Genomic DNA, 113,016 nt, shown 5'->3' on the forward strand with positions numbered 1-113,016 from the left:
ACGTCGCTGCCGCCGGATACGGCGCTCCCGCGGTGATCACCGCGCGATAGGCCGCGCTGGACTCGAGGATCGTCGGAGTCTGGTCGGCGTTGATCGCCGCGCGCTGTGCGGCGACCGAAGCGAGACGGTACTGGCCGCTGACCATGTGGAACACGTCGGTGCTGCCTGCGAAACGGATGAACACCTGGCTGCCGTTCACCTTCGTACCGGTCAGACTCAGTCGAGCGCACGTGGTGTCGTCGAGCTTGACGGTGCCGAAGCCTGCAGGCACTGCTCCGCTCAGCAGGCTCAGCTTTCCTCCGGCTGCGACGTAGGGCTTCCCTCCGCACTGGACGAACGGGGCGAGAGCGTCCGACGTCGAGTATCCGGCGAGGTCGGCAGCGGCGACCGTGGTGCCGACCTTCGCCGGGAGCCCGATCTCGGCGGACTGCGCCCACGATGGCAGGTGGTGGAGCCCACCGACCTCGTCCGCGAGCCAGACCTCCGGCTTCCCGTTGACCTTGACGAATGTGGCTGGAGCGAAGCGCACCCTGCTCTCCACGGTGCGGCTGCTGACGACCGCTGCCGGCATGACCGCCGCGTACGGTGCGGCGCCGCCGTTGCGCGCCGTCGCCGCCGCGGCATCGTAGAGCGGGACGAGACTCTTCCCGGAGATCTGGTGGATCCGACCGCCGGCCGTCAACCGCCCGAAGGCAGACATCTCGCCACCGGCCTTGAACTTGCTGAAGTGCGCGTTGGTCAGCGTGACGAGCGCGGCGCCGCACGATCCGCCCCAGGTCGCGACAAGCGAGCAGCTGGCGAACCGATGGGTCTGCGAGCCCTGCAGCATCGCGACGACGCCCGTGGAGGCGTTCTTGACGTAGAGCGATCCGCGCGCGCCTTCGGTGTAGGCCGAGATGGCCGCAGCGGTCGTGACCACCGGCGCCCCGAAGACGGCCTTGTACTCGGGATACGCCTCGGCGACGATGTGGAACCGGTTCTTGCCCGACAGCAGCCACACGGCTGAGCCGACCTTCACCAGGCCCTGCATGTTCGTGGGGTTCTGGGTGGAACCGAACCAGTCCGTGAAGTAGTTGTAGAAGTTGCGGTTGCCGTAGGCCGAGCATCCGTCTCCGGTGCCGTATCCGGCGCGGAGTGCGGCCGCGTTCGGCTGGTAAGGCGTGTAGTAGTACAGCGCCGAGGTCGCCTTGTTCGCGACGTAGACTGCGCCACGTCCGCAGGACGTGTTGGGGTTGTAGAGGATGTTCCAGGTCTTACCCGGCGCGTACCACTGGAACCACTTGCCCTCCATGTAGATCTGCATCTGGCGCGCTGCGCCGTAGATCTGGTGGAAGAATCCCACGTAGTTCGGATCGCACGGCGCGGTGTCGGGGCAGCCCTGACCGAGGGCGATGTTGTACCGCCAAGCGCTCGGCCACGTGTGGGTGATGAGCCCCTGCTCCTTCTGGAGCATGACGATCAGCACCTGAGGGTTGATGTTGCACGCCTGCGCCACCCGGTAGATGATGCGCGCCGCCGACTCGTTCGCGGCGCCGGAGTATCCGCTGCAGTAGGCGTCCGCGGGGCGGGTGACCGAGCTGATGCGGAAGTCCTTGAGGCAGACGTACCCGCTCTGGCACTTCGCGACCTTGCTGTTGAAGAAGGCCTGGATCTGCGCCTCCGTCATGGTGCTCTTGTTCGTGAACACGGCATCGCTGATGATGTTGCCCGCGTTGAAGCCGACGAGCGTCGACTTCGCCAGGCCGGTCGCTGCAGGATCCGCGGCTGCTCTGGCGACAGCAGGAGCGCTCGCGGTCACGGTCACGGCCGCCGTCGCGGCGCCGGCGGGGATCACGGTGCTCAGGACAACAGCGATGGCAGCAAGGAAACAGGTGAAGAGCTGGGGACCCTTCAGTGTGTTTCGAGAGCGTGGGGCACGTCGAGACATGTGACCAGTGTGACGGAAGTTGCGAGATGATGCCACTGTTGCGCCGAATGCGCGATAAAGACGCGGCGTGTCGCACGGATGCGCAGGCCGCTCTCAGCTGATCACAGGTCGGCGTGCAGGCCCCAGACCCGCTCCGCGGAACTCGCCCACGAGAACGACCTCGAGCGATCGGCGGCGAGCACCCGCAGCCGATCGCGCGCCGGCCCAGCGGCGTCGGCGACCGCGTCGGCGAGCTCACCGGATTGGACGATCCTGCCGCCGTCCGCGATCACGTCGTGGTGGGCACCGCTGTCGACCGCGACCACCGGGACTCCCACGCTCATGGCTTCCACGGCGCGCCACGGCCACGCCGCCACGGGGTTGGTGGCGACGAACACCTCTGCACCGGCGAGGACGGCTGCTCGGTCCTGCGGAGAAAGCACGCCGCGGATGTGGGCGCGTCGCTCAGGGAGTCCCGCCGCGGACGCGATCTCCGCCCACTGCGGCTCCGTCCCCTCCGGCGCATCGACCACCACGGCGTCGACGCCGGCTGCGACAGCGCCGCGGAACCCTTCCGTGAGCGTCGCCGCCGACCCTGCTACCACCACATACCGCTCCGGCAGAGAGAGCGCCGCTCTGCGCTCGCTCGCGTCCGCGGGCGCGACGAACCCTGTCGGCGCCGCTCCTGCGATCACCCGGATGCGATCCCCCAGCTTGGCGAGTTCGGAGAGACGACCCGCGATGGCGTGCGAAGGCACAACGACGGCATCCGCGTGCTTGACCGCGCGCCGGAGCATTCCGCGTTGCCAGGCCACCGACGTCTTGGACATCACGTCCGGTGTCTCCCACGCGTAGAGATCCCAGAGCGTCAGGGTCGTCTGGTCGTTGTCGTGCACCCGGTCGTGTCGGACCAGCGGAGCCATGATGCTCGGAGCATGGATGAGCCCACCGCCCACTCCGGGGGTGAAGCCCATCTGCCAGGAGGCGGCGAGCTCCCGCCGTGCGAGAGAAAGTGTCCTCACCTCGCCGATACCCGGAATGGTGAGCTCCGCTCCCGCCGGGACGATGGCGTCGACGGAGCATCCCGACGGCGCGGTCGCCACGAGGCCGAAGGTCAGATCGACCGCCGCCGCCGCATGATCAGGCTCCACGACATGCACCAGCTGATCCAGAACCACACGCAGTCGAGCACCCATGGCATCAGGTTAACCGCGGAGAGTCGTCCGACCGTGGAACGCCGCCCCGAGGCCGGGCGACTGTCAGTCATCCCTCAGCATCCGTCCACCGGTCGCCGATGCGTTCGTGCTTGAATGCTCACATGAGCGACGGTCGACTTCCCGTGCGGCGCCGGTGGGTCGGCTGGACCATCGGCGTGCTTCTCGCACTGCTCGTCATCGCGCTCGGGTGGGTCACGGTGCGCGGGATCGGTGCGGTGAACGACCTCCAGCAGGTGGCCGAGGAATCCTCTCACCTGAAGACGGCCATCGCCGCCGCCGACATCACGGGCGCCGAGCCGATCGCGGAGAGGATCGCGCATCACGCGCAGTCCGCGCACGACCTGACGTCGGATCCGATCTGGCACGCGTTCGGCGTCGTGCCCTGGATCGGTCCGAACTTCCGCGCGGTGAGCGAGGTCGCCGAGATCGCGGACGACGTCGCGCAGAAGGCCCTCACCCCGATGCTCGATGTCGCGGAGGAGTTCGATCTGTCCGGTCTCGGCTTCTCGGGAGGCACGATCGATCTCGAACCGTTCGCGGCTATCGAAGCGCCGCTCGGCGAGGCGAGCGCTGCCCTCACGGCCGCTCAGCTGCAGGCGCAGCACATCGACGAGGACGCGACCGTGGGGCCTCTCGCCGATGCGGTGCGCGAGATGCGCACCACGGTGACCCAGGCCGCGAACGCCGTCGGTGCGCTGCACGGCGCCGCCGTCCTGCTGCCCACGATGCTCGGCGGCGAGGGCCCGCGCAACTACGTGCTGGCCATGCAGAACAATGCGGAGCTCCGCTCCTCCGGCGGCATCATCGGGTCGAGCGCGCTCCTGCACGCGGAGAACGGGAAGATCACGCTGCAGCAGCAGGCGTCGACCCCCGACTTCCCCGCGCTGGACACCCCTCTTCCCGTGAGCGACTCCACCGTCGCACTGTTCGAGGATCGTCCGGGGCGCTTCATGCAGAACATCACGAGCATCCCGGACTTCTCCGAAGCGGGGCCGACGATCGCGGCGCGCTGGGAAGGGCGCTTCGGCGGGACGGTGGACGGCGTCATCGCCGTGGACACCGTCGTCGCGGCGAACCTCATGAAGGCGACGGGCGATCTCTCGTTCGGATCGTTCACGGCCACTCCCGACACGATCGTCAGCATCCTCCTCTCCGAGATCTATGCGACGATCCCCGACCCCCGTGTGCAGGATGAGGTGTTCGCGCAGGCAGCGAGCGCACTGTTCGGAGCCGCGCTCTCCGGTGGCGAACCGAAGGCACTGATCGGAGCGCTCTCGGAGTCCGCCGACGAGCATCGCATCCGCATCTGGAGCGCGCACGAGGACGAGCAGAAGGTGCTGGCCGCGTCCACCCTGGGCGGAACGATCCCCGATGACTCTGCGGACGCGACGTATGTCGGGGTGCTGGTGAACGACAGCACGGGCGGAAAGATGGACTACTACACCCGCGCATCGATCTCGACGGCGATCGGTACGTGCAACGGCGAGCCGACCACCCAGCTTCGCGTGACCTGGACGAACGACGCCCCCGCCGACGCGGCGACGACCCTGCCCGAGTACGTCACGGCCAACGGGTGGTACGGCGTACCGGCCGGCTCCGTCCGCACGCTCATCGCTCTGTACGGGCCGGAGGGAGCCACCCCGTCGCACGTCGACCGCGACGGCGAGGAGGACGGCGTCCAGACGACCGTGCTCGATGGTCGTGCCGTGGTTCAGCATGAGGTCCTCCTGGCTCCCGGCGAGTCCACCACCATCACGATCGAGTTCCAGGGGACCGGAGCAGGCGAGCGGCTGACGCAGGTGCTGCACACTCCGATGATCGACACGCCCAAGACGACACGCGAAAACCTCACCTGCGCTTCGTGACTTTCCCGCGTCGATGGGGTACTGTCGACTCACTGGGGAATATCTGGGTTCTGCCATCCTGCCGTGGGGGCAGGAAGAACCCACGCAGTCGGACGCAGGGGTGTGTCCGGAGGCGATTCCGCGTGAAATCTGGGGAGAATCATGCTGAAGAAACTGGCTGCCATCAGCCTTACCGCCGGCGCACTCGTGCTCATCGCACCGACTGTCGCCACCGCTGCGCCGTCTGTACCGGCCGCGACGTCCGGCTCCTATGCGGAGACGCCCGATGTGCGGGTCAATGACCCGATCATCGACATCTGCGAGGTCTCGACCATCGTCTTCGGCCCCGGGTACTTCCTGCCATCCGAGAACGTGGGCGTGTCCGTATCCGGCCTGAAGGCCGCCGACTCCGCGGTGTCGGGGAACACCGCGGGCGCTGACGGCAGCCTGACCCTGACGTTCCGCCCGCCGGCAGACGGAGAGGGTTCCTACGGGATCAGCTTCAACGGCTCGCGTTCGTACACGGCGACCATCACCGTGTCGCACGGGCATGACGCCGCGACGAGCTGCGACCACGACCCTGCCGTCGCTGCGGCCGGAACAGAACTGCCGCTGACAGGCGGCACGATCGAGCTCGCGCTCACCGGCGGCAGCGTTTCGCCGTGGGTCCTCGGAGGCGGCGCTGCGGCGCTCGTCGCCGGCGGTGCCCTGGTCGGTGTAGGAGCCGCCCGACGCAAGCGCGCCTAGGTCAGATCGCCGCTTCGAGCGGTGGTCGGCTGGACGACGGTGATCCCTCCCCCTCCGATCACCGTCGTCTGGCGTACCCGGTGAACGCACCGGAAGCCCACGACCGTCACTGAACTCAGGTGGCGGTCGTGGGCTGTTCTGCGTGCGGGCTGCTCACCGAGATGACCCCGGCCACCCCTCGCCTGTCCGTCGATCAGGGAGCGGGGCTGGGCGTCTCCGTCGGCGGGTGCAGAGCCCGCTGGATCATCTCGTGGATGTAGCCGTAGTCGGGCTGATGCTCGTCCACGCCGTTCTCCGGCGTGAGCTCGATCGTCTGCACCTGCTGCTCTTTCGCCTTCAGCATGAGGTCGAAGAACTCCGGCAGCTTGTCCTGTGGCAGATCGGTGTCGATCAGCGCTGTGCCGGCTGCGGCGACCTCATTGAAGCGGGTCAGCACCGTCTGCGGCGTGAACTGGTCGAGAATCGCCTCCTGCAGCTCCCGCTGGCGCTTCATGCGATCCCAATCGCTCGTGGTGTACCGCGACCGCGCGTACCACTGCGCGGTGTCGCCGTCCATGTGCTGCGGGCCGACCTCGATCCAGCCGATCGCCCATTCGTTCACGTCGGTACCGGTCCAGCCCTCCGGAGGACCACCCTTGGGCAGCCGCTCGGTGACGATGATGTCCACACCCCCGAGAGCGTCGACGAGCTCGGCGAAACCGTGCATGTCGACGAAGACGTAGTACGGGATCTCGATTCCGAGCACACCCTCCGCGGCGTCCTTGGTGGCTTCGATCCCCGGTGCCGAGCCCTGCGCCGCGGCGTCAGGGTACAGCCCCGTTCCCTGATCGTCACGGCAGATCTCGGCCGCGTTGCGCACGTGGTTCATCCAGCCGTTCCACCCGCAGGAGGAAGAGGCATGGCCCTCGAACCCGTTCGGATACAGTTCGAGCATCGGGCTACCGGCGCTGAAGGGCGCGTTCGGCAGCTCGCGGGGAATACCGGTGATCGTCACCGCGCCGCTGTCGGCGTTGATGGACACCACCGAGATGCTGTCGAACCGCATCGAGTCACGGCCGTCGCCGCTGTCCGCGCCCAGGAGCAGGATGTTGTAGTAGCCATCGCTCGGCGCGAGGCTCGGGCCGCTCTGCCCGAAGATCGAGCCGATGGTGTTGCGGGTCGAACCGACCACCGTGGCCGCGTATCCCGCTGCACCGCCGACCAGCCCCAGCAGCACGAGGGCCACGACCGGGATCGCGAACCGCTGAAGAGTGGGCACCTTCACCAGCCGCACCAGTCGGAGCGTATCGAAGGTGAGAACGACCCAGAGCACCGCGTAGGCCACGAGGAGAATTTGGAGGACGGTGAGGACGAGAGCTGAGAACCATCCCCCGCCGATCGTGATCCACAGCAGCGCCGGGCGCGCGAAGAGCGCGAGGCCCGCCGTGACGATGAGGAGGAACCACGCGAGGAGGGTCGCGCCCAGTCCGAAGCGTCCGAGACGACGGCTGCCCGCGACGATCTGGGCAGAACCGGGCAGGAGCAAGTTGAGTGCGATGAGCCACCAGCCGCGCTTGGCCATGGTTCCGGCGTCGGTCGAATCCGGGTGCCGCAGCGGGCGAGTCTCGATGAGGGGCCGAGAAGCGCCGCGCGGCGGCGCCAGGGTCACAGCGACTCCTTCAGCCGTTCGTTCTTCGCCTCTACCTGCGCCTCGAGGTCACGCGAGAAAGCCTCCATCTGATCTGCCAGCGCAGGATCTGCGACACCCAGGATGCGCGCCGCGAGCAGGCCGGCGTTACGCGCTCCACCGATCGAGACCGTCGCGACCGGGATCCCCGCGGGCATCTGGACGATCGACAGCAGAGAGTCCATGCCGTCGAGGTATGCGAGCGGCACCGGCACTCCGACGACGGGAAGCGCGGTCATCGACGCGAGCATACCGGGCAGATGCGCCGCTCCCCCGGCACCGGCGATGATGACGCGGATGCCTCGCGCACGCGCCTCTCGCGCATAGCTCATCAGCTTGTCGGGAGTGCGGTGGGCGGAGACCACCTCGACCTCGTGGGGGATGCCGAAGTCCGTCAGCGCTTGGGAGGCGTCGCTCATCACGCGCCAGTCGGAGTCGGATCCCATGACGACGCCGACCAGGGGCGCGGCGGAGGAGTGAAGTGGCTCAGTCACTAGCTCAGGGTACGGTCTGGCGCTGGAGATTCGCCCCACGGCACGCGGCACGCGGTCCAGAACTGCGAGCTCAGAGGAAATGAGCCGCCGCTGCGCGGGCCGTGTACACCGCATCGTCGAGATCGTCGCTCGCGACATTGACGTGACCGACCTTGCGTCCGGGACGCGGTGCCTTGCCGTAGGTATGGATCTTGGCGGCAGGGTAATCCGCCATCGCAGCGCCGAAACGCTCGCCGAGCGTCCCCTTCTCCGGGCCGCCCAGGATGTTGACCATGACCGACCACGGCTGGCGCAGCGCCGTGCTGCCCAGGGGCAGATCGGCGACGGCGCGGAGATGCTGCTCGAACTGCCCGGTGACAGCACCGTCCTGGCTCCAGTGCCCGCTGTTGTGCGGCCGCATCGCGAGCTCGTTGACCAGGATCCGATCGTCGTCGGTCTCGAACAGCTCGACCGCCAGCATGCCGGTGACACCGAGTCCGTCAGCGATGCGGCGGCCGATGTCCTCGGCTACCTGCGAGAGCCGTTCCGATGCGGCCGGAGCCGGTGCGATGACCTCGGCGCACACACCGTCGCGCTGCACGGTCTCGACGACCGGGTACGCCACGATCTCGCCGCCGGATCGCCGCGCGACTTGCTGGGCGAGCTCACGGACGAAGGGCACGAGCTCCTCGACGAGCAGCGCGTCCTCCGCGACCAGGCCGTCGAGCCAGTCCTGGGCCTCGGCGGCACTGCGGACGACACGGACGCCCTTGCCGTCGTATCCGCCACGCGGCGTCTTGACGACGCCGGCACCGTGATGGGCATCGATGAACACCTGCAGCTCATCCTCCGTGCGGACGGCTGCCCACTCGGGCTGCGGCACCCCGAGCTCCTCCAGTTTCGCGCGCATGACCAGCTTGTCCTGCGCGAACTGCAATGCATCGGGTCCAGGGTGCACGACGACGCCCTCAGCGACGAGCGCGCGCAGGACCTCCTGCGGCACGTGCTCGTGATCGAACGTGATGACGTCGACGTCAGCGGCGAACGCGCGAACCGCCTCGAGGTCGCGGTAGTCCCCCACCGCCGAGGCGGCGAGCTGTGCTGACATGCCTTCGGTCTCTGCCAGCACCTGCAGCTCGAGGCCCAGTTCGACCGCCGGAGCGATCATCATCCGGGCAAGCTGTCCTCCACCGATCACGCCCACACGCAGCGCCATGTGCCGCCTCCATTCGTCGTCACCATTCTCGCGCATCCGCGGGGCGACCGAGCACACGCCGCTCAGCGGCCTCACAGTGGGCGCGAGCGATCAGAACGTGGTGCCGACCTCGGATCCGGCCTGCGCGTCACGATGCGCCAGGATCTGGCTCACCTCGATCTGGTCCGCCAGGGTCTCGTGCACCAGTGTGACAGTGGGCACGTTCTGCAGCCTCAGCGGGGCATCCACCCCGTTCGACAACGTGATGGTGCCGGAACCCCAGATCCGCTGCAGCGGACCGCGCCGGACGGTGATGGTGTACCCGCGGGCATGAGACATCTCGCGACGCTGCCGTGCGCCGAGACCGCGATGGGCGATCACCCTCCGAGTGGTGACCGTGGTGCTCCGCGAATACCAGACGATGAACGGAAGGACGACGAGCACGAGCACGACGATCCCCGACGCGGCGAGCAGCATCCAATCCTCGAAGGGAGCGGGGAGATTGCCGTAGAAGTACGCCGTGGCCCCGAACGTGGCGATGAGCACCAGCGCCGACCAGAACAGCCGTCGTGCGTGACTGCGGAAGCGGGCGATCAGCAGTTCTTCCGAGGGCACGCCAGGAGGCGGCATCATCGGCCGACCGCCGAGCGTCACGGGCTGAGTCACCCCACCATTGTGCCTGCGATCTCCGACAACCCCGTGCGCGCTGCGGCGTGTCAGGGTCAGGCGGAGCGCACGTGCACGACGTCGCCGGCCGAGATCGCGTGCTCGGCCCCGTCCGATTCCACGAGCAGACGTCCGTCGGCGTCCAGCGCCGTCGCGAGAGCTTCCAGACTGCGACCTCCCGGCAACGAGATGCGGACCCGGCGCCCGAGCGTCGCGCACCGCTGCGTGGCGGCGGCGTGCAGCCCGCTCGCGACGGCATCATCTGTCTCGGTGAGCGCGGCGAGTCGGAGGTCCAGCTGTCGCAGGTAGTCGGCGAGCAGTCGGTCATCGTCGACCGTGACGCCGACGATGGCGAAGGAGGTCGCGGTCGGGACCGGCAGCTGTTCCACCGTCATGGCGGTGTTGACGCCCGCTCCGACCACGACGGCATCGCCGCCGGCCTCGGCGAGGATGCCGCAGATCTTATGATCGTCGACGAGCACGTCGTTGGGCCACTTGACCGCGACCCGCTGCTCCGGGAGCTGGGCCGCGATCGCGTCCGCCATCGCCACACCCGCGAGAAGCGGGATCCAGCCACGCGCCGTCGGAGTCGCCGGAAGCGCGCGCAGCAGCACCGAGATCGCCAGGGCGGAGCCGGCGGGCGCGAGCCAGGTGCGGTCGAGGCGTCCGCGTCCAGCTGTCTGATTGTCGGTCAGCAGCACAGACAGATGTGGCCATGCTTCGGCATCGTCGGTGTGCGAGCGGAGCTCGGCGTTGGTCGAGCCGGACTCGGCGACGACGTCCAGCCGCGCGGCCCGTTCGCGGGCCAGCGGAAGATCACGCATCAGATCTCTTCCTCGTCGCCCTCTTCGTCATCATCGTCCTCATCCGTGACGACCGTTCCCACCTCGTGGGCGTGCCAGCGTTCCCACTCCTCGAACAGCTGCTCGATCGCGTCATGGAACTTCGCCGTCGCGACACCGGGAGTGGTATCGCCGAAGTAGTGCTGCACCCACATCGTGAGGCGCGCCACAGCGGCCTCATCGGCACGAACACGCTCCACCTCCGCGACGATGTCGCGGGCGCCGTCCACGGTCAGCCATTCGCAATCCGCCAGATAGCCCTTGGTGTCGATCGAGGCACGCTCGTCGCTCGGGCGCGTGATCATCAAGGGCCGGCCGGCGGCGAGACGGTCGTAGACCATCGCCGAGATGTCGACGATGGCGACGTCGGCCGCCGAGAGCTGCCACCCGAGATCGGCACCGTGATCGTAGACGTGCTGCGCGGAGGAATCTGCCGCGTTCGCCGCGGCGATCGCGGCTACGATGCGCTTGTGAGCCGAACCATAGGCGCCGTCGACGACGCCGCTGCGCGGATGCGGACGGTAGATGACGCGGTGCCGCCCTGTCGCCAGCAGCTCGTTCACGAGCGTCTCACCGTGCGAGGCGATCGAGCCGTAATGTGCGCTGGGGCGGTCGCCCTCCCACGTGGGCGCGTAGAGCACGACGGTGCGGTCATCCGGAGTGTAGGGAAGCGTGCCGGAGTAGTGATCGGCCTGAGGGCGTCCGATCTCGATGGTCCGCTCGTCGACGTCGTAGTCCCAGAGGGTGCGCGAGAGCCGGTCCCTGGCGGCCTGACCCGCGACCAGCGCGTAGTCGTAGGCCTTGTACTGATTCGTGGTCATGTACATCTTGTCGGACTCGCCGTGGTTGATGAACACGTGCCAGCGGCGGCCGTAGCGGAACATCTGGAAGTTCCGGGTGTTCTGATTCACGTAGAGCACGACGCGGATGTCCTGCTTCGCGATGAACCGCTCGAGGTCGCGAACCGTCGGAACGAACGCCACCGGCGGAGCGTCCTCCTCGAGCAGCCGTTCCGCGCCCGTCGCCTGCCTCGCCAAGACCACGACAGGACGGTGCTTCGCCAACGCGGCCAACGGGCGATACCACTGTCGCATCTGGTACATGTTCACGGCGCCGTCAGCGAAGTAGACCGCGACCTGATAGTGCCCCTCGGGGTGCGGGGGCGCGTCGGCAAGCCGACGCCGCACCCTCTGGACCGCTGCACGGGACGCCAGAGCGCGCCTCAGCAGCCGGTACGCCTTCTTCGCGTCTGACATTGCACCCATCCCTCCAGGATACTTCGGCCCATGGAAGTGCCAGGCAGCTGCACCCCCTCCGTGACATGATCGAGAGGTGCAGGACAGTGAACCCAGGGGGACGGTGACGGGAGTGTCGTTCGTCATGCCCGTCCTCAACGAACGCGCGTACCTGCAGCATGCCGTGGATTCCGTCCTCGCCCAGGAACTCGACGGTCCGGCGGAGCTGGTGCTCGCGCTCGGCCCTTCGACGGACGGCACCACGGAACTCGCGCACTCCCTGGCCGCCGCCGACGACCGCATCCGGCTCGTGGACAATCCGGCCGCACACATCCCGGTCGGCCTGAACGCGGCTATCCGCGCCAGCCGCTATCCCACGATCATCCGGGTGGATGCCCACTCCGAGCTCTCCCCCGGCTACGCCGCCCGCGCACTGCGCGCCCTCGACCGCACCGGCGCCGCCAACGTCGGCGGCGTGATGCATGCGGAGGGACGTGCACCGTTCCAGAAAGCCGTCGCCCGTCTCTACAACTCCCCCGTCGGTCTCGGTGGCGGCGCGTACCACGGTGGCGCACGCGAGAGCGAGGCCGAGTCGGCATACCTCGGCGTGATGCGGCGCGCTGTGCTCGACGAGGTCGGGCTGTTCGACGAGACGATCCGCCGTGGCGAGGACTGGGAGCTGAACCTGCGCATCCGCCAGGCCGGCCATCTGGTCTGGTTCGACCCCGACCTCTCGGTCACCTATTGGCCGCGCGAGAGCTGGCTGCGACTGGCGCGCCAGTTCCGGGCGACCGGCGCATGGCGCGGTGAGCTGGTGCGCCGCTTCGGACGGCGCAACGGCCTGCGTTTCTTCGCGCCGCCCGCGCTCGTGCTGATCGCCGCGGTCGCGATCGTGATCGGGATGCTGCAGCTCACGGGCGTCCTCAGCGGGACGGCCTCGCTGATCGCCTCCGGGATCTACCTCCCGCTCCTGGCCTATGCGCTGCTGGTGCTCGTGGTCGCCCTCGCCCCCGGCGGAGGAGGCATTCGCCAACGCCTGTGGACGCTGCTGGTACTGCCGACGATGCACCTCTCGTGGGGGCTCGGCTTCCTCGGCGGTGTCCTTCGCGGCGCGCGGGACACCGTGGACGCCTCTCGGCTCGGCACACGCAACACGCCTCTCCCCTGAGCCGCCCGACCGGCGGCAGGATCGTCAGCGCGTGAGGAACCCCTGGTCGAAGATGCGGTCGACGACGCGCCGCGCAGCCTGACCGTCATCACGGGCGTTGAACTGGGCCTTCCACGCGTCGTACCGCGCCCGATAGGTGCTCTCGTGTGCAGGATCCGCGAGCGCGGCCGCGAGCTCATCCTGCGTGCTCACGAGCGGTCCTGGTGCGCGTTCGGCGAGGTCGAAGTAGAACCCCCGAAGCTCCCCGCGGTAGTGCGCGAGGTCCGGCACCAGGAAGTACATGGGCTTGCCCGTGACGCTGAAGTCGAACATCACCGAGGAGTAGTCGGTGATGAGGGCGTCCGCAACCAGGAGCAGCTGCGCGGTCTCGGGGTACCCGGTGACGTCGATCACCCGCGCACCATCGTGATCGCGTCCCTGCGCGAGCGTACGGGTGTGTCCACGCACGAGCACGACGGCATCGGCCTGTTCCGCCAGCACCTCGGGGTCGATGAAGTCGACCATCTCTCGACGGTCGTCGCGCCAGGTGGGGGCGTACAGGAGCACCCGCTCCCCCTCCCCGATGCCCAGAGCGGCACGGATCGCGGCGCCGTCGCCCGTCACGAGTGCGTCGTTGCGCGGATAGCCCTCGACCCAGATCGGGCGGCCGAAGAACGCGTAGGCCTTCTTCAGGATGCGCGCCGAGTAGGGGTTCTGGGCGAGCAGCACGTCCCAGCGTCGGGACTCCTTGACCACCGCGGCCATGCGACGCGGATCGAATCCCGGCCGATGCAGGGCGAGGCGCTTGAGCGGGGTGCCGTGCCAGGTCTGCAACACCTTCTGCCCCGGCTTGCGGGAGAATCGACGGCGCATCCAATCGTTGACGACGAGCAGTCGCGCGGCACCGCGTGCGCGCCACCATTCGGGGCTGCCCTCGACGATGGCGACAGCGCCGTCAGGAACGGCGACGGAGAGGTCGACGACGCTCCAGTAGCGGCGCACGCCGGGCGCGCGCGCCGCGATCTCCCGGTCGATCGCCTGCGGATTGCACCCGACGCTGCGTCCGTAGAAGCTCTCGAAGAACACGGCATTCTCTGTGCCGCCGGTCTGCGCGACGTAGCGCTCCTCCAGCGTGGACTGGCCCTCGGGCGTCTCGTAGACAGGGTCGATGGGAGCGGCGATGCTCACGTGCGGGCCGTCGACCGCGATCCGGACGCCGGGGAGCATGGTCGGGAGCACCGCGACCTCGTCCAACGGGAGGTCGTCGATGTGCAGTTCGTACTCTCCCGCGGGCAACGGGAGGACAGGTCCGCCCCAGCGGGCGACCTCGAGCGGGAACGACGCCTTCCAGGTCTTGCCGCCCCCTGTGATCCGCGCCTCGACGCGGGCGCGCGGACCCACCAGGATCGCACTCGCCGGACGCTGCCCGATGCCGGCGACGATCAGCGACTCCGCTGCCTCATCGATTCGGGCCGTTGTCATGCTGCTCCCTTCGGCGCGGGGATTCCCCGCGCGCGGATTGCCTGGTACACCCGACGGGTGTTGCGTCCGTCGCGGTACGCGTGCATCTCCGCGCTGAGCGTAGCGGACCGCGCGGACCTCGACGCGAACGCGTCCGGGTTCGCGAGGAGTTCCTCGAGCTGTGCGAGCAGCCCGCCCCAGGTCGTGGCCGCGTCATCGCCCGCGACGTCCTCGAACCGGCCGTAGAACCCCCTGGTGCGCGCATAGTCCGCGGCGTCGGGCGCCAGGAACAGCACGGGCATCGCCAGGAGCCCGACATCGAAGGCGAGCGACGAGTAGTCGGTGATCAGGACGTCGACGGCCGGAAGCGCCGGGGTGACGTCAGGGAGCACGGATGCTCCCAGCATCCGCACCCGGCGGCTCGGAAGCGCGGGGGCATAGCCCCCCTCTCCGAGCGGGTGCGACCTGACGAGGAGCAGAGCGTCGTGCCGCTCGAGAACGCGGATGATCTGGACCCACTCCTCGGCGGTGGGCACCGCAGGGTCAGCCGCGCCATCGCGCCAGGTCGGCGCGTACAGGATCGTGCGCGAGGCATCGAGGGCCCCGTCCGCGCGGTCGCGCAGGATCGCCGAGGCGCGCTCGCGGCGCTCGTCGATCGGTCCGGCCGAGAGCACATCGACACGGGGCTCGCCCGTCACGATCACGCGATCGTCGTGCAGGGCGAAGGCGGACTCCAGACGGCCGCGCGATCGGTGCGACGCCGCGGGGAGCACACGGATGCGCTGGGCGGCGTTGCGATACAGGAACGCGATCAGTCGCCGCAGCTGCGGCGCGCCGGGGACCGACGGCACCTGAGTCGTGGCGGGAGAGTCCAACCCGATCCGCTTGAGCGGGATGCCGTGCCACAGCTGCACCACGAACGCTCCCGCATCGCCATAGCGGTTGACGTCGCCGAGTCCGTGAGTGACCACGATCACGCCGGCGCGAGCCGTCGCCCACCAACCGCGCAGCCCGTTCTTGCGCACGGTGCGGATGCCGAGGGCGGCGGCATCGCGATCCTCACGATCCGACGAGGTGAGCCAGAGCGTGTCGTGTCCTTCCGCCGCAGCGAGTCGCTGCAGTGCCAGGGCTCCGTCGCCGATGCCCGCACCGCAGCCGAAGACCCAGCGTCGACCACGGGGAACCAGGAACGTGCCCATGCGCCCGACGGCATACAACGGGATCCGGAGCAGCTTGGCCGCATTGCCGGTGCCGAAAGAGAAGGACGCCACCCCGCGAGCCTATCGCGGGGTGGCGTCCTTCTCTGTGAGACGAGGGTTCAGCCGGCGAGTTCGCCGAGCGTGACCTCCGCCTCGAACTCTTTCCCGCCCCGGTTGTAGGTCACGGTGGCCGTGCTGCCGGCGGCAGCGGCCCGCACCTGCGCGGTGAGGTCGGTGGCACTCGTGATCGGCACTCCGTTGAAGGCGGTGACGACGTCATCCGCCTTCAGCCCACCCTGCTTCGCGGCGCCACCATCGGTGACATCGGCGATGTATGCGCCGGAGACGACGGCACCCTCGACCGAGGACGCATCACGCACCGAGGCACCGAGCAGTCCGTGCGTGGCCGCGCCGTCGGCGATGATCTCCTCCGAGACGCGCTTGGCGATGTTCGACGGGATCGAGAAGCCGACACCGATCGAGCCGGACTCCTCCGAGTTGCCCGAGCTGGCGATCGCGACGTTGATGCCGATCAGCTCGCCCTTGCTGTTGACGAGCGCTCCGCCCGAGTTGCCGTGGTTGATCGCGGCATCCGTCTGGATCACGGCGATGGAGATCGAGTCGCTGCTCTGCTGCTGGCCGGAGCCGGGGAGATCGAACTGGAACGGCCCCTGCTCGCCCTGCTCGGGGGTCTGCTCCTGCGGGGCATCCTCCGAGCTGGAGTCGGGCAGCGCCGACGAGGCGATCTGGATGCTGCGGTTCAGCGCACTCACGATTCCGGTGGTCACGGAGTTCGCGAGGCCCAGCGGCGCTCCGAGCGCGACGGCGGTGTCGCCGACGTTGAGCTTCGACGAATCGGCGAAGTCGATCGGCGTGAGGCCCTTGGCATCCGTGAGCTTGATGACGGCGAGGTCGTAGATCGGGTCGGTGCCGACGACCGTCGCCTCGTAGATGTGTCCGTCCGAGGTGGTGACGCGGATCGTGGGATCGGCCACCGCACCCCCGAGGGTCACGACGTGCGTGTTCGTGAGCACGTAGCCGTCGTCGCTGATGATGACACCGGAGCCGCTGCCCGCCTCGCTGGAGCCCGCCACCTCGATCGTGACGACCGAAGGAAGCGCCTTGCTGGCGACCGCCGTGGTCTCATTGACTGAGCCGGGGTTGTTGACGGTGACCGTCTCGGGGCCGGCCGCGACGCCGGTCGACGGCGAGTTCCCGACGGCGTTCCAGATCGCGCCGCCGCCGAACCCGGCGACACCGCCGACGAGCGCGGCTGCCACGACGAGTGCCGCGATCTTGACGCCACCGCGAGGCTTCGCGTCCTTGACCTTGGCGACACCGGGTGCCGCGTCGCCGGTCGCGAAGGGAGTCCCGTGCGGGAGCGTCCCTCCGAGCGGCTGCGTGGGCTGCGTCGCCGATGCATCGCTGTGGATGCCGAAGGCGGCGCCGGACGACGTCGCCGTGGAAGCCGGCGCCGTGAACGGCTGGGGCGTCGAGGGGACCGGGGGCAGCGGCACGGGTGCTGCTGCCGAGGACGTGAACGTCGACGGGACCTGATGCCCGGCGGCGGCCGGAGCGGATGTCGGCTCCTGGACCGATGCGCCCGGATCGACGGTGATGTCAGCGGACGCATCGGACGCCGGTGTGCCGGCGACCCCTGCGACCTCGGTGGGCGGCACGTCGGGTGCCGAGTGGTCGTGGGTGTTGTCTTCGTTCATGGTGTGTGCTCCTTCAACAACGCTCCCTCAGACTGCTCCCCATGTCTGTGCGTTTCTTATGGCGAAGGTGAGTTTCCCCTATGGCCTTAGCCTGTTGTTCATGAGTGTCGTCCCGGGCGCATGGCGCCGCACCGCAGCGGGCGCCGGCCTGCTCTCGAGCGACGGAGCAGTCGCACCCACCATCTTCGCAGAGATGTCCGCGGCAGCGGCCAGAACCGGGGCCATCAACCTCGGGCAGGGCTTCCCCGATGAGGACGGACCCGCGGAAGTGCTCGAGGCGGCACGGGCGGCGATCGCGAACGGTGCGAACCAGTACCCGCCGGGGCGCGGCATCCCCGATCTGCTCGCGGCGATCAGCGAGCACCAACAGCGCTTCTACGGGCTGCAGGTCGATCCGGAGCGCGAGATCATCGTCACCGCGGGAGCGACCGAGGCTCTGACCGCGACACTTCTCGCACTCATCGACGGCCCGGGTGACGAAGTGGTCGTCTTCGAGCCCTACTACGACTCCTACGCCGCGGCGGCGGCCCTCGCGGGTGCGACGCTGCGCACCGTGCCGCTGCGCGCACCGGATTTCCAGCCCGATCTGGATCAGCTCGCCGCCGCGGTGACGGATCGCACCCGGATCATCCTGATCAACGACCCGCACAACCCCACGGGCGCGGTGTTCCGACGAGAGGTGCTCGCGGAGATCGTGCGACTGGCCGATCGGCACGACGCGATCATCGTGACCGACGAGGTCTACGAGCATCTGGCGTTCCACACCCCGCACACGCCGATCGCCACGCTCCCCGGAGCGGCTGCCCGCACGCTGACGATCTCATCGGCCGGCAAGACCTTCTCGGCCACCGGCTGGAAGATCGGGTGGGTGCACGGCCCCGCCGACCTGATCACGGCAGTGCTCACGGTCAAGCAGTACCTGACGTACGTCAACGGCTCGGCCTTCCAGCCGGCGATCGCCGTGGGACTGCGCCTGGACGATTCCTTCTTCGAAGGCGCCTCCGCCGCGCTCGCCGGCAAGCACGAGCTCCTCGGCGCCGGGCTCCGGGATGCCGGATTCGGCGTGCTCGCCCCGGAAGGCGGCTACTTCACCGTCGCCGACGCGACGCCACTCGGTGGCGCGGATGCGGCGGCCTTCTGCAGGGCTCTGCCCGACCGCGCCGGCGTCGTCGCGATCCCGCTGACGGCCTTCGTCTCGGAAGCCCGCCGTGACGACTACTCCGGACTCATCCGGTTCGCCGCCTGCAAGCGTGTCGACGTGCTCGAAGAGGCCGTATCGCGCCTCGCCGTGCTGGGACGCTGAGGGCGCCTCTCAGCGCGGCACGACAGCGTATCTGCGTACTCGCAGCGACGGGTTCGTCGCGCGCACACGCGTGATCGCATCCCGCTCGACGACGCCGACCGCGATACCCTCCGCCACGCCGACCCCGGCGAGCACGACCCCCTGCGGATCGATGATCTGCGAGTGCCCCACGCCGACGGGAGTCGGATGGTCCGCCGCGACCACATACGCGGTGTTCTCGATCGCCCGCGCAGCCAGCAGCGTGGTCCAGTGGTGCTCCTTGAGCGGCCCTCTGACCCATTCCGCCGGCACCACCAGCACATCGGCACCGGCATCCATCAGCGTGCGGGCGACCTCGGGGAACCGCAGGTCGTAGCACGTCATCAGCCCGAACCGCAGGCCGCCCAGCTCGAACGTCACCGCGGAGCCGACATCTCCCGGTTCCACCCAGTCCGACTCGGTCTGGCCGAACGCGTCGTACAGGTGCTGCTTGCGGTACACCGCGAGCAGCCCGTCACCGCGCACGGCGACCACCGCGTTGCGCACGCGATGGCCATCAGATGCCTGCTCGGCGAGTCCCGCGACGATCACGACCCCGAACTCCCCCGCCAGCGCGGTGAGCGTCGCCACGAATTCGCCGTCGAGGGTCTCGGCATTCGCCGCGAGGCTCTCGTCCATCGGATCGACGAAGTAGCTCGCGTACTCGGGGAAGACGATCAGTCGCGCACCGCGCCCCGCTGCCTCCGCAGTGAGCGTGGCGATGCGCTCCAGATTGTCGGCTCGAGAGGCGGACGGCGCGAACTGGCAGACGGCGACGGGGATGGCGGAGCGCTCGGACATACTCCTCATCCTCCCGCATCCCCGAGCCGACCTCTCTCGATTCGCGCACTCCCGAAATCCGTGTTAGGTTATCTCTTGTGCCGCGGGGTGGAGCAGTTCGGTAGCTCGCCGGGCTCATAACCCGGAGGTCGCAGGTTCAAATCCTGTCCCCGCAACGAGAATGCGACACAAGAAGGCCCGGATCCGTATGGATCCGGGCCTTCTGCTTTGCCCGCTGAGTTCCCCCGCTGAGTTCCCGGCCGGCACGAGCAGCCCATCGGCGGGGGGTCACGACACGCCCTATGCCGGCCCGTCGGCACGACGCGTCCTGACTCCTCGCGATGTGGAGATGCGTGACCCGCGACATGGAGGTGCGCCTCATCCGGGCCGCTGAGCGCGGATCGACGAATGGGCGCCCCCGAGGGGACGCCCATTCGTCATCGACGCGGGAAGGTCACTCCCCCGCGGCGGCCTCCAGCTCCAGGAGCTTCTGGACGGCGGCCGTGAGGCGCTTGTCCGCCTCGCCGAACTTCTCCAGGTCGCCGGCCTTGAGAGCCGCGTCACGGTCGAGGAGGGCCTGCTGCGCGGCGGAGAGGGCCGCTGCCTGCTCATCCGTCGGCTGCGAGGGCGTCTGCCCGGCATCCGGATCGGCATCGGGATCCGTTCCAGGATCGGACGGTTCGATCTCCTCATCGCCACCCGTGGCTCCGGAGTCTCCGCCGAAGAGGGTGTCGAGGGCGTCTGTGAGCGTGTTCTCGAACGCGACCCGATCACCGAAGGCGACCAGCACCTTCTGCAGACGCGGAAGCTGCGTTCCCTCCGAGGACTGCACGTAGACCGGCTGCACATAGAGCAGACCGCCACCGACGGGGAGGGTCAGGAGGTTTCCGTAGATCACTTCCGACTCACCCTGCTGGAGCAGGTTCAGCTGCGGCACGACCGACGTGTCCGAGTTGTAGGTGTTCTGCACCTGACCGGGGCCCGGCACGGTCGTGTCGTCGTTGATCTCGAGGAGGCGCAGTTGACCATAGCCCTCCCCCTTCACGCCTTTCTCCGACCCGGCGTCCGAGTCGACCGCGAGGTAGCCCATGAGCACGTCACGCGTGCTGCCTGCTCCCTGCGAGGCGGGGATGAAGGTCGAGAACATCGAGAACCGCGCCGAGTCCTGCCCCGGCATCTTCATCGTCAGGTAGTACGGCGGCTGCAGCATCGCGTCGCTGCGCGGGTCGTTCGGCGTCTGCCACCGGTTGTCCTGCTGGGCGAACGAGTTCGCGTTGTCGATGTGGTAGATGCCGAGCACGTCGCGCTGCACCTTGAACAGATCGGTCGGGTAGCGCACGTGGCTCATCAGCTCGCCGGACATGTCGCTGATCGGCTTCACGGTCGACGGGTAGACGTTCTGCCACGTCTTGAGCACCGGGTCCTTGTCGTCCCACGCGTAGAGCGTCACCGAACCGTCATACGCGTCCACGGTCGCCTTGACCGAGTTGCGGATGTAGTTGATGTCGTCGATCGCGAGCGTCGGGGACGGCACGTTCGAGTCGGCGATCGCCTCGGAGAGGCTGACGCTGGTCGAGTACGGGTACGTGGAGCTGGTCGTGTATCCGTCGACGATCCAGACGATGCGCCCATCCACGACGCTCGGGTACGGGTCGCTGTCGAGCTCGAGGTACGGCGCGACCTTCTGCACACGGGTCTTCGGGTCACGGTCGTACAGGATCTGCGAGTCCTCGTTCACGAGGTTCGAGAACAGGATCTGCTCCGACTGGAACTTCAGCGCGTACAGCAGCTTCGTGAACGTGTCGCCGATCTTCGGCCCGCCGTCGCCGTTGAAGGTCGTCTTGGTCTCGTTGGAGCCGTCCTTGCCGCGCGGGTAGTCGATCTCGGCGGGGGCGGACGATTCCGGCGCCCCGACGATCGAGTACTCCGGGGAGTTCTCGCCGAAGTAGACGCGCGGCTCGAAGTTCTCACGGTCGGTCAGGAAGCCGGCGGAGGGGATGCCTCGCTCGAGGAAGACCGGCTCGCCGTCGGTCGTGCGCTGGTTGCCCGCCGCCGCCACGAGGCCGTAGCCGTGCGTGTAGACCGCGACGCGGTTGTTCCAGTTGTCGCCGTCGCCGAGCTTGGTGATGTCGAGGTCGCGGACGGCCACGACGGTGTCCTGCATCTCGCCGTTGATCTCGTACCGGTCGACGTCGAGCGTCTCCTCGAACTGGTAGTACGCGCGGTACTGCTCGAGCTGACGCACGGTCGGGCTGATGACCTTCGGGTCCATGATGCGGATCGAGGCCGTGGTGTCGGCATCTTCTCGCAGCTGGCCTGCTTCCGCATCGGTCTCGGCCTGGAACGACGTGGTCTCGAGGTTCGCGACGTCGTAGGCCTCTTTGGTGCCGTCGATGTTCCGCTGGTAGTACTCGGCCTGGTAGGCGTTCTGGTTCGGCTTGACCTGGAAGGTCGTGACGACCCACGGGTAGCCGACGCCGACGACGAGCGAAGCCACGATCAACAGCGCGGTCGCCGCGAGCGGGAAGCGCCAGCGTCCGATGATCGCGGTGACGAAGAAGAGCACGGCCACGAGCGCGGCGATGATCGCGATGATCGCGAGACCCGGGATGGTCGCGTTGACTCCCGTGTAGGCGGCACCGGTGATGCGATCATCCGGGGCGACGAGGGTCTTGTACCGATCGAGCCAGAGGCTGACCGCCTGCACGAGCAGGTAGAGACCGGCGATGACGGCCAGCTGGATGCGCGCGGACTTCGAGATGCGCAGCTCTCCCTGGCCGATCTGCACGGCGCCGTAGAGGTAGGACACCAGCGCGGTGACCAGCAGGCTTAGCAGCAGGACGGCGGAGACGAACGCGAGGAGCATCGAGTAGAACGGCATCGCGAACATGTAGAAGCCGGTGTCGATGCCGAACTGGGGGTCGACCGTCGAGGTCGCGACGCCGTTGGCCCACAGCCACACGGTCTTCCAGTTGCCCGCCGCGGCGAAACCCGCGAAGAGGCCGAAGAAGATCGGCATCCCCCACATGGCCAGGCGCCGCAGCGGCTCGATGACCTCCTGATAGCGGTCGAGCTGCGAGCTCAGCCGCACATAGACCGGACGCAGGCGGTACGCGAGCTGGATCACCACGAACAGCGGAACCGCCATGGCGAGGAACCCGACGACGAACATCACCGCCGTCGCGATCCACTGCGTCGTCAGCACGCCGGTGAAACCGACCTGGTCATACCAGAGGAATTCCGTGTACAGCGATGCGAAGACGAAGAACACCGCGATCAACGCGGCGATGATCACCAGTGAGATGCCGAGAATACGTCGGGACGTTCGAGGCGTGGCCGGGTTCTGAGCTGAGGTCGAGGTCACTCCTCCATCCTAGGCATGCCTTACTGGACGGGGGCTGTCATCCCGGTCACGGGGAGGTCACGACGCGGTGCAGCTGGGCAGTGCGTCGACGTCGCCGTCATCCGCGATCACCTCGAGCGCGTCGAGCGACTCCTCGAGCGTGGAAGTACGGATCACCTGCAGCCCGTCCGGAACGTGTCCGACGACCTCGTCGCAGTTCGATGCCGGCGCCAGGAAGTACTGCGCTCCGGCATCCCGCGCGCCGTAGAGCTTCTGTCGGATCCCACCGATCGGCCCGACGGTGCCGTCCGCCTCGATCGTGCCCGTCCCCGCGACGTTCTCGCCGCCGTTGAGCTCCCCCTCGGTCAGGGTGTCGATGATCCCGAGAGCGAACATCATTCCCGCGCTCGGTCCGCCGACGTTGTCGAGCTGGATGGTGACATCGATCGGGAAGTCGTAGTCGGTGCGCAGCGTGATGCCGATCAGCCACGTGGTCGCATCTCCCTGGGTGCGCTTCTCCGGGGTGATGGAGACGCTCTTCTCCTCGCCGTCGCGGAGCACCGTGAGCGCGATCGTGTCTCCCCCGGCGTCCTGGATCGTCTGCCGGAGCTGCTTCGCGGAGGTGACCTCGGCGCCGTCGATGCCCGTGATGACGTCGTCGGGCTCGAGCAGGCCTGCGGCCGGGGTGTCGTCGACCGCCTCGACGACCACGACCTTCGCCCCCGTGTCGTAGCCGAGCTCGTTCAGCGCCGCAGCCGTCGCTTCGTGCTGCGAGTCGACCATAAGCGTGGCGTTGCGCTCATCGCGCTGCTCGCTGGTGACGCCCTCCGGGAACACCGAATCGAGCGGCACGACCGCCCGGGAGGAGTCCGTCCATGCCAGCGCGAGTTCGAACCAGCTGGGCGTGCGCTCGCGGTTGCCGACCACCTGGACCGTGGTGAGATCGAGCGTGCCGGCGGTCTCGAACGTCTCGGCGCCGTCGATGCGGATCAGCGGCACCTGCTCGCCGTCCGCTCCCGCCGCGGTGCCGAGCGTGTCGTACACCGGGCCCGGCCGCTGGATCACGTACGGCGTCGGCAGGAACGTGAGCACCACCAGCGCGATGAGCGCGACGACCAGCGCCCAGACTCCCAGCCCGAGCTTCACAGACCGCGTTCGATCCACAGCATTCCTCCGTCGTTCGCGAGCGGCGTACAGCGATTCGCCCATGTCGGGGTCACCTGCAGAAACCTGTGACTAGCGTAGATCCCGCAGGCTTATGGCGTACTGAGAGGGCGATCGACATGGCGGACAACGACCCCACACCCGAGGACTTCCAGGAGTTCCTGCGGAAGATGCTCTCCGGCCAAGGCGGTGGCGACATCGACCCGGAGGCGCTGCGCGGCGCCTTCGAAGGCATGGAGGGCATGCAGTTCGACCCCGCGATGATGCAGACGATCATGTCGCAGCTGCAGGGGGCGTTCGGCGGCGACCCCTGGGAGAACGCGCTGCGTCAGGCTCTCCACATCGCCAACCGCGAGGGTCAGGGCATCACCGACGGCGCCCGCACGTCGCTGGTGGACTCCTTCGCGCTCGCGAACCTCTGGCTCGGCGAGGCGACGACGATCTCGGAGCTCGCCGAGAGCCCCACGGCGATGACCCGCGGTGAATGGGTCGAGAAGACGCTCCCGGTATGGAAGGAGATCGCCGGTCCGGTCTCGACGAGCATCGCCGACGCGCTCACGAGCGCACTGGACACGCAGGTCCCCGAGGAGATGCGCGGCGTGGTGCAGGGCGCCGGGAAGCTCATGCGCGGCGTGGGTGGCTCGGTCTTCGCCGCGCAGTTCGGCCAGGTGCTCGGCAACCTGGCGCTCGAGGTGGTCTCGGGCGGTGACGTCGGCATCCCGGTGCTGCCCGCCGGTGTCGCCGCGGTCATCCCGCAGAACCTCACCGCATTCGGCGAGGGACTCGAGATCCCGGAAGATCAGATCGCCCTGTATCTGGCGACCCGTGAACTCGCCTACGCGCGTCTCTACCGCCATGCGAAGTGGCTCCACCTGCACGTGATGGCGCAGATCACCGACTTCGCCCGTGGCGTCACGGTCGATGTGGATGCGTTGGAGGACGTCGCGAGCCGGCTCGACCCCTCCGACCCGGAGGAGTTGCGCGCGGCGATCGAAGGCGGCGCCCTGCTGCCGGCACAGACCGAGGCGCAGCGCGAATCGCTCACGCGACTCGAGAACCTGATCGCAACGATCGACGGCTGGGTGGACGTGGTCACTGCGGAGGCGACGTCGCGTCTCCCCGAGAGCACGCGCATCGCCGAGGCTGCACGACGTCGGCGTGCGGTGGGCGGTCCCGCGGAGGACGCCCTCGGCGCGCTCGTCGGGCTCAAGCTGCGCCCGCGCCGCATCCGTGAGGCATCGGCGATGTGGAGGGCCGTCACCGACGCGGTCGGCATCGCCGGTCGCGATTCGCTGTGGGACTACCCCGACCTGATGCCCACCGCCGAGGACATCGACGACCCGACCGCGCTCGTCGCCCGGTTGCAGGCCGCGGCACGCGGCGAGCAGCCCGCAGCCGACGAGTTCGACGAAGCACTCGCTCGTCTCCTGGACGGCGACGATTTCTCCGGCGCGGAATCCTCGGACGGCGCGTCCGAGGATGACGACGAGCCGGGTACCGATGGGGAGCGCCCCGAGGGCGACCGCCCGGTCTGAGTCCTCGCACCACACGACGACTGAGCCCTCCTCCCCTGACCGGGAGGAGGGCTCAGTTGTCCACGGATGCATCATCGATACCCCGCGATCCACCGCGCGTCTTCAGAATCGGAGGATGTCACCGCTCTCCCCCACCACTCTGACGCGCCTCGACCCCGACGTCCCCCTGCTGTGGAGGGACGACACCACCCTCCAGCTCGGCGTCGCGGGCGATGTCCGCGTCACGGTTTCCGCGGCGTGGATCGAGCTGCTGCTCGGTCGGATGCGCGCCGGCTTCCGTCGCTCCGCATTCGATGTCATCGCTCACGGCGTCGGCGCGCCACGACAGGAAGCGCGGATGCTGCTCGCGCAGCTCGGCGCGTTCCTCATCGACGATTCCCCGCCGCCGCGAGCGGCGTGGGTCGAGACCCTGAACATCACCGACGGGCGTGCGGCGCATCGGATGAGGGAGGCTCTCGCCGATGAGAACGTCGCCATGGGCCACCGTTCCGCCCGTGAGGATGTCGCCGTGGTCCTGCTGCAGGGTGCGGCGGCGGCCATCCAGTTCGCGCGTTACCTTCGAGACGACACCGCACACCTCCCGGTGGCGTTCGAACGGGGCTCGGTGATGGTCGGCCCGCTCGTCCGGCCCGGTGCGTCCCCCTGCCTCGCCTGCCGCGACGGACATGAGCGCGACCGCGACGCCGCCTGGCCGCGGCTGCACGCGCAACTGATCGATCGCGACGCCGGAGCACTGCGCGCCGCGATGGTCGCTGAGGCTGCCGCTCTGGCCGCGAGGTTGCTGCGCGCCGACGCGCAACCGGGCGAACTGGTGCGGCTCAGCGCTGACGGGTCCCGTGAGTGGCGTGTGGTGACGTTTCACGCAGAATGCCGGTGCCGCGCGCTGTCGTTCCCATCTCCGCCAGGAATCGAGACGGAGCCCGTTCCCCTCGTCCCGCGGATCGCGACCAGCTCAGAGCCAGGGTTCGCGCTGCGCGCGTGACGCCGACGTAGGCGAGGCGCCGCTCCTCATCGATCGCCTCGAACGTCGTGGCGTACGAGATCGGCAGAGCGCCTTCGGCCCACCCCGCCAGGTGCACGTGCGGCCACTCCAGACCCTTCGCGGCGTGCAGCGTCGACAGGGTGACGGTGCGCATGGTCGGTTCGTGCTGGTCCTTGGCCCGCGCCATCAGCGCGTCGCTGAACGAGCGGAGGTTCTCGTCGGGCCCTGCCTCCTCGGCTAGCCGCAGGATCGCCCTGCGCGCTTCCCAGCCGTCTCGCTGCGCGCCTCCGGCCTGCGGGGGCTCGTCGGTGAGGCCGAGCTCGCGCAGCACGCGCTGCACACCGGGAAGGAACCCCTGCTCGGTGGGGGCGATCGCCGCTGCGCGCAACGCCAGGATGGCCTGACGGACCTCCGGCATCGCGAAGAAGCGGGTGCCGCCGAGCACCGTCGTGGCGATCCCCTCCGCGGCGAGCGCCTGCTGCAGCACTGCGGACTGGGCGTGGGCCCGGTAGAGCACCGCGATCTCGGCCGGAGACGCGCCCGCCGCGATCTGCGCCGAGATGGCTGCGGCGATGCCCTGGGCCTCCTCCGTCTCGGTGTCGTAGGCGGTGACGGTGGGGGCGTCCGCGGCGAACTGCTCCCGTGCGGGCACGAGCTCGAGCGCACCGGGTCGTCCACGCATCAGCGCGTTCGCCGCCGTGAGGATGGGCGCCTGCGAGCGATAGTTGGTCTCGAGCCGCACGACCGTCGCATCCGGGTGGGCGCGTTCGAACTCCAGCAGATAGCGCTGCTCTGCTCCCGCGAACGAGTAGATGGTCTGGCTGGCGTCGCCGACGACGCAGATGTCGTGCCGATCGCCGAGCCAGAGCTCCAGGAGCCGGTTCTGCAACGGGGACACGTCCTGGAACTCGTCGACGGTGAAGTGCCGGTACTGCTCGTGGACGGAGGCGGCGACACGGGGCTCCGCTTCCAGCATTCCGGCGCACGCCAGGAGCACGTCCTCGAAGTCGAGCTGGCGGCGCTCGTCCTTGAGCGCCTCGTATCCGCGCTGCAACTCGACCAACTGCGTGGCGTCGACGCCCGTCACGGTGCGCCCGAGCTCGGCATGCTTCTCGATCGAGAGCATCGAGACCTTGCGCCACTCGATCTCCGAGGCGATGTCGCGGAGCGTCGCGGTGGAGCGCCGCAGACGGAGGCCGTCGGCGACCTGACCGAGCATGCGCACCTTGTTGTCGATGATCGACGGCGCGGGAGACCCGGCCAGAGTCGGCCAGAAGAAGTTGAGCTGTGCGAGCGCTGTCGCGTGGAAGGTGCGTGCAGCGACTCCTTCGACCCCGAGTGCGCGGAGGCGCCCGCGCAGCTCGCCCGCGGCCTTGGCCGTGAAGGTGACGGCCATGACGCGACCCGGCGAATACGCGCCGGTGTCGACGCCGTGCGCGATGCGGTGCGTGATCACCCGCGTCTTTCCGGTGCCGGCGCCGGCCAGCACGGCGACGGGACCGCGGAGCACGGATGCCGCCTGCCGTTGCCGTTCGTCGAGGGCGTCGAGGGCGCTCACGCCCGATCCTCGAGCCAGTCCACGATCAGCGCCCTGGCGATCGAGGCAGGACCGGGAAGTCCGACCGGACCGTCGCCGACCAGTGCCGTGCGAATCTCATCCCTGGTGAACCAGCGGACGTCGATGATCTCCTCGCCGTCGGCGCGAGCCGCGGACTCGTCGTCGACGACGGCACGGAATCCGATCATGAGAGAACGAGGGAACGGCCACGCTTGGGAGGAGATGTAGCGGAGCTCGGCCAGGCGGACGCCGGACTCCTCCTCGATCTCCCTGTGCACGGTCGACTCGAGGGACTCCCCCGCCTCCGCGAAGCCGGCGAAGCAGGAGTACATGCGTCCACCCCAGTTCGCGTTCGCGCCGAGCAGCAGCCGGTCGCCGTCGGCGCTCTCGACCGCGACGATCACCGCGGGGTCGGTGCGAGGGAAGTGCTCGCGTCCGCAGGAGAGGCAGCGGCGCGACCACCCGGCCTGACGCAGCTCTGTGCCCCCGCCGCACGTCGGGCAGAAGCGCGCATCACGGAGCCAGCCGGCCACCGCGACGGCTTCGACGAGAAGCTCCGTCTCTCCGGCGTCGATACGGCCTCCGAGGTCGCGCAACCCGAGCCAGATCTCGTCCGGCGCCGTGTCGACGCTCTCCGTCTCGGGAGGGAGCGCCGCCAGCAACAGCGGCGCACCGTCGTGGTCGCGTCCGAGCAGCGCCCAGGTCGCATCGACGACGTCGTTCGGCGGGACCCGCAGCAGAGCGGAATCGACGACGCGCACGCGCCCGTCGCGCACGACGATCGTGCGGGTCTCGGTGTCGCTGCGCAGTCGATCCAGCACCCCTGACTCCTCGCGGAGCTCGGCGGCGCGGTCGAGAGATGAACGGCGAATGGTCATCGACTCCCTCTCTCACGGGCGTGGCGGAGGCGGGACCGCCCCTGAGCCGACCTACCCTAAGGGCATGGGACGCTCTCCTTTCACTCTAGCCGCGGCAGTGACAGCTGCACTGCCCGGGGCGGAGGTCACGGGCGCTCGCGCACTGACGGCCGATGCCGACGGACGTTTCGACTCCGCTGTGGCCACACTGGCCGACGGCCGCGAGCTCGCGATCCGCATCGCCGACGACGACGAGACCGCGCGGGAACTGGCTGCAGAGGCACTGGCGCTTCGCGCGCTGACCGCAGGCGCGCGCGCCATGCTGCCGTTCAGCGCGCCGGAGTACATCGGAGAGACGCGCGTCGGTGAAGGCCGCGCACTCGTCACCGGACTTCTCCCCGGATTCCAGATCGAACCGGCGATGGTGCCCGCCGGCCGTGGCGCAGCCGAATCGATGGGCGCGGCGATCGCGGCGGTCCACGGGCTGCCCACCTCGGTCGTGCGTGGCGCCGGTCTCGTCTCGAAGTCGGCCGAAGACACCAGAGAAGAGCTGGCTCGACTGATCGACCAGGCCGCGGCGACGGGGCGTGTGCCCGCGCGGCTCACGGTGCGCTGGCGGCAGGCGGTCAGCGACGACGATCTCTGGCGCTTCGAGTCGACCGTGGTGCTCGGCGGCGTCCAGGCGACGTCTTTCCTCTTCGACGACGATCCCGAACGCGGGCCCGAGGTCACCGGACTGGTGGGCTGGCACGGGCTCGCCGTGGGAGACCCCGCTCTCGACCTCGCCTGGCTGTCGGCGGCCCCGGACGCCGCGGCCGACGTGCACGCCTCCTATTCGAGCAGCCTCGACCGGGTTCCCGACGCGGCACTCGAGGTACGCGCGCGCCTGCTCGCAGAACTCGAGTTCGCACGCTGGCTGGTCCACGGCGACTCGATGCGCCGCGGCGACATCGTCGACGATGCCGCCGCACTCCTGGAATCCCTGGCCGACGGACTACGAGACGACGACCTCAGTGTCATCGCCACGCGCGGGACGGGAGTGGACTCGGCGCTGGACGCGCTGGATCGCGTGCCCGCCGAGACCGGCCCGGCGATCGACACCTCGATGCAGACGGACGCGTACAACCCCGACGAGCTGTGGCTCGACACGAACGCCGACGCCGACTCCGACAAGACCGGCCCCGTGGAACCGCTGAGTTCGACCGGGCCCGAGGCCGGCGGCGACAACGCCGACGCGGCGCGGCGGGCAGCCATGCTCACCATCGAGACCGAGGACCTCTCCGGAGTGAGCGGTCTGTTCGCCGGCACGACGGGTGCCGCGGGGGTGCGCGAAGAATCGCATCCGCTCCGCTCCCCCTCCGCCGATGCCTCCGGTGTGGCCTCCGACGCAGCCGACTCGCCGACGGACGACGAGGAGGCTCAGCGCGCAGCGCGGGCCGCGCTCCAGCGCTGGAAGAGCTCCTCTTCGGAGTAGATCCGATCATCACGGATGACGAGGTCGTCGCCGACGTAGTAGAGCGCGACGTCGATCTCATCGAGTGGGACGCCGAAGCGACGGTGATACGCGAGTCGGTACAACGCGAGCTGCAGCATGCGCTCCTCGCGCTCCTGCGCGGTCTTCGGCGCCTTTCCGGTCTTCCAGTCCACGATCTCGATGCGGCCGCCGCGGTCCTCACGGCGATACACGGCATCGAGCTTGCAGATCACGATGTGGGCGCGGCGCTCAGGGTCGGCGGCGACGTCGCGGCTCCCCGTACCCAGGGCGAAGTCGATCTCGATCTCGACGGCGATCGGCTGCAGCGGACCCCATTCGCTGCGCTCGAACGTCGCTTGCAGCGCCGCGAGATCTGCCTCGTCCGATGCCGTGACCGAGGGCGCGTGCGAGAACGCGTCGGGTGCGGATGCAGACGACTCGTCCTCGTCGAGCTCCCACAGCGCCTCATCGACACGATTGCCGACGCCGACGAGTTCGGAGCGACGCTCCACCCAGGCGTGGAACAGGGTGCCCAGACGCGTCTGCCGATACGGACGCTCGGGCATCGGCCGCACGATCGACGACAGCGTGCCGGAGAAGTCCGTCACGTAGTCCTTGAACCGGGAGGCCGGGACACGGGTAGGGGCGACGGCGTCCGCCCCCCGCAGACGCGCGGCCCGCTCGGCGAGCAGCCGTGCAAGCTCGGGTGAGGGCTGCAGCTCCTCCCCTCTCTCCGCGGCACCCCGGACGGCCTCCGCCGCAGCGGTGACCACGGCGCGACGTGCGCCCAGGGGGTCGAGGGGCCAGTTGAGCGTCGATCCCGGCCCGTCGTAGGGGTTCTCCTCCGGGTCGACCGGCTCGATGGCCTCAAGACCGAGGACCTCCATCGCCTCCACCAGGTACGGGCTGGGCATGCGCGGGGATTTCTGGCCGGCCCAGTGCGAACCGCTGAGCAAGAGGTCCGTGCGCGCTCGGGTCACGGCCACATATGCCAGCCGGCGCTCCTCCTGCTGCTGGTACCGCCGGTACGCATCCTTGAAGCGCTTGAGAGCGCCGCCGTGCGGGTTCGCCTTGGTCACGCCGCCGGACAGCGATGACTGCCCCAGCGCCTGCCGCTTCTTCGGGTCGCTCTCGCCCTCCATCGCCGCCTCGGGGTCCCAGGTGAAGGTGGGAAGCGCGTCACGGTCACCACGTAGCGCGAACGGCACGACGCCGAAACCGAACCAGCCCGAGGTGTCGGAGACGCGGCCGGGCAGCTCGTCGACGACGAGACGGACGACCGCCACGGCATCCCACTCGAGCCCCTTGGAGCCGTGGATCGTGAGCAGCTGCACCACGCCCGGTTCCGGCGGCTCGGGGCGGGGCATGAGCTCATCGGTGCTCTCGGCCTTCGCGAGCCAGGCGAGCAGACTGCCGATCGTCCCTCGATCGTCGGCGGCGAGGAAGGCAAGCACCTCGTCTGAGAACGCCCGCAGCTGCGTCGCCGCGATGCGCGCCGGACCGCGGGTCTCATTCGCCGCCAGTTCGATGTCGAGACGCAGCTCGAGCTCGATCAGCCGGATCAGCTCAGGGATCGGCTGCGACGACGCACGGCGCAGCCGTTCGAGCATCTCTCCCGCCGCACGGATGCGCTGGCGCCCGTCCGGCGTGATCCCCTCGAGCATGCGGTAGTCGTCGCGCACCGCGCGGACGACGTCGACAGCATCGACGATCGACACGGCTTCATCGGCGCCGCGGGAGGAACGCAGACGCGCGCGCACCTCGTCCGGGAGCGGCATCATCGCGGTGTCGCGCTCGGCCAGCGTGCGCCCCAGGTCGTACAGCGCCGCCATGTCGGCCACGCCCACGCCGAAGCGGGGCCCGGTGAGGAGGCGGATCAGCGCAGAGCCCGCGGTCGGATCATGCACCACCCGAAGCACCGAGACCACGTCGACCACTTCGGGCGTGGCCAGCAGCCCGCCCAGCCCGAGGATGCGGTGCGGGATGCCGCGCGCGGCGAGGGCGGCGGCGAAGGTCTGCATATGCCGCTTGGATCGGAACAGGATCGCCCCGGTGTGCGGGCGCGTGCGTGCCGGGTCCGCCTCATGCGCCACGCGGCGCTCGGCGAACCACTCGGCCACGTCGGAGGCCTCATCGTCGACAGTGAAGGGATACCGCACCGTCACGGCGCCCGCGTCGGCCCCCGGCCGTGGATCGAGCGGAGGAACGTCGAGCTCCGGCCGCTGCAGCGGGGCCAGCACGCCGTTCGCGATGTCGAGGATGCTGCGGTCGTTGCGCCAGCTCGTCATGAGGCTGTATGTCCGGGCCTCACCCCGGCTCGAGAACGAGCGGGAGAAGGCGTAGAGGTTGTCGGCGCTGGCGCCGCGCCAGCCGTAGATGGACTGGTGCGGGTCGCCGACGGCCATCACCGCAGCGTCACGGAACAGCTCGGCGAGGAACTTGGTCTGGATCACCGAGGTGTCCTGATACTCGTCGAGGAGGACGACGCGGTGCAGCTCTCGCAACTCCGTGCGCACATCGGGCGCCGACTCGACGATGTCGTAGGCCCCGCCGACCTGGTCGGCGAAGTCGAGCACGCCGCGGCGCTGCTTCTCGGCGATGTAGTCGCGCACGAGATGGGTGATCACCGGGAGGCTGAGCAGGTTGGTCGCCGCCTTGTCGACGTCGTTGTTCCCCCGGTACGGTTCGAACGCCTGCGCCTGTTCGCGCGCGATCCGCTCGGCCTGATCCAGGTCCACCCGGTGATCGAGCGCGTCACCGGCTAGGCGCTGCACCGCGTCGATCACGGTGCCAAGCGCATAGTCGATGCCTTCGAGTTCTGGCAGGTCGGAGCGCAGCACGACATCACGCGCCAGGATCCAGGAGGCGGCCTGGCTGAGCATCGCCACGTCGGGATCGCGCCCGATCCGTGCCGCGTGCTCGCGCACGATGCCGTCGGCGAAGGCGTTGTACGTCGAGACGCGGGGTCGGATCATCAGGTCCTCCGCGGAACGCGCAGCCGCCGGATTCCAGCCGGTGTCGTGTGCCGCCGCGAGCTCGTCGAGCACCTGCGCCCGCACCACGTCGCGCTGCCGCCCCGGCGCGGCGTCGTCGACACGCCGCAGAGCTCCGGAGCGCACGATCTCCGACAGATGCGGGAGCAGACCGCGACGGCCGTACTCGTCGATCAGTGCGAGCCGCGCGCCGATCCGCTCCGCGAGCTCCCCCGCCGCTTTGCGGGTGAAGGTGAGCCCGAGGATCTCGTCACGGCGCACATGGCCGTTCGCCACGAGCCAGACCACCCGACCCGACATGGTCTCGGTCTTGCCGCTGCCCGCTCCCGCCACGACGAGTGCGGGCTCCGGCGGCGCTTCGATCACGCGCTGCTGCGCTTCGGTCGGCGAGGGCTGCCCGAGCGCTGCGGCGACATCCGTCGCGGAGATGCCGTGGGTCCCCTCCCAGCCCGTCACGCGCTCACCGCCGGGACCGTGTGGATGCGACACGGATGCACCCGCCGCTGCGTATCCGCGCAGTGAGACTCGACCTGCGCCGTGAAGCTCGACGCCGACATCCCCCGGGCGGCATCTGCCACGCGGCGGAGGAACGCGGTCCGCGCCTCGTCGTCGAGGGGGTGCTGGTGCGCGATGCGGTAGTCGCTCTTCGCCAAGGTCTTGGAGACGATGACGAGCCGCGCACCCGCCAGGGCGGCAGGCGCCGCACCGTCGATCAGCCCCTGCTGCACCGCGACCTGGTAGGCGGCGAGCTGTGCGTGCTCGAGCACACCGGAGTCGGACTCGGGATCGGTCTTGCCGGTCTTGAGGTCGACGACGACCGCCCGCTCACCGTCGGCACCGGCAGACATCTCGACCCATCCTCGTCCGCGCGCGTGCGCATGCTCACCCCGTCCGTCTGGGTAGGCCTCGACACGATCGATGTATCCGCTCACGATGGCGCGGGGTCCGATGTCCTCCGCGTCCACCGGACGCACCTGCGGGGCGGTCGTGTCATCACCGAGGGTGACGGCGAAGTCGAAGCGGGATTCGCTGCCGATCACGCGTCCGCCGTCCGCACGGACCTCGCCGAGGTAGCTGTGCAGGCGGTCCACGAACAGGTCGGCACGTCGGCGCTCCTTGCGTCCGATCCACTCGGTCTCGAAGTCCAGCTCGGGCCAGTGCTCGGCCACGATCGCGCGCATGAGTTCGAGGTCGCCGTCCGGCACCTTCTCCATGGCCTCGTGGACGATCGTGCCGATGCCCGCCGTCGGCGGCATCACGGTGTCGCCCCCCAGAGCCGATACCACCCAGTTCAGGCCGCACTCCTCGTAGGACTCCATCTTCGACGGGGACACCCGCGCGCCGTCGACCTCGAGGTCTCGCAGTGGGGCCCGCGTCGAGAGGGGCATGACCCCGTACCAGTCCGCAGGGTCGGCACCGGCGACTCCCTCGCGCGCAAGGACCGCGAGCTGCTCTGCTGCCTCCTGGCGCACCTGCGGGGCGCGGGACGTCGTGAGCACTCTCCGATTGCGGGCCACGAAGCCGCGCAGGGTGAGCGGATGCTCCGCCGACGCATGCTGCGCGGCGGGATCCGGCGCGGGGAGGAAGCCGAAGAAGGCGCTCGGAGTCATGTCGTCGTCGTCGACCGCCGTGACGAGCAGACGATCGCGCGCTCGGGAGACGGCGCGGACGAACAGCCTCAGCTCATCGTGGAGTGCGCTGCGGCGCCGGTCGAGCGGTGTCGGCGCCTCGACGCGCACCCCGGTACGGCTCGCGGCGAGCGCATCGGCGAGCCTCCAGGTCTGGAGCATGCCGCCGCGCAGGCGCACATTCGGCCAGACACCGTCCTGCACACCTGCCACCACGACCGCGTCGAACTCGGTGCTCAGCGCGGTCGCGGGCGTGAGCAACGTGACCCTGCCCGGTCGGTCGGGCGTCGAGAGGGAGTCCTCTGGCACCTCGCTGTCGAGGATGTCGCGCACGAACACCTCCGGGTGCTCGTTCGGCGTGCGCTCGACGGACCGTTTCGCCGCATCGAACAGGGACACGAGTGCGTCCAGGGCTCTGGCCGTCTCTGCTCCGGTCGGCTGCAGCGAGATCTCGCGCCAGGCGACGTGGAGCCGACGACCGTCCACGGCGCGCGCCTGGTCCCACACCCTCCAGAGCAGGTCGTGCACGGTCTCTCCGGAGGCGGCGGCCTCCGCAAGGGCGGCGATCGTGTCGGCGAATCGTGCGGCGGTGCGCGACTCCGGCGCGTCGATGAGGGTGAAGTGCGCGGGATTCGCCATGGCCTGCCGCAGGAGTTCGCGTGCAGGGGTCGAACCGCCCTGCTCCAGCTCGATGTGCCGCAGACGCGCGCGCAGCCGACGCAGGCCGATCGCGTCCATCCCGCCGAACGGCGTCCGCAGCGCTTCCTCCAGCTCCAAGGGCGTGCGCTCCTCGACGGGGGTCAGCGCGAGTCGCACGATCCCGACGATGTCGCGCACGATGCCCTCGCTGCCGAGCGGGCGCTGCACGCCCGCGGCCTTGGTCGGGATCTCCCGCGCCGCGAGCTCGGTCTCCAGCTGCGTCACCTGCCGTGTGTCGTGCGCGATGACCGCCATCCGGTCCCAGCGGATCCCCGCAGTGAGATGCCACTCGCGCATCACGCCGGCGATCCTGTCGAGCTCCTCATGAGGCGACGGGGCAACGAACGTCGACACCGCTGACGCCGCCTCCGAGTCGTCCCCACCGACGGGGCCGGGAGCACGGCGGTGATCGACACGACCGGAGACGCCGATCGCCTGGGTGATCGTGCGGGTGAGGGCGGTGAGCGCGGGCTTCTGCCGGTGGGGCTCATCGAGCACGTGCACCTCGCCGAGCGCTCCCGCGAGCTGCGCGAACAGCTCAGGACTCGCGCCGCGGAACGCGCCGGACGAGATGTCGGGGTCCCCGAAGGCGTGCACGGCCACGCCGCGCGCGCGGAGGGCGCGGACCACCGCGATCCCGCCGCGCGTGAGTTCCTGGGCATCGTCGATCAGCACGACGCGCAGCGGCGCGAGGGGTCCGAGGGTGGCGGGATCGGCCACCTCCAGGATCGCGCTGGCCTCGCTGAGCAGGTCGGCGGCGTCACGGTGCGCCGACCGGAGAGCGTCGAGCACCGAGCGGTACTCCTCGAGGAACTCCGCGGCGGCAGCCCAGACCGGGTCGCCGGCGTCGCGGAGTTCGCCGGGCCGGGCGCCGAGCTCCGTGCACTCGGCGAGGAACGCCCGCAGCTCCGATCGGAAGCCCTTCGACGCCCGCACCGAGGGGCTGAGGGCCTCCGGCCAGTCGATCAGCCCGTCCTCTGCGTCACCCGCGAGCAGCTCCGCGATGATGCGGTCCTGATCGGCGCCGGTGAGCAGCGCCGGGGGTTCCGCACCGGCACGGACCATCGCACCGCGCACCACCTGGAACGCGAAAGATCCCAGCGACCGCGCGAGCGGACCGGGCGTGGCCTGCCCGATGCGCACGCCGATCCGGTCGCGCAGAGCCGTCGCCGCCTGGCGGCTGGGCGTGAGCACGAGCACTTCTTCCGGGCGGAGCTGCTCGACGTCGAGCAGCTGCACCACACGATCGACGAGCGCACGGGTCTTGCCTGTGCCCGGCGCTCCGATGATGACCCCTGATGCGTGTGTCTCGGCCGTCACGACGGCTCGTTGCGCAGCATCCCCTGTCATGCCCTCCACGCTAGCCGGACGCGCCGACATCGCCGCCCGGCCGCCCCGGCCCGGATGTGCGCTCACGGCGAAACCGAGCGCCGGCGCCGATCCCACCCCGAGCGCCCGGGGTAGAGTTGGGCGAGTCCTCGAACGGCGGCGTCTGACGACGCCCGGCCGTTCCGTAACGCAAGGAGCACGCGTGGAAATCCGCATCGGAATCATCAACACCGGCCGCGAACTGAGCTTCGACACCGGCGCGAGCGCCGACGAGATCCGCAGCCAGGTCGCTGCAGCCCTCGAGCAGAGCACGTCGCACCTGAGCTTCTCCGACGTCAAGGGCAACTCCTACATCGTCCCGACCGCCAACCTCGGCTACATCGAGCTGGGCACCGAGGAACTGCGTCGCGTCGGCTTCGTCGCCTGATCCGTCGTGTACATCCTCCTCGCGCTCATCGGCGCGTGTGTCCTCGGAATCGCCGCGCACTTCCTGATCGGTGGTCGTGAGCTGCGCGGCGTCGCGCTCACGCCGGCGATCGCCACCGCGACCTCCGCGCTCGTGTACACCGGCCTGCAGTGGACCGGCGTCGGCGAGGACAGCGTCTGGCTGTGGCTGGCGAGCGTGGTCGGAGCGGTCGCCGTGGCAGCACTCGCGACGCTGGCGCTCGTCGCTGCTCGCCGCCGCTCGGATGCCACGGCGAAAGCCGCGCTCGGGATCTGACGCCCGGTGACCGCCCGACGCACGCTGCTGTGGATCCGCATCTGCATCGGGATCCTCATCCTCGGACTGTTCGTCAGCGGCGTGACCGCGTTCCCGCTCCGTGAGGAGCTCGCTCTCGGGTCGGACCTCCTGCATGCCACCCCGGCATCCACCTGGTTGCCCGACGCGGTCGCCTGGGTGGACAGGGTGTCGCACGCCCTGACCGACGTCGGCGCGCGCTATCCCTTCATCGCCTACGGCACGGACTGGCTCGCCTATGCGCACCTCGTGTTGGCGGTGCTCTTCGTCGGGCCGCTCGTCAACCCGGTGCGCAACATCTGGGTGATCCAGTTCGGCGTCATCGCCTGCGCCGGCATCATCCCGCTCGCCCTGATCGCCGGGAGCATCCGGGGCATCCCGCTCGGCTGGCAGCTGATCGACATGTCGTTCGGCGTGATCGGCGTGATCCCGCTCGCCATCGCCTGGCGCCTGACCCGCCGGCTCGAACGCCACCCCGATCGCTAGGAGGCGAGCCCCATCGCGTCCATCCGGCGCGCGTGCGCGCCCATCAGCTCGGTGTAGACCGGTTCGATGCGCTCGTCATCCGCCGCGAGGAACTCCGGGCGCAGCGCGGAACGGCACACCAGGATCGTGTCGCCGACCAGACGACGAGCCCACATGGACAGCAGCGAACGCCACTCCTCGTCGCTCTCGATCGTCTCCTGGATGATCGCGACGATCTCGTGCCGCGCATCGTCCTCGCGCAGGATGTCGGCGACGCGCCGTCCGGCATCGCCATAGCTGGACGCGAGTGCCAGATAGAAGTCGTCGAGCATGCCCGCGGTGATGTAGACGGCGAGCAGCGTCTCGCGGGGGCGCGCACCGATCGTCTTGCGTCGGAAGGCGTCGAGGTTCTCCCGGAAGGGGAGCATCAGCTGCGTCGGGTCGTCGCCGCGTTCGGCGATCAGTTCCACGATCGCGCGGTGCTTGGTGAGCGTGGCGCCGGCCGCCCGCGACAGCGACTCCTTCTCGGAGAGCTCCGGAGTCGCGCGGATGAGGCGCGTGAGCGTCTCGAAGTAGCCGAGCTGCAGATAGGCGGCCTGACCGAGGAAGCGCGGGAGCTCTGGTGCGAGCTCCGCGAAGTCCACGCGGGTCGCGTCGCCCTGATCACCCCTGCTGCGCAGAGTCAGCGCGCGCCGCGGGGCGGCATCGCGCTGCCAGAACCACTTAACCACGGAGACTCCCTACCCAGTTCGCCACGACGTTCACAATACCCGCGTGGCCGACCTCTACCAGCTGTTCGCACCCGCTCGGGTAGGCTGGGCGTGTCCCGCCGTTGGAGCGGGCCCCCGCGCCTGTGGCACAAGAGACGGCGTGGATCCGTTTACGTGGTGATCTGCGAACGATCGCCGGACAGGCAATTGAACAAGTGACAACTTTCTCTGATCTCGGTATCGATCAGGACATCGTCGACGCACTCGCCGCCAAGGGCATCGTCGACGCGTTCCCCATCCAGGAGCAGACCATTCCGCTCGGTCTGCCCGGCCAGGACATCATCGGACAGGCCAAGACCGGAACCGGGAAGACCTTCGGCTTCGGCATCCCCGTCGTCCAGCGCCTCGGACTGAACCCCGAGCACGGCGTGAAGGCGCTCATCGTGGTGCCGACCCGCGAGCTCGCGGTGCAGGTGTACGAGGACATCGACCTGCTCACCAGCAACCGCTCCACCAGTGTGGTCGCGATCTACGGTGGCAAGGCGTACGAAGGCCAGATCGACCAGCTCAAGGCAGGCGCACAGATCGTCGTCGGCACGCCGGGGCGTCTGATCGACCTCGCAGGACAGCGACTGCTCGATCTCTCGAACGCGACGGAGGTCGTGCTCGACGAGGCCGACAAGATGCTCGACCTCGGCTTCCTCGCCGACATCGAGAAGATCTTCCAGAAGGTCCCGCCGGTGCGGCACACGCAGCTCTTCTCGGCGACCATGCCCGGACCGATCGTGGCCCTCGCCCGTCGCTTCATGACGAACCCGATCCACATCCGCGCGAGCGACCCCGACGAGGGCCTCACGCAGGCGAACATCAAGCACCTGGTCTACCGGGCGCACTCGCTCGACAAGGATGAGGTCATCGCGCGCATCCTGCAGGCCGAGGGCCGCGGCAAGACCGTGATCTTCACCCGCACCAAGCGCGCCGCTCAGCGCCTGGTCGACGAGCTGGGCGACCGCGGCTTCAACGTCGGCGGCGTGCACGGCGACATGGGCCAGGATCAGCGCGAGCGCTCGATGGCCGCCTTCAAGGCCGGCAAGCGCGATGTGCTCGTCGCGACCGACGTCGCGGCCCGTGGCATCGATGTCGACGACGTGACCCACGTCATCAACCACACGATCCCCGATGAGGACAAGACCTACCTGCACCGCGCCGGACGCACCGGCCGCGCGGGCAAGACCGGCATCGCGGTCACCTTCGTCGACTGGGAGGACCTGCACAAGTGGGCCCTCATCAACCGGGCGCTCGAGTTCGGCCAGCCGGAACCCGTCGAGACGTACTCTTCGAGCCCGCACCTGTACTCCGACCTCGACATCCCCCAGGGCACGAAGGGCCGTCTCACGTCCGCCCCGAAGACCCAGGCCGTGAAGACGGAGCGCACGCGTCGTCCCGAGCGCGCAGCTGACGCCGCTGCCGAGGGGACGGAGGAGGGCGGCACGCGCCGCCGGCGTCGCCGTCGGGGCTCAGCCCCTGTCGGCTCGACCTTCGCCGAGGGCGCGGAGCAGACCGCGGGAGCCGACGCGCAGAGCGCGCCCGCCGACCGCAGCGCCGAGGGCGCAGGCACCCACGACGGTGCGGGCAAGGAACATCACGACGGCAAGCCGGCTCCGGCCCGTCGTCGCCGCCGCCGTCGCGGCGGCTCGGGCGGAGGAACGGCCCCGGCCGGCGCCTGATCGATCTCAGAGGGGGCGGATGCTGCGACAGCGGCATCCGCCCCCTCTGTCATCCGCGGTGGCCGCGGTGGGTACACCCAGGTGACGAGCACGACCGAGATGATCATCAGCAGGAACCACGACACCAGCTTGCTGGCCGACACCGGCTGCCAACCGTCCGCCTGATCCGGATACATCCACGCCCCGGCCCAGGTGCCGATGTTCTCCGCCAGGTAGATGAACACGGCCACTCCCGCGAAGACCGCCAGCAGCGGCAGCCGGAGGGTGCGACGCCAGACCCGCGCGTGCATCACGGTGGGGATCCACAGCAGCACCACGGCCGCGAGCAGCACCCAGCGGGCATCCCACCAGTAGTGGTGCGTGAAGAAGTTCGCGTAGATCGCCAGCGCGACCACCGAGGTCAGCAGCCGGTGGGGGTAGCGGGTGAAGCCCAGATCGAACAGTCGATACACGCGCACCATATAGGAGCCGACCGCGGCGTACATGAACCCGCTGAACAGCGGAACACCTCCGATGCGGAGGATGCCGTCCGCCGCATACATCCACGACCCGACGTCGGTCTTGAACAGCTCCATCAGCGTGCCGGTGAGGTGGAACAGCACGATCACCCAGAGTTCGCGTCCGCTCTCGAGACGGAACACGAGCATCGCGATCTGAATGATCACGGCTGCGATCGTCAGGGCATCGTTGCGGGCGATCACCGCGTCATCGGGATACCAGAGCCGGGCCGCCACGATCACGGCGAGGAGGGCGGCCCCGAAGATGCAGGCCCATGCCTGCTTGAGGAGGAACACCACGACCTCGACGAGGGCGGCGCGGATGCCGTCGGCGGGAGCCTGCTGCAGCAGACGATGAGCGAAGGCATCGACGCGGCGCTCCACAGAAGTCGCTTGGCGCATGCGCAGGAACGTATCAACACCGCTCGCGAATGTGCCGGGAGTGTCCCGACAGAACGCCGGGCGCGTGTCAGGGGTATCGCGGTTCCGACCCGCTCGCGCGTGCGATGAGCCGGGAGACCATCTGCTCGGAGGTGGTGTTCTCACCGGGCAGGTTGGGCTTGCCGCTGCCGTGATAGTCGCTCGAGCCCGTGACGATGAGGTCGTGCGACGCGGCGATCTCGTGCAGCAGCCTCTTGCCCGCGGCGGTGTTCTCGCGATGGTCGATCTCGAATCCGCCGAGGCCCGCCGCGATCAGCTGCTCGATGAACGGCGCCGGCATCATGCGATCGCGGCCAGACGTCGCCGGGTGGGCGATCACGGCCACTCCCCCTGCCTCGGTGATCAGTCGCACGGCCGTGAGCGGGTCGGGCGCATAGTGCGGCTCGTAGTAGCCGGCGCGCGGGTGCAGGATGCCGTCGAACGCCTCGGTGCGATCGCGCACGATGCCGCGTGCGACCAGCGCGTCGGCGATGTGCGGACGGCCCACCGTGGCGTCGGCGACGGTCTGGGCGACCACATCGTCCCAGTGCAGGTCGTAGTCGCGTCCGATGTGGCGCACGATCCGCTCAGCGCGCCCGATCCGGTCGTCGCGGATCCGCGCGGTCTCCGCGTTGAGGGCCGCATCCTCGGGGTCGAACAGGTAGCCCAGCACGTGCACGCTGCGCCACTCGTGCTTCGCCGAGAGCTCCATGCCAGGGAGGAACGTCATCCCGAGCGCGACGGCTGCGTCGCCCGCCTCGCCCCATCCCGTCGTGCGGTCGTGATCGGTGAGGGCGGCGGTGCGCACCCCGTGCGCGTGCGCCTGGCGCATCACCTCGGCCGGCGCCTCCGTGCCGTCGGAATGGTGGGAGTGCAGGTGCAGGTCGGCGGGCCCTGCGAACCTGTGGGGGTGATGATCGGCCATCCTCCGAGCGTACCGAGCAGAGCGGGTCGCGGCCGCGAACGCACCACCGGGGCAGGGACTTCCCAGCCTGCTCTTCTAGGCTTGTCGGGATGCTTCGACTACTGGGGATTCTGTTCACCGTGCTGCTCGCGATCGCCACGGCGATCGTCGTGTGGCCGCAGTTCTTCCGTCTGGAGCAGACCTATCCCTTCACGCAGCTCGTGTCGGCCAGAGGGCTGGTGCTCGGCGCCTTCCTCGTCGTCGCGGTGCTCGCGTTGCTGCTGCTCTTCATCCGTCCGTTGCGAGGGTTCGCGGCATCCGTGCTGATCGTCGCACTCCTCGGGGCCGCAGCCACCGGGATCATCGGCGCGATGCGCGGCTTCGGCACCACTGCCCTTCCCGAGAAGACGGACAGCAGCGTCCGTGTGCTCACCTGGAACACCGCGGGCGAGGCTGTCTCCGCTGAGACGATCGCGCAGCAGATCCTCGATCAGGGCGCCGATATCGTCGCCCTCCCCGAGACGACCGAGGCCGTCGGCGAGCGCATCGCGATCATGCTGCGCGAGCAGGGGCATCCCATGTGGGTGCATCACGTGCAGTTCCGACCGGATGTACCGGACGGCCCCCAGTCCTGGCAGACCACGGTGCTGGTCTCCCCCGAGCTCGGTGAGTACTCGGTCATCCAGTCCTCCGAGGACGGCTCCAGCAACACCGGCTCCGTGCCGAGCGTCGTGCTGATGCCGATCGACGGCAGCGGGCCCACGATCGTCGCCGTCCACGCCGTCGCGCCGCGCATGGAGGAGATGCAGCAGTGGCGCTCCGACCTGCAGTGGGTCGCCGACCAGTGCCCCGCCGGAGACGTCATCCTCGCGGGCGACTTCAATGCCACCATCGATCACATGGCGTCTCTCGGCGTCGACGGCGGAGACATGGGCTACTGCCGCGATGTGGCGTCGCGCACCGGCAACGGGCTGTCCGGCACATGGCCGAGCTCGCTCCCCGCTCTCGCCGGCGCTCCCATCGACCACGTCATGGCATCCGACAACTGGACCCCCTCCGGATCGGTCGTCCTCGACGACGCCGGCGGCAGCGACCACCGCGCGCTCGTGGTCCAGCTCGAGCCCGCCGGCTGAGCTCCCGCGCTCGAGCCTCAGGTGACAGACTGGAGGGATGAGCACCGCAGAGCGCGACACGATCGCAGAGCCCGCCGTCGAGAACAGCAACACGAACCGCAAGCAGCCCTTCCCCCGCGGGTTCCTGGACACGATCTCCACCGGGTGGGCGGAACGCCCCGAAACCCTTCCCGCGCCGCGCGCTCAGGCCTCGTTCGCCGCCGCCCGCCGCGCCGCGCTCTCCGACGCCTTCCCCGGCAAGCGCCTGGTGGTCCCCGCAGGCGCCCTCAAGCAGCGCAGCAACGACACCGACTACGTCTTCCGCGCCCATTCCGCGTTCGCCCACCTCACCGGCTGGGGATCGGATGCGGAGCCCGACTCGATCCTGGTCTTCGAGCCGGTCGACGGCGCGCACGAGGTGACGCTGTACTTCCGCGAACGCGCCGACCGCACCACGACCGAGTTCTACGCCGACGCGACCGTCGGCGAGTTCTGGATCGGCCCGCGCCCGTCCCTGGCGGGGGTCGCCGCCGACCTCGACATCGCCACCGACCACCTCTCCGCGTTCCAGCCCGTCGACGGCGAGCTGATCATCGACGATGACGAAGAGCTGACCCGCGCCGTCTCCGAGCTCCGCCTGATCAAGGACGAGTTCGAGATCGCCGAGATGCGCAGGGCCGTCGAGATCACGGCCGCCGGATTCGACGACATCATCCGCGAACTCCCGGCCGCCGTCGCACATGCGCGCGGCGAGCGCGTCGTGGAGGGCGTGTTCCACCGTCGTGCGCGCGAAGACGGCAACGGCGAGGGCTACGACACGATTGCCGCCTCCGGTCCGCACGCCTGCTACCTGCATTGGACCCGCAACGACGGCACCGTGGTGCCGGGCGACCTGATCCTGGTGGACGCGGGCGCCGAAGCCGACAGCCTGTACACGGCGGACATCACCCGGACGCTGCCGGTCTCCGGCACCTTCACCGAGGTGCAGCGTCGCGTGTACGAGACCGTCCGCGAGGCCGCCGATGCCGCCTTCGCCGCGGCTCAGGTCGGTGTGCGGTTCCGCGATGTGCACGGGGCCGCGATGAAGGTCATCGCCGAGCGCGTCGCCGAGTGGGGTCTGCTCCCCGTGACGGCGGAAGAGGCTCTCGACGCGGACGCCGGCGGCCAGCACCGTCGCTACATGGTGCACGGCACCTCGCACCACCTCGGCATCGACGTGCACGACTGCGCTCAGGCCCGCCGCGAGATGTACTACGACGGCATCCTCGCCCCGGGCATGGTGTTCACGATCGAGCCCGGGTTGTACTTCCAGATCGACGATCTCACGGTGCCGGTCGACCTGCGCGGCATCGGCGTGCGCATCGAGGACGACATCCTGATGACCGCAGACGGCCCCGTGAATCTGTCGGCGGGCATCCCCCGCACGGCCGACGAGGTCGAGGCCTGGATCGCGCGCGTCCAGGGCTGACGCCCGCCCGACCGCTGCGCCCGTTGAGCCTCAGCCGCCGATGAACTCGGCGATCACCGGGGCGAACGATGCGCCGACGTCGGCAGCGGGTCGCTTCCGCCCCTTCACTTCGAAGGAGTGACCGCCGCCGTCGATCCAGGCGACTCTCGCATGCTGGCAGGTGGCCACGACGGCCTCGAACTGCTCCAGCGGCTGGATGAACGGATCGTTCGTTCCCTCGATGAACAGCTGAGGGATCGCGATCGCCGGCAGATGCTCGGCGCGCGGCTTCTCGGGCTTGCCCGGTGCGTGCAGAGGATAGCCGAGGTACGCGAGCCCGTCGACGACGAGTCCTTCGGCGACCGCCATCGACGCCATCCGGCCGCCGTAGGACTTGCCCGTCGCCCAGACGCGCGCCGAGGGGGCCTGTGCGCGCACCCAGCCGACGACGGCGTTCCAGGTGGCGATGGCGTGGGCCGCCGGCCCCGGCATCCGCCGTCCCTGCTCGACGTAGGGGAAGTTGAATCGCAGGGTCGACAAGCCCTGCGCGCCGAGCGCATCGGCGAGACCGACCAGGAAGGGGTGATCCTTGCCTGCTCCGGCCCCGTGGGCGATGATCACGACGTCACCGCCGCGCGCGTCCGTCCAGTCAGCCGTCACGGTCACCACACCGGTGGCCAGCTCAACGGGGATCTGAATCGTCACGCGCGGGCGAAGGGGATCGCGAACGGCACGCGCATGACCTTGCCCGACGAGGACCGGATCGTGCCGACGATGACGAGGACCAGGTGAAGGAGCGAGATCGCGGCGTAGATCGTCAGCGGGATGCCGATCGGGTAGAACCCGGTGGCGGGGCTGTCGGCGGTCAGGGCGAACAGGATGACGAAGTGCAGCACGATGAGCGACGTGGAGATCAACAGGTACGTGAGCCCCCAGTTGAGCGCTGCGCGGGCGTTCTCGCGAGCGACGCCGCCGGCGCGGCGGGACGCTCCGCCGCTGACGGCCATCGCGATGCCCGAGGCGATCCCGCCCACGAACGGGAACGGGATGACGATCAGGAATCCGAGGACCCACGGCAGCAGACCGCGCGGGGGCACGGCGGGCGCGACGGCCGGATAGCCGGGGGCGGGGTGACCGGGAACCGGGACGCCGGGAGCCGGAGGCGCCGCCTGGTACCCGGGCGCCGGGTACGGGGGTGCCGGGTACGGGGGTGCCGGATGTGTCGCCGGCGGATACGGAGGGGCAGCCGCGGCGGGCGCCGGCGGAAGAGGCGGGTGCGCGGGAGGAGCGGGCGGGATGGCTCCGGGCTGCTGCGGCCCCGAAGGCGACGTCATCGTGTCTCGCTCGATGCCGCGTCCGGATCGGCCGACGGCGCGTCGTCCGACGACTGCGCGGAGGGTTCGGCGGGCGCATCGACCGGATCCGCCGGGCGCGGCGGGATGACCGGCTCGCCCGCAGTGGCGGGAACGGGCTGGGCCGGAGCGGCACCGACGGGCACGATCCGCTCGCCGTAGCGCGGCGGCTCATCGAGATTGACCGGAGGCCGGATCGGTTCCGGCCGCGCCGCTCCGATCGCCTGCCGCGCCTTGGCCAGCGACGCCGGCATCACGGTGACCTCGTAGTGGTCGGCAGCGAACTGCGTGACGCTCGCGAAGTCACGACGCCGACGCACGATCGCGTAGGTGATCAGGCTCAACAGCATCCCGACGGCGACACCGATGAAGACGAAGCCCACGAAGAGCTGGATCGGCACCTCGGGGTTGCCGAGCACCAGGATGGCGGAGAGGAAGAGTCCGATCAGCACGCCGTTGATCGCACCCGAGCGCGCGGCAGCGGCGTAGCCGAGCTTTCCGGTGACACGCTCCACGGTGCGCACGCTTTGCCCGACGATCGCGATGTCCCTGGCAGGAACCTCCGCGGCGATCAGCTTCGACACCGTCTTCTGTGCGCTCTCGTAGTCGCGCATCGACGCGACGATCTCGCCGCTGTCGGCGCTGTTCGCTGGTCGGTTCAACATGCTCATCCGACCATTCTTCCACGCGCTGCTATGGCGGCGCGGGGAATGCAAGAGGGGAGCTGTCGTCGACCCTCGCGCACTACGCTGGTGAGAGTGAGCACACAACGGGTTTTCGCCGCGCGCCTCGCCGGGTGCGCCGTCTTCGATCCCGTCGGCGACCGGCTCGGCAAAGTCCGTGATGTCGTCATCGTGTACCGAAGTACCGCGGCGCCGCGCGTGATCGGCCTGGTCGTCGAGATCCCCGGCCGACGCCAGGTCTTCCTCTCGATCGGCCGCGTCACCTCGATCCGCTCCGGCCAGGTCATCAGCACCGGTCTCATCAACGTGCGACGATTCTCACCCAGGGCCGGTGAGGTGCGCGTGCTGGCCGAGATGCTCGGACGCCGCATGAGCTTCGTGGACGGCAGCGGAACCGCCGTCATCGAGGATGTCGCCATCGAGCCGAACCGCCTGGGCGAGTGGGCGATCAGCCAGCTGTTCCTGCGGCGCCCGAAGACCAGTGCGTCGCCCTTCGCCAAGGGCCCGACGACCTTCGCCGCCTGGAGCGAGGTCACCGAGCAGCACACACCAGGAGAGTCGCAGTCCGCCGAGCAGCTCGTCGCCTCGTACTCCGAGCTGCACGCCGCCGACCTCGCGAACACTCTGCTCGATCTCCCACAGCAGCGCATGATCGAGGTCGCAGAGGAGCTCTCGGACGACCGGCTGGCCGACGCGCTCGAGGAGATGCCGGAAGACGAGCAGGTGCACATCCTGGATCGACTCGGCGATGAGCGCGCCGCCGACATCCTGGACCAGATGGAGCCGGATGACGCCGCCGACCTCCTCGCGCAGCTGCCGCCTGGACGCCTCGAGCAGCTGCTGGAGCTCATGGAGCCCGAGGAGGCCGAGGACGTCCGGATGCTGCTGCGGTACGGGCCTGACACGGCCGGCGGTCTGATGACCCCCGAGCCGATCATCCTCTCGGCCGACGCCACGGTCGCCGAGGCCCTGGCGTTGATCCGCCGCCACGAACTCCACCCGGCACTCGCGGCAGCGGTCTTCGTGACCCTGCCGCCGTTCGAGACGCCGACCGGCCGGCTCCTCGGCGTCGTGCACTTCCAGCGGATGCTGCGCTACCCGCCGCACGAGCGCCTCGGCGCGATCGTGGACGACAGCATGGAGCCCGTCTCTGTCACGGCGTCGGCGGCCGAGGTCGCGAGGATGCTCGCCAGCTACGACCTGGTCTCGCTTCCGGTGATCGACGCCGCGCATCGACTGGTCGGAGCGATCAGCATCGATGACGTGCTGGACTATCTGCTCCCCGATGACTGGCGCTCGCACGACAGCGATGACGCCGCCGAACCGTCGAAGGGGGTGCGCTGATGGCCCGTTCTCCTCGGCTCGACGCGCCTCTGGGGCGAGGCGCCACCCGCACGCGTCCCACCTCGCGCGATCGCTTCGGTCGCTTCACCGAGTGGGTCGCCCGCGCCATGGGCACTCCGGCGTTCCTGGTCATCCTGACGCTGTTCTGCGTGCTGTGGATCGTCTGGAACACCCTCATGCCCGATCCGCTGCGCTTCGACGATGCGGCGCTCGGCTTCACGGCACTCACCCTCATGCTCTCGTTGCAGGCGTCCTACGCCGCTCCCCTGATCCTGCTCGCGCAGAACCGTCAGGACGACCGCGACCGGGTGCAGATCGAGCAGGATCGCCAGCGCGCTGAGCGCAATCTCGCCGACACCGAGTACCTCGCCAGGGAGATCGTGGCGTTGCGCATGTCGCTCGAGGAGCGCAACGCGCAGGCGGTGACACGCGACGTGCTGCGTCAGGAGCTCAAAGCACTGCTCGCGGAACTCGGCGATCACGACGAGAAGCCGGACGCCGCCGGCTCCCCGTCATGACGACGGCCGAGAGCGTCAGAGCGGCGGTCGCGGGAGTCACCGACCCGGAGCTGCGCCGCCCCATCGGCGACCTCGACATGGTCCGTGAGGTGACCGTGGAGGGCGACCGCACGCACGTCGGCATCGTCCTGACCATCGTGGGCTGCCCCGCCGCCGCCCGCATCGAGTCCGATGTCCGCGCTGCGGCCGCCTCCGTCGCCGGCATCGCGCACGTCGAGGTCGAGGTCGGCGTGATGACCCCGGCCGAACGCAAGGCACTCACCGATAAGCTCCGCGACGGCAGACCAGCCAGGCAGATGCCGTTCGGGCCCGACTCCCTCACGCGCGTCATCCTGGTCTCCAGCGGCAAGGGTGGCGTGGGCAAGTCCACCGTCACGGCCAACCTCGCCGTCGCTCTCGCCGAGCAGGGTCTCGCGGTCGGGCTCGTGGACGCCGACGTGCACGGATTCTCGATCCCCGGTCTGCTCGGGATCCCCGCCGGCACTCAGCCGACCCGCATCGACGACCTGATGCTGCCGCCGGTCGCCCACGGGGTGAAGACGATCTCGATCGGGATGTTCCTGCGCGACGGCGAGGCCGTGGTCGCCTGGCGTGGACCGATGCTGCACCGCACGGTCTCGCAGTTCCTCACCGACGTCTTCTTCGGTGACCTCGACGTGCTGCTGATCGACATGCCCCCGGGCACCGGAGACATCGCCATCTCGATCGGGCAGCTCCTTCCCCACGCCGAGGTGCTGGTCGTCACGACCCCGCAGACGGCCGCGTCGGAGGTCGCCATCCGCAGCGGTCTCGTCGCCCGGCAGACCGGACAGCGTGTGATCGGCGTCGTCGAGAACATGGGGGCGTTCTCATTGCCCGACGGCACGGTCGTCGACCTGTTCGGCAGCGGGGGCGGGGCTGCCGTCGCCGAGGCCCTCTCGGCAGACGGAGACACCGTGCCGCTGCTCGCCGCTATCCCGCTGAGCCCGAGCCTGCGGGCAGGGGGCGATGCCGGCGATCCGGTCGTGCTGAGCGAACCGGACGACCCGGCCGCCCGCGCGATCACGGATCTCGCCGCGACACTCGCCCGCCAGGGCAGGGGCCTCTCCGGACGCCCTCTGCCGATGTCCCTGCGCTGAGGTGGCGAGGCTCTCGGTCGTCAGCGCTGGCGGGAGCTGGTGCTCGCCCGTCCCCGCGTGACAGCCAGACGGATGCCGATGACGAGGGGAAGCAGAACAGCGAGGAGCGGGCAGAAGACGGCGCCGAAAGCGAGCAACGACCCGACCGCGAAGTCGCTGCCGCCGTTGCGCCCGAGCCCGATGCTTCCACTGCCGAAGGAATCCCCGGCGACGAGGAACTCACCGTCATAGGTGTCGAGGGAGTCCGCACAGCTCACCCGATGGATTCCGGTCTCGACAGCGGTGAACTGCGCTCTCTGCTCGAACCCCCACTTCGGCGTCATCCACCACAGGGTGTCGCTCCAGACGAGTGAAGGGCCGCCACGCGTCGCCACCTCCTCCCCCTCCGCCGTCTCGACGGTGCAGGCCATGGTGCCGAGGTTCGCCGCGATCCCCTGCCCCCAGATGCCGACCGTCTGCCCCGCATCGAGTTCGACGACGGCAGATTCGCCCAGGGGGTGAGCAGTCGCCGCGTCGACGGAGCCGGCGACCGGAAAGACCCAGAGAAGCCAGATCAGCACACCGCCGATGGCGCAGGTGAGTGCGGCCACAAGGGCGAGCCGGTCACGATCGTTCAGCCCGCTGCGGCGAACGACCGACGTCACGTGGCTTCGACGTCGAACGGCGGCTTGTTGGTGGCGGTGAACTCGTGCGGTACGCGCGGCGCCGTGGGCTCAGCGATGACGGTCTTGGTCGCGGCGGCGGTAGCGGCAGGGGCGGGGTCTTCCAGGAGAGCCTCGCGGATGATGCGCCGCGGGTCGTACTGACGAGGATCGAGCTTGCGCCAGTCGACGTCGTCGAGCTCCGGCCCCATCTCGTCGCGCATCTTCGACTTGGTGTCGCGCACGTACTCGCCGGCCTTGCGGACCCACTTCGCGAAGCCCTCGGCCACGCGGGGAAGGCGGTCGGGGCCCACGATGAGCACCACGATGAGACCGATCAGCAGCAGCTTCTCGAAGGTGAGCCCGAATTGCATCTGTCCAGGCTACCGTCGCGCCTGCGCTCCTGGTGCACGCCGAACGAATATCCTGGAAACACTCATATGCAGGCAGGGAGAACAAGGGCATGAGCGAGCACGACGCGAACGCACGCTTCATCCGCGAGTCCATCGCGGAACCGGATGCGATCGCCCGCGCGCGCGCCCACGCGCTGGAGCTGGGGGCCGCGCCGATCAGCGCCGCGGTCGGCTCGCAGATCGCGGTGCTCGCAGCCGCCACGAACGCGCGCTCGATCGTCGAGATCGGAACGGGGGCCGGTGTCTCCGGACTCTGGCTGCTGCGCGGCGCTCCGCAGGCCGTGCTCACCACCATCGACAACGAACCCGAGCACCTCGCCGCCGCCCGGCAGGCGTTCTCGGAGGCGAAGATCCCGTCCACCAAGGCGCGATTCATCACCGGGCGCGCATCCGATGTGCTCCCCCGCATGAACGAGGCGTCGTACGACATCGTGCTGGTCGACGCCGATCCCGAGAACGTCATCGCCTACGTCGCCCATGGGCTGCGGCTCGTGCGCGACGGAGGCATCGTCCTGGTGCCTCGGGTGCTGGTCGGCGGCCGCGCCGCAGATCCGGTGCAGCGCGATGAGATCACCTCGGCCTACCGCTCCCTCGTCCAGGAGACGCAGGAGTCATCGGCCGTGCTGGCGACCGTCTCCCCCGCCGGCGAGGGGCTGCTGCAGCTGGTCAGCATCTCCGAACGGTCCTGACGACAGCCCACGGACACACGAAGAAGGCGACGGATCGATGATCCGTCGCCTTCTTCGTGTGTCCGTGTGGAAACGGATCTGCTCGTTCAGGCAGGCGCCACGACGCCGGCGAGCACGTCGTGGAGCTCCTTCGCCTCGGCGTCGTTCACAGAGACGACCAGGCGGCCGCCGCCTTCGAGCGGAACGCGCACGATGATGAGTCGCCCTTCCTTCACGGCTTCCATGGGTCCGTCTCCGGTCCTCGGCTTCATCGCTGCCATCGTGGCCCCTTTCCTCGGTGGTATGGAATGAGTTTATCGGGTGGGATCCGGCCTGGACGTCACCTGTGAAGAAATGCACCGATCCTTTACATTCACGGCACCTGCCAGAAGGTGTTGCCGAGGGCATAGACGTGGTAGATCCACAGCCACTGCCCCACCAGCCCGACCGCGAGCACGCCGAGCCGCCAGAAGCGAGATCGGGGTACCGCGACGGCACCCCACAGCGGACTGAGGGGGATCAGCAGGCGGAAGGTGCTCGACTGCGGGAAGAACACCGCCAGGAGGTAGAGCAGATAGCTCGCGCTCCACAGCCGCAGGTCGGCGCCCACCGCCCTGACCTGCGGCGAGCGCAACAGCGCCAGTCCCGCCGCGACCGTGAGTACCACCAGAGCGACCGGCCCGCCCCACATCGGCAGTCCCCACTGCCCGAACCAGAACTGGGATGCCTGTATCCACCCCTCGAAGGGGACGAAGCCGTCGACGCCACCGACGACCCAGTGCCGCCTCCAGGCGAGCTCGGTCGCCAGGTACGCGCCGGGATCACCCGTGACGAATCCGGCGATCAGCTGCCAGGAGAACCCGGCGACCGTCGCGAGCGCTCCCAGAGCGACGATGTGCACGATGTCCCGCGTCGCGAGTGGCTCATCGCGCCGTCGCACCCACCGCAGGATCCCGTGCAGTCCGAGGAACAGGGCGAAGGCGAGGATGCCGGGGCGCGTGAACGCCATCGCGGGGATGAGCAGATAGAGCCAGACGTACCGATGCCGCACCACGGCATCGAGCGCGAGGAAGAGCAGCAGCAGGAACAGGGTCTCGGCATAGCCGACCTGGAACAGCGCGGCCAGGGGGCCGGCAGCGAAGAAGATCACGGCCCAGATCGCGGCCGAGGAGCCGACCCGATCGCGCAGGAGCCGGTGCAGAGCCACGCATGCGAAGTAGCCCGCGACCAACGAGACCAGGAAGGCTCCGGCTCCCCAGGAGCCGAAAGGCAGACCCACGACCTTCGCGACCATGGCGAAGACCGGCATGAAGGCCCAGGCGTTCTCGGCCACATCGCCGGAATCGGTCAGGGGCAGCTCGCTCGGGTAGCCGTCCTCGGCGATGAGCCAGTACCACTGGGCATCCCATCCGAGCACGAAGTCCGCCAGCCCGGCATCGGCACCGAACCGCGAGAGCGATGTCGACAGCGACGCCGCCAGCACGAAGAAGAGCGTGGTGACGACGCGCGCCGTCAGGTAGATCACGGCGATGCGGAGCACGACAGGGGCCAGCGCCCACCGACGGGCGAGCGTCAGCGCGAGGTGAGCCATGCGCGCAGGCCCTGTTCCACCGCATCGATCTGCGCGACCGGCACGCGTTCCTCGTCGTGGTGGGCGAGATGCGGGTCGCCGGGGCCGTAGTTCACAGCCGGGATGCCGAGCGCCGAGAAGCGCGCCACATCGGTCCACCCGTACTTCGGCCGCGCCTGCGCACCGACCGCCGCGACGAACTGCTGCGCGATCGCGGCGTCCAGCCCGGGACGCGCGCCCTCCGCGGCGTCGGTGACCTCCAGGTCGAAGCCGGCGAGCACGCCGCGCACATGGGCCTCGGCGTCGGCCGCGGTCTTGCTCGGGGCGAAGCGGTAGTTGATCTCGACCTCGCAGGCGTCGGGGATCACGTTGCCGGCGACGCCGCCCGAGATGCGCACGGCGCTCAGGCTCTCGCGGTACAGCAGCCCCTCGACGAGCACCTCGCGCGCACGGTACTCGGAGAGCCTGGTCAGGATCGGAGCGGCCCGATGGATCGCGTTCTCACCGACCCAGGCACGCGCGGCATGGGCGCGGACGCCGGAGGTACGCACGATCGCACGCAGCGTGCCGTTGCATCCGCCCTCGACCTCGCCGTTGGAGGGTTCGCCGAGGATCGCGAAGTCGGCTTCGAACAGATCGGGGCGCACCGCGGCGAGCAGCCCGAGGCCGTTCTTGGACGCCTCGACCTCCTCGTTGTCGTACCACATCCAGGTGATGTCGACGGCGGGATCGGTGATCTCGGCGGCGAGCTTCAGCTGGACAGCCGTGCCGGCTTTCATGTCGACGGTGCCGCGCCCCCACAGGTAGGCCTCGCCGTCGATCTCGACGTCACGGGTGGGGAGATTGTCGTTGACGGGCACGGTGTCGATGTGTCCGGCGATCGCGACCCGCTGACTGCGACCGAGCGCGGTCCGGGCGACGATGGTATTGCCGTGTCGGATCACCTCGAGGTGCGCCAGCGGGGAGATCGCCTCCTCGATCGCGTCGGCCAGAGTCTGCTCCTGCCCCGAGACGCTCGGGATGTCGCAGATCGCGCGCGTGAGGTCGAGGGAGGACGCAGTCAGATCGAGCACCATGACCCCAGCCTATGACCTGCAGCCCCTGCCTCCTCCGTGACCGAGGCCATGTCATCCGGACGGGAGGGGCCCCTGTTCCCGGTACCGTGGAGTCATGACTGAAACGCGCAACGTCTGGGGTGTCGGACTCACCACGATCGCCGGTGACGGCACCGTACTCGACGCGTGGTACTCCGCACTCGGCACCGGTACCGCTCCCGAGGAGTCGGCATCCGCCGCAGCCGCGCTGCGTGACGACGCACGCCCCGACGAGCGCCGCAACGTCGCCGTCGAGGTCGTCCGGCTCGAGATCGACCTCGACGCGGCGCCGGCCTCGACCGCCGACGCGTACCTGCGCCTGCACGCGCTCTCCCACCTCCTGGTGCGCCCGAACGAGCTGAACCTCGACGGCATCTTCGGCCACCTGCCGAACGTCGCCTGGACCAACGCGGGCCCGGTCCACCCCGCTGATGCCGCCCGCCTGCGCCCGACGCTCCAGCGCGCCGGCATCCAGGTGCAGGGGCTCGACAAGTTCCCCCGCCTGACCGACTACGTGCAGCCGGCCGGCGTGCGCATCGCCGATGCGTCGCGGGTGCGCCTGGGCGCCTACCTCTCCCCCGGCACCACCGTGATGCACGAGGGGTTCGTCAACTTCAACGCCGGCACACTCGGGGCGTCGATGGTGGAAGGCCGCATCTCACAGGGCGTGGTCGTGGGCGACGGCAGCGACATCGGCGGCGGTTCCTCGATCATGGGCACGCTGTCCGGAGGCGGCACGCACCGCGTCTCGATCGGAGCCCGCACTCTCCTCGGCGCGAACGCCGGCATCGGCATCTCGCTGGGCGATGACTGTGTCGTCGAGGCGGGGCTGTACGTCACCGCCGGGACCAAGATCGTGCTCGCCGATGGACCGACCACCGCAGAGGGTGGCAGGAAGACCGTCAAGGGTGCGGAGCTGTCCGGACAGGACGGACTCCTGTTCCGACGGAACTCCCTCAGCGGCGCGGTCGAGGCCGTCCGCCGCGCCGGCGTCGGTGTCACCCTGAACGAGGCGCTGCACGCCTGACCCTCTAGGACACCAGGCCGATCCGCCGCTTCCCGGGGAGGCGTTCAGGCTCTCCTCTGCTGCGCGTGATACTGTCAGCGTGACGCTCCTCGTGATGCGAGGCGTCTGCGTCGTCGACACGCTCCCGCGCCACTAGCCTGGTTCTGGCCATTTCGAACGGCGAAACGATGCGCGATCCCGCGCCGTCGCCCACCTTCCCGCACCCGGCCATCTCGTTCGCGCGTGCATTCTCGGAGATACTTCATGACTTCCTTCCTCGATCTCGGCGTGCCCGCCGACCTCGCCGCCGTCCTCGCACAGGACGGCAAGACCGAGGCGTTCGCGATTCAGCGCGACACGCTTCCCGACTCTCTCGCAGGCCGCGACCTCCTCGGCCGCGGTCGCACCGGCAGCGGCAAGACGATCGCCTTCGCCCTTCCCCTGGTCTCGCGCATCGCCGCGTCGACGCGCACGAGCCGCGCCGGCCACCCCCGTGGTCTCGTGCTCGCCCCGACCCGCGAGCTCGCCACGCAGATCGCCGCGACCATCGCGCCGCTGGCCGAAGCCAAGGGCCTGCGCGTCACGACCGTGTTCGGCGGCGTCAGCCAGCGCCCGCAGGAGCAGGCCATGCGCAGCGGCGTCGACATCGTCGTCGCATGCCCCGGCCGCCTCGAAGACCTCATGAAGCAGAAGATCGTGCAGCTCGACGCCGTCGAGGTCACCGTTCTCGATGAGGCCGACCATATGGCCGACCTCGGCTTCCTGCCCGGTGTCACGCGCATCCTCACCGCAACCCCCGCCGGCGGCCAGCGTCTGCTCTTCAGCGCGACGCTCGACCGCGGAATCGACACGCTCGCGCGTCGTTTCCTCTCGAACGCCGTCAGCCACGAGGTCGACGAGGAGAGCGTGCCGGTCGGCGAGATGACGCACCGCGTGCTCGTCGTCGAGTCGACCGACGACAAGACGACCCTGGTGCGCGATCTCGCGTCCGGCACCGGTCGCCGCATCCTGTTCACCCGCACCAAGCACCAGGCCAAGAAGCTCGCCAAGCAGCTCACCGCTGCGGGCATCCCCGCGGTCGACCTGCACGGCAACCTGTCGCAGAACGCGCGTGAGCGCAACCTGAGCGCCTTCTCGTCCGACCCCGCCGACGGTGGCGTGCGCGTGCTCGTGGCCACTGACGTCGCCGCCCGTGGCGTGCACGTCGACAACGTCGACCTGGTCGTCCACGTCGACCCGCCCATGGAGCACAAGGCATACCTGCACCGCTCGGGCCGTACCGCCCGTGCGGGTGCTGCCGGCACCGTCGTCACGGTCGTGCTCCCCGAGCAGCGCCGCGACGTGAAGGACCTCCTGCGCAAGGCAGCCATCACGGCTCCGCTCGAGAGCGTCACGGCAGCCGCCGTCACGGGTCTCGTGCCCGAGCGCGCCCCGCACGTGCGTCCTGCCCCCGTGCAGGCGCAGCAGCCGCAGCGTCAGGCCAAGCAGCGTCCCGCCGGTGGCGAGCGCGCAGGCGCCTCCACTCCCCCCGCACGCCGTCGTCGCCCCCGCTCCGGCGGACAGGGCGGCGGCCAGGGCCAGGCAGGGTTCTCCTCGCGCCAGGGCGGCCAGCGTCAGGGCGGTCGGAGCGCCCAGGGGCGCTGACCCGCATCCCTCGACACGACCTGCCCTCGTTCTGGAGGGCAGGCCGTTCTCATGCCCGGGGCCGTCACGGGCACCGCGCGCGAAGAACCCCCGCCCGCCACCCTTGCGGGCGGTCGACGGGGGTTCTGTCGGATCAGTGCAGCCGTGCGGCCTGCTCAGGTCAGCGTGAGGTCGGGAACGCGCGCTCCGGCGAGCCGACGTACAGCTGCTGCGGGCGACCGATCTTGGTCTGCGGGTCGTTCTGCAGCTCGCGCCACTGCGCGAGCCACCCCGGCAGGCGGCCGATCGCGAAGAGCACGGTGAACATCCGCGTCGGGAAGCCCATGGCCTTGTAGATGACTCCGGTGTAGAAGTCGACGTTCGGGTACAGGCGACGCTCGCGGAAGTAGTCGTCGGCGAGGGCGAGCTCCTCGAGCTCCTTGGCGAGGTCGAGCAGCGGGTCGGTCACGCCCAGCGAGGCGAGCACCTCGTCTGCGGCGTCCTTGACGAGCTTGGCGCGGGGGTCGTAGTTCTTGTAGACCCGGTGCCCGAAGCCCATCAGCTTCACGCCCTCTTCCTTGTTCTTCACCCGCTCCACGAACCGCGCGACGCTCTGGCCGGAGTCGCGGATCTGGCCGAGCATCGTGAGAACGGCCTCGTTCGCACCGCCGTGCAGCGGGCCGGAGAGGGCCTGGATGCCGGCGGACACGGAGGCGAACTGGTTCGCGCCGGTGGAGCCCACCAGACGCACGGTCGACGTGGAGGCGTTCTGCTCGTGGTCCTCATGCAGGATGAGCAGCAGCTCGAGCGCCTTCGACATGACCGGGTTGACCTCGTACGGCTCGCTGTGCACGCCGAAGTTCAGCTTGAGGAAGTTGTCGACGAAGCTCAGCGAGTTGTCGGGGTACAGGAAGGCCTGGCCGACGCTCTTCTTGTGCGCGTAGGCGGCGATGACCGGCAGCTTCGCGAGCATGCGGATCATGTTGAGCTCGACGTGCTCCGGGTTGTGCGGGTCGGTCTGGCCCTCGTAGTAGGTCGACAGCGCGGCCACGGCCGAGGAGAGCACCGACATCGGGTGCGCGGTGTGCGGCAGGGCCGAGAAGAACCGCTTGAGGTCTTCGTGCAGAAGCGTGTGACGACGGATCTTCTCGTCGAAGTCCGCCAGCTCCGACGCCGAGGGGAGCTCGCCGTAGATGAGAAGCCACGCCACCTCGAGGTAGCTGGTGGTGCCGGCGAGCTGCTCGATCGGATATCCGCGATAGCGCAGGATGCCCTTGTCGCCGTCGATGAAGGTGATCTCCGACTTCGTCGACGCCGTGTTCACGAACCCGTAGTCGAGTCCCGTGTAGCCGGTCTGGCGGGTCAGGGTGGAGAAGTCGATGCTGTCGTGCCCGGCCGTGCCATGCACGAGGGGGAATTCGGCGGTGGTGTCACCGATGGTCAGCTTCGCTGTCGCCTGCTGGTCTGCCGCTGCGCTCACGCGGGCCTCCTCGTTGTGTCTGCCCGTACGCCTGTCGCGTCGGAATCAGCCAAGATCTTTGATCAAGCCGGAACTGGCGATCTCGCGGCGCACAGGCGCCTGGTCGGATCACGACCGAATCGCTTTTACAGCCTAGTAGGGACTCAGGCCTACTGTGACATCCGCCAAAGGGACGACACAGAGCAAGAGGGAACCTACAGACCCTCGCGCAGGCGACGGGCGCCCTCGGCGATGCGCTCGGTCGGCGCCGTCAGCGCCAGTCGCACATGCTGCGTGGAGTGCTCACCGTAGAACGGTCCAGGACCGGCGAGGATGCCGAGGTCGGCGAGTCGCGCCATCGACTCCCAGGCATCGCGCCCCTCGGTCGCCCAGAGGTAGAGTCCGGCTTCGGAGCCGTCGATGCGGAATCCCGCAGCCTCGAGCGCAGGACGCAGCGTGTCGCGTCGAGCCCGGTACAGCTCCTTCTGCGCGGCGACATGCTCGTCATCGCCGAGCGCGACCGCCATCGCGTGCTGGATCGGTGCCGGTGGCATCAGCCCGAGGTGCTTGCGCGCGGTGAGCAGCTCGCCGACGATCTGCGCGCAGCCCGCGACGAACGCCGCCCGATAGCCTGCGAGATTCGACTGCTTGCTCAGAGAGTAGACACTCAGCAGGTTCGACCGCTTCCCGCCCGTGACACGCGGGTCGAGGATCGAGGGGATCGCCTCGGTCGCCCACGGACCGTCCCACCCGAGCTCCGCATAGCACTCGTCGCTCGCCAGGACGGCGCCCAGCTCGCGTGCCCGCACGACAGCAGCGGCGAGCTCCTCGGTCGTCCAGGTGCGGCCATCCGGGTTGCCGGGGGTGTTGATCCAGATGAGCTTCGTGCCCTCCGGCCAGCTCGACGGGTCGTCCGCAGCGAGCGGCGTCGCACCCGCGATGCGCGCGCCCACCTCGTAGGTCGGGTAGGCGACGAGCGGATGCACGACGGTATCGCCGGCGCCGAGGCCGAGAAGCGTGGGCAACAGCGCCACGAGCTCCTTCGAGCCGATCGTCGGAAGCACGTTGTCGACCGTGAGGTCCGGCACTCCCCTGCGTCGCGCGTACCAGTCGACGATCGCCTCCCGCACCGCCGGCGTGCCGACGGTCTGCGGGTACGCGTGGGCGTCCGTCGCCTCGGCGAGTGCACGACGGATGATGTCGGGAGTCGGATCGACGGGAGAGCCGATCGACAGATCCACCAGGCCCTGCGGGTGCTGGGCCGCACGCTCCCGGTAGGGGATCACGGCGTCCCAGGGGTAGTCGGCGAGGTCGCGGACGCTCACGGGCGCGACTTACTCGCCCTGAGGCGGCAGCGCCGCGACGATGGGGTGGTCGAACGAGTACACGCCGACCTTCGCCGCACCGCCGGGAGAACCGATCTCCTCGAAGAACTCCACGTTCGCCTTGTAGTAGTCCTGCCACTCATCGGGCAGATCATCCTCGTAGTAGATCGCCTCGACCGGGCACACCGGCTCGCACGCGCCACAGTCGACACACTCGTCCGGATGGATGTACAACGACCGTTCGCCCTCGTAGATGCAGTCCACGGGACATTCGTCGATGCAGGCGCGGTCCTTCACATCAACACACGGCAGGGCGATCACATACGTCACCCCTCCAGTCTACGACTCGCGAGGGCCGCTCTCCTGCGAGGGGGCCGCGTGGTGCGGGACCGAGGTGATCAGAGCGGCATCGGCGACCGTGGCATCCGCCGTCGTGGCCGTGGTCCTCACCGGCAGCCGAGAGAACGAAGGCCACGCGACGACGAGCAGTACGAGACCTGCCACCAGGTACGTCCAGATGCGGCCGGCGAGAGAGTCCTGCACGACCACGGAGCCTCCGGGACCGACCCCCGAGATGAGGATCAGCATCCCGACCATCCCGAGTCCGGCCGCGAGCGCTGCCCCACGATCATGCGTGAGGACACGGATAGCGACCAGGATCGCTGCGCAGGCGATGCCACCGACGATGAGGCCGACAGGGATCACGCCCCAGGTCAGGCTGTGGCCGATCGTGCCGGCGATGCCGTACACGCCGCCGACCAGGGCCGATACGACCCATGAGAACACTCTCGACACCCAGCTGACGCGCACGTGTCGATCTTACCCGCGCGCCGTGGGCGCACCCGATGTGTACCCGGCAGTCAGATCGCGAGCCCGAGAAGCCGCAGGACGGCGGCGACTGCGGCGGCCGCGAACACGACGACGAGGAACGACTGGCGCAGCCACAGCAGGCCCGCGGCGACCAGAAGGGCGGGCAGGCGAGCGTCGACGACGATCGCCTGCCCTGCACCGAGAGTCTGCACCGCGACGAGTGCCGCCAGCAGCGCCACGGTCAACAGGTCGGAGATGCGCGCCGGCCGCGGCGCCTCGAGCACCTTCGGCGGAACCAGGTACCCCACGGCCTTCAGCGCGAGACAGATGAGCGCGGCGAGCAGGATCGCGCTCCACACGCTCATGACATACCTCCCGCTGGCGCCGGAGTCGCACCGGCGGAGGGGCGGTTCCCGAACCAGTTGAACCACCCGACGAGGATCGCGACCACGGCGGCGATCAGCACGGGGATGCCCGGCATCAGCAACGGGGTGAGCGCGGCGGCCACGACCGCGGCGGCGATGCCGACCGCGATCGCCTGCCGCTGCTGCAGCCGCGGCCACAGCAGGGCGAGGAACGCGGCTGCAGCGGCGGCATCCAATCCCCACGTGCGCGGATCGCCGAGCACATCGCCCACGAGCGCCCCGATCAGCGTGGTGATGTTCCAGCCCACGAAGATCCCGATTCCGGTGACCCAGAAGCCCACCCGACGCAGACGCGGATCGCCCTGCGAGATCGCAACGGCCGTGGACTCGTCGATCGTGAAGTGGGCGGCTGCCGCGCGGCGGGCCGGTCCTCCCCCGACGATCGGCGACATCCGCATGCCGTAAGCCACGTTACGCACACCCAGCAGTACCGCGGAGGCGATGGCCGAGGGCAGGGCCGCGACTCCCCCGGCCGTGAACACACCGACGAACGCGAACTGCGAGCCGCCGGTGAACATCAGCAGGCTCAGCACGCAGGTCTGCCAGACATCGAGTCCCGATGCGACCGCGAGCGCACCGAACGAGACACCGTAGGCGCTGGTCGCCACCACGACGCCGAGCGCCTCTCGCCACACCTCCCGCTCGGGCGTCACGGGAGAACCTCACCGAACGTTCGATCCGCTGAACACATGATGATCATTCTGAACAAGCTCGATCGGATAGTCAAGCGAACGATCGTTTGGCATGATGAACACATGGAGGATCTCCGCACTCGAATCGCCCGCACGCTCCGCCGCGAGCGTGAAGCCGCTTCCCTCTCGGTGTCGGAACTGGCGCGGAGAGCCGGCATCTCCAAGGCGACCGTCTCCCAGCTCGAGGGTGGATCAGGCAATCCCAGCGTCGAGACGCTGTGGGCGCTCGGGGTGGCGCTCGGAGTGCCGTTCGCCGTGCTCGTCGACCAGCAGGCGAACGCGCCGACGCTGATCCGCGCCGACGACCTGGCCGGAGTGCCGTCATCCGCTGCCGCCTACAGCGCCTCCCTGCTCTCGGCCAGCCCGCCGGGCGCCCGCCGTGACCTGTACCTGATCACGGCGGAACCCGGGGATCCCCGGCGCTCCGACCCCCACCACCCCGGCACCACCGAGCACGTCATCCTGATCACCGGCGAAGCACGCATCGGGCCGGTCGAGCAGCCCATCCTCCTGCACCCTGGCGACTACCTCTCCTACGCCGGCGACGTGCCGCACATCTTCGAGGCGACCGTCGCGGGCACCAGCGCCGTCCTCATCTCCGAACTGCGCTGACGACAGCGCGAAGGCCCGACCCCATGTGGGGCCGGGCCTTCTCCGCCTCGGTGGTGTCAGTACCAGTTCATCGCCTGCGAGTGCGACCACGCGCTGCAGGGTGAACCGTAGGAACCGGCGATGTACTCGAGCCCCCAGGCGATCTGGGTGGCGGCGTTCGTCTGCCAGTCGCTGCCGGCTGAGGCCATCTTGCTGCCGGGGAGCGCCTGCGGGATGCCGGTCGCGCCGCCGTCCGCGTTGTAGGCCTGGTAGTTCCAGCCGGACTCCTTGGTCCACAGCGAGCTCAGGCAGGAGAACTGGTCATCCCCCCACCCGTATCGGCCGGACGCCATCTCGCGTGCGGTCGCCTTCGCGCCGTCGACCGTGTTCGCCGCGGCGAGTGCGGCCGCTGCTGCCGCCGCCTTCTCCGCCGCAGCCTTCTCGGCCGCCGCCGCAGCTTCCGCCGCGGCCTTCTTCTCCTGCGCGGCCGTGTAGGTCTCGCGCAGGTCGGTGGTGAGCGCGACGACCGCGTGCGTGTCGGCCACCGCATCGCCGGTGAGATCCTCGAGAAGAAGAGCGGGGACGAGCGCGCGGTCGGCCAGCGCGTCCGCATCCGCCTGCAGCTCGGTGGTGTCGATCGAGACGACCGCGTCGCCCAGATCGAGACCGGATGCCGCGACCTCGGCGGTGAGCGCCTCCGCCGCGGCGACAGCGTCGGTGGCCTCGGCGTACGCCTCGCTGGCGTCATCCGCGATCTCTCGCAGAGGCTGCGGGCCACTGGCGACGGCCGCGGCGGCGAGGTCGGCGGTGGCGGGGTTCTCGGCACCGGCGGCGGGGGCCGAGACGACCCCGACCGTGAGGGTGATGCCCAGCAGCGCGCCGGTCAGCGCACCGAGGACCAGCACGGGGCGACGGGCTCGGACAGCGGAATGGGCCTGGAGCGCCGCGGCGGCGCGCCGAGACGCACGGGTGTTGTGATGGTGAAGCACGGATTCGACTTTCGGGTCGTCGTCCACCCGGACCTGCAGGGGCAGGGCGACTCATGGGAGCCGACTCGCCGGGCGCAAGTCACCGAGTCTGCACGGCCAACCTGAACGAAAACAATCCCTCACCTGGGCATTTCATGAGAAGAGGGCCTCCTCCGCGTCGAAATAGACGGGAGGAGGCCCTCTTCAGGACAGCGGAGATCAGGCGCCGGCGTCCTGACGCTTCATGCGGGCCGTCTCACGTGCACGCGTGTTCGCGTCGAGGTTCACCTTGCGGATGCGGACGACCTCGGGGGTCACTTCGACGCATTCGTCGTCACGGGCGAACTCGAGGCTCTCCTCGAGCGTCAGCTGGCGCGGCGGCGTCATCGACTCGAACGTGTCGGAGCTGGCTGCACGCATGTTGGTGAGCTTCTTCTCCTTGGTAATGTTCACGTCCATGTCGTCGGCGCGCGAGTTCTCGCCGATGACCATGCCCTCGTAGACCTCCTGCGTGGGCTGCACGAAGAACGACATGCGCTCCTGCAGGGCGATCATCGCGAACGGAGTGACGACACCCTGGCGGTCGGCGACGATCGAGCCGTTCTGACGCGTCGTGATGGAGCCGGCCCACGGCTCGTAGCCGTGCGAGATCGCGTTGGCGATGCCGGTACCGCGGGTCGTGGTGAGGAACTCGCTGCGGAAGCCGATGAGGCCGCGCGACGGGACGATGAACTCCATGCGCACCCAGCCGGTGCCGTGGTTGGTCATGTTCTCCATGCGGCCCTTGCGGTTCGCGAGGAGCTGCGTGATCGCGCCGAGGTGCTCTTCCGGGGTGTCGATCGTGAGGTGCTCGAACGGCTCGTAGGTCTTGCCGTCGATCTTCTTCGTGACCACCTGCGGCTTGCCGACGGTGAGCTCGAAGCCCTCGCGGCGCATGTTCTCGACGAGGATGGCGAGGGCCAGCTCTCCACGACCCTGCACCTCCCACGCGTCCGGACGTCCGATGTCGACGACCTTGAGCGACACGTTGCCGATGAGCTCCTTGTCGAGACGATCCTTGACCATGCGAGCGGTGAGCTTGTGTCCCTTGACCTTGCCCATGAGCGGCGAGGTGTTGGTGCCGATCGTCATCGAGATGGCGGGGTCGTCGACCGTGATGGCCGGCAGCGGACGCACATCCTCGGGGTCGGCGATGGTCTCGCCGATCGTGATGTTCTCGAAGCCGGCGATGGCGACGATGTCGCCGGGGCCGGCGGACTCGGCCGGGTAGCGCTCGAGGGCGCGGGTCTTCAGGAGCTCGGTGATACGAGCGTTCTGGTGGGTGCCGTCGGCGCGGACCCAGGCCACCGTCTGGCCCTTCTTCAGCGTGCCGTTGAAGACGCGCAGCAGCGCGAGACGGCCGAGGAAAGGGCTGGAGTCGAGGTTGGTGACCCAGGCCTGCAGCGGCGCCTCGTCGTCGTAGGACGGGGCGGGAACATGCTGGAGGATCGCCTCGAACAGCGGCTCGAGGTCGTCGTTGTCGGGCAGCGAGCCGTCGGCGGGACGGTTCTGCGATGCGGCACCGGCGCGACCGGACGCGTAGACCACCGGCACGTCGAGCAGCGCGTCGACGTCGAGGTCGGGCACATCGTCGACCAGGTCGGACGCGAGACCCAGGAGCAGGTCGTGCGCCTCTTCCTCCACCTCCGCGATGCGGGCGTCGGGGCGGTCGGTCTTGTTGACCAGGAGGATGACGGGGAGCTTCGACTCGAGCGCCTTGCGCAGCACGAAGCGGGTCTGCGGCAGCGGGCCCTCGCTGGCGTCGACGAGCAGCACGACACCGTCGACCATGGACAGGCCGCGCTCGACCTCGCCACCGAAGTCGGCGTGACCGGGGGTGTCGATCACGTTGATCGTGATCTCCTTGCCGTCGGCGTGCTTGCCCTTGTAGGTGATCGCCGTGTTCTTGGCGAGGATCGTGATGCCCTTCTCACGCTCGAGGTCGTTCGAGTCCATCGCGCGTTCGTCGACGTGGGCGTGCTCGCCGAACGAGCCGGTCTGGCGGAGCATCGCGTCGACGAGCGTGGTCTTGCCGTGGTCGACGTGCGCGACGATAGCGACGTTGCGGAGGTCAGAGCGGAGGGCGTGCGCCATGCAGGAGTCCTAAAAGATGGTGGGAAGTGCCGAGAAACCGACGTTCCAGGATAGCGCACGCACAGGGACTGTTCCTGAACACAGGCCGTAGCATCGAGATCGTGACCTCTCTCCCGGCTGATGGCACCCCGTCCACCGCACCGCCCTCGCGTGCGCGGTTGTGGTGGGAGATCGGGATCGTGCTGGCGCTCGGCCTGGGGCAATCTGCCGTGTACGCGATCGTCCAGCTGGCGTACCGACTGACCGATGAGACGCCGCTCGCCGACCAGACCGCGACGCTGAATCCCTCGCGCAGCGACCGGGAGATCTTCGACCTGATCTACCAGGTGCTGTCGATCGGCTTCTCGCTGGTGCCGGTGATCCTCGTCTGCTTCCTGCTGTGGCAGACGTCCCGTCCGCACCTGGGCCGTCTGGGGCTGGACGGGACGCGCGTGGGACGGGATGCCGGCCGCGGGGTCCTGCTGGTGCTCGCCATCGGCATCCCCGGACTCGCGCTCTATCTCGTCGGGCGTGCACTCGGCCTGTTCGTGGCGGTGAACCCGACGGGGCTCGATGCGCACTGGTGGACGGTGCCGATCCTGCTGCTCGCGGCCGCCCGCGCCTCGTTGCAGGAGGAGTTCGTCGTGCTCGGGTACCTGTTCGCCCGGCTGAAGCAGCTGGGGTGGAGCCACTGGACGATCATCGTGGCGACCTCGGTGCTGCGCGCGAGCTACCACCTGTATCAGGGCCCTGGTGCGTTCATCGGCAACCTCGCGATGGGACTGCTGTTCGGCTGGCTGTTCCAGCGCAGCGGCAGGCTCCTGCCGTTCCTGGTGGCGCACTTCCTGATCGACGCGACCGTGTTCGTCGGCTACCCGTGGGCCGCGGCCACCTGGCCGGCGCTGTTCGGGCTGCCCGGCTGATCAGCTGCGGCGGCACACGCGGCACACGATGCCGCTCCCCCGCACGGTGTCAGCCGGCGGTCGTGATCAGCACCGCACCGACTGCCCACAGCACGATCACGCCGAGGGCGATCAGTGCCGGGCCGTCCCAGGTGCGGGTGATCGGCGCATCCGCCCCGACGGCGGATTCCCACCGGTCGCGGATCTCCGTGAGGTCGCGGACTCCGGCCGGCACCTTCGATCGGGCATCGTCCTGATCACCGCTGGGCCGGGCGGGTCGCGAGCGCGCCGGTCCGCCGTAACAGCTGATATCCGTGCCGTCGTCGAGCGCGAACTGCAGCTGCCAACGGAAGTCGATGTCGCGCACGCGACTCCATCCGAAGGACGTGCGGCGAAGCATGTTCTGCACCGTTGCGCCGTCGTGATCGACCCGGACCACAGAGACGAAGCTGATCTCGTAGACCACCCACAGGCCCAGCAGCACCCAGGGCGCGATGAGGAGCATCTGGCCCCAGCTGCCGCGCAGAACGGTGTCGCCGAGTAGGAAGAGCGCCAACAGGCCGCTCAAGACCAGCGCGACCGGTCCTGAGGACGCGCGGTATGTCCGCGCGCCCTCAGGGTGTTCCGAGTTCGTCACCGTCAGTGTCCACCGAGGGTGATCGACGCACCGGGGATCGCCTTGAGCAGACGGTCCGTGTACTCCTGCTGCGGGTTGGCGAAGATCTCATCGACAGTGCCCTGCTCGACGATCTTGCCCTTCTCCATCACGCAGACGAGGTCGCTCGAGACACGCACGACCGCGAGGTCATGGGTGATGAACAGATACGTCAGACCGAGCTCGGACTGCAGCTCGGCGAGCAACTGCAGCACCTGGTCCTGCACCAGCACGTCGAGCGCCGACACGGCCTCATCGAGCACGATGATGTCGGGCTTGAGCGCGAGCGCACGGGCGATGGCCACACGCTGACGCTGTCCGCCGGACAGCTCGTTCGGGTACCGGGTCGCCAGCACACGCGGCAGCGAGACCTGATCGAGGAGCTCCTCGACGCGCTCACGCTGCGAGGCGCGGTCGCCCACACCGTGGATCTGCAGAGGCTCTGAGATCGTGTTGCCGATGTTGCGCAGCGGGTCGAGGGATCCATACGGGTCCTGGAACACCGGTTGCATGCGCCGACGCAGACCGAACGCCTGGGCGTTCGACAGCCTCGACACATCCTGGCCGTCGATCTCGATGGTGCCGCTGGTGGGCTCCTCCAGCTTCAGCACCATCTTCGCGACGGTGGACTTGCCGGAGCCGGATTCGCCGACGAGCGCGAGCGTCTTGCCCCGAGGGATCTCGAACGACACATTGTCGACCGCCCGGAACGCTTCGCTGCGGAAGCCCCCCTGACGGATCTTGTAGTCCTTCGTGAGCCCCGCGACACGGACCGTCGGCGGGATGTCGGCGAGGTCCTCGAGCGTCTCGATTCCCCGGTCCTCCACCACAGCCTGGATGCGCTGCGATGCCACGCTCGGAGCCGCGGCTACGAGACGCTTCGTGTACGGATGCTGCGGGTTCTCGAGGATCTCGCGGCTCGGACCGGCCTCGACGATGTTGCCGCCGTTCATCACGATGATCTTGTCCGCACGCTCGGCTGCGAGGCCGAGGTCGTGCGTGATCAGCAGCACCGAGGTGCCCTTTTCGCGCGTGAGGGTGGCCATGTGATCCAGGATCACTCGCTGGACGGTCACGTCCAGCGCCGAGGTCGGCTCGTCGGCGATCAGAAGCTTCGGATCGGCGGCGAGGCCCATTCCGATCAGTGCCCGCTGGCGCATGCCGCCCGAGAACTGATGCGGGAACTGGTGCAGGCGCTTCTCGGCGTCGGCGAGCCCAGCCTGCTGCAGCACCTCGACCGTGCGCGCCTTGACGGCTTCGCGCCCCTGGACGATGCCGTTCGCACGGATCGCCTCCTTCACCTGGAAGCCGATGCTCCATACGGGATTGAGGTTCGACATCGGGTCCTGCGGCACGAAGCCGATGTCCCGACCGCGAACAGCCTCGATCTCGCGACGGGTGAGTGTCGTGAGCTCGCGCCCCTCGAGGGTGATCGACCCTGCAGTGACCTGGCCGGTGCCGGGGAGCAGGTTCACGATGGCCGTGGCCGTCGTGGACTTGCCTGAGCCCGACTCGCCCACGATCGCGACGGTCTCTCCGGGCATGACGTCGAAGCTCACTCCATGGAGCACTTCGCGCAACCCCTCCTGCGTGCGGAACGCGACGCTGAGATCGCGGATGCGCAGCAGCGGGACCTGTTCGGTGATTCGCTCGCTCATCGGCGCGCCCTCGCCTTCGGGTCGAGGGCGTCTCTGATGAGCTCGCCCAGGGTCACGAACGCCAGCACCGCGAGAGTGAGGGCGATCGACGGATAGATGAGCGCCATCGGAGCCACTCGCAGCGAGGCCTGGGCCTTGCCGATGTCCAGGCCCCATGACATCACGTCGCTTCCGAGGCCGACGCCGAGGAACGACAGTGTCGCCTCGGCGACGATCGCCGCGGCGAGCCCGAGGGTCGACACCACGAGGAGCGGAGCGATCGCGTTCGGGATGACATGGTTCATGAGGATCTTGAACTTGGATTGTCCGAGCGCCTGCGAGGCCATCACGAAGTCCGCTTGACGCACCCGGAGCACCTCGGCGCGCACGACCCGAGCCGTTGACGCCCAGGCGAACCCTCCGATCGCGAACGCGAGCGTCCACACCGAACGGGAGTCACGGAACACGGTCATGACGACCACGGCCGCCAGGATGTACGGGATCGCGAAGAAGATGTCGCCGACGCGCGAGAGCACCGAGTCGAGCCATCCGCCGTAGAACCCCGCGAGGGCTCCCATGATCAGGCCGAGCAGCGACGAGATCACCGTCGCGATCAGTCCGACCGCCAGCGACGTCTGGGCTCCCCAGACGATGCGCGAGTAGATGTCGCAGCCCTGGAAGGTGAATCCGAGCGGATGTCCGTCTGTAGGACCGCCGTTGCTGTTCGACAGCTGGCAGCCGTCATTGGGAGGCGTCGTCGTGAAGAGCGTCGGCCACAGCGCCATGATCAGGAAGAACAGGGCGAGAACGACGGAGAACCAGAACAGCGGACGACGGCGCAGGTCAGCCCACGCGTCACGCCAGAGGTTGCTGGGCTTGTCGGCGATGCGGACGGCGTCGACGGCGATCGATTCGGTCTCGACCGGAGCGACGTAGTGCTTCTGGGTCGTGGGGTCAGACATAGCGGATCCTCGGGTCGAGCAGACCGTACAGCAGGTCGATGAACAGGTTCACCAGGACGTACAGGATGACGAACACGGTGACGAAGGAGACCACGGTCGGGCCCTCGCCGCGCTGGATCGCCTCGAACAGCGTCTTACCGACACCGGGCACGTTGAAGATGCCCTCCGTGACGGTGGCGCCGACGAGCAGCACTCCGAAGTTCGTGGCGGAGTTCGTGATCACCGGAATCAGCGAGTTCCGCAGCACGTGCACGGGAAGCACACGGTTGCGCGAAAGACCCTTGCTGTAGGCGGTGCGCACCCAGTCCTGGTTCAGGGTGTCGATGACCGAACTGCGCATCAGTCGCATGCTCACGGCGTACAGACTGAACCCGAGCACGATCGCAGGCAGCCAGAGGCCGCCCCAGTCGTTGTCCGCACCCACGGTCGGTTTGAACCACCCGAGTTGGATCGCCAGGAAGTACTGCGCGAGGAACGCGACCACGAAGATCGGGATCGCGATAGCGACCAGAGCAACGATGAGCGACGTGTTGTCGAACAGCTTGCCCTTGCGCAGCGCGGAGACCGTGCCGATGAAGATGGCCAGCACGAACTCGATGCCGATCGCCATGACAGCGAGACGGCCGGTGACGGGCAACGTCGCTGCCAGCACCGCGGAGACCGGACGGCCGGAATAGGTGGTGCCCAGGTCGCCCTGGAACACGCCGGTGATGTAGTACCAGTACTGCACGAGGAACGGCTCGTTCAGGTGGTACTGCTCGCGCAGCTGGGCGACGACGGCCGGACTCGGCGTCTTGTCGCCGAACAGCGCGAGGATCGGATCGCCTGGCATGGCGAACACGAGGAAATAGATGAGCAGGGTGGCTCCGAAGAAGACCGGGATCACCTGCAGAAGACGTCTCAGAATGTAACCGAGCATCCGCTTGTCCCTTCTGTGGGGAAAGCAAGCTACGCGAACACAAGCCTATGAGGCGGTGACGAACGAATCGTCACCGCCTCACAGACGTCGTGCCGTCAGACTTACTTGCCGGCCTTCGTGATCTCGTAGTACAGCGGCACCGAGTTCCAGCCGAACGTGACGTTGTCGACGTTCTCGCTGAAGCCACCGGTGACGTTCGAGTACCACAGCGGGATCGCGGGCAGGTCCTCGAACAGGACCTCCTGAGCCTTCGTGAAGTCCTCGATCTGTGCGGCGGGGTCAGGGTTGCTGATACCGGCCTTGATGAGGTCGTCGAACTCAGGGTTCGAGTAGTCACCGTCGTTGGATCCGGCACCCGTCGCGTAGAGCGGGCCGAGGAAGTTGTACAGACCCGGGTAGTCCGCCTGCCATCCCGAACGCGCAGCGGTCGTGATCGTGCGGTCGTTGATCTTCGTGCGAAGATCCTGGAAGGTCGGGTACGGGTCGCCGGAGGCGTCGATACCGAGCGTGTTCTTGATGCTGTTGCTCACGGCGTCGACCCACGCGTCGTGGCCACCATCGGCGTTGTATGCGATCTTGAACGTGCCGTCCCACGGCGAGATGGCGTCGGCCTCGGCCCACAGCTCCTTCGCCTTCTCGGGGTCGTACGCGAGGACCTCGCTGCCGGGAACCGAGTCGGACCAGCCGTCGATGACCGGCGACGTGAAGTCGGATGCCGGGGTGCGGGTGCCCGAGAAGATGGTCTGCGTGATCTCTTCGCGGTTGATCGCCATGGACAGCGCCTGACGACGCAGCTTGCCCTCTTCGCCGCTGAAGTGCGGGAGGAACTGGCCGATCGTGAAGGACTGGAACACGGCGGACGGCTGGTTCACAGCGCGGTCGCCGAGTTCGTCCTGGAAGACCTGAAGCGAGCTGGTCGGGATCGCGTCGATGACGTCGACCTCGCCACCCTGCAGGTCGGCGTAGGCGGCCTCCTGCGTGGCGTAGAAGATGATCGACAGACCGCCGTTGGCAGCCTTGCGTCCACCGTCGTAGTCGTCGTTGCGCACGAGGTCGATCTGCACGTCGTGCTGCCACGCGTCATCGCCGTCGATCTTGTACGGTCCGTTGCCGATCGGGTTCTGACCGAATGCGTCCATGTCGTCGAAGGCGACGTCGGGGAGCGGGTAGAACGCCGAGTAGCCGAGACGCAGAGCGAAGTCGGAGGCCGGCTTGTTGAGCTCGATCGTGAAGGTGTAGTCGTCGACCTGCTTCAGGCCCGCCAGGTCGCCCTGCGCGCCGAAGATGTCGTCATCGGGGTTGTCCGGGTCACCCGGGTCGTTGATGAAGCCCTCGATGTCCTCGAAGAAGTAGCCGGAGAGCTGGGCGTTCTCGGCCTGAGCACCGTAGTTCCACGCCTTGATGAAGTTGTCGGCGGTGATCTCTTCGCCGTTGGTGAAGGTCAGGCCTTCCTTGATCTTGACCGTGAGGTGCTGCGGGTCCTCGGTGGTGATCTCCTCAGCCACGTCGTTGACCGGCTTGCCGTCGGCGTCGTAGTAGATCAGACCGGCGAAGATCTCGTCGAGGATCTTTCCGCCGCCGACCTCGTTGGTGTTGGTCGGGATCAGCGGGTTCTCCGGCTCGGAGCCGTTCGTGGTGATGATGGCATCCGGGTCAGCCGACCCTGCGCCGTTGTCTCCCGAGTCGTTCCCGCCGCCGCTCGCGCAGCCCGCGAGCGCCAGGGCGCCGATCGCGAACAGCGCGGTGCCCGCAAGGGCGATCTTGTTGCGCTTCACTTTGTTGTCCTCCTGGACTGTCACATCAATCTGCGCGCTCACCGTTGAACGCGTAGGGATAGTCGAGCGTAACCCGGCGTGCACCGCGCACAGAGCTCGGCTAATCATTCGTTACTGAGTGGTGACCAATATGTGACATGCACGAAACACCTCCGGCGATGCAGAACGGCGCCGGTCACCCTCGGGTGGCCGGCGCCGTCATGGCTCGACTGGTGCGTGTCAGGCGAACGCCTCGATGGGCGGGCACGCGCACACCAGGTTGCGGTCGCCGTAGGCCTGGTCGATGCGGCGCACGGGTGGCCAGTACTTGCCGGCGACGAGAGCGTGCACCGGGTAGGCGGCCTCTTCGCGCGTGTAGGCGTGGTCCCACACCCCCGCGATCAGCGAGACAGCCGTGTGCGGCGCGTGCACGAGGGGGTTGTCGTCGGCGGGCCAGCGGCCGGCCGCGACGGCATCCGCCTCGGCCTTGATCATGATCATGGCCTCGATGAACCGCTCGATCTCCGCCAGGTCCTCGGACTCGGTCGGCTCGACCATCAGCGTGCCCGCGACCGGGAACGACATGGTCGGGGCGTGGAAGCCGTAGTCGATCAGGCGCTTCGCGACGTCGTCGACCGTGATGCCTGTGGCCTCCTTGAGCGGACGCAGATCGAGGATGCACTCGTGCGCGACGCGTCCGTCCTCGCCGGCGTACAGCACCGGGTAGTGCTCGCCGAGCCGCACCGCGATGTAGTTGGCCGAGAGCACCGCTGCGGCTGTGGCCCGACGCAGACCGTCGGCGCCCATCATCCGCACGTAGGCCCAGGAGATCGGCAGGATGCCGGCGGAACCGTAGGGAGCGGCCGATACGGCGCCGCCCTCGAACACGAAACCACCGGCGTGCTCCGCGCGCTGAGCGAGCGGATGCGCCGGCAGGAACGGCGCCAAGTGGGCCTTGGCGGCCACCGGGCCCACACCGGGGCCACCGCCGCCGTGCGGGATGGCGAACGTCTTGTGCAGGTTCAGATGCGACACGTCGCCCCCGAGGTCGCCGAACCGCGCGTAGCCGAGCAGCGCGTTGAGGTTCGCACCGTCGACATAGACCTGTCCCCCGGCGTCGTGCACGGCCGAGGTGATTTCCACCACGTCCTGCTCGTACACGCCGTGGGTGGACGGGTAGGTGATCATCAGCGCGGAGAGGGACTCGGCGTGCGCGGCGATCTTGGCACGGAGGTCGGCGAGGTCCACGTTGCCGAGCTCGTCACAGGCGACCACGACGACCTTCATGCCCGCGAGCACGGCCGAGGCGGCGTTCGTGCCGTGGGCGGACGACGGGATGAGGCACACGGTGCGCTGCGCGTCGCCGTTCGCGAGGTGGTAGCCGCGGATCGCGAGGAGTCCGGCGAGCTCACCCTGGGAGCCGGCGTTCGGCTGCAGCGAGACCGCGTCGTACCCGGTGACCTCGGCGAGCCAGCTCTCGAGCTGATCGATCAGTTCGAGGTAGCCCGCCACATCGGATGCCGGAGCGAACGGGTGGATGCCCGCGAACTCGGGCCACGTGATCGCCGCCATCTCGGTCGCGGCGTTGAGCTTCATGGTGCACGACCCCAGCGGGATCATGCCCCGGTCGAGGGCGTAGTCGCGGTCGGCGAGGCTCTTGAGATAGCGCATCATGGCGGTCTCGCTGCGGTGCGCGTGGAAGACCGGGTGGGTCAGGTACTCGTCCTGACGCAGCAGGGCCTCGGGCAGCGCCCCGTGCGAACCGCTTTCGAACCAACCGAAGGCCCGCTGCTGCTGGCCTCCGAACACCATGGCGACCTGGTGCAGCTCGCTGAACGTGGTGGTCTCGTCGACCGCGATGCTGATCGTGTCGGCATCCGCGACGTGGAGCAGGATGCCGTAGCCGTCGTGCGCCTGCGCGGCGTACTCCGCCGCGCGTCCGGGCACGCGCACCTGCACGGTGTCGAAGAACGCGTCATGCGCGACCTCGACACCGGCCTCGACGAGCCAGTCGCGGAGCCGGAGTGCCTTGTCGGCCACCTGTCGCGCGATCTCGCGCAGGCCGTCGGGCCCGTGGTAGACCGCGTACATCGATGCCATCACGGCGAGCAGCACCTGGGCGGTGCAGATGTTCGACGTGGCCTTCTCGCGGCGGATGTGCTGTTCGCGCGTCTGCAGCGAGAGGCGGTAGGCCGGCTTGCCGTCGGCATCGACCGACACCCCGACCAGGCGACCGGGGAGCTGACGCTCGAGTCCTGAGCGCACCGCCATGTAGCCGGCGTGGGGGCCACCGAAGCCCATCGGCACGCCGAAGCGCTGCGTCGTACCGACCGCGACGTCGGCCCCGAGCGAGCCCGGCGAGGCGATCAGCGTCAGCGCGAGCAGGTCGGCGGCGACGACGGCCAGACCGCCCGCGAGATGCGCGGCGTCGATCACGGCCGACGGGTTCCACACGTTGCCGGATGCGCCGGGGTACTGCACGAAGACGCCGAACAGCTCCGCAGGGAGCTCCTCGCCCGCCGCGATGTCGACAGCCACGAGCTGGATGCCCACGGCGTCGGCGCGAGTGGCCAGCAGCGCCTTGGTCTGCGGGAGGGCGTCGGTGTCGACCGCGAACACGTTCGACGTCGACTTCGAGGCACGGCGGGCGAGCAGCATCCCCTCGACGACGGCGGTCGACTCGTCGAGCATCGAGGCGTTCGCCGTCGAGAGCCCGGTGAGCTCGGACACCATCGTCTGGAAGTTGATGAGTGCTTCCAGACGTCCCTGCGAGATCTCCGGCTGGTACGGCGTGTAGGCCGTGTACCAGGACGGATTCTCGAGCACGTTGCGCTGGATCACCTGCGGGGTGATCGTGCCGTAGTAGCCGAGGCCGATCATCGGCCGGTTCACCGCGTTGCGCGAAGCGAGCGCGCGCAGCTCGGCGAGCGCCTCGGTCTCACTGGCGGCGCGAGGGATCACGGAGTCCCCTGCGTCGGTGTAGATCGAGGACGGCACGGCCTGGCGCATCAGCGCGTCGACCGGGCTCCAGTCCTCGAGCGAGGAGGTGACCCCGAGCGCGTCCAGCATCGTGCGCTGGGCGGCATCGGTGGGTCCGATGTGACGATCGGCGAAGGAGACCACTGGCGGATCAGCCCTCCGTGAGTGCGACGTACGCGTCGCGGTCGAGCAGCCCGTCGAGCGCACCCGCGGCGACGGAGACCTTGATCAGCCATCCGCCGGCGAAGGGCTCGGCGTTCACGAGTGAGGGGTCGTCGACGACCGCGTCGTTAATCTCGACGACGGTCCCCGCGACGGGCGCGTACAGCTCGCCCACCGACTTGGTCGACTCGATCTCCCCGACCACAGAACCGGCGGTGAGCTCGGTGCCGACGGCGGGCAGCTCGACGAACACGACGTCGCCCAGCTTCTCAGCGGCGTAGTCGGTGATCCCGATGGACACGATCTGGGTTCCTGAGCCCGCCGAAGCGTCGGCGGCGATCCACTCGTGCTCTTCGGTGTAGCGCAGTGCGGTGAGGTCGGTCATTTGGTCCTCCGATAGAAAGGCAGGGCGGTCACGGTCGCGGGGATCTTCGTCCCCCGCACATCCAGGAATACTGCGGTTCCCTCTTCCGCGGAAGAAGGGGTCACGTAGGCCATCGCGATCGGGTGGCCAAGCGTGGGGCTGAGGGCGCCACTGGTGATCTCCCCCAGCACGGTGCCGTCTTCGTCGACGACGGCGTAGCCGGCACGACCGGCGCGCTTGCCCTCGGCGACGAGTCCGACGAGGACCGGGGCATCGGCAGCCGCCGGCGCGGCGTCCTTGCCGACGAACCGTTCCTTGTCCGCGACCACGACGCGGCCCAGACCGGCCTGCGAGGGCTTCGTCTCTCGACTGAGCTCGTGGCCGTACAGCGGCATGCCCGCCTCCAGACGCAGCGTGTCACGGGCCGCGAGCCCGGCGGGGACGAGGCCGTGCCCCTCCCCCGCTGCCGACACGGCATCCCACAGGGCGCCGGCGTCTTCCGCGCGGACGAGGAGCTCGAATCCATCTTCTCCGGTGTATCCGGTGCGGGCGATCAGCAACGGCTCGCCGAGGAACGACGCATCGGCCCATGCGTAGTACTTCTGTTCCGCCCACGGCGTGCTGACATCGGTGATGCCCTCCGTCGCGGCGACGATGGCGGCGGCGGCTGGCCCCTGCACGGCGAGCAGCGCGTACGAGTCTGAGACGTCCTCGACGTCGACGCCGCGATCGCCGAGGAACCCGGCGAAGCTGCGCTCCTCGCCTTCCGCGCGGGCGGGCAGCTCACGCTCGGGAATCGAGGGGAAGTCTCTGACACGCGCGGCGAAGGCGGAGTCCACGAAGCCGCGGTTGCCGGCGTTCGCGATCACCAGGTAGCGATCCTCGGCGAGGCGGTAGGCGATCACGTCGTCGATGATCCCGCCGTCATCCGCCAGGATCAGCGAGTACTTCGCCTTTCCCACCGGCATCGCGGAGATGCGTCCGGCGAGCGCGAAGTCGAGGAAATCGCCGGCGTACTCGCCCGTGACCAGGAACTCGGCCATGTGCGAGATGTCGAAGAGACCGGCGGCCTGGCGCACGGCGTGATGCTCGGCGAGGTCGGACGTGTAGCGCACCGGCATCTGCCAGCCGCCGAAGTCCGTGAAGGATGCTCCGAGAGCCTCATGGCGCTCGCGGAGCGGGGTATAGCGGGGATCGGACATGGAGTTCTCCCGGATGTGGACGGGCGGAGCGGCGACATCGCCGATCCGAGGAACTCCCCCTCTGTCATAGGCCTGAGAGCTTCACCTGTGCACGGGGCACGGGCTTTCACCGTCGGCGGATCCCGTGGTTCCTGAGCGAGGACGCGTGGAGCGCGCCCGAGACGAAGGGTGGAATCGCTTTTCAGAGTGGCCGGAACCGCGCGGTACGCGTTACCTGAGAGATTGGCGGGGAGGCTTGCTCCTTCGGTGCCCGGCTGCGTTCGCCAGGGCTCTCCCGCGTGGGTCATTCGGCCTGTCTTCAGTTGTGGGTTCAGTCTAGCCGGATGCCTCGCCCGGATGAGAGCGCACTCCGAGACGTTCGTGCCGCCCGCGAAGAGCACGAGCGGCACGAGACGGCGGATCAGCAGCGGATGCTCAGCGCCCGGCGAGTTCCTGGCGGACTTCGTCGCGGAGGCGTCCGAGGTTGTCGGGTTCGGGTGCGGCACCGAGGAGGGTCTTGGTGTACTCGTGCTGCGGGTTCAGGATGACCTCGTCCGCGGGCCCGCGTTCGACGACATCCCCGTGGAACAGCACCATGATCTCGTCGGAGAAGTGCCGCGCGGTCGCCAGGTCGTGCGTGATGTACAGCACGCCCAGGTTCTCCTCCCGCTGCAGCTCCGCGAGCAGGTTCAACACGCCCAACCGGATCGACACGTCCAGCATCGACACCGGCTCGTCCGCCACGATGAACCGGGCACCGGGCGCCAGCGCCCGTGCGATCGCGACGCGCTGCCGCTGCCCGCCCGACAGCTCGTGCGGACGCCGATCGGCGAAGCTCGCGGCCGGGGAGAGCTTCACCCGATCGAGCAGCTCCAATGCCCGCTCCCGCACCTGCGCCCCCGACCACTTCGGATGATGCAGACGCAGCGGGCGCTCCAGATGATGAGCGATCGTGTGGAACGGATTCAACGACGCGAACGGGTCCTGGAACACCATCTGCACATCCGACCGGTAGCGTGCCAACGCCGCACCCCGAGTGCCCGATGGGTTCCCATCCAGCAGGATCTCCCCGCTGGTGGGAGTCTCCAGCTTCATCAGCATCCGCGCGATCGTGGACTTGCCCGACCCCGACTCCCCCACCAACGCCACCGTCCTGCCCGGCTCCAGCGTGAAGGACACATCCTTCACCGCGTGCAGGGTTCGTGTCTTGAACCCCGACCGCAACGTGAAGTCCTTCACCAGGTTCCGGGCCTCCAACGTGGCCGTGGGCACCGTCGCGTCCGTCTTCATGCTCATCGGACCTGCTCCTGACTGGGCTGGTTGCCGGTGCGGACGAAATCGCCGCGCTCGCCCGTCAACGACGGGAAACTCGACAGCAGCTTCTTGGTGTACTCGTGCTGCGGCGTGCGGTAGATCTCCTCCGCCGTTCCCTCCTCGACGATCTGCCCCTGCAGCATCACCGCGATCCGGTCGCTGATCTCGATCAGCATCGGCAGGTCGTGCGTGATGAAGATGACGGCGAATCCGAGCCGCTCGCGCAGCCGCATGATCTCCCGGATGATGCCGCGCTGCACGACGACATCGAGCGCCGTCGTGGGCTCGTCCATGATCATGACCTGCGGGTCCAGCGCCAGGGCCATCGCGATCATCATGCGCTGCCGCATCCCGCCGGAGAGCTCGTGAGGGAAGCTCGTCAGACGAGCCGGGTCGACGCCCACCAGTGTGAGGAGCTCCTCCGCCCTGGCCGTCTTCGCCTTCTTGCTCATCCCCGGCCGGTGCGTGTCGAAGATGTCGAAGATCTGCGCCTTCACACTGATCACCGGGTTCAGGGAGTTCATCGCCCCCTGGAACACCATCGAGATCTTGTCCCAGCGGAACGCCCGCAATCCCTCGCCATCGAGGCCGACGATGTCGATGTCGTGACCGTCGCGATCGTGGAACACGATCTCCCCACCGGTCATCAACGCCGGCGCCTTCAACAACCGGTTCATGCCGTACGCGAGCGTCGTCTTCCCGCAGCCCGATTCGCCGGCGAGGCCGAGGATCTCCCCCCGGTGGAGGGTGAGCGACACATCGCGGACGGCCTTCACCGGCGGGTCGACCTCGTACTCGATCGAGACGTTCCGTGCGGTGAGAACGGGGTCGCTCATGCCGTCACTCCCTTCGTCTTGGCGGCCTTGCGCAGGCGGCGTGCGGCATCGGGTGCATTGCGGAGCTTCGGGTTGATGACCTCGTCGATCGCGAAGTTGATCAGGGCCAGTCCGGCACCGAGGATCGCGATCATGACACCCGGCGGCACGAACCACCACCACGCCCCGCGTCCGAGCGCCTGTCCCGACTGCGCGTCGTTGAGGATCGTCCCCCAGGTGATGGAGGAGTTCGGTCCGAGGCCGAGGTAGGAGAGCCCCGCCTCACCGAGGATCGCGAAGATGATCGCGAACAGGAACTGCGCGGTCAACAGCGGCAGCAGGTTCGGCATGATCTCGACCAGGATGACCCGGAAGGACCGCTCCCCTGCCACCTTCGCGGCGTACACGTAGTCACGGGTGCGCAACGAGCGAGTCTGCAGGCGCAGCACGTAGGCGGCTCCTGCCCACGAGGTGATGCCGAGCACGAAAGCGACCAACTGCCAGCTGCGCTGCGGCACGAACGAGGCGATCACCATGACCAGCGGCAGACCGGGGATCACGATCATCACGTTGGTGAGAAGCGCGAGACCGTCTTCCCGCCATCCGCCGAGATACCCGGCCAGCACGCCGAACACCAGGGACAGCACGATCGCGATGCCGCCGGCCACCAGGCCGACCAGGAGCGAGCCCTGCGCGCCGATCGCGAGCTGCGCGAACATGTCGTTGCCGAGCTTGGTGGTGCCCAGCCAGTGCTCGGCGGACGGTGGCTGCAAGGCCGGGTTGTCGGTGCTGCGCGGATCCTGCGAGAACATCGGCGCGATGATCGCGAACAGCACGATGGCGAGCACCAGGATCGCACCGACGATGAACTTGGGCGAGCGGCTCGGAAGCAACCCGCGCCCGCTGCGCGGTTTCCGCGTCGCCAGCGTGATGGTGCTGGCGGGAGACGTGGTCGGCTGATCCTTCACGATCAGGGTCGAGGTCGTGTTCTCGGTGTCAGACATTCTGGCGAGCCCTCGGGTCGATGAATCCGTAGACGAGATCCATGATGAAGTTGGCGGCGAGCACCGTGATCGTGATGACGAGGAACAGCCCCTGCATGAGGGCGTAGTCGTTGTTGGTGACCGCCTGGAACATCAGCTTGCCGATGCCGGGATAGGTGAACACCTGCTCCATCACGATGGACCCGGCGACCACGAATCCGAGCGTGATCGAGAATCCGGCGATCGACGGGATCGCGGCGTTGCGCGCGGCGTACGTGGTGAGGATGCGGCGCGGGCGCAGTCCCTTCGCCTCTGCCGTGAGCACGTAGTCCTCGGCGAGAGTCGAGACCATCATGTTGCGCATGCCGAAGAGCCAGCCTCCGACCGAGCTGATCACGATCGTGACCGCGGGCAGGATGGCGTGGGACACCGCGTTGGTGAAGAAGGCCCAGGTCGGCTCGGGGCCGTCCGGGAAGTCGAAGACGTCGTAGCCGCCGAAGATCGGGAACCAGCCGAGTCCGACCGCGAAGATCGCGACCAGGAGCAGCGCCATCCAGAAGTAGGGGATCGACTGCAGCACCGTGGTGGCCGGGATCAGATGGTCGACCCAGGTACCGCGCTTCCAGCCGGCCCAGGCGCCGAGCACGACGCCGAGGATGAAGGAGATGACGGTGGCGGTGCCGACCAGGATGAGCGTCCACGGCAGCGCCTGCCCGATCAGCTCGGCGACCGGCGTCGGGAACTTCGTCACGGAGACGCCCAGGTCACCCTGGAACATCCGCCCCCAGTAGGCCAGGTACTGCTCCCAGACAGAGGAGTCGTCGCCGCCGAGCAGGAGCTTGATGTTGCGGATCGTGGTCTCGGAGACCTCACCGCCCGCTCGCTGCATCTTGGCGATCATGATGTCCGCCGGATTCCCCGGCATGAGCCGGGGAAGCAGGAAGTTGATGGAGATCGCGGCCCAGAGCGTGAACGCGTAGAACCCGATTCTTCGTGCATAGAACTTCATGTACGTTCCTGGACTTCCTGCTTCCCCGACTGCTGTCTGACTACTTGACCGGCTGCAGCTGCGTCAGGATGTACCCTGCCGCGATCGCACCCCACGACGGCGGGAAGGCGTAGAGGTCGTCCTCGGTCGGCCACCCGGTGAAGTCCTTCGTGTTGTAGAAGGTCTGCGTCGCGTTGATCACCAGCGGGATGTACGGGAGGTCGCGGACGATCTCGGTCTGGATCGTGCCGTAGAGCTCCTTCTTCTCCGCTTCGTCGTCGGTGCTGATGGCCGCCTGGATCGCGGCGTCCACCGTGGGGTTGCTGTAACGGCTGAAGTTCCAGCGGCCGGCGGGGATCTCCTCGCCGACGGGGCTGGTGGACTCGACCGCGGTACCACCGAACCAGTCGCGGTAGATCTGGAACGGGTCGGCGACCGAGGTGCCGATGACACCGCCGACGATCAGCTGGAAGTCGCCGCCCTGACGTGCGTCGGAGAACTCCTGCCACTGCACTGTCGAGGCGTTGACCTTGATGCCGGCCGCTGCCGCCTGCTCGGCGATCAGCTTCGCGGCGTCGTTGTAGTCGGTCCAGCCGTCGACCGAGATGAGGGTGAGCTCGAGCGGAACGCCATCCTTCGCGTAGAAGTCGCCGTCCTTCGTGTAGCCGGCGGCCTCGAGGATCTCGCCGGCCTCGGCGGCGTTGGCCTCCTGCGGGCTGACCTCGTTCGCCTTGTCGGCGACCCACTTCTCGTCGCGGGGAAGGAGCGCGAACGTCGGAGAGATGTCACCGGTCAGACCGACGAACGCCTTCTCCTTGATCGTGCCGCGGTCGATCGCGACGTTGAGCGCCTGGCGCACGGCGACGTCGGTCTGCGGACCGGTGCAGCCGAGCTCGGCATTCGAGCAGGTGTAGAGGACCGTGGGGTCCTGCGGGGTGTTGATCCAGTCGATCGCGCCGTTCGAGGTCACGTCATCCGGGTTCGGGATGAACATGCCCGTCCAGTCGAGCTTGCCTGCGGCGAGCAGGTCCTGCGCGGTCTGGTTGTTGTCGACGGCGATGTACTGGACCTTCTTGACACCGAGCTTGTCGGCGTCGCGGAAGTTCTCGTTGGCGACCAGCGTGTAGGACTCGCTCGTGGTCTTGTCGACCACGTACGGGCCGGAGCCGACAGGCTCCTCGTTGGCGAAGTTCGCGAAGTCGCTGACATCCGCCCAGACGTGCTCCGGGAGGATGTAGGTGGAGCCGAGACGAGCGAACGTGGTCGTGAACTGCGGGCTGCTGTAGGTCAGCACGACGGTCGTGTCGTCGGTGGCCTCTGCCGAGGTCAGACCGTTGCCTTCGGGGTTGTTGCCCTCGTAGTTGAAGGAGAACGCGACGTCCTTCGCGGTCAGCGGCTCTCCGTCGCTCCACTTCAGGTCGGGCTTGATCGTGACGGTGATCTGGGTGCCGTCTTCGCTGTACTCGTACGAGTCGCCGATGAGGCCGACCGGCTCGGAGTCCGCCGTCTTGTTGAAGAAGAACAGCGGCTCGAGGATCGGGCCGAGCGCGCCATGGAGCACGGTCGGCGCGAACGGGTTGTAGTTCGCGGTGATGGGAGTCTGGCTGCCCGCCCAGACACGAAGGGCGCGATCACCACTCGCATCCCCGTTGTCGCCGCTGCCGCCGGTGCCGCAGGCGGTGAGCCCGAGTGCGAGGACGGAGGCCCCCGCGACTGCGGTGAGCGCGATCTTGCGCTTGCCGTTACGCATCATTCTTGTGTTTCCTCTCGGTGCTGCACTGCAGGAGGGATATCTCCCGAAGGAGACCGGTCTCCAGGATGGGGATCGGGCGCCCCTCCGTTGTACGCCTGTCGGGACGCCGTGAAGGGGTTTGTTAGGACAGTAACCTAACAAAACCACAACGGGGGAACAAGCCCCGTCTGTCCAGGGAGATAACGTTTCGGACTCGACGCCGATCGACGTCATGAAGGTGCACTAATTGTCACCATGACACTAAGATCGATGGCGGAGGTTAAGGTACCAATGACCCGAACCAGTGATATCCGCGTCGCCGTCTCGACGGTCATCCTCACGCTGCGCGCATCGGAGGACGAGGAGCCGGTGCTCGCGCTCCCTCTCGTGCGACGCACCCGCGAGCCGTTCGCGGATCGCTGGGCGCTGCCGGGCGGCTGGCTCACTCACACGGAATCGCCCGTCGACGCCGCCGCGCGCACGCTCGCCGAGACCACCGGCCTGGCGCCGAGCTACCTGGAGCAGCTCTACGCGTTCGGCGCGGTCGACCGCTCCCCCACCCGGGTCGTCTCCCTGGTGTACTGGGCGCTGCTGCGACAGGACGACGTCGTCGCGCAGAGTGCCGCCCACCTCGCCTCGGACCATGCCCCCGAGAACGTGCAGTGGTTCGACATCGATGCCCTCCCGCCGCTCGCGTTCGACCACGCGAAGATCATCGAGTACGCGCTCTGGCGCCTCCGCAACAAGGTCGGCTACAGCCGCGTCGCGCACGGGTTCCTTCCCGCGGAGTTCACGCTCGCCGACCTCCGCGAGGCGTACGAAGCCATCCTCGGCAAACACCTCGACCCGGCGAACTTCCGTCGGCAGGTCGAGTCCACCGGCAACCTCCTCCCCACCGACCGCTTCCGCACGGGAAGCCACCGCCCTGCACGTCTGTACCGCTACAACACCGATGTCGAGCTGGCCGACCGCGGCCCGCTCGGTTCCGAAGAAACGAGCACCCGATGAGCATCACCTTCGTCCCGACCCCCGCGGTTCCTACGATCGACGCCTCGGTCGATCACGCGATCCAGGCGATCGTCAGCGGAGCATCGACCGACGCGACCTGCAGCACCGACCTCGCTGCCGGCCCCTGGGACTTCGACACGCGCCCCGGGTACGGCCCCGGATCGTCGATGGGCGACGTCATCCCGACCGGAGCACCCCGCCAGGGCGAACTCCCCTCCGCGTACCGCGAGGCCGAGGAAGAGGAGCTCCACGAGCGCATCCGCGCCGCGAAGGCGACCCTCGGCGACCGCGTCGTCATCCTCGGCCACTTCTACCAGCGCGAAGAGGTCGTGCGGCACGCGGACTACGTCGGCGACTCGTTCCAGCTGGCGACCGCGGCCAAGGATCGGCCGGATGCCGAGGCCATCGTGTTCTGCGGCGTGCATTTCATGGCCGAGACCGCCGACCTGCTGTCCGGCTCCGACCAGGCCGTCATCCTGCCGAACCTCGCCGCGGGCTGTTCCATGGCCGACATGGCCGACATCGATCAGGTCGAGGAGTGCTGGGAGCAGCTGGCCGAGGTCCTCGGCGACCTCGACGCGGTCGACGCAGACGGGCGCGTGCCCGTGATCCCGGTCACCTACATGAACTCCTCCGCCGCGATCAAGGGCTTCGTCGGTCGGCACGGCGGCATCGTCTGCACGTCGTCGAACGCGCAGACCGTGTTGGAGTGGGCGTTCGCCCGCGGCCGCCGGGTGCTGTTCTTCCCTGACCAGCACCTGGGTCGCAACACGGCCAAGGCGATGGGCGTGCCGCTCGAGCAGATGCCGATGTGGAACCCGCGGCGCGCACTGGGCGGTTCCACGGCCGAGGAGCTCCAGGACTCCCGCGTGATCCTCTGGCACGGCTTCTGCTCCGTGCATCGCCGATTCACGGTGGGCCAGATCGAGCAGGCGCGAGCCGAGCACCCCGGCGTCCGGGTGATCGTGCACCCGGAGTGCCCGATGGAGGTCGTGGACGCCGCCGACGAGGCCGGCTCCACCGACTACATCCGCCGCGCGATCGACGGGGCCACGGAGCCGACGACCTTCGCGATCGGGACCGAGATCAACCTCGTCCGCCGGCTCGCGGCGCAGTACCCGCAGCACCGGATCTTCTGCCTCGACCCGGTCGTATGCCCGTGCTCCACGATGTACCGCATCCACCCCGGCTATCTCGCGTGGACGCTGGAGGAGCTGGTCGCCGGCCGCACCCCGAACCGGATCACGGTGTCGGCAGACGTGGCCGACCCGGCACGTATCGCCCTGGAGCGGATGCTGGCCGCGAAGCCCCCGGTCGTCGACACCACCCGGACTCCGGCCGCGGCGAGCGCGCGATGAACGTGATCGTCGTCGGGTCGGGCATCGCCGGGCTCACCGCGGCGCTGCACGCGCACGAGTCCGGCCACGTCGTCACCCTGGTGACGAAGGGCGCGCTCGGTGACGGCAGCACCGGGTTCGCACAGGGTGGCGTCGCCGGAGTCTACGGCGACGGGGACTCCGCACGACAGCATGCGCGAGACACCCTGGATGCCGGGGCCGGGCTGTCCGATCCCGCCGCGGTGTCGATACTCGTCGCCGAAGGGGCCGCACGGATCGCCGAGCTGATCGCACGGGGTGTGGCCTTCGACCGCTCCCCCGACGGACAACTGCTGCTCGGGCGGGAGGCGGCGCACAGCCACGCCCGTATCGTCCATGCCGGCGGCGACGCCACCGGGGCCGCGATCGCGCGAGCCCTCTCCGCCGCTGTGCGCGCGTCCGGCATCACGGTCGTCGAAGACGCGTTCCTGGTCGATCTCGTGGTCGTCGACGGCGCCGTACGCGGCATCCGCACCCTGGTCGACGGCACCCTTGGCGGACTCGACGCCGAGGCCGTGATCCTCGCGACCGGCGGTGCCGGGCATCTCTACGCCCACACGACGAACCCGGAGGGTACGACCGGCGACGGGATCGCCGCGGCCCTTCGTGCCGGTGCGGACGTGGCCGACCTGGAGTTCGTGCAGTTCCACCCCACGATCCTCGACTCGGCACCCGCGTTCCTCGTCTCGGAAGCCGTGCGCGGCGAAGGGGCGATCCTGATCGACGCCGACGGACGCCGGTTCATGTTCGACGTGCACCCCGACGGCGAGCTCGCTCCGCGTGATGTGGTGTCGCGGGCGATCGCCCGGCAGGCGGCGGCGCAGGGCTCCCCGGTGCGACTGGACGCCACGATGCTGGGGGCAGAGATGTTGGCGAAGCGGTTCCCGACCATCGACCGTGTGACCCGCGAACGGGGGTTCGACTGGGCTCATGAGCCCATCCCCGTGACGCCCGCCGCGCACTACCTGATGGGCGGGATCGTCACCGATCTCGACGGCCGCACCAGCATCCCCGCCCTCTTCGCGGTGGGAGAGGTCGCCAGGACCGGCGTGCACGGGGCCAACCGTCTCGCGTCGAACTCGCTCCTCGAAGGCGCCGTGTTCGGCGCCAGGGCGGCGGCTGCCCTGCGCATGCCCGCGTCTGCCCCGCTGCCGGCACCGACGAGGCGGGGGGACGACCCGTTGCCCGACCGCACCACCACCTCCCCCTTCTCGCGCCCCGCACTGCAGCAGCTGATGTGGGACCACGTCGGTCTGCTCCGCACCGATGACGGGCTGGCGCAGGCCCTCGACGTCATCCGGTCGTGGCGTGCGACCGCCCCTGCCCCGCGCGATGTGGCCGCCCACGAAGACGCCAACCTGCTGCTCCTCGCCGAGGCGACCGTGTCGGCCGCTCTCCGGCGCACCACGTCCGTCGGCGCCCACTTCCGCGAACCCGCCCTGATCGGAGTCTGATGCTCACCGCAGCCACCCTCACCCGCGTCGTCGGCGCCGCTCTGGAGGAGGACGCCCCCTGGGGAGATCTCACCAGCACGACGCTCCTCCCCGCAGACGCCACGGCCACGGCCGACCTGGTCGCCCGCGAAGCCGGTGTGCTCAGCGGCGGCGAGGTCTTCGCTGCCGCCTTCTCCCTGACCGATCCCGCGGTCACCGTCGACAGGCACGTCGGCGACGGGGACCGCTTCGTCCCCGGCGACGTGCTCGCCTCGGTCTCGGGGTCGGCACGGAGCATCCTCACCGCGGAGCGCGTCGCACTCAACTTCGCGCAGCGGATGAGCGGCATCGCCACTCTCACCGCGGCGTACGTCGCGGCGGTCGACGGCACGCGGGCGCGCATCGTCGACACACGCAAGACGACGCCGGGCCTGCGCGCCTTCGAGCGTCATGCCGTGACCTCGGGCGGCGGCCACAATCACCGCTACTCCCTGTCCGATGCCGTCATGGCGAAGGACAACCACCTCGCCGTGATCGCGCGCTCCGGCGCTGATCTGGCCACGGCGCTGCGCGACGCCCTCTCCCGCCTCCCGCACACCGTGCACGTGGTGGTCGAGGTCGACCGGCTCGACCAGATCCCCGCGGTGCTCGACGGCGGAGCGCACACCGTGCTGCTCGACAACTTCTCGATCGAGGACCTGCGCGCAGGCGTCGCCCTGATCGACGGACGCGCGACCACGGAGGCCTCGGGCGGCGTGACCCTCGACACTGTGGGCGACATCGCCCGCACCGGCGTCGACGTGATCTCGGTCGGTGCCCTGACCCACTCCGCGCGGGCCCTGGACCTCGGGCTGGACGTGCGGATCTCCTAGTGCTCTACCTCGACCACGCTGCGACGTCTCCGGTGCGCCCTGAGGTGCTGGAGGCGATGCGCCCCTACCTCACCGAGGTGTTCGGCAATCCGTCCAGTCACCACACCACGGGCGAGGCCGCGGCGAGCGCGCTCGACGACGCCCGCGCGCGCGTCGCCGCGGCACTGGGCGTGCGCACGGGCGATGTGGTCTTCACGGCGGGGGGCACCGAGGCGAACAACCTGGCGGTCAAGGGGATCACCCTGGCGGCGCTCGCCCGTGACCGGCGCCACCTCGTCGTCTCGCCCATCGAGCACGAGTCGATCCTCGAGTCCGCGGAGTATCTGCGGAGGTTCCACGGCGTGCCCGTCACACAGGTCGTCGTCGACTCGCTCGGGCGCATCTCCCCCGATGCCCTCGGCGCCGCACTGCGCGACGACACGGCGCTGGTGTCGCTCGGCCATGCCAACAACGAGATCGGGACCATCCAGGATCTGGCTGCGCTCAGCGCCGTGACCCGAACCGCCGGCGTGCCGCTGCACGTCGACGCGGTGCAATCGGCGGGATGGCTGGATCTGCGCGAACTCGGCGCGGACGCGATCTCGATCGCCGGACACAAGCTCGGTGCCCCCAAGGGCATCGGCGCTCTGGCCGTGCGGGGCAGGGTGCCGCTGGAGCCGCTGCTGCACGGCGGCGGCCAGGAGCGTGGCCGGCGCTCGGGAACCGAGAACGTGGCGGGCGCGGTCGGCCTCGCCACCGCCCTGCAGCTCGCCGAGGCGGAACGCGCGGACGTCACCGCACGCGTCGGCGCGGCGACCGAGCGTTTCATCGCAGAAGTGTGCGCCCGGATCCCCTCCGCGGCGCTCACCGGCGACCCGCAGCGTCGGCTCCCGGCGACGGCGAGCTTCACGTTCGCCGGCACCAGCGGTGAGGCGGTGCTCCTGGAACTCGAGCGGCGCGGCATCGTGTCATCCAGCGGGTCCGCATGCGCTGCGGGCAGCGACGAGCCGTCGCACGTGCTGCTGGCCTGCGGCATCGCACCGGAGATCGCCCAGACCTCGGTGCGGTTCACGTTCGGCCGCACCGCGCTGCCGCCGGATGCGCCCGAGCATCTCGCCGCGCTCGTCGCCGACTCCGTGCGAGCGGTCTCGGGCTGACGATCCGGCCCTAGAATCGGCTGGTGACTGCATCCGATCCGCTCGTGACGATGATCGTCCCCGGGCGTGACATCGCCCCGTTCGCCCCCGCAGCGATCGCGTCGCTGCAGGCGCAGACCGAACCGCGGTGGCGCGCGATCCTGGTCGACGACGGCTCGACGGATGCGACAGGGGCGATCTTCACCGAGGCAGCTGCCACCGATGAGCGGTTCACGGTGGTCCGCCATGAGGCCTCCCGTGGTCTCGGCGCTGCCCGCAACGTCGCGCTCGAACTCGTCGACACGGCGTATCTGGGCTTCCTCGACGGCGACGATGAGCTCACCCCGACGGCACTCGCCCGGCTCGCGGGCACCCTGGCGGAGACCGGCAGCGATTTCGTCGCTGGTGCGTACGTGCGCTCGCGCCCGCACCACGACACGTACGTCGCCGGACGGGTGCAGCCCTGGGTGGCCGCCGCGACCGATCCGGAGCGCCGCCGCACCACGATCCTGCAGCACCCGAACGCCTCGGCGAACATCGTCGCCTGGTCGAAGCTGAGCCGCACCGGCTTCTGGGACGATCTGCGCTTCCCCGAGGGGGTCGCGTACGAAGACCAGATCGTGGCCCAGCTGATGTACACCCGGGCACGCACCTTCGACGTCATCCCCGACGTCGTCGCGCACTGGCGCATCCGCGCCGACGGCACCTCGATCACACAGGGCAAGGCGCAGCTGCCGGTGCTGCGCGACTACCTCACCGCGCTGCGCGGCGGCATCCACGTACTGCGCGATGCCGGCGCCAACGCGGCCGTCACCGCGCGGCTCGACCTCATCATCGCGATGGATGTCCCCCCGCTGCTCGAGATCGCGCTCTCGCACGAGGACCCTGCGTACGCGGCGGAGGTCGACGCCTTCCTCGACGAGCTCCGCGCCCTCCCGGAGTATGCCGACTCCACGCCGGATCCGACACTCGCCGCCGCCCTCTCCTGGTGACCGGCCCGCCCCTCCCACCCCCTCGAGGAGACCGATGAACGACTACCTGGCCGACCTCTTCTCGCTCGAGGGCCGCACCGCGGTCGTCACCGGCGGAAGCTCCGGGATCGGGCGCGGCATCGCGACCGCCCTCGCCCGTGCCGGCGCCGCGACCGTCGTGGTCGCCCGCGGCGAGGACCGCATCACCGACACCGTGCGCGAGCTGCGGGAGCACGGATGCCGCGCGGCCGGCGTCGTCGGCGACCTGAGCACGCGCTCCGGCATCCACGCCGTGGCGGAGGCAGCTGCCGAGCCGTTCGGCGAGCCCGACATCCTGGTCAACTCCGCGGGCATCAACATCCGCCCCGTCTACACCGAGATCACCGAGGCGGATTGGGACGCGACGATGACCGTGAACGCGCTCGCCCCCTTCCTGCTCGGGCAGCGGTACGCGCAGGGCATGGCGGCGCGCGGCTTCGGTCGGCTCATCCACATCAGCTCGCAGCAGGCGCACCGCGCGTTCGTCTCGAGCGGCATCTACGGTGCGTCGAAAGGGACCGTCGAGTCCCTCATGCGCTCCGAGGCCGAGGCGTGGGGCGGCACCGGCGTGACCAGCAACACCCTGGTGCCCGGATTCGTGCTCACCCCGTTGAACGCGCGTCTGCAGGAGGATCCGGAGAAGATCGCGGCGCTGGCCGCGCGGACCATGATCGGTCGCAACGGCCTGCCGAGCGACTTCGCCGGCGCGGCGGTCTTCCTCGCCGGCGCCGGGTCGAGCTACATCACCGGTCATTCGCTGTTCGTCGACGGCGGACTGTCGGTGCACTGAGCCGCACGGTCGCGGGCGTCAGCTCTCGTCGGGGTACACGCGGGCATCCGCGCGGGGCGTGTTCAGCAGCGGCACCGCAGCCGTGAGCGCGGCCACCGCGTCGGCGCCGGCCGAGTCGATGGGAGCCCGGTCGGCCCGACGCTCCGCGAGCGCCGCGGCCTCACCTCCCGTCACCGCATGCTCCACCGCGGTCTCGGTCGCGAGCACCTGCGACGCCGCCACCTGCTGGGCCGCCAGTTCCGCGTAGAGCCCGCCGTGCGCGAGCAACTCGGCGTGCGTGCCGGACTCCACGATCTGTCCCGCCTCGAGCACGTGGATCACATCGGCTCCCATCACGGTCGACAGCCGATGCGCGATCGACAGGGTCGTTCGTCCGCGCGCCGCCTCGTCGAGCGCGACCTGCACCACGCGCTCCGAGACCGTGTCCAGCGCCGAGGTCGCCTCGTCGAGAAGGAGCACGGGCGGGTCCTTCAACAGCACCCGCGCGATCGCGATGCGCTGCTTCTCGCCGCCCGACAGGCGGTAGCCACGCTCGCCGACGACCGTGTCGTAGCCGTCCTCGAAACCGGCGATGATGTGGTGGATGTTCGCGGCGGTGCACGCGGCGATCAGCTCCTCCTCGGTCGCTTCCGGCTTCGCGTACAGCAGGTTCTCGCGGATCGTCGCGTGGAACAGGTACGTCTCCTGCGACACGATGCCGATGTCGTCGATGATCGACTCCTGCGTGAGGGTGCGTACGTCGGCGCCCGCGAACCGCACGGCTCCCCCGTGGGCCTCGTACAGCCGCGGTGCCAGGTAGAGCACGGTGGTCTTCCCGGCACCGGAGGGACCGACGAACGCGACGTGCTGCCCCGGCTCCGCGACGAACGACACACCCTGCAGGGTCGGACGGGCGTCGGGCGACGCGTCCGGATACCGGAACACGACGTCGTCGAACTCGATGCGCCCGCGAGGCCCGGGCGCATCACGCACGCTGATCGCATCCGGCGCATCCTCGATCTCCGGCACCAGGTCGAGGTACTCGAAGATGCGCGCGAACAGGGCCGACGAGGTCTGCAGGTCGAGCGACACGCGCATCAGGCCCATCAGCGGCTGCAGCAGTCGCGCCTGCACCGTGGTGAACGCGACCACGGTGCCGGCGGTGATCGCTCCGGCCCCACCGGCGATGAGGTACCCCGACACCAGGTAGATCACCGCGGGGACGCTCGCCATCAGCACCTGGACCACCGCGAAGAACCCCTGGCCGCTCATCGCCCTGCGCACTTGCAGCTTCACCTGGTTACGGTTCTCCGCCTGGTATCGCTCGGACTCGGTGCGCTGCCGGTTGAACGACTTCGACAGCAGCATGCCCGAGACGCTGAGCGTCTCCTGTGTGATCGAGGTGAGCTCGGAGAGCGACTCCTGCGTCTCACCGGCGATGCGCGCGCGCACCTGCCCGACACGGCGCTGCACGATGACGAGGAACGGCATCAGGATGACCGCGATGAGAGTGAGACGCCAGTCGATCAGGATCATCGCGACGAGCGACGCGATGACGGTGACCACATTGCCGAGGATGCTGGTCACGGTGTTCGTGAGCACACCGGACACACCGCCCACATCGTTCTGCAGCCGCGATTGGATGACACCCGTCTTGGTACGCGTGAAGAATCCGAGCTCCATCGCCTGCAGGTGCTCGAACAGCCGCACCCGCAGGTCGCCTGTGACGCTGTTGCCCACCGTGGAGGTGAGCCAGGTCTGGGCGACCCCGAGCGCCGCCGAGAACAAGAAGAGGGCCACCATGCCCACCACGAGCCAGATGAGCAGGTCGATGTGCGGACCGCCTCCGGCGACGGGGAACAGCGCGTCGTCGAAGATCCGCTGCACGATGAGCGGCGGGATAACGGCGATGGCCGCGCCGACGATGACCAGCACGCCGGTGAACAGGATCCGGGTGCGATACGCCTGGAAGAGACCCATGACGCGGGCGCCCAGCCCGCTGATGCGCGGCGCCTCGGCGTTCAGCCTGCGCTGCGCGCTCTCGTCGACGCCGCGGAACCCGCCGCGTCCGCCACCCATTCCGCCGCCCATGCTCATGTCGACAGCGTAGTCATGCCCCCGGACCCAGGGGTTCCGGCATCTGCTGACGGCGGAATCGGGCAGATCCGGAATGAAATGTCCGACCCTATGGTTACGCTGAAAGACTCTCGCGAACTCTCGCGCACCTTCCTCCCTCTCTTCTGTGCCTAGGAGGCCGCATGTCCGCTGTCGACACCGGTTCGATCACGACCCCCACTCCCGCGGGAGGAACCATCTCGCGCTCCGACATGCGCGTGATCTGGCTCCTGCTGGTCGCGGCATTCGTCGCCATCCTCAACGAGACCACGATGGGGATCGCGATTCCGCACCTCAACGCGGATCTCGGCATCCCGCCCGAGCTGGGCCAGTGGCTGACGAGCGCATTCATGCTGACGATGGCCGTGGTCATCCCGACGACCGGCTTCATCCTCCAGCGCTTCACCACCCGTCAGGTGTTCATCGCCGCGATGGTGGCGTTCTCGCTGGGTACACTCGTGGCGCTCGTCGCGCCCGGATTCACGGTGCTCCTCGTCGGTCGCGTGATCCAGGCGGCCGGAACCGGCATCATGATGCCGCTGCTCATGACGACGATCATGAACGTGGTGCCGCCGCAGTCGCGCGGACGCATGATGGGCCGTGTGGGCCTGGTCATCTCGCTCGCCCCGGCGATCGGCCCGACGCTCGCCGGCGCCGTGCTCGAGACCCTCAACTGGCGCGCACTGTTCGCGATCATCCTGCCCATCGCGCTCATCGCTCTCGCCATGGGCGCGAAGTGGATGACGAACCTGGGCGAGACCCGCCAGGTGCCGCTCGACATCCTGTCGATCCCGCTCGCAGCCCTCGGCTTCGGCGGCATCGTGTTCGGTCTCAGCCAGTTCGGCGGCGAGGGCGGATCGGGCGAGACCGCCGGCATCATCGCTCTGGTGGTCGGTGCGGTGTCTCTCGGGCTCTTCGTGTGGCGTCAGCTCCTGCTGCAGCGCGTGGACGACGCGCTGCTCGACCTGCGCGTGTTCCGCTCGGGGAACTTCACCTTCTCGGTCATCATCATGACGATCCTCGCGCTGTCGATGTTCGGCACGCTCACGCTGCTCCCCCAGTACCTGCAGAACGTGGCCGGTCTCAACGCGCTCCAGTCCGGCCTGATCCTGCTTCCCGGTTCGGTGCTCATGGGTCTGCTCGGACCGGTGATGGGCCGGGTGTACGACGCACGTGGCACGCGCCCCCTGCTGATCCCCGGCACCATGCTGGTATCTGCGGCGCTGTTCTACTACTCGACGGTCGGCGAGCACACCGTGTGGTGGGTGCTGATCATCGTGCAGGCGGCCATGTCGGTGGGACTGGCGATGTCGTTCACCCCGCTGTTCTCGGCCTCGCTCGGATCGCTCCAGCGCTCGCTCTACTCGCACGGTTCCGCAGTGCTCAACACGCTGCAGCAGGTGGGCGGGGCGGCGGGAGTCGCATTGCTCACCGTGACCTACTCGGCGATCCTGCACGCGGGCGAGAACGAAGGACTCGCGACTGCCGCGGCCGGAGCTCCCGGTGCGCGCATGGCGTTCCTCATCGCGGCGATCATCTCGCTCGCGGCCGTCGCGCTGAGCCCGTTCGTCCGCAAGCCCGCAGACGACGCCGGCGAGTTCCACGGCGGTCACTGACCGTACGGTCGACCATCCGGCGGTGGCGGCTGCTGCCTACTGCGTCTTCGGCGCAGGCAGGTGGCAGACGCCACCGCTGCAGTAGCCGACGGCATCGGCGTCGAGAAGGTTCAGAGCGTCCGGGAGCGGCTGCAACCCGAGGGGTGCTTCCTGCTCCGTCACAGGCTGCTGCGTCTTCTTCATCCCTCGATCGTACGCCTGTCCCCGGTGGGTGGCTCCGCACAGCGATCAGCGGCGCTGATCACCTACGGTTGAGGGATGCTCCGACGCTCCCTCGCCCGCCTGTACTGGGCACTCAGCCGCTGGACTCTCGTCGGCCACGATGCCGTCCCGACCAGACCCACGATCCTCATCGGAGCCCCGCACACGTCCAACTGGGACTTCGTGCTGATGCTCGCGATCTCCTGGCGGCTCGGGATCGATGTGCACTGGCTCGGCAAGAAGAGCCTCTTCCGCGGCTGGCGCGGGCCGATCATGCGCCGCCTCGGCGGTGTCGCGGTCGACCGGGCCGATCCGGGCCGGGTCGTCGCAGAGGTCGTGAGCCAGGTCCACGCCGGACACGTCTTCGGCCTCGTGATCACCCCGGACGGAACCCGCGGCGGTAACGAGTACTGGAAGTCCGGCTTCTACCGGATCGCCCGGGAGACCGGGATGCCGGTGACGCTGTGCTTCGTCGACCGCACCACCATGACGACCGGACTCGGCCCGACTCTCGAGCTGACCGGCGACGTCGGCGCCGACATGGACAGCATCCGCGCTTTCTACGCCGACAAGGCCGGTCTGCGTCCTGAGCGACGCACGGTGCCCCGGCTGCGCGAGGAGACCGCACCCCCGACCGCTCCGGATCAGGCCTGAGCGGTCGAGCACGGCGGCGTTCAGTCGACGGCTTCGCTCTGGGTGCGTGCGAAGTCGAGATCCTCGTCGGACAGCGTCTCCTGCATGCCGACGACCGCTCCGGTGATCTCGCGGATCTCTGCGCGGACCTTCTCGGTCAGCTGGGCCGACCCGCTGTCCGCCACCTCGTGTCGCGCGTCGATCGACAGGTGCGGCCACCATTCGTGGATGGGCGGAAGGGTCATGTCATCTCCTTTGTTCTGGTGAAGCAGGCGGCTAGACAGCACGGAAGCACGCGCACGAGACTGGGCTCATGACAGTCGAAGGCCGAGAGCCGGAACCGCCCCTCCGCGACGATCGTGTCGACGGGCGCGACGAGACCCCGAATGAACGGGCCGATCGCAACTGGGACGAGCTGATGCAGGAGCTCCGCGTCATGCAGACGGGCACGCAGATCCTCACCGGATTCCTGCTCGCCGTCGCCTTCCAGCCCCGCTTCACCGATATGGACGAGTTGCAGCGCGACCTGTACGTCGTCCTCGTCGCCCTCGCTGCCATCGCCACGATCCTGGCGCTCGCCCCGGTCGGGCTACACCGTGCACTGTTCGGCCGCCGACGCAAGCCCGACCTCGTGCGCGTCGCGGCGCGCATCGTCAAGATCGACCTGGTCGTGATCGCCGCCCTGACCGTGGGCGTGACCACGCTTATCGTCGACTTCACGGTGAACCGCACCGCGGGCATCGTGGCGTTGATCGCAGCCGTCGTGGTCATCGCAGCACTGTGGTTGGCGTTGCCGCGCGCGGTGCGCCGTTCACTGCGGCGGGACGTGCCGCCGCAGTGAACGGATCTCCGACGCCGCCGGACAAGGTCGCCGCCGTCAGCGTCCTGCCGGGGTGCGGTTCTCGGCGCTGACCATCCACGCGAACTGTTCGAGGCGTTCGATCACCGCGTGCAGGATATCGGCGGAGGTCGGGTCCTCCTCGTCGACCGCGTCGTGGACTTCGCGCATCGTCGAGATGGCGGCCTCGAGCCGCTCGGTGATGAGGTCGACGGTGTCGGATGTCGACACCTCTCCCGCGGGGAACTCGGGAAGCGACGTCGTCTCGGCGATGGTGTCGCTGCGCCCGTCCGGCACCGCATGCAGCGCGCGCATCCGCTCGGCGACCGTGTCACTGAAGGCGCGCGCGTCGTCGATGATCTCGTCGAGCTGTCGGTGGGTGTCGCGGAAGTTCCGCCCGACCACATTCCAGTGCGCCTGCTTGCCCTGCAGCGCGAGCTCCAGGAGGTCGACGAGCACGGACTGCAGGTTGCCCGCCAAGGTGGCGGACGCCGTGAAGCCCTTCTCGGCGTTCTGACGCCGGGTGGTCTTCGCTCCGCGCTTCGCGGCAGTCGTCTTCGTGGTCTTGCTGGTATCAGCCATGGTGTTGCCTCCTGGGTGCACCCTAGGCCGCCTTCCCCGGCGCACCGAGGGGGTTGACAGGCACCGGCCGCAACCCCGAGGGTGGCGCACGTGAACACGACATCGCCTGGACCTGACATCACCATCGACGAGCTCGACGAGAGCGGAGCGGGTGAGCTGCTGACACTGCAGCGTGCGGCCTTCGTCTCGGAAGCCCAGATCTACGGCAGCGCCGACATGCCGCCGCTCACCCAGACCCTGGAGCAGGTGCGCGCCGAGCTCCGCGAAGGCGACGCGCTGGGTGCGCGACGCGAGGGACGGCTCGTCGGAGCGATCCGCTTCCGCATGGACGGCGAGACTCTCCTCATCGGCCGCATCGCCGTCGCCCCCGATCAGCAGGGAGAGGGCGTGGGTCGACTGCTGCTCGAAGCGGCGGAACGGCGCAGCGGAGCCGGCCAGGCCGAGCTGTTCACGGGGAGCCTGAGCGAAGCGAACATCCGTCTCTATGAAAGCTGCGGCTATGCGGTGAGCGAGCGCGTTCCCGATGGCGACGGCACAGAGCAGGTATTCATGCGCAAGCGTCTTCGGCCGTGACCGGCGCCACCGGCCGCCCGCATCCACTCCCGGTGGGAGAACCATAAGAATCGACTGGATTCGGTTGAACCCGGGCGCACTCTCGGGAATCGTGGCCCGGACATGTCGCGACCGTGGCATGCCCCAACCGGAAGGAGAGTCTCGTGCTCACCCTCACCGACAACGCCACCGCCATCGTCACCACGCTCGTCACCCGTCAGAGCGAGGCACCGGATGCGGGACTCCGCATCCACTCGACCGCCGCGCAGGAGCCGGGTGGCGGCGCCCGTCTCGCCGTGCTCGTGACGACCGACCCGGAGCCGGAGGACCAGATCGTCGAGGTCTCCGGAACCCGCCTCTTCCTCGACGAGGCCGCATCTGCCGCGCTGGAGGACAAGATCCTCGACGCCGGCGTCGATGACGAGGGCTCCGTGTCGTTCGCCGTGCTCCCGAAGGTGGCCTGACGCAGGATTCCGGATGCCGCGGCCCCCTGGGGTCGCGGCATCCGTGCTGTCTGCGAGCTGTCGCCGCGGCCCCGCCGCGACGATCACGCCGGCGGCGGGTTCGGGTCCGTGATCTGGACGGTCGCCGACACGTCGCAGCCGGGAGTGAGGAGCACCACGTCGAGAGAAGCCGTCTCCCCGGGGTCGCCTCCGACGAGATCCATCTCGTAGGTGCCGCCGTTCAGTGCCACGACGCCGGTCTTCACGGGGAAGCCCCACCCGTAGTAGAAGAAGTTCCCCCGAACGTGAACTGCACCTCGGCGTTCGGATCGCCGCCGAGCAGGGCGAAAGTCACCTTCAGCAGGCTGATCCCGTCGCCCTCGCTGAAGTACGGCTCCATGGAGACGAGGAGGGAGCCGCACACGTCCCCCACCGACGCCGCAGCGAGCGGCCGAGGGCGAGACCGAGGCGTTCGACCTCCCTTCGGGGTCATGGCATGCGCGCGGCCGGCCTGTCGCTGCCGAGATCCTGGTCGGCGCGCGAGGGCGCGTCCGCGTACCCTGGAGACTGCCTCGTACCGCGCGAGGCGCTGAAGGGTCCCCGTGAAGATCGCTCTCCTGCGCCGCTATGTCGTCCTTGCGGACACTCTGCACTTCCCTCGCGCCGCCGAGCAGCTCGGCATCCCGCTCGCGTCGCTCTACACGTCGCTCGACAAACTCGAGGAAGAACTCGGGCATGCGCTGATCCATCGCGAGGGGACCCCGCGCCTGACCCACGTCGGCGAGCTGTTCCTCGAAGAGGCGCGCGCCACCGTGGCAGCCGCACCGCCGCCCGCTCCCAAGACCGTCGCCCCGGCCGGCGGCAAGGCCAAGGCCTCGAAGGGACGTGGGCGCGCTCCGATCGTCAAAGGCCAGCCCAAGCCCTACAAGAAGCGCCAGGGGCGCTGACCCGCTAGCCCTCCGTGACCCGGCCCTGCTCGACCTGCCAGCGGCGATCGATGCGGACCGTGTCGAGCATGCGGCGATCGTGCGTGACGAGCAGCAGCGTCCCCTCGTACGACTCGAGAGCCTGTTCCAGCTGCTCGATCGCTGGCAGGTCGAGGTGGTTGGTCGGTTCGTCGAGGACCAGCAGGTTGACGCCGCGGGCCTGCAGCAGCGCCAGGGCCGCACGAGTCCGCTCCCCCGGAGACAGTTCGCCGACCGGACGCGTGACGTGGTCGGCGCGCAGACCGAACTTCGCCAGCAGAGTGCGCACCTCCCCGGACGCCATCTCCGGCACCAGCGCCTCGAAGGCGTCGGCGAGCGGCGCGCTCCCCACCAGCAGCGAGCGCGCCTGATCGATCTCGCCGATCTCGACGCTGGCCCCCAGGCTCGCGCTGCCCTCGTCCGGCGTCTGACGCCCGAGCAGAGCGCGCAGGAGCGTGGACTTGCCGGCACCGTTCGGCCCGGTGATCCCGATCCGGTCCCCCGCGTTGACCTGCAGCGACACGGGGCCGAGCGTGAACGACCCCTGGTTCAGCACGGCGGAGCTCAACGTCGACACGACGGAGCTCGAACGGGGCGCACTGCCGATCGTGAACTCCAGCTGCCACTCCTTGCGCGGCTCCTCGACCTCGTCCAGCCGAGCGATCCTGCTCTCCATCTGGCGCACCTTCTGCGCCTGCTTCTCGCTCGACTCCGCTGACGCCTTGCGCTTGATCTTGTCGTTGTCCGGCGACTTCTTCATGGCGTTGCGCACGCCCTGGCTCGACCACTCCCGCTGCGTACGGGCGCGCGCCACGAGGTCGGCCTTCTTGTCGGCGAACTCGTCGTACTTCTCGCGCAGGTGGCGGCGCAGGGTCGCGCGCTCCTCCAGGTAGGCCTCGTAGCCTCCGCCGTACACCCGGTTCGTCCCCTGAGCGAGATCCAGCTCCAGCACGCGCGTCACTGCTCGGGCCAGGAACTCGCGGTCGTGGCTGACCAGCACTGCGCCGCCGCGCAGTCCGCGCACGAAGGCTTCGAGGCGTTCGAGACCGTCCAGATCGAGGTCGTTCGTCGGTTCGTCGAGGAGCACGATGTCGAAGCGCGAGAGCAGGAGGGCGGCGAGTCCGACGCGGGCGGCCTGTCCCCCGGAGAGGTCCGTCATCCGGGCGTGCACGGCGGAGCCGGCATCGAGTTCGAGCCCGAGCTCCGCCAGCACGACGGGGATCCGTTCGTCGAGATCGGCCGCGCCGCTGGCCAGCCAGCGATCCAGTGCCGTCGAGTACACGTCCGCGGGATCGGTGCCGTCGGCAGCCAGCGATGGGTCGGCGAGTGCTGCCGCGGCGGCATCCATGTCGTTCGTCGCCTGCGCACATCCGGTACGACGGCCGATGTATGCGGCGACCGTCTCGCCGACGACGCGTTCATGCTCCTGCGGCAACCATCCGACGAAGGCATCGGACGGAGCCAGCGAGACCGAGCCGGCCGCCGGGGCATCCACACCCGCCAGCAGCCGCAGCAGCGTCGATTTGCCCGCGCCGTTGGCTCCCACGACGCCGACCACGTCGCCCGGCGCGACCGTCAGATCGAGGGAGTCGAAGAGGATGCGGTGACCGTAGCCACCGGCCACGTTCTGGGCGACGAGGGTTGCGGTCATCAGACCATCCTCTCAGGCGTCGCGGGCTCCCGATTCCCGGGCGCCCGTCAGAGGCGCACCCGGTCGTGGGTCGCGATCGCGAACTCCTGGCCCGGATAGCGGAGTCCGGAGAAGTACATGTTCGTGTGGGCGACGATCTGCTCGCCGGAGATCACGACGCCGTCCCATTCCGTGTCCACCGTGGTGTGCGCATCGCTCACCAGCGTCACGTCGTACCCCTCCGCCGCCGCGCGCTGCGTCGTGGTGCGCACGCAGAAGTCCGACTGCGCGCCGGTGATCACGAGACGCGTCGCGCCCAGCGCATCCAGCGTCTCGCGCAGCGTCGTGTCGGCGAAGGAGTCGCGATAGCTCTTGCGGACGAGAGGTTCACCCTCGGTGCGCTGGAGCGGTGCCGCGAGCTCCCACCCCGGCGTGCCCACGCCCACGGGGTCGTGGTGCACCCAGACGACGGGGACCTCCGACGCCCGCGCACGCTCGACCAGCGCCGCTGCGCGTGCCAGGACGCCGTGCTCGTCGAAGCATCCCGGCGTCACTCCGGCCTGCAGGTCGATGGCGAGGACGACGGTGCGCTCCGGCGCTGCCATCGTGGTCAGTCCCAGTCCAGGTACTCCTCGATGATCACTCCGGTCTCGATCGGGTGATGCATCGGGAAGAGGTGGTCTCCGGCGATCGTCTTGATGCTCGATCGGTCAGGCACCGTTGCCTGCAGACGCTCGGCATTCGCGGCGGGAGTATCGACGTCTTCGGTCCCCTGAACGATCAGCACGGGGATGGCCGGGGCCACCGCGATGTCCACGTCTTCGACGCCGAGCAGCAGGAGGCCGTTGGCTCGGTCGACGTGCGCGGCGACCAGCGCACGCGCGATGGTGCCACCGAATCCGTGGCCCCCGACCCAGGTGTCGTCGATGCCGACGTGGTCGATCACGGCGAGGACATCCGCGACACGCTCGTCGAGCGTCGCCTCACCGTCGGCGCGGTGGCCGACACGGAGCACGTGGAAGCCCGCCTCTTCGGCGAGGTAGTGGGCGGCGACGCTCAGCACGTCGGCGGCGAGCCCCTGCTCCTGGATCAGCACCAGCTTGACGGGGCCGTCGCCCTCGTCCACGAAGGGGATCGCGCGTCCATCGGGTTCGAAGATCTGGGTGTCGACCATTCTCAGCAGTCTCCTCGCGGTGTCGTTGTCGGGGCGCTCGGTCTGCGTCCCCGAAGCCTCAGGTGCCCCGCACGGAACGGCCGCTCTCGAATCGCGAAGGACCCGATCTGGCCCTTTCCAGCGGTTCGGCGGGCGTCTGCGCGGTTCCCCGCAGGCCAGACGCACCGTGTCCAGCGTATCCCGCCCCCGCCGCGACCCGCATCCGGGAGTTCTCGGTCGGGCGCGTTCAGGAGGAGTTCGCCGGCTCGGGAGGAGCATCCACGCGAATTCCTCCGCCCCGCGCGGAGTTCTCCTCCCGAGCGTCGCTGCCGATGTCGCCTGCGCCTAGACTCGTGGCCTCAGCACCGCGTGCAGATCGGCGAAAGGATGGCGGATGACCGACACCGCACTCTCGACGATCGCGGCGACGCTCTACGCCGGGCCGCCGGGCGACTTCATCTCCGCGCGCGACGCCCGGGCGAAGGCCGCGGACGACCGCGAACTGGCCGCGCAGATCAAGGCGCTGCGCAAGCCGTCGGTCGCGGCATGGGTGGTCAACCTGTTCGCGCAGGAGCGCACGGCCCAGCTCGCGGAGGCCCTCCGGCTGGCAGAGGAGTTGCGGGAGGCCCAGGCTGACCTCGACGCCGTCACGCTCGCGAAGCTCGGGCGTGAGCGGCGCACGCTCACCCGCCGTCTCGCGCAGAACGCCACCGAGCTCGCGACGTCGCGTGGCGAGCGCATCACCGCCTCCACGCTGGACGCGGTCGAGCGGACGATCTCCGCGGCCTTCTTCGACCCGGATGCCGCGGCGGCGGTCGCGTCGGGACGATTGGTGCGCGAGCTCGATCCGTCGGAGTCCGTGGATCTGGGCGCCGCTGTCGGAGGCGGCACTCCCGAGGCCCCCGCCCCGGCGGCCGTTCCTGCCGACGAGGTCAGCGCGCGTCGGGAACGTCGAACCGCCGAGCGAGCGCTGCACGATGCCGAGCAGGCACGAGAGCGCGCCGAGCGCGATCACAAGCAGGCAGAGAAGGCGCACAGCGACGCGGCGGCTCGTGTGCAGTCGCTCGATACCCGAGTGGCCGAGCTCGAGAAGGAACTCGCGCAGACGACGAAGGATGCGGCGCGTGCACGCACGGCTGCAGCCGCGACGGCCGAAAGCGAAGCCTCAGCCGCCGCTCACCTCGCCGACGCCGAGCGGGATGAGAGCGCGGCGAAGGATGCGCTGGACGCGCTCATTCGGGCGCAGTCCTCGTAGAGTCGCCCGGGCCTGAGGAGGAGGGCCTCGTCCGCCACAGCACGAAGCTGACGCCGACGAAGACGAGAAGAACGGCGCTCGCGATGAACGCGATGAGGACCAACTCCGTTATCGCTCCGCTGCGAAGCCAGAGCAAGAATGGCGAGATCACCGACACGACGACGAGAAGGATCGCGCCGACTCGCGAGTAAGGGGCGTTTCCGGACCTCGCCCGCAGGCGGAGCGTGACGATGATCAGAGCGAGCACGATCACCACCGCACATCCGATGACGAACATCGCCGAGACATCCGTCGGCACCGGTCCCCGTTTGGAGATACCGGCTCCCGCGAAGAACATGACCAGGGGCGCCACCGGGAAGACCCAGGATGCGAGGTCGAGGATCGGGTCACTCCGCCGTATCGGCGGTCGATGCTGGTCGCGCCATTGCCTCCGAGTGCTCGGGGCGACGCGGTCGTCCTTCACTCGGCTCTCGTCGCGGGACCAGCCCCTGCGATGGCGGAGAGAGCGTCGAAGTACCGCGTCCCGAACTGGACCGCTGTGATCGCCTTGGTCTTGTACCCGAGAGGTTCCGGATGCCAGGTGGCATCGGGGCGCACTTCATGAATGTAGGCGAACCGTCGAGCGATCGCGTCGAACTTTCCGATCCACAGTGCGTCCCGCTCTTTCTCCTTCTGCAGTCCGATGAGCCGACCGCCGGCCCCGGTTCCGCGCAGGAGTCCCTCGGTGGAGTCCAGGTCGATCTCGAACGGCACGGCGGGCGGCCACTGCGACTGCGTCTGCGCGAACGTCGTCGCGAAGCTCAGATCCCTCGAGACTCGTGTCACATCCACGACCCGGAAGGCGATGAGCCCGTCGAAGTAGCCTCCGTCCGAGACCTGTGCCAAGAGTGCCCATGCCGCACCGACTCGCAACACGATTCCGTCCACCGGATCGGCGTACCTGGGCGCACGTTCGACTCGAACGACGTGCTGTTCGTCGATCGCCCGAATCAGCGCTGCGCGCTGCTTCCTCGTCGCCACGATCCCTCCGAAGGCTCCGTCATTGCAGGGGAATTCCACGAGAGTACCGCCTCTCAGCGAGAGCTGGTGTCGGCCGTGCCACCCGCGCTCACGCCAGTATGCGGTGTGCCGTGGAGCAAACGGCAGCTTCTCCTGCCGTTTGCAAGAAATATATAGACCGGTCTATTGTTAAACCATGACATCCAAGGGAGAGCGGACCAGGGCGCAGCTCACAGAATCCATGCTCGTGCTGATCCAGACCGGCGGCTACAGCGGAACCGGGCTGAACGCCGTGCTCGAGCACTCCGCGGCGCCGAAGGGGTCGATGTACTTCCACTTCCCCGACGGGAAGGAAGGGCTCGGGGTCGCCGCGGTCGACCTCGCCGCGAAACAGTTCGCGACGTTGATCGCCGACGCGGCCGCATCCGCCGGGGGCGCGGCTCACGCGGCCCGTCTCGCGATCGAGGCGCTGACGCGCATCGTCAGCGAGAGCGACTATCGGTTGGGCTGCCCGGTCTCGGTCGTGACTCTGGAGATGGGGGCCGAGAGCGAACCGTTGCGACAGGCGTGCGCCACCGCCTTCGAGTCGTGGATCGCCCCGACCACGGCCCTCCTCGAAGGCAGCGGCATCGACGCCCAGAGCGCCCGCACTCTGGCGACCGTCGTCGTCTCCACCATCGAGGGGGCGGTGATCCTCTCACGCGCCATGCGCAGCACTCAGCCCCTGATCGCTGCCGCCGACGTCGTGGCGGAACTCATCGATCTGCGGTGCCAGCTGGCGGAGTCGACGCGATGAGCTCGCCCGCTGACGCCCGTCATGCCCTGGTCTTCGGAGCCTCGGGGCTGGTCGGCCGGCACCTGGTCCTCGCCCTCGCCGACGCCGGCGCGAACGTCACGGCAGCAGTCCGGTCCGCCGAGTCGGGAGCGCGCGTCCAGCGCTGGCTCAGCGAGCACGGCCTGGCCCGCAGCATCAGCATCGCGGTCGTCGACTTCGAGACATCCGAGCTCCTTGTGGGCGATCCGTCGGCAGTCCCGACCGTCACGGAGATCCACAACTGCGCCGGTTCCTACCGATTCGGGATGACCGCCCATGAGGCGCGAGAAGCGAACGTCGGCATCGTCGAGAAGCTGATCGACTTCGCCCAGCACCTCCCCCGCCTGCAGCGCGTCGTCCATGTCTCGGGCTACCGCGTCGGAGGGCAAGACCCCGCCACCATCCCCTGGTCCGACAGCCACCGCGCCGCGATGTACGAAGAGCTGGGCGCCTACGAAGCGTCGAAAGTCGAGTCGGACGCCATCTTCCAGGCGCTCGCGACGGACCGGGGCATCCCGTGGACCATCGTCAATCCGTCCAGCGTGATCGGCGACAGCGTGACCGGGGAGTCCGATCAGCACATCGGGCTGGCCACCAGCATCGAACAGCTCTGGGACGGCAGCCTCGGCGCATTGCCCGGAGACGAGACGACGTTCCTCCCGGTCGTGACGGTGGACTATCTGGCGGCATTCATGGCGGCGGCAGCAGCCGACCCGGCCGCTGCCGGTCAGGCCTACTGGATCCTCGACGACGCCACTCCACCCCTGGCGGACCTGCTCACTCACGTCGGCCGCCATCTCGGCGTGAAGGTTCCCCGCGTACGACTGCCCGTCAACGTCATCGCACGCCTCCCGAGGCGAATCACCAAGGCGGACCCCGAGACCCTCACCTTCATGTCAGCCGACCGCTATCCGACGGACTCCGCGATCGGGTTCGCGGAGAGACACGGACTCGAGATGCCCGACGTGCGCGTGTCCCTCGAACGGTGGGCCGACCATCTGGTGGCGCGTCGGTTCGGCGCGGTCACAACCGGAGACCGTCGAATCGTCGATCTCGGCGGAGTGCGGACGCTCGAGCTCGGCACACACCGATCCGACCGCGTGATCCTTCCCGGCCTGCCGGTCAACGCAGACACCTGGGCGGACGTCGCGTCCCGCATCGGCGCACGTGTCGTCGACCTGCCCGGGCTCGGCCTGAGCAGCGGCGCTGGCGTGCAGGACTGGCACCGCTGGCTGCCGGCGGCAGTGGGCGACGAAGCGGTCGACATCATCGGCCATTCCATCGGCGCGGCAGCCGCGACGGTCGCGGCCGACCGGCTCCCGGCGCAGGTCAGGTCCCTGACGCTGATCGCGCCGTTCTTCCTCCAAGCCCCCGCGCGGACGGCGACCAGGCTGCGTCCGCTCACCCGCAGCTACCTGCGGCACACGACCCCGACGCGATTGTCCCGCCATCTGACCGGCTCGGAGGCGAGCGCTGCAGCTCTCGAGTCCAGCGTGAACGACCTCACCCGCAGAACCGCCAAGCGGGTGGCGGAGCATCTCGCCCTCGCGGGTTCACGACGCTGGCGCACCGACCTCCAGGGAGCGCTCAAGCGGTTCCGCGGCCCGATCCGCATCATCACGGGCAGCGACGATCCTCTCGACCCGATCATCGCCGACGAGTTCGGTGCGCTTCCGCACGTCGAGTTGATCACCGTGCCTGGGGCCGGCCACCATCCGCAGTTGACGCATGAAGACGCGCTCGACGAGCTGCTCGCGGGAGCGGAAGCTCGGGGCTGATGATTCGAGGCTTCCGCAAGAGATGTGACGACCACCGGGACGAAACGGTCAGTTGTTGAAGCGGAGCTCCACGACGTTTCGGGACATGCAAACGTCAGTGGGCACTGGCGTGCGACGTACTGGCCTGACTGCGGGACAACCAGCTACGGAGCACCGCGATCCACTCATCGAAGGCGTCGAGATGGGCGTCGTGGCTGCCTCCGGCGAGATCGACCCTGCTCGTCTCGGGCCTGCGGCGGATCAGCTCGTCCTTGTCGGCATCGCTGAACATCCCGCGCTTCCCGAAGATCGCGAGCGTCGGAACCTGCAGCGCCTCCCACTCGTCCCACCGCGGCACGTGCACGGCCTCGATCGTTCGCTGCATGACCGCGGGGTCGAATCGCGGGACGAGCCCACGTTCCGTCGCCTGAAGGTCCGCCATCCACGCATCAACGGTTGCGCCATCGCCGAGGAACTCGCGAGCAGAGGCTTCACTCTCGAACGGCTGCGGCCAGGAGGCAAAATACCTGCCCAGACCGGCTGCCGCCTCCGGATCATCGTTCCCCGCAACGTGGCCTTCCAACATCACCAGGCCGTCAACCAGGTCCGGCCGCGCCACTGCTGCGAGAAAAGCGGTGTGGGCTCCCATCGACTGTCCGACGAGCGTGGCTCGCTGCCCTGGCACGAGCTCCTCCAACGCTGCCACGAGGTCGCTGACGAAGGCGTCACGCGAGAGATCATCCGGAAGCCGTGTGCTGAGACCGTGCCCCCGCTGATCCACGAGGAGCACACGATAGCCGCGCAGCGCACTTGCCGTAGGCAAGAGCTCCCGCGAACTCCCGGCGAGGCCGTGCAGGAGCACGACTACAGGTCCGTCACCACCGACATCGCTCACCACGATGGAGACGCCTCCCGGCCTCAGAAGCGTGCAGGCAGTCACGCGACCTTCAACGGTGTGATCGACGCGATCTGCTCCCCCGCAGTATCCTCCGCACGATCCAGCTCGTAGTGGCTCTGCAAGTTGATCCAGAACTCAGCCGACGTGCCGAAGTACTTCGCCAGCCGCAACGCTGTGTCCGCCGTGATCCCTCGCTTGCCGTGCACGATCTCATTGATCCGCCGCGGCGGCACTCCGATCGACACCGCGAGCTTGTTCTGGGTGATGCCGAAGCCCTCGATGAAGTCCTCCATGAGAACCTCTCCAGGGTGGATCGGCGCGATCCTGTCAGTGGTAGTCAATGATCTCCACCTCCTCTGGTCCAGCGTCCGTCCACACGAAGCAGATCCGCCACTGGTCGTTGATCCCGATGCTGTGCTGTCCGACTCGATCGCCCTTGAGCGCTTCGAGTCGGTTTCCGGGCGGAACGCGGAGGTCCTCAAGCACCGCCGCAGATCCCACCTGACGAAGTTTGCGCAGCGCCACCCGGTGGATCCGAGGATCAATCGACCGCACGCGCTCACGACGCCACAGATGTTCGGGGTCCTTGCTACCGAACGATCTGATCACGACGCCAGGGTATAACGGAGTGCGTCAATAACGCTATACGTTAAACCGGAACTCCACCACGTCGCCATCCTTCATGACGTAGTCCTTGCCCTCGAGGCGCGCCTTGCCCTTGGCGCGGGCTTCGATCACCGATCCGGTCTCGACGAGGTCGTCGAACGAGACGATCTCCGCCTTGATGAAGCCCTTCTCGAAGTCGGTGTGGATCACGCCGGCAGCCTGAGGGGCCTTCGAGCCTTTGGGGATCGTCCAGGCGCGTGCTTCCTTGGGCCCGGCGGTCAGGTACGTCTGCAGCCCGAGGGTGTCGAAGCCGATGCGGGCGAGCTGGTCCAGCCCGGACTCGTCCTGACCGGTCGAGGCGAGCAGCTCGGCCGCATCCTCAGGGTCGAGGTCGATCAGCTCGGACTCGATCTTCGCGTCGAGGAAGATGGCCTTGGCCGGGGCGACGAGCGCGGCGAGCTCCTCCTTGCGCGCGGCATCCGTGAGCACGCCCTCGTCGACGTTGAACACGAAGATGACGGGCTTCGAGGTCAGCAGGCCGAGCTCGCGAATCGGGGCGAGATCGAGGCCCGACACAGACAGCAGCACGCCGCGCTCCAGCGCATCCTTGGCGGCGATCGCGGTCTCGAGCACGACCGGCTCGATCTTCTTGCCGCGTACTTCCTTCTCGTATCGGGCGATCGCCTTGTCGACCGTCTCGAGGTCCGCGAGCATGAGCTCCGCGTTGATCGTCTCCATGTCGGATGCCGGGTTCACCGCGCCATCGACATGCACGACGTCGTCATCGGCGAAGCCGCGGACGACCTGCGCGATGGCGTCGGCCTCGCGGATGTTGGCGAGGAACTTGTTGCCGAGACCCTCACCCTCGCTCGCGCCGCGCACGATACCGGCGATGTCGACGAACGACACCGCAGCGGGCAGGATGCGCTCGCTGCCGAAGATCTCGGCGAGCTTGTCGAGCCGCGGGTCGGGCAGGTTCACCACGCCGACGTTGGGCTCGATCGTCGCGAACGGGTAGTTCGCCGCGAGCACGTCGTTCTTGGTGAGTGCGTTGAAGAGGGTGGACTTGCCGACATTGGGCAGGCCGACGATTCCGATAGTAAGAGCCACGGGTCACGAGTCTACCGGTCGAGGCTGCCGGGAACGCCGGGGCAGCGTTCAGGAGCGGATGGCGCGGAATGCCCTGGTGACGTACGGCAACTCGATCACGCCCGAGTCATCGAGTCCGAGCTCGTCGAACAGCGCATCCATGTCGCGTCGGATGCGTTCCTTCTCGTCTGCCGACGCCGTGATGACGTAGCTGCGCGATGTCGCCATGCTGTGCAGCTGCGCGCGCGTCATCGGCCGCATCCACTCCCACAGCTCCTGCTCGAGCGGTCCGAACGGAGCGTCGACGACGGGGTCGCCGGCGGCCAGCATCTCCTCGGCCGCACTGCCGTGCATGATCTCGGTCAGCCGTCGCACCCACTCCTGACGCTCGTCGCGGATGTTCCAGATGAGGCCCAGCACCCCGCCGGTGCGGACGACACGGCCGATCTCGACCGACCCCGCGGCGGGCTCGACCCAGTGCCAGGCCTGACCGAGCACGACGGCGTCGAGACTGGCATCCGGCAACGGCAACCGCTCCGCTGACCCGACGAACGTCGGGACACCAGGGATCGCGTCGCGCAGCGCGGCGAGCATGGCCGGATCGGGGTCCAGAGCGACGACCTCGGCCTCCGGTGCCGCGACGAGCGCGCGCGTGAGCTTGCCGGTCCCCGCGCCGACGTCGGCGATCCGCCGAGACCCCTCGGGCATCCGCTCGAGCATCCATGCGACGGCGTCGAACGGATACTCGGGCCGTCCGACCTCGTAGCTGCCCGCCTGTGCACCGAAGGATGTCGCGCGCTCATCAGTCATGTCGCCAGCCTACGGCGAGTCCTCCTGGCGCCGCCGAATCATCGGGAGAGAGTGGATGACGTGCCCCTGGACTTCACCGCTATCGACTTCGAGACGGCGAATTCCAGCCCCGCCTCGGCCTGCTCCGTCGGACTCGTCCGCGTTCGCGACGGCGAGGTCGTCGCCACCGCCGGCTGGCTGATCCAGCCCCCGGCCGGTCACGACGAGTTCCAGGAATGGAACGTGCGGATCCACGGCATCCGGCCGGAGGACGTGTGCTCCGCGGCCACGTGGTCGGAGCAGTTCGACCGCCTGTGCGACTTCGCCGGTGCCGACGTGCTGGTCGCGCACAACGCCGGATTCGACCTCAACGTGTTGCGCCGCGCTTCTGAGGCGACCGGAGAGGTGTGCCCGCCGTACCGTTCGCTGTGCAGCCTCCAGGTCGCGCGCAAGACGTATCAGCTCGACTCCTACCGCCTGCCGGTGGCAGCGGCCGCGGCCGGCTTCGCGGAGTTCTCGCACCACGATGCCCTGGCGGATGCCCGCGCGTGCGCGCAGATCGTGATCGACTCCGCGTGGCGTGCCGGTGCTGCGGATGTGGACGCTCTGGCCGACGCACTCGGCTTGCGCGTCACCACGCCGGCCGCGGCGGTCCCCGAACGCGCGGTCGCCTGACCTCTGCTCCTCCTGGCGCGCTGCGCCGGAATGTCCGACCCCTGCGGCACCATGAGGCTATGGATGCCCCGCTGATCGTTCTTCTCGTCCTCGCGGCGCTCGTGACCGGCGGTGCGCTGGGTTGGGCGCTCCACGCCGGCCGTGGTGCCGCCGCTCTCGCCCGCGCCGAGGCGGAGCTCGCGGCGGCGCGCGACGATCGCGACCGCCAGTACGACCTGTACCGCGATGCGGTCGAGCACGCCCGTGCCGAACAACGCGCCGAGGCGCAGCGCGTGCAGCAGCAGAACGCCGTGCTGACGGCGCTCGCACCGGTTCGGGAGAGCCTGCAGCAGATGCAGAGCAAGGTCACCGCCATCGAGCAGGAGCGGCAGGCGCAGTTCGGCACGCTCGCCGAGCAGCTGCGACGCGCCCAGGAATCCGATGAGGCGCTGCGGGCGACGACCGAGTCCCTGGCCGGGGCCCTTCGTTCCACCGCCACACGCGGCGTGTGGGGCGAGACCCAGCTGCGCCGTGTCGTGGAAGCGGCAGGTCTCACGCGTCACGTGGACTTCGACCTGCAGACCACGATCTCCTCGGATCACGGCCAGGGGCGCCCCGACATGGTCATCCGGCTGGCGGGAGGGACCTCGATCCCCGTCGATGCGAAGGTCCCCCTCGACGCCTATCTCGAGGCCTCCGCCCTGCCCGGCGGCGACGCCCACGAGCCGCAGCGTCGCGCGTACATGCAGAAGCACGTCAAAGCGGTGCGCGCCCACATCGATGCCCTCGCGAAGAAGGCCTACTGGTCGGGACTCGACGCGAGCCCGGAGTTCGTGATCTGCTTCCTGCCCAGCGAATCGCTGCTCGCCGCCGCGATCGATGAAGACCCGACGCTGCTCGACTACGCCTTCAGCAAACGGGTCGCGCTCGCCTCACCGGTGAACCTCTGGGCGGTTCTCAAGACCGTGGCCTACACCTGGACGCAGCAGGAGGTATCGACCGAGGCCCGGAGCCTGCTCACCCTCGGCACGCAGCTGTACGACCGCCTCGGGGTTCTCGCCGGTCACGCCGATGACCTGCGGCGAGCCCTCGAGCGCACCGTCGACAGCTACAACAAGTTCGCGGGCTCCCTCGAGAACCGCGTGCTGGTGACGGCGCGGCAGTTCCCCGGAATCGATGCCTCGACGCTCGATGCTGCCCCGCAGGTCGTGACCGCGTCAGCGCGACGCTTCACCGCGCCCGAACTGGTCGGAGCTGCCGACGAGCCGGATGCGGACGCGCTGCGCGCCGATGTGGGCGACGTCCGGGCGCGGCTGCAGGAAGAGAGTCTCTGAGAAGGCGCGGCGCCGTCGTCAGGCAACGCCGGGAACGCCGCTCAGCAGGACGATCACGAGTCCGCTGGTGGCGAGGAAGGCGCCGATCATCCACCACGAGCTGAGCTCGTGGCCCTCGTCACGGCGCTTGCGGAAGAGCACATCCGCGCGCCGAGCCGGGTCGATGACGGCAGGGGCAGGAGCGACAGGCGCTGCCGGGGCCACTGCACCACCCGCGTCGACATCCGCGCTCACCCGGAGAATACGGCCGGTGTTCGTGGTGACGATCTTCGTCGCTGCGGCCGTGGGACCGTTGTGGTGCTGAATTGCCATGTGCTCGCCCTCCTGTGCCTGCGGTGCCTGGCGGCTCCGTCGACGGCGACAAACCCAGTGACAATTGTGACACGGTGCCCCTGCAAACAGGGGACCCGCGACACGAAGCGCGGTACCGGGTCGGTAACGATGGCAGACACGGCACTGTGCGCGCACCTGCGGCGAGAGCTGATTTCGCGACCGGCTCCTACGCCCGGCGACGGCAGGAAACGGCGCCTACCGCCCTACAGCCACTTGGAGACGAGGTGCTCGGAAGCGATCCGGCGCAGGGTGCCCGATGCACCGCGCAGCACGACGCTCTCGGTGTACACGTAACCGCGCTCGCGACGCACACCGGCGACCAACTGGCCATCGGTGACCCCGGTCGCGACGAAGATCGTGTTGTTGCCCTTCACCAGGTCGTCGGCCTCGTAGACGCGGTCCATGTCGAGCCCGGCGTCGATCCCGCGCTGACGCTCCTCGTCATCGCGCGGCCACAGCTGCCCCTGGATGTGCCCACCGAGAGCTTTGATGGCACAGGCCGTGACGATGCCCTCGGGGCTGCCGCCGACACCGACGCACATGTCGGTGCGGGCGTCGTGACGGGCCGCATTGATGCCGCCGGCCACGTCGCCGTCGCTCATCAGGCGAGTGCCGGCGCCGGCATCACGGATGTCCTGGATCAGTTTCTCGTGACGCGGACGGTTGAGCACCGAGACGACGATCTCGTCGACGGGCTTGCCCAGCGCGCCGGCGAGCTTGCGGATGTTCTCACCGATCGGGAGGCGGATGTCGACCACCCCCACTCCGGCAGGCCCGGTGACGAGCTTGTCCATGTAGAAGACGGTCGACGCGTCGAGCATCGTGCCGCGATCGGAGACCGCGATCACCGAGAGGGCGTTCTGGCGCCCGGCCGCGGTCAGCGAGGTCCCATCGATCGGGTCCACCGCGATATCGCACAGCGGCCCCTGGCCGGTGCCGACGACCTCGCCGTTGAAGAGCATCGGGGCGTTGTCCTTCTCCCCTTCGCCGATCACCACGCGACCCTGGAAGTCGACCGTGCCGAGGAACGCGCGCATCGCGTCGACGGCCGCGCCGTCCGCAGCCTCCTTCGCGCCGCGACCGATGAACGGCACGGCGCGGATGGCTGCCGCCTCTGTAGCGCGCACCAACTCCATCGCGAGGTTACGGTCGGGACGAAGCGGGCTCAGATCAGCAGTCAGACTCACCATGCGGTCAGCCTAGCCACCGATGTGCGCAGAATCGCCTCCTTTCGCCGCCGTTACGACGAAGGAATCTTGATTCTTAACAGAACAGCAGATGCTCGGGTGCCGCAGGCCGTTCCCGCCTTCGGCATCCGCCCGCGCGCCCCGATAGAGTGACTGCTGTCCCGGCTCACCAATCGCAGGAGTTCTCATGCCCGTCGCCACCCCGGATCAGTACGCCGAAATGCTCGACCG

The 113,016-nt window shown here is 68.9% G+C and carries 107 protein-coding genes, 1 tRNA gene, 1 pseudogene and 1 riboswitch (2 of these 110 only partly in view); of the genes and pseudogenes, 40 read left to right on the top strand and 69 right to left on the bottom strand.

Going from position 1 to position 113,016, the window contains the following annotated elements; all coding sequences use genetic code 11:
- Both ACIOVG_RS01055 and ACIOVG_RS01060 read right to left on the bottom strand, forming a co-directional pair.
- On the bottom strand, positions 1–1,834 hold the 5' portion of the coding sequence (locus ACIOVG_RS01055) for a hypothetical protein (RefSeq protein ID WP_400868197.1). Its footprint begins 941 nt before the window's first position; 1,834 of the gene's 2,775 nt are visible here — the first part of the coding sequence; its start codon is at positions 1,832–1,834; its stop codon lies off the left edge, out of view.
- Between the two features lie 194 nt (positions 1,835–2,028).
- Positions 2,029–3,102, bottom strand: a complete 1,074-nt coding sequence (locus ACIOVG_RS01060) for a glycosyltransferase (RefSeq protein WP_400868199.1) — start codon at positions 3,100–3,102, stop codon at positions 2,029–2,031.
- 122 nt (positions 3,103–3,224) lie between these two features.
- On the opposite strand from ACIOVG_RS01060, the gene ACIOVG_RS01065 reads away from it, so the two are divergent.
- Both ACIOVG_RS01065 and ACIOVG_RS01070 read left to right on the top strand, forming a co-directional pair.
- Entirely contained in the window at positions 3,225–4,988 is a 1,764-nt protein-coding gene (locus tag ACIOVG_RS01065; RefSeq protein ID WP_400868201.1) for a DUF4012 domain-containing protein, read from the top strand.
- A gap of 141 nt (positions 4,989–5,129) precedes the next feature.
- Positions 5,130–5,714: a hypothetical protein gene (locus tag ACIOVG_RS01070; protein WP_400868203.1), complete on the top strand. Its 585-nt coding sequence runs from the start codon at positions 5,130–5,132 to the stop codon at positions 5,712–5,714.
- Between the two features lie 193 nt (positions 5,715–5,907).
- Here the strand turns inward: ACIOVG_RS01070 and ACIOVG_RS01075 are convergent, their stop codons facing one another.
- The 6 genes from ACIOVG_RS01075 to ACIOVG_RS01100 form a co-directional block, all read right to left on the bottom strand.
- Positions 5,908–7,362, bottom strand: a complete 1,455-nt coding sequence (locus tag ACIOVG_RS01075; RefSeq protein ID WP_400868205.1) for an LCP family protein — start codon at positions 7,360–7,362, stop codon at positions 5,908–5,910.
- Complete coding sequence (purE, locus tag ACIOVG_RS01080; RefSeq protein ID WP_400872630.1) at positions 7,359–7,826, bottom strand: 5-(carboxyamino)imidazole ribonucleotide mutase; 468 nt, start codon at positions 7,824–7,826, stop codon at positions 7,359–7,361. The genes ACIOVG_RS01075 and purE overlap by 4 nt, the downstream gene beginning before the upstream one ends.
- A 118-nt stretch (positions 7,827–7,944) precedes the next feature.
- Positions 7,945–9,069, bottom strand: coding sequence for a 5-(carboxyamino)imidazole ribonucleotide synthase (locus tag ACIOVG_RS01085; protein WP_400868207.1), 1,125 nt, complete (start codon positions 9,067–9,069; stop codon positions 7,945–7,947).
- A 90-nt stretch (positions 9,070–9,159) separates the two neighbouring features.
- Positions 9,160–9,678: a PH domain-containing protein gene (locus ACIOVG_RS01090; protein WP_400872633.1), complete on the bottom strand. Its 519-nt coding sequence runs from the start codon at positions 9,676–9,678 to the stop codon at positions 9,160–9,162.
- A gap of 92 nt (positions 9,679–9,770) precedes the next feature.
- Positions 9,771–10,538 carry a biotin--[acetyl-CoA-carboxylase] ligase gene (locus ACIOVG_RS01095; RefSeq protein WP_400868209.1) on the bottom strand — a complete coding sequence of 256 codons (768 nt, stop codon included), beginning with the start codon at positions 10,536–10,538 and terminating at the stop codon, positions 9,771–9,773.
- Positions 10,538–11,821, bottom strand: coding sequence for a CDP-glycerol glycerophosphotransferase family protein (locus ACIOVG_RS01100; RefSeq protein WP_400868211.1), 1,284 nt, complete (start codon positions 11,819–11,821; stop codon positions 10,538–10,540). Before ACIOVG_RS01100 ends, ACIOVG_RS01095 begins: the two co-directional genes overlap by 1 nt.
- 115 nt (positions 11,822–11,936) lie before the next feature.
- Here ACIOVG_RS01100 and ACIOVG_RS01105 point away from each other — a divergent pair, with 115 nt between their 5' ends.
- On the top strand, positions 11,937–12,959 hold the full coding sequence (locus ACIOVG_RS01105; RefSeq protein ID WP_400872636.1) for a glycosyltransferase family 2 protein: 1,023 nt from the start codon (positions 11,937–11,939) through the stop codon (positions 12,957–12,959).
- A 24-nt stretch (positions 12,960–12,983) separates the two neighbouring features.
- On the opposite strand, the gene ACIOVG_RS01110 is transcribed toward ACIOVG_RS01105, so the two are convergent.
- Genes ACIOVG_RS01110 through ACIOVG_RS01120 form a run of 3 tightly spaced genes read right to left on the bottom strand, consistent with a single transcriptional unit; the run spans position 12,984 to position 17,316 of the window.
- A complete protein-coding gene (locus tag ACIOVG_RS01110) occupies positions 12,984–14,420 on the bottom strand; it encodes a CDP-glycerol glycerophosphotransferase family protein (RefSeq protein ID WP_400868213.1) in 1,437 nt (478 codons plus the stop codon).
- Positions 14,417–15,670, bottom strand: coding sequence for a CDP-glycerol glycerophosphotransferase family protein (locus ACIOVG_RS01115; RefSeq protein WP_400868215.1), 1,254 nt, complete (start codon positions 15,668–15,670; stop codon positions 14,417–14,419). The genes ACIOVG_RS01110 and ACIOVG_RS01115 overlap by 4 nt, the downstream gene beginning before the upstream one ends.
- Before the next feature lie 47 nt (positions 15,671–15,717).
- Positions 15,718–17,316 carry a S1C family serine protease gene (locus ACIOVG_RS01120; RefSeq protein ID WP_400868217.1) on the bottom strand — a complete coding sequence of 533 codons (1,599 nt, stop codon included), beginning with the start codon at positions 17,314–17,316 and terminating at the stop codon, positions 15,718–15,720.
- 100 nt (positions 17,317–17,416) lie between these two features.
- Here ACIOVG_RS01120 and ACIOVG_RS01125 point away from each other — a divergent pair, with 100 nt between their 5' ends.
- Positions 17,417–18,619, top strand: coding sequence for an aminotransferase class I/II-fold pyridoxal phosphate-dependent enzyme (locus ACIOVG_RS01125; protein ID WP_400868219.1), 1,203 nt, complete (start codon positions 17,417–17,419; stop codon positions 18,617–18,619).
- Between the two features lie 9 nt (positions 18,620–18,628).
- Here the strand turns inward: ACIOVG_RS01125 and ACIOVG_RS01130 are convergent, their stop codons facing one another.
- A complete protein-coding gene (locus ACIOVG_RS01130; protein ID WP_400868221.1) occupies positions 18,629–19,438 on the bottom strand; it encodes a carbon-nitrogen hydrolase family protein in 810 nt (269 codons plus the stop codon).
- A gap of 81 nt (positions 19,439–19,519) precedes the next feature.
- On the opposite strand from ACIOVG_RS01130, the gene ACIOVG_RS01135 reads away from it, so the two are divergent.
- Positions 19,520–19,593, top strand: a tRNA-Met gene (locus ACIOVG_RS01135).
- A gap of 278 nt (positions 19,594–19,871) precedes the next feature.
- On the opposite strand, the gene ACIOVG_RS01140 is transcribed toward ACIOVG_RS01135, so the two are convergent.
- Entirely contained in the window at positions 19,872–22,781 is a 2,910-nt protein-coding gene (locus ACIOVG_RS01140) for a UPF0182 family protein (RefSeq protein WP_400868223.1), read from the bottom strand.
- 57 nt (positions 22,782–22,838) lie between these two features.
- Complete coding sequence (locus ACIOVG_RS01145) at positions 22,839–23,924, bottom strand: PDZ domain-containing protein (protein WP_400868225.1); 1,086 nt, start codon at positions 23,922–23,924, stop codon at positions 22,839–22,841.
- Positions 23,925–24,043: 119 nt separating this feature from the next.
- Here ACIOVG_RS01145 and ACIOVG_RS01150 point away from each other — a divergent pair, with 119 nt between their 5' ends.
- Positions 24,044–25,459, top strand: coding sequence for a zinc-dependent metalloprotease (locus tag ACIOVG_RS01150; protein ID WP_400868227.1), 1,416 nt, complete (start codon positions 24,044–24,046; stop codon positions 25,457–25,459).
- Between the two features lie 118 nt (positions 25,460–25,577).
- Here ACIOVG_RS01150 and ACIOVG_RS01155 read toward each other — a convergent pair whose 3' ends face one another.
- The 3 genes from ACIOVG_RS01155 to nudC are packed head-to-tail and all read right to left on the bottom strand — an operon-like array spanning position 25,578 to position 28,877.
- Entirely contained in the window at positions 25,578–26,321 is a 744-nt protein-coding gene (locus ACIOVG_RS01155) for a hypothetical protein (protein WP_400868229.1), read from the bottom strand.
- Positions 26,278–27,999, bottom strand: coding sequence for an ATP-dependent helicase (locus ACIOVG_RS01160; RefSeq protein ID WP_400868231.1), 1,722 nt, complete (start codon positions 27,997–27,999; stop codon positions 26,278–26,280). The genes ACIOVG_RS01155 and ACIOVG_RS01160 overlap by 44 nt, the downstream gene beginning before the upstream one ends.
- On the bottom strand, positions 27,996–28,877 hold the full coding sequence (nudC, locus tag ACIOVG_RS01165) for an NAD(+) diphosphatase (RefSeq protein ID WP_400868233.1): 882 nt from the start codon (positions 28,875–28,877) through the stop codon (positions 27,996–27,998). Before nudC ends, ACIOVG_RS01160 begins: the two co-directional genes overlap by 4 nt.
- A 64-nt stretch (positions 28,878–28,941) precedes the next feature.
- Here nudC and ACIOVG_RS01170 point away from each other — a divergent pair, with 64 nt between their 5' ends.
- Positions 28,942–30,330 carry a phosphotransferase gene (locus ACIOVG_RS01170; protein ID WP_400868235.1) on the top strand — a complete coding sequence of 463 codons (1,389 nt, stop codon included), beginning with the start codon at positions 28,942–28,944 and terminating at the stop codon, positions 30,328–30,330.
- Here ACIOVG_RS01170 and ACIOVG_RS01175 read toward each other — a convergent pair.
- Together ACIOVG_RS01175 and ACIOVG_RS01180 are read right to left on the bottom strand one after the other, a co-directional pair.
- On the bottom strand, positions 30,276–33,812 hold the full coding sequence (locus tag ACIOVG_RS01175; protein WP_400868237.1) for a UvrD-helicase domain-containing protein: 3,537 nt from the start codon (positions 33,810–33,812) through the stop codon (positions 30,276–30,278). The genes ACIOVG_RS01170 and ACIOVG_RS01175 overlap by 55 nt on opposite strands.
- Positions 33,776–37,000, bottom strand: a complete 3,225-nt coding sequence (locus tag ACIOVG_RS01180) for an ATP-dependent helicase (protein ID WP_400868239.1) — start codon at positions 36,998–37,000, stop codon at positions 33,776–33,778. The genes ACIOVG_RS01175 and ACIOVG_RS01180 overlap by 37 nt, the downstream gene beginning before the upstream one ends.
- Positions 37,001–37,181: 181 nt before the next feature.
- Here ACIOVG_RS01180 and ACIOVG_RS01185 point away from each other — a divergent pair, with 181 nt between their 5' ends.
- From ACIOVG_RS01185 to ACIOVG_RS01195, 3 genes are read left to right on the top strand one after another with little or no spacing between them, the layout of a single operon-like run.
- On the top strand, positions 37,182–37,406 hold the full coding sequence (locus ACIOVG_RS01185; protein WP_400868241.1) for a DUF3107 domain-containing protein: 225 nt from the start codon (positions 37,182–37,184) through the stop codon (positions 37,404–37,406).
- Positions 37,407–37,412: 6 nt separating this feature from the next.
- Complete coding sequence (locus ACIOVG_RS01190) at positions 37,413–37,700, top strand: hypothetical protein (RefSeq protein WP_400868243.1); 288 nt, start codon at positions 37,413–37,415, stop codon at positions 37,698–37,700.
- 6 nt (positions 37,701–37,706) lie between these two features.
- A complete protein-coding gene (locus tag ACIOVG_RS01195) occupies positions 37,707–38,204 on the top strand; it encodes a hypothetical protein (RefSeq protein WP_400868247.1) in 498 nt (165 codons plus the stop codon).
- On the opposite strand, the gene ACIOVG_RS01200 is transcribed toward ACIOVG_RS01195, so the two are convergent.
- Entirely contained in the window at positions 38,201–38,914 is a 714-nt protein-coding gene (locus tag ACIOVG_RS01200) for a ferritin-like fold-containing protein (protein WP_400868250.1), read from the bottom strand. The genes ACIOVG_RS01195 and ACIOVG_RS01200 overlap by 4 nt on opposite strands.
- Positions 38,915–39,108: 194 nt before the next feature.
- Here ACIOVG_RS01200 and ACIOVG_RS01205 point away from each other — a divergent pair, with 194 nt between their 5' ends.
- Positions 39,109–40,620: a DEAD/DEAH box helicase gene (locus tag ACIOVG_RS01205; protein WP_400868252.1), complete on the top strand. Its 1,512-nt coding sequence runs from the start codon at positions 39,109–39,111 to the stop codon at positions 40,618–40,620.
- Here the strand turns inward: ACIOVG_RS01205 and ACIOVG_RS01210 are convergent.
- Positions 40,536–41,519: a DUF817 domain-containing protein gene (locus ACIOVG_RS01210; RefSeq protein WP_400868254.1), complete on the bottom strand. Its 984-nt coding sequence runs from the start codon at positions 41,517–41,519 to the stop codon at positions 40,536–40,538. The genes ACIOVG_RS01205 and ACIOVG_RS01210 overlap by 85 nt on opposite strands.
- Before the next feature lie 67 nt (positions 41,520–41,586).
- Positions 41,587–42,462, bottom strand: coding sequence for a PHP domain-containing protein (locus tag ACIOVG_RS01215; protein ID WP_400868256.1), 876 nt, complete (start codon positions 42,460–42,462; stop codon positions 41,587–41,589).
- Positions 42,463–42,551: 89 nt separating this feature from the next.
- Here ACIOVG_RS01215 and ACIOVG_RS01220 point away from each other — a divergent pair, with 89 nt between their 5' ends.
- Positions 42,552–43,574, top strand: coding sequence for an endonuclease/exonuclease/phosphatase family protein (locus ACIOVG_RS01220; protein ID WP_400868258.1), 1,023 nt, complete (start codon positions 42,552–42,554; stop codon positions 43,572–43,574).
- Between the two features lie 37 nt (positions 43,575–43,611).
- A complete protein-coding gene (locus ACIOVG_RS01225) occupies positions 43,612–45,021 on the top strand; it encodes an aminopeptidase P family protein (protein WP_400868260.1) in 1,410 nt (469 codons plus the stop codon).
- A gap of 30 nt (positions 45,022–45,051) precedes the next feature.
- Here ACIOVG_RS01225 and ACIOVG_RS01230 read toward each other — a convergent pair whose 3' ends face one another.
- The 3 genes from ACIOVG_RS01230 to ACIOVG_RS01240 are packed head-to-tail and all read right to left on the bottom strand — an operon-like array spanning position 45,052 to position 47,023.
- On the bottom strand, positions 45,052–45,705 hold the full coding sequence (locus ACIOVG_RS01230; RefSeq protein WP_400868262.1) for an alpha/beta family hydrolase: 654 nt from the start codon (positions 45,703–45,705) through the stop codon (positions 45,052–45,054).
- Positions 45,702–46,334, bottom strand: coding sequence for a DUF4870 domain-containing protein (locus tag ACIOVG_RS01235; protein ID WP_400868264.1), 633 nt, complete (start codon positions 46,332–46,334; stop codon positions 45,702–45,704). The genes ACIOVG_RS01230 and ACIOVG_RS01235 overlap by 4 nt, the downstream gene beginning before the upstream one ends.
- On the bottom strand, positions 46,331–47,023 hold the full coding sequence (locus ACIOVG_RS01240; protein WP_400868266.1) for a general stress protein: 693 nt from the start codon (positions 47,021–47,023) through the stop codon (positions 46,331–46,333). Before ACIOVG_RS01240 ends, ACIOVG_RS01235 begins: the two co-directional genes overlap by 4 nt.
- Before the next feature lie 87 nt (positions 47,024–47,110).
- Here ACIOVG_RS01240 and ACIOVG_RS01245 point away from each other — a divergent pair, with 87 nt between their 5' ends.
- From ACIOVG_RS01245 to ACIOVG_RS01255, 3 genes are read left to right on the top strand one after another with little or no spacing between them, the layout of a single operon-like run.
- Entirely contained in the window at positions 47,111–48,379 is a 1,269-nt protein-coding gene (locus tag ACIOVG_RS01245) for a magnesium transporter MgtE N-terminal domain-containing protein (protein WP_141872543.1), read from the top strand.
- Positions 48,379–48,897 carry a DUF1003 domain-containing protein gene (locus ACIOVG_RS01250; protein ID WP_400868268.1) on the top strand — a complete coding sequence of 173 codons (519 nt, stop codon included), beginning with the start codon at positions 48,379–48,381 and terminating at the stop codon, positions 48,895–48,897. The genes ACIOVG_RS01245 and ACIOVG_RS01250 overlap by 1 nt, the downstream gene beginning before the upstream one ends.
- Entirely contained in the window at positions 48,894–50,015 is a 1,122-nt protein-coding gene (locus ACIOVG_RS01255; protein ID WP_400868270.1) for an Mrp/NBP35 family ATP-binding protein, read from the top strand. Before ACIOVG_RS01250 ends, ACIOVG_RS01255 begins: the two co-directional genes overlap by 4 nt.
- A gap of 20 nt (positions 50,016–50,035) precedes the next feature.
- On the opposite strand, the gene ACIOVG_RS01260 is transcribed toward ACIOVG_RS01255, so the two are convergent.
- Positions 50,036–50,659, bottom strand: a complete 624-nt coding sequence (locus tag ACIOVG_RS01260; RefSeq protein ID WP_400868272.1) for a hypothetical protein — start codon at positions 50,657–50,659, stop codon at positions 50,036–50,038.
- Positions 50,656–51,030 carry a twin-arginine translocase TatA/TatE family subunit gene (locus ACIOVG_RS01265; RefSeq protein WP_400868274.1) on the bottom strand — a complete coding sequence of 125 codons (375 nt, stop codon included), beginning with the start codon at positions 51,028–51,030 and terminating at the stop codon, positions 50,656–50,658. The genes ACIOVG_RS01260 and ACIOVG_RS01265 overlap by 4 nt, the downstream gene beginning before the upstream one ends.
- A gap of 89 nt (positions 51,031–51,119) precedes the next feature.
- On the opposite strand from ACIOVG_RS01265, the gene ACIOVG_RS01270 reads away from it, so the two are divergent.
- Positions 51,120–51,758, top strand: coding sequence for an O-methyltransferase (locus tag ACIOVG_RS01270; protein WP_400868276.1), 639 nt, complete (start codon positions 51,120–51,122; stop codon positions 51,756–51,758).
- 86 nt (positions 51,759–51,844) lie between these two features.
- Here the strand turns inward: ACIOVG_RS01270 and ACIOVG_RS01275 are convergent, their stop codons facing one another.
- From ACIOVG_RS01275 to dapE, 3 genes are all read right to left on the bottom strand, one after another.
- On the bottom strand, positions 51,845–52,018 hold the full coding sequence (locus tag ACIOVG_RS01275) for a DUF3117 domain-containing protein (protein WP_141872549.1): 174 nt from the start codon (positions 52,016–52,018) through the stop codon (positions 51,845–51,847).
- A gap of 92 nt (positions 52,019–52,110) precedes the next feature.
- Positions 52,111–53,328, bottom strand: a complete 1,218-nt coding sequence (locus tag ACIOVG_RS01280) for a hypothetical protein (RefSeq protein ID WP_400868278.1) — start codon at positions 53,326–53,328, stop codon at positions 52,111–52,113.
- Positions 53,310–54,383: a succinyl-diaminopimelate desuccinylase gene (dapE, locus tag ACIOVG_RS01285; protein ID WP_400868280.1), complete on the bottom strand. Its 1,074-nt coding sequence runs from the start codon at positions 54,381–54,383 to the stop codon at positions 53,310–53,312. The genes ACIOVG_RS01280 and dapE overlap by 19 nt, the downstream gene beginning before the upstream one ends.
- Before the next feature lie 94 nt (positions 54,384–54,477).
- On the opposite strand from dapE, the gene dapD reads away from it, so the two are divergent.
- Positions 54,478–55,428, top strand: coding sequence for a 2,3,4,5-tetrahydropyridine-2,6-dicarboxylate N-succinyltransferase (dapD, locus tag ACIOVG_RS01290; RefSeq protein WP_400868282.1), 951 nt, complete (start codon positions 54,478–54,480; stop codon positions 55,426–55,428).
- A 243-nt stretch (positions 55,429–55,671) separates the two neighbouring features.
- Positions 55,672–57,048 (top strand): annotated as a pseudogene (locus ACIOVG_RS01295) (DEAD/DEAH box helicase); the annotation flags it as partial.
- Between the two features lie 163 nt (positions 57,049–57,211).
- Here ACIOVG_RS01295 and ACIOVG_RS01300 read toward each other — a convergent pair.
- From ACIOVG_RS01300 to ACIOVG_RS01325, 6 genes are all read right to left on the bottom strand, one after another.
- The gene (locus ACIOVG_RS01300) at positions 57,212–58,510 is read right to left on the bottom strand and encodes a citrate synthase (RefSeq protein ID WP_400868284.1); all 1,299 of its coding nucleotides are present in this window, start codon (positions 58,508–58,510) and stop codon (positions 57,212–57,214) included.
- A 194-nt stretch (positions 58,511–58,704) separates the two neighbouring features.
- The gene (dapC, locus tag ACIOVG_RS01305) at positions 58,705–59,814 is read right to left on the bottom strand and encodes a succinyldiaminopimelate transaminase (RefSeq protein ID WP_400868286.1); all 1,110 of its coding nucleotides are present in this window, start codon (positions 59,812–59,814) and stop codon (positions 58,705–58,707) included.
- A gap of 9 nt (positions 59,815–59,823) precedes the next feature.
- The gene (gene fdxA, locus ACIOVG_RS01310; protein ID WP_141872556.1) at positions 59,824–60,144 is read right to left on the bottom strand and encodes a ferredoxin; all 321 of its coding nucleotides are present in this window, start codon (positions 60,142–60,144) and stop codon (positions 59,824–59,826) included.
- Positions 60,145–60,153: 9 nt separating this feature from the next.
- Positions 60,154–60,624, bottom strand: coding sequence for a histidinol dehydrogenase (locus tag ACIOVG_RS01315; RefSeq protein WP_400868288.1), 471 nt, complete (start codon positions 60,622–60,624; stop codon positions 60,154–60,156).
- A 50-nt stretch (positions 60,625–60,674) separates the two neighbouring features.
- Positions 60,675–60,989: an AzlD domain-containing protein gene (locus ACIOVG_RS01320; RefSeq protein WP_400868290.1), complete on the bottom strand. Its 315-nt coding sequence runs from the start codon at positions 60,987–60,989 to the stop codon at positions 60,675–60,677.
- Positions 60,986–61,702 (bottom strand): AzlC family ABC transporter permease, encoded by a 717-nt coding sequence (locus ACIOVG_RS01325; protein ID WP_400868292.1) that lies wholly within the window; start codon positions 61,700–61,702, stop codon positions 60,986–60,988. The genes ACIOVG_RS01320 and ACIOVG_RS01325 overlap by 4 nt, the downstream gene beginning before the upstream one ends.
- A gap of 102 nt (positions 61,703–61,804) precedes the next feature.
- On the opposite strand from ACIOVG_RS01325, the gene ACIOVG_RS01330 reads away from it, so the two are divergent.
- Positions 61,805–62,353 carry a helix-turn-helix domain-containing protein gene (locus ACIOVG_RS01330; RefSeq protein WP_400868294.1) on the top strand — a complete coding sequence of 183 codons (549 nt, stop codon included), beginning with the start codon at positions 61,805–61,807 and terminating at the stop codon, positions 62,351–62,353.
- Between the two features lie 56 nt (positions 62,354–62,409).
- Here ACIOVG_RS01330 and ACIOVG_RS01335 read toward each other — a convergent pair whose 3' ends face one another.
- Positions 62,410–63,321 carry a phospholipase gene (locus ACIOVG_RS01335; RefSeq protein WP_400868296.1) on the bottom strand — a complete coding sequence of 304 codons (912 nt, stop codon included), beginning with the start codon at positions 63,319–63,321 and terminating at the stop codon, positions 62,410–62,412.
- A gap of 198 nt (positions 63,322–63,519) precedes the next feature.
- Entirely contained in the window at positions 63,520–65,433 is a 1,914-nt protein-coding gene (gene typA / locus ACIOVG_RS01340; protein WP_363552597.1) for a translational GTPase TypA, read from the bottom strand.
- A 98-nt stretch (positions 65,434–65,531) separates the two neighbouring features.
- Here typA and ACIOVG_RS01345 point away from each other — a divergent pair, with 98 nt between their 5' ends.
- Positions 65,532–66,335, top strand: coding sequence for a CPBP family intramembrane glutamic endopeptidase (locus ACIOVG_RS01345; protein WP_400872639.1), 804 nt, complete (start codon positions 65,532–65,534; stop codon positions 66,333–66,335).
- A 49-nt stretch (positions 66,336–66,384) separates the two neighbouring features.
- Here the strand turns inward: ACIOVG_RS01345 and ACIOVG_RS01350 are convergent, their stop codons facing one another.
- The 13 genes from ACIOVG_RS01350 to ACIOVG_RS01410 form a co-directional block, all read right to left on the bottom strand.
- Positions 66,385–66,951 carry a PH domain-containing protein gene (locus tag ACIOVG_RS01350; protein ID WP_400868298.1) on the bottom strand — a complete coding sequence of 189 codons (567 nt, stop codon included), beginning with the start codon at positions 66,949–66,951 and terminating at the stop codon, positions 66,385–66,387.
- Positions 66,952–66,953: 2 nt separating this feature from the next.
- Positions 66,954–68,627, bottom strand: a complete 1,674-nt coding sequence (locus ACIOVG_RS01355; protein WP_400868300.1) for a dipeptide ABC transporter ATP-binding protein — start codon at positions 68,625–68,627, stop codon at positions 66,954–66,956.
- Positions 68,624–69,568, bottom strand: coding sequence for an ABC transporter permease (locus ACIOVG_RS01360; protein WP_400868302.1), 945 nt, complete (start codon positions 69,566–69,568; stop codon positions 68,624–68,626). The genes ACIOVG_RS01355 and ACIOVG_RS01360 overlap by 4 nt, the downstream gene beginning before the upstream one ends.
- Positions 69,561–70,487, bottom strand: coding sequence for an ABC transporter permease (locus tag ACIOVG_RS01365; RefSeq protein ID WP_400868304.1), 927 nt, complete (start codon positions 70,485–70,487; stop codon positions 69,561–69,563). Before ACIOVG_RS01365 ends, ACIOVG_RS01360 begins: the two co-directional genes overlap by 8 nt.
- Positions 70,488–70,588: 101 nt before the next feature.
- Positions 70,589–72,262 carry an ABC transporter substrate-binding protein gene (locus tag ACIOVG_RS01370; protein WP_400868306.1) on the bottom strand — a complete coding sequence of 558 codons (1,674 nt, stop codon included), beginning with the start codon at positions 72,260–72,262 and terminating at the stop codon, positions 70,589–70,591.
- 219 nt (positions 72,263–72,481) lie between these two features.
- Positions 72,482–75,310 carry an aminomethyl-transferring glycine dehydrogenase gene (gene gcvP / locus ACIOVG_RS01375; protein WP_400872641.1) on the bottom strand — a complete coding sequence of 943 codons (2,829 nt, stop codon included), beginning with the start codon at positions 75,308–75,310 and terminating at the stop codon, positions 72,482–72,484.
- Positions 75,311–75,371: 61 nt separating this feature from the next.
- Positions 75,372–75,767: a glycine cleavage system protein GcvH gene (gcvH, locus tag ACIOVG_RS01380; RefSeq protein ID WP_247629622.1), complete on the bottom strand. Its 396-nt coding sequence runs from the start codon at positions 75,765–75,767 to the stop codon at positions 75,372–75,374.
- Positions 75,764–76,948, bottom strand: a complete 1,185-nt coding sequence (locus ACIOVG_RS01385; RefSeq protein WP_400868308.1) for a glycine cleavage system aminomethyltransferase GcvT — start codon at positions 76,946–76,948, stop codon at positions 75,764–75,766. The genes gcvH and ACIOVG_RS01385 overlap by 4 nt, the downstream gene beginning before the upstream one ends.
- A gap of 191 nt (positions 76,949–77,139) precedes the next feature.
- A riboswitch (glycine riboswitch) is annotated at positions 77,140–77,235 on the bottom strand.
- Positions 77,236–77,362: 127 nt separating this feature from the next.
- Positions 77,363–78,223, bottom strand: coding sequence for an ABC transporter ATP-binding protein (locus ACIOVG_RS01390; protein WP_400868310.1), 861 nt, complete (start codon positions 78,221–78,223; stop codon positions 77,363–77,365).
- Positions 78,220–79,077, bottom strand: a complete 858-nt coding sequence (locus tag ACIOVG_RS01395) for an ABC transporter ATP-binding protein (RefSeq protein WP_400868312.1) — start codon at positions 79,075–79,077, stop codon at positions 78,220–78,222. Before ACIOVG_RS01395 ends, ACIOVG_RS01390 begins: the two co-directional genes overlap by 4 nt.
- Entirely contained in the window at positions 79,074–80,060 is a 987-nt protein-coding gene (locus ACIOVG_RS01400; RefSeq protein WP_400868314.1) for an ABC transporter permease, read from the bottom strand. The genes ACIOVG_RS01395 and ACIOVG_RS01400 overlap by 4 nt, the downstream gene beginning before the upstream one ends.
- A complete protein-coding gene (locus ACIOVG_RS01405) occupies positions 80,053–81,048 on the bottom strand; it encodes an ABC transporter permease (protein WP_400868316.1) in 996 nt (331 codons plus the stop codon). The genes ACIOVG_RS01400 and ACIOVG_RS01405 overlap by 8 nt, the downstream gene beginning before the upstream one ends.
- Before the next feature lie 40 nt (positions 81,049–81,088).
- Positions 81,089–82,780, bottom strand: a complete 1,692-nt coding sequence (locus ACIOVG_RS01410; protein WP_400868318.1) for an ABC transporter substrate-binding protein — start codon at positions 82,778–82,780, stop codon at positions 81,089–81,091.
- Positions 82,781–83,050: 270 nt separating this feature from the next.
- Between ACIOVG_RS01410 and ACIOVG_RS01415 the strand changes: the two genes are divergently transcribed.
- The 7 genes from ACIOVG_RS01415 to ACIOVG_RS01445 are packed head-to-tail and all read left to right on the top strand — an operon-like array spanning position 83,051 to position 90,363.
- Positions 83,051–83,767, top strand: a complete 717-nt coding sequence (locus ACIOVG_RS01415; RefSeq protein WP_400868320.1) for an NUDIX hydrolase — start codon at positions 83,051–83,053, stop codon at positions 83,765–83,767.
- Entirely contained in the window at positions 83,764–85,125 is a 1,362-nt protein-coding gene (nadA, locus tag ACIOVG_RS01420) for a quinolinate synthase NadA (protein WP_400868322.1), read from the top strand. Before ACIOVG_RS01415 ends, nadA begins: the two co-directional genes overlap by 4 nt.
- Positions 85,122–86,597 carry an L-aspartate oxidase gene (gene nadB, locus ACIOVG_RS01425; protein ID WP_400868324.1) on the top strand — a complete coding sequence of 492 codons (1,476 nt, stop codon included), beginning with the start codon at positions 85,122–85,124 and terminating at the stop codon, positions 86,595–86,597. Before nadA ends, nadB begins: the two co-directional genes overlap by 4 nt.
- Entirely contained in the window at positions 86,597–87,448 is an 852-nt protein-coding gene (nadC, locus tag ACIOVG_RS01430) for a carboxylating nicotinate-nucleotide diphosphorylase (protein ID WP_400868326.1), read from the top strand. The genes nadB and nadC overlap by 1 nt, the downstream gene beginning before the upstream one ends.
- Positions 87,448–88,584: a cysteine desulfurase family protein gene (locus tag ACIOVG_RS01435; RefSeq protein ID WP_400868328.1), complete on the top strand. Its 1,137-nt coding sequence runs from the start codon at positions 87,448–87,450 to the stop codon at positions 88,582–88,584. The genes nadC and ACIOVG_RS01435 overlap by 1 nt, the downstream gene beginning before the upstream one ends.
- 23 nt (positions 88,585–88,607) lie before the next feature.
- Positions 88,608–89,555 (top strand): glycosyltransferase family 2 protein, encoded by a 948-nt coding sequence (locus ACIOVG_RS01440; RefSeq protein ID WP_400868330.1) that lies wholly within the window; start codon positions 88,608–88,610, stop codon positions 89,553–89,555.
- A 34-nt stretch (positions 89,556–89,589) separates the two neighbouring features.
- On the top strand, positions 89,590–90,363 hold the full coding sequence (locus tag ACIOVG_RS01445) for an SDR family NAD(P)-dependent oxidoreductase (protein ID WP_400868332.1): 774 nt from the start codon (positions 89,590–89,592) through the stop codon (positions 90,361–90,363).
- A gap of 18 nt (positions 90,364–90,381) precedes the next feature.
- On the opposite strand, the gene ACIOVG_RS01450 is transcribed toward ACIOVG_RS01445, so the two are convergent.
- Positions 90,382–92,433 (bottom strand): ABC transporter ATP-binding protein, encoded by a 2,052-nt coding sequence (locus ACIOVG_RS01450; protein ID WP_400872644.1) that lies wholly within the window; start codon positions 92,431–92,433, stop codon positions 90,382–90,384.
- 167 nt (positions 92,434–92,600) lie between these two features.
- Between ACIOVG_RS01450 and ACIOVG_RS01455 the strand changes: the two genes are divergently transcribed.
- Positions 92,601–94,073 (top strand): DHA2 family efflux MFS transporter permease subunit, encoded by a 1,473-nt coding sequence (locus ACIOVG_RS01455; protein WP_400868334.1) that lies wholly within the window; start codon positions 92,601–92,603, stop codon positions 94,071–94,073.
- Between the two features lie 36 nt (positions 94,074–94,109).
- Here ACIOVG_RS01455 and ACIOVG_RS01460 read toward each other — a convergent pair whose 3' ends face one another.
- The gene (locus ACIOVG_RS01460) at positions 94,110–94,256 is read right to left on the bottom strand and encodes a hypothetical protein (protein ID WP_400868336.1); all 147 of its coding nucleotides are present in this window, start codon (positions 94,254–94,256) and stop codon (positions 94,110–94,112) included.
- A gap of 75 nt (positions 94,257–94,331) precedes the next feature.
- Here ACIOVG_RS01460 and ACIOVG_RS01465 point away from each other — a divergent pair, with 75 nt between their 5' ends.
- Positions 94,332–94,928, top strand: coding sequence for a 1-acyl-sn-glycerol-3-phosphate acyltransferase (locus ACIOVG_RS01465; protein WP_400868338.1), 597 nt, complete (start codon positions 94,332–94,334; stop codon positions 94,926–94,928).
- A 20-nt stretch (positions 94,929–94,948) separates the two neighbouring features.
- On the opposite strand, the gene ACIOVG_RS01470 is transcribed toward ACIOVG_RS01465, so the two are convergent.
- On the bottom strand, positions 94,949–95,152 hold the full coding sequence (locus ACIOVG_RS01470) for a hypothetical protein (protein ID WP_400868340.1): 204 nt from the start codon (positions 95,150–95,152) through the stop codon (positions 94,949–94,951).
- Between the two features lie 68 nt (positions 95,153–95,220).
- Here ACIOVG_RS01470 and ACIOVG_RS01475 point away from each other — a divergent pair, with 68 nt between their 5' ends.
- Positions 95,221–95,748: a DUF6328 family protein gene (locus ACIOVG_RS01475; RefSeq protein ID WP_400868342.1), complete on the top strand. Its 528-nt coding sequence runs from the start codon at positions 95,221–95,223 to the stop codon at positions 95,746–95,748.
- A 36-nt stretch (positions 95,749–95,784) separates the two neighbouring features.
- On the opposite strand, the gene ACIOVG_RS01480 is transcribed toward ACIOVG_RS01475, so the two are convergent.
- On the bottom strand, positions 95,785–96,327 hold the full coding sequence (locus tag ACIOVG_RS01480; RefSeq protein ID WP_400868344.1) for a Dps family protein: 543 nt from the start codon (positions 96,325–96,327) through the stop codon (positions 95,785–95,787).
- Positions 96,328–96,417: 90 nt separating this feature from the next.
- Between ACIOVG_RS01480 and ACIOVG_RS01485 the strand changes: the two genes are divergently transcribed.
- The gene (locus ACIOVG_RS01485; protein WP_400868346.1) at positions 96,418–96,900 is read left to right on the top strand and encodes a GNAT family N-acetyltransferase; all 483 of its coding nucleotides are present in this window, start codon (positions 96,418–96,420) and stop codon (positions 96,898–96,900) included.
- Positions 96,901–97,043: 143 nt separating this feature from the next.
- Positions 97,044–97,343 carry a Fe-S cluster assembly protein HesB gene (locus ACIOVG_RS01490; RefSeq protein ID WP_400868348.1) on the top strand — a complete coding sequence of 100 codons (300 nt, stop codon included), beginning with the start codon at positions 97,044–97,046 and terminating at the stop codon, positions 97,341–97,343.
- 83 nt (positions 97,344–97,426) lie between these two features.
- Here ACIOVG_RS01490 and ACIOVG_RS01495 read toward each other — a convergent pair whose 3' ends face one another.
- Positions 97,427–97,588, bottom strand: coding sequence for a hypothetical protein (locus ACIOVG_RS01495; protein ID WP_400868350.1), 162 nt, complete (start codon positions 97,586–97,588; stop codon positions 97,427–97,429).
- The gene (locus tag ACIOVG_RS01500; protein ID WP_400868352.1) at positions 97,585–97,746 is read right to left on the bottom strand and encodes a hypothetical protein; all 162 of its coding nucleotides are present in this window, start codon (positions 97,744–97,746) and stop codon (positions 97,585–97,587) included. The genes ACIOVG_RS01495 and ACIOVG_RS01500 overlap by 4 nt, the downstream gene beginning before the upstream one ends.
- Before the next feature lie 178 nt (positions 97,747–97,924).
- On the opposite strand from ACIOVG_RS01500, the gene ACIOVG_RS01505 reads away from it, so the two are divergent.
- Complete coding sequence (locus ACIOVG_RS01505; RefSeq protein WP_400868354.1) at positions 97,925–98,269, top strand: LysR family transcriptional regulator; 345 nt, start codon at positions 97,925–97,927, stop codon at positions 98,267–98,269.
- 4 nt (positions 98,270–98,273) lie between these two features.
- On the opposite strand, the gene abc-f is transcribed toward ACIOVG_RS01505, so the two are convergent.
- The 3 genes from abc-f to ACIOVG_RS01520 are packed head-to-tail and all read right to left on the bottom strand — an operon-like array spanning position 98,274 to position 101,091.
- Positions 98,274–99,938 carry a ribosomal protection-like ABC-F family protein gene (gene abc-f, locus ACIOVG_RS01510; protein ID WP_400868356.1) on the bottom strand — a complete coding sequence of 555 codons (1,665 nt, stop codon included), beginning with the start codon at positions 99,936–99,938 and terminating at the stop codon, positions 98,274–98,276.
- 47 nt (positions 99,939–99,985) lie between these two features.
- Positions 99,986–100,522 (bottom strand): isochorismatase family protein, encoded by a 537-nt coding sequence (locus ACIOVG_RS01515; protein ID WP_400868358.1) that lies wholly within the window; start codon positions 100,520–100,522, stop codon positions 99,986–99,988.
- Between the two features lie 5 nt (positions 100,523–100,527).
- On the bottom strand, positions 100,528–101,091 hold the full coding sequence (locus ACIOVG_RS01520) for an alpha/beta fold hydrolase (protein WP_400868360.1): 564 nt from the start codon (positions 101,089–101,091) through the stop codon (positions 100,528–100,530).
- A 373-nt stretch (positions 101,092–101,464) separates the two neighbouring features.
- Here ACIOVG_RS01520 and ACIOVG_RS01525 point away from each other — a divergent pair, with 373 nt between their 5' ends.
- Positions 101,465–102,325, top strand: a complete 861-nt coding sequence (locus ACIOVG_RS01525; RefSeq protein WP_400868362.1) for a transposase — start codon at positions 101,465–101,467, stop codon at positions 102,323–102,325.
- Here the strand turns inward: ACIOVG_RS01525 and ACIOVG_RS01530 are convergent.
- Complete coding sequence (locus tag ACIOVG_RS01530; protein ID WP_400868364.1) at positions 102,303–102,602, bottom strand: hypothetical protein; 300 nt, start codon at positions 102,600–102,602, stop codon at positions 102,303–102,305. The two genes, ACIOVG_RS01525 and ACIOVG_RS01530, sit on opposite strands and share 23 nt — an antisense overlap.
- Positions 102,603–102,784: 182 nt before the next feature.
- Positions 102,785–103,240 (bottom strand): hypothetical protein, encoded by a 456-nt coding sequence (locus tag ACIOVG_RS01535; protein ID WP_400868366.1) that lies wholly within the window; start codon positions 103,238–103,240, stop codon positions 102,785–102,787.
- 280 nt (positions 103,241–103,520) lie between these two features.
- On the opposite strand from ACIOVG_RS01535, the gene ACIOVG_RS01540 reads away from it, so the two are divergent.
- A complete protein-coding gene (locus tag ACIOVG_RS01540) occupies positions 103,521–104,120 on the top strand; it encodes a TetR/AcrR family transcriptional regulator (protein WP_400868368.1) in 600 nt (199 codons plus the stop codon).
- The gene (locus ACIOVG_RS01545; RefSeq protein WP_400868370.1) at positions 104,117–105,916 is read left to right on the top strand and encodes an alpha/beta fold hydrolase; all 1,800 of its coding nucleotides are present in this window, start codon (positions 104,117–104,119) and stop codon (positions 105,914–105,916) included. Before ACIOVG_RS01540 ends, ACIOVG_RS01545 begins: the two co-directional genes overlap by 4 nt.
- A 94-nt stretch (positions 105,917–106,010) precedes the next feature.
- Here ACIOVG_RS01545 and ACIOVG_RS01550 read toward each other — a convergent pair whose 3' ends face one another.
- From ACIOVG_RS01550 to ACIOVG_RS01570, 5 genes are read right to left on the bottom strand one after another with little or no spacing between them, the layout of a single operon-like run.
- Positions 106,011–106,835: an alpha/beta fold hydrolase gene (locus ACIOVG_RS01550; RefSeq protein ID WP_400868372.1), complete on the bottom strand. Its 825-nt coding sequence runs from the start codon at positions 106,833–106,835 to the stop codon at positions 106,011–106,013.
- Positions 106,832–107,134 (bottom strand): HigA family addiction module antitoxin, encoded by a 303-nt coding sequence (locus ACIOVG_RS01555; protein WP_400868374.1) that lies wholly within the window; start codon positions 107,132–107,134, stop codon positions 106,832–106,834. The genes ACIOVG_RS01550 and ACIOVG_RS01555 overlap by 4 nt, the downstream gene beginning before the upstream one ends.
- The gene (locus tag ACIOVG_RS01560) at positions 107,121–107,402 is read right to left on the bottom strand and encodes a type II toxin-antitoxin system RelE/ParE family toxin (protein WP_400868376.1); all 282 of its coding nucleotides are present in this window, start codon (positions 107,400–107,402) and stop codon (positions 107,121–107,123) included. Before ACIOVG_RS01560 ends, ACIOVG_RS01555 begins: the two co-directional genes overlap by 14 nt.
- A gap of 33 nt (positions 107,403–107,435) precedes the next feature.
- Positions 107,436–108,509, bottom strand: coding sequence for a redox-regulated ATPase YchF (gene ychF / locus ACIOVG_RS01565; RefSeq protein WP_400868378.1), 1,074 nt, complete (start codon positions 108,507–108,509; stop codon positions 107,436–107,438).
- Between the two features lie 48 nt (positions 108,510–108,557).
- On the bottom strand, positions 108,558–109,298 hold the full coding sequence (locus ACIOVG_RS01570; RefSeq protein ID WP_400868380.1) for a class I SAM-dependent methyltransferase: 741 nt from the start codon (positions 109,296–109,298) through the stop codon (positions 108,558–108,560).
- A 60-nt stretch (positions 109,299–109,358) separates the two neighbouring features.
- On the opposite strand from ACIOVG_RS01570, the gene ACIOVG_RS01575 reads away from it, so the two are divergent.
- Together ACIOVG_RS01575 and ACIOVG_RS01580 are read left to right on the top strand one after the other, a co-directional pair.
- Entirely contained in the window at positions 109,359–109,952 is a 594-nt protein-coding gene (locus ACIOVG_RS01575) for a 3'-5' exonuclease (RefSeq protein WP_400868382.1), read from the top strand.
- 59 nt (positions 109,953–110,011) lie between these two features.
- On the top strand, positions 110,012–111,265 hold the full coding sequence (locus ACIOVG_RS01580) for a DNA recombination protein RmuC (RefSeq protein WP_400868384.1): 1,254 nt from the start codon (positions 110,012–110,014) through the stop codon (positions 111,263–111,265).
- Positions 111,266–111,283: 18 nt separating this feature from the next.
- Here ACIOVG_RS01580 and ACIOVG_RS01585 read toward each other — a convergent pair whose 3' ends face one another.
- Both ACIOVG_RS01585 and glpX read right to left on the bottom strand, forming a co-directional pair.
- Complete coding sequence (locus ACIOVG_RS01585) at positions 111,284–111,577, bottom strand: hypothetical protein (RefSeq protein ID WP_400868386.1); 294 nt, start codon at positions 111,575–111,577, stop codon at positions 111,284–111,286.
- A gap of 224 nt (positions 111,578–111,801) precedes the next feature.
- Positions 111,802–112,788, bottom strand: coding sequence for a class II fructose-bisphosphatase (glpX, locus tag ACIOVG_RS01590; protein ID WP_400868388.1), 987 nt, complete (start codon positions 112,786–112,788; stop codon positions 111,802–111,804).
- 184 nt (positions 112,789–112,972) lie between these two features.
- Between glpX and fbaA the strand changes: the two genes are divergently transcribed.
- A protein-coding gene (fbaA, locus tag ACIOVG_RS01595) for a class II fructose-bisphosphate aldolase (RefSeq protein ID WP_400868390.1) crosses the window boundary here: on the top strand, positions 112,973–113,016 show its start. It continues 985 nt past the right edge of the window; the window shows 44 of its 1,029 coding nt (coding positions 1–44); it begins with the start codon at positions 112,973–112,975; the stop codon falls past the right edge of the window.

The organism is Microbacterium sp. NPDC087591, assembly GCF_044743625.1.
Lineage (GTDB): Bacteria > Actinomycetota > Actinomycetes > Actinomycetales > Microbacteriaceae > Microbacterium.

Excerpts from the sequence above, each read along its gene's own strand:
- dapE (WP_400868280.1), bottom strand. The coding sequence starts at position 54,383 with ATGGTGCTCGATCTGACTGCGTCCTCCCTCGACCTCACGCGCGCGATC.
- nadC (WP_400868326.1), top strand. The coding sequence starts at position 86,597 with ATGCTCACCGCAGCCACCCTCACCCGCGTCGTCGGCGCCGCTCTGGAG.
- ACIOVG_RS01480 (WP_400868344.1), bottom strand. The coding sequence starts at position 96,327 with ATGGCTGATACCAGCAAGACCACGAAGACGACTGCCGCGAAGCGCGGA.
- ACIOVG_RS01280 (WP_400868278.1), bottom strand. The coding sequence starts at position 53,328 with ATGGCTCACCTCGCGCTGACGCTCGCCCGTCGGTGGGCGCTGGCCCCT.
- ACIOVG_RS01130 (WP_400868221.1), bottom strand. The coding sequence starts at position 19,438 with ATGTCCGAGCGCTCCGCCATCCCCGTCGCCGTCTGCCAGTTCGCGCCG.
- ACIOVG_RS01520 (WP_400868360.1), bottom strand. The coding sequence starts at position 101,091 with ATGGTCGACACCCAGATCTTCGAACCCGATGGACGCGCGATCCCCTTC.
- ACIOVG_RS01235 (WP_400868264.1), bottom strand. The coding sequence starts at position 46,334 with ATGACGTCGCCTTCGGGGCCGCAGCAGCCCGGAGCCATCCCGCCCGCT.
- ACIOVG_RS01445 (WP_400868332.1), top strand. The coding sequence starts at position 89,590 with ATGAACGACTACCTGGCCGACCTCTTCTCGCTCGAGGGCCGCACCGCG.
- ACIOVG_RS01255 (WP_400868270.1), top strand. The coding sequence starts at position 48,894 with ATGACGACGGCCGAGAGCGTCAGAGCGGCGGTCGCGGGAGTCACCGAC.
- ACIOVG_RS01225 (WP_400868260.1), top strand. The coding sequence starts at position 43,612 with ATGAGCACCGCAGAGCGCGACACGATCGCAGAGCCCGCCGTCGAGAAC.
- ACIOVG_RS01250 (WP_400868268.1), top strand. The coding sequence starts at position 48,379 with ATGGCCCGTTCTCCTCGGCTCGACGCGCCTCTGGGGCGAGGCGCCACC.
- ACIOVG_RS01060 (WP_400868199.1), bottom strand. The coding sequence starts at position 3,102 with ATGGGTGCTCGACTGCGTGTGGTTCTGGATCAGCTGGTGCATGTCGTG.
- ACIOVG_RS01525 (WP_400868362.1), top strand. The coding sequence starts at position 101,465 with ATGACCGACACCGCACTCTCGACGATCGCGGCGACGCTCTACGCCGGG.
- dapD (WP_400868282.1), top strand. The coding sequence starts at position 54,478 with ATGACTGAAACGCGCAACGTCTGGGGTGTCGGACTCACCACGATCGCC.
- ACIOVG_RS01365 (WP_400868304.1), bottom strand. The coding sequence starts at position 70,487 with ATGCTCGGTTACATTCTGAGACGTCTTCTGCAGGTGATCCCGGTCTTC.
- ACIOVG_RS01100 (WP_400868211.1), bottom strand. The coding sequence starts at position 11,821 with ATGGGTGCAATGTCAGACGCGAAGAAGGCGTACCGGCTGCTGAGGCGC.
- ACIOVG_RS01120 (WP_400868217.1), bottom strand. The coding sequence starts at position 17,316 with ATGAACGAAGACAACACCCACGACCACTCGGCACCCGACGTGCCGCCC.
- ACIOVG_RS01110 (WP_400868213.1), bottom strand. The coding sequence starts at position 14,420 with ATGACAACGGCCCGAATCGATGAGGCAGCGGAGTCGCTGATCGTCGCC.
- ACIOVG_RS01330 (WP_400868294.1), top strand. The coding sequence starts at position 61,805 with ATGGAGGATCTCCGCACTCGAATCGCCCGCACGCTCCGCCGCGAGCGT.
- ACIOVG_RS01530 (WP_400868364.1), bottom strand. The coding sequence starts at position 102,602 with ATGTTCGTCATCGGATGTGCGGTGGTGATCGTGCTCGCTCTGATCATC.
- ACIOVG_RS01410 (WP_400868318.1), bottom strand. The coding sequence starts at position 82,780 with ATGATGCGTAACGGCAAGCGCAAGATCGCGCTCACCGCAGTCGCGGGG.
- ACIOVG_RS01360 (WP_400868302.1), bottom strand. The coding sequence starts at position 69,568 with ATGTCTGACCCCACGACCCAGAAGCACTACGTCGCTCCGGTCGAGACC.
- ACIOVG_RS01265 (WP_400868274.1), bottom strand. The coding sequence starts at position 51,030 with ATGCAATTCGGGCTCACCTTCGAGAAGCTGCTGCTGATCGGTCTCATC.
- ACIOVG_RS01540 (WP_400868368.1), top strand. The coding sequence starts at position 103,521 with ATGACATCCAAGGGAGAGCGGACCAGGGCGCAGCTCACAGAATCCATG.
- ACIOVG_RS01385 (WP_400868308.1), bottom strand. The coding sequence starts at position 76,948 with ATGTCCGATCCCCGCTATACCCCGCTCCGCGAGCGCCATGAGGCTCTC.
- ACIOVG_RS01465 (WP_400868338.1), top strand. The coding sequence starts at position 94,332 with ATGCTCCGACGCTCCCTCGCCCGCCTGTACTGGGCACTCAGCCGCTGG.
- ACIOVG_RS01085 (WP_400868207.1), bottom strand. The coding sequence starts at position 9,069 with ATGGCGCTGCGTGTGGGCGTGATCGGTGGAGGACAGCTTGCCCGGATG.
- ACIOVG_RS01515 (WP_400868358.1), bottom strand. The coding sequence starts at position 100,522 with ATGGCAGCGCCGGAGCGCACCGTCGTCCTCGCCATCGACCTGCAGGCC.
- ACIOVG_RS01460 (WP_400868336.1), bottom strand. The coding sequence starts at position 94,256 with ATGAAGAAGACGCAGCAGCCTGTGACGGAGCAGGAAGCACCCCTCGGG.
- nudC (WP_400868233.1), bottom strand. The coding sequence starts at position 28,877 with ATGACCATTCGCCGTTCATCTCTCGACCGCGCCGCCGAGCTCCGCGAG.
- ACIOVG_RS01220 (WP_400868258.1), top strand. The coding sequence starts at position 42,552 with ATGCTTCGACTACTGGGGATTCTGTTCACCGTGCTGCTCGCGATCGCC.
- ACIOVG_RS01320 (WP_400868290.1), bottom strand. The coding sequence starts at position 60,989 with ATGAGCGTGTGGAGCGCGATCCTGCTCGCCGCGCTCATCTGTCTCGCG.
- ACIOVG_RS01355 (WP_400868300.1), bottom strand. The coding sequence starts at position 68,627 with ATGAGCGAGCGAATCACCGAACAGGTCCCGCTGCTGCGCATCCGCGAT.
- ACIOVG_RS01105 (WP_400872636.1), top strand. The coding sequence starts at position 11,937 with ATGCCCGTCCTCAACGAACGCGCGTACCTGCAGCATGCCGTGGATTCC.
- ACIOVG_RS01405 (WP_400868316.1), bottom strand. The coding sequence starts at position 81,048 with ATGAAGTTCTATGCACGAAGAATCGGGTTCTACGCGTTCACGCTCTGG.
- ACIOVG_RS01215 (WP_400868256.1), bottom strand. The coding sequence starts at position 42,462 with ATGGCCGATCATCACCCCCACAGGTTCGCAGGGCCCGCCGACCTGCAC.
- ACIOVG_RS01450 (WP_400872644.1), bottom strand. The coding sequence starts at position 92,433 with ATGGGCGGCGGAATGGGTGGCGGACGCGGCGGGTTCCGCGGCGTCGAC.
- ACIOVG_RS01275 (WP_141872549.1), bottom strand. The coding sequence starts at position 52,018 with ATGGCAGCGATGAAGCCGAGGACCGGAGACGGACCCATGGAAGCCGTG.
- ACIOVG_RS01400 (WP_400868314.1), bottom strand. The coding sequence starts at position 80,060 with ATGTCTGACACCGAGAACACGACCTCGACCCTGATCGTGAAGGATCAG.
- ACIOVG_RS01095 (WP_400868209.1), bottom strand. The coding sequence starts at position 10,538 with ATGCGTGATCTTCCGCTGGCCCGCGAACGGGCCGCGCGGCTGGACGTC.
- nadB (WP_400868324.1), top strand. The coding sequence starts at position 85,122 with ATGAACGTGATCGTCGTCGGGTCGGGCATCGCCGGGCTCACCGCGGCG.
- ACIOVG_RS01065 (WP_400868201.1), top strand. The coding sequence starts at position 3,225 with ATGAGCGACGGTCGACTTCCCGTGCGGCGCCGGTGGGTCGGCTGGACC.
- abc-f (WP_400868356.1), bottom strand. The coding sequence starts at position 99,938 with ATGACCGCAACCCTCGTCGCCCAGAACGTGGCCGGTGGCTACGGTCAC.
- ACIOVG_RS01585 (WP_400868386.1), bottom strand. The coding sequence starts at position 111,577 with ATGGCAATTCAGCACCACAACGGTCCCACGGCCGCAGCGACGAAGATC.
- nadA (WP_400868322.1), top strand. The coding sequence starts at position 83,764 with ATGAGCATCACCTTCGTCCCGACCCCCGCGGTTCCTACGATCGACGCC.
- ACIOVG_RS01415 (WP_400868320.1), top strand. The coding sequence starts at position 83,051 with ATGACCCGAACCAGTGATATCCGCGTCGCCGTCTCGACGGTCATCCTC.
- glpX (WP_400868388.1), bottom strand. The coding sequence starts at position 112,788 with ATGGTGAGTCTGACTGCTGATCTGAGCCCGCTTCGTCCCGACCGTAAC.
- ACIOVG_RS01475 (WP_400868342.1), top strand. The coding sequence starts at position 95,221 with ATGACAGTCGAAGGCCGAGAGCCGGAACCGCCCCTCCGCGACGATCGT.
- ACIOVG_RS01210 (WP_400868254.1), bottom strand. The coding sequence starts at position 41,519 with ATGCGCCAAGCGACTTCTGTGGAGCGCCGCGTCGATGCCTTCGCTCAT.
- ACIOVG_RS01090 (WP_400872633.1), bottom strand. The coding sequence starts at position 9,678 with ATGCCGCCTCCTGGCGTGCCCTCGGAAGAACTGCTGATCGCCCGCTTC.
- purE (WP_400872630.1), bottom strand. The coding sequence starts at position 7,826 with ATGGGATCCGACTCCGACTGGCGCGTGATGAGCGACGCCTCCCAAGCG.
- gcvP (WP_400872641.1), bottom strand. The coding sequence starts at position 75,310 with ATGCTGGACGCGCTCGGGGTCACCTCCTCGCTCGAGGACTGGAGCCCG.
- ACIOVG_RS01170 (WP_400868235.1), top strand. The coding sequence starts at position 28,942 with ATGGGACGCTCTCCTTTCACTCTAGCCGCGGCAGTGACAGCTGCACTG.
- ACIOVG_RS01390 (WP_400868310.1), bottom strand. The coding sequence starts at position 78,223 with ATGAGCATGAAGACGGACGCGACGGTGCCCACGGCCACGTTGGAGGCC.
- ACIOVG_RS01470 (WP_400868340.1), bottom strand. The coding sequence starts at position 95,152 with ATGACCCTTCCGCCCATCCACGAATGGTGGCCGCACCTGTCGATCGAC.
- ACIOVG_RS01180 (WP_400868239.1), bottom strand. The coding sequence starts at position 37,000 with ATGACAGGGGATGCTGCGCAACGAGCCGTCGTGACGGCCGAGACACAC.
- ACIOVG_RS01580 (WP_400868384.1), top strand. The coding sequence starts at position 110,012 with ATGGATGCCCCGCTGATCGTTCTTCTCGTCCTCGCGGCGCTCGTGACC.
- typA (WP_363552597.1), bottom strand. The coding sequence starts at position 65,433 with ATGGCGCACGCCCTCCGCTCTGACCTCCGCAACGTCGCTATCGTCGCG.
- ACIOVG_RS01240 (WP_400868266.1), bottom strand. The coding sequence starts at position 47,023 with ATGAGCATGTTGAACCGACCAGCGAACAGCGCCGACAGCGGCGAGATC.
- ACIOVG_RS01395 (WP_400868312.1), bottom strand. The coding sequence starts at position 79,077 with ATGAGCGACCCCGTTCTCACCGCACGGAACGTCTCGATCGAGTACGAG.
- ACIOVG_RS01455 (WP_400868334.1), top strand. The coding sequence starts at position 92,601 with ATGTCCGCTGTCGACACCGGTTCGATCACGACCCCCACTCCCGCGGGA.
- ACIOVG_RS01570 (WP_400868380.1), bottom strand. The coding sequence starts at position 109,298 with ATGACTGATGAGCGCGCGACATCCTTCGGTGCACAGGCGGGCAGCTAC.
- ACIOVG_RS01125 (WP_400868219.1), top strand. The coding sequence starts at position 17,417 with ATGAGTGTCGTCCCGGGCGCATGGCGCCGCACCGCAGCGGGCGCCGGC.
- ACIOVG_RS01545 (WP_400868370.1), top strand. The coding sequence starts at position 104,117 with ATGAGCTCGCCCGCTGACGCCCGTCATGCCCTGGTCTTCGGAGCCTCG.
- gcvH (WP_247629622.1), bottom strand. The coding sequence starts at position 75,767 with ATGACCGACCTCACCGCACTGCGCTACACCGAAGAGCACGAGTGGATC.
- ACIOVG_RS01070 (WP_400868203.1), top strand. The coding sequence starts at position 5,130 with ATGCTGAAGAAACTGGCTGCCATCAGCCTTACCGCCGGCGCACTCGTG.
- ACIOVG_RS01150 (WP_400868227.1), top strand. The coding sequence starts at position 24,044 with ATGGCGGACAACGACCCCACACCCGAGGACTTCCAGGAGTTCCTGCGG.
- ACIOVG_RS01270 (WP_400868276.1), top strand. The coding sequence starts at position 51,120 with ATGAGCGAGCACGACGCGAACGCACGCTTCATCCGCGAGTCCATCGCG.